114 protein-coding genes, 1 tRNA gene and 3 pseudogenes (2 of these 118 only partly in view) are annotated in these 112,518 nt (G+C 69.6%); 43 read left to right on the forward strand and 75 right to left on the reverse strand.

Annotated features, from left to right (window positions below; all coding sequences use genetic code 11):
• From QE412_RS06010 to QE412_RS06035, 6 genes are all read left to right on the forward strand, one after another.
• Positions 1–396 carry the final stretch of an ABC transporter substrate-binding protein gene (locus tag QE412_RS06010; RefSeq protein ID WP_307481212.1) on the forward strand. 819 nt of this gene lie to the left of the window's left edge, so only the last 396 of its 1,215 coding nucleotides appear in the window; its start codon lies off the left edge, out of view; its stop codon occupies positions 394–396.
• Positions 397–694: 298 nt separating this feature from the next.
• Positions 695–1,468 carry an ABC transporter permease gene (locus QE412_RS06015; RefSeq protein WP_307481214.1) on the forward strand — a complete coding sequence of 258 codons (774 nt, stop codon included), beginning with the start codon at positions 695–697 and terminating at the stop codon, positions 1,466–1,468.
• Positions 1,462–2,244: an ABC transporter ATP-binding protein gene (locus QE412_RS06020; RefSeq protein ID WP_307481215.1), complete on the forward strand. Its 783-nt coding sequence runs from the start codon at positions 1,462–1,464 to the stop codon at positions 2,242–2,244. The genes QE412_RS06015 and QE412_RS06020 overlap by 7 nt, the downstream gene beginning before the upstream one ends.
• On the forward strand, positions 2,244–3,005 hold the full coding sequence (locus tag QE412_RS06025; protein WP_307481216.1) for a YcnI family copper-binding membrane protein: 762 nt from the start codon (positions 2,244–2,246) through the stop codon (positions 3,003–3,005). Before QE412_RS06020 ends, QE412_RS06025 begins: the two co-directional genes overlap by 1 nt.
• Positions 3,002–4,633, forward strand: a complete 1,632-nt coding sequence (locus QE412_RS06030; protein ID WP_307481218.1) for a copper resistance CopC/CopD family protein — start codon at positions 3,002–3,004, stop codon at positions 4,631–4,633. The genes QE412_RS06025 and QE412_RS06030 overlap by 4 nt, the downstream gene beginning before the upstream one ends.
• 339 nt (positions 4,634–4,972) lie before the next feature.
• Positions 4,973–5,458 (forward strand): MerR family transcriptional regulator, encoded by a 486-nt coding sequence (locus QE412_RS06035; RefSeq protein ID WP_307481220.1) that lies wholly within the window; start codon positions 4,973–4,975, stop codon positions 5,456–5,458.
• Positions 5,459–5,914: 456 nt separating this feature from the next.
• Here the strand turns inward: QE412_RS06035 and QE412_RS06040 are convergent, their stop codons facing one another.
• Positions 5,915–6,478 (reverse strand): PadR family transcriptional regulator, encoded by a 564-nt coding sequence (locus QE412_RS06040; protein ID WP_307481222.1) that lies wholly within the window; start codon positions 6,476–6,478, stop codon positions 5,915–5,917.
• Between the two features lie 462 nt (positions 6,479–6,940).
• Between QE412_RS06040 and QE412_RS06045 the strand changes: the two genes are divergently transcribed.
• The 7 genes from QE412_RS06045 to QE412_RS06075 all read left to right on the forward strand — a co-directional run bounded on the left by QE412_RS06045 (position 6,941) and on the right by QE412_RS06075 (position 13,208).
• Entirely contained in the window at positions 6,941–7,159 is a 219-nt protein-coding gene (locus tag QE412_RS06045; protein WP_307481224.1) for a hypothetical protein, read from the forward strand.
• Between the two features lie 108 nt (positions 7,160–7,267).
• Positions 7,268–8,083, forward strand: a complete 816-nt coding sequence (locus tag QE412_RS06050) for a SagB/ThcOx family dehydrogenase (RefSeq protein WP_307481225.1) — start codon at positions 7,268–7,270, stop codon at positions 8,081–8,083.
• Positions 8,084–8,147: 64 nt separating this feature from the next.
• Positions 8,148–9,191, forward strand: a complete 1,044-nt coding sequence (locus tag QE412_RS06055; protein WP_307481226.1) for a hypothetical protein — start codon at positions 8,148–8,150, stop codon at positions 9,189–9,191.
• Entirely contained in the window at positions 9,184–10,554 is a 1,371-nt protein-coding gene (locus QE412_RS06060; protein ID WP_307481228.1) for a YcaO-like family protein, read from the forward strand. The genes QE412_RS06055 and QE412_RS06060 overlap by 8 nt, the downstream gene beginning before the upstream one ends.
• 62 nt (positions 10,555–10,616) lie before the next feature.
• On the forward strand, positions 10,617–11,360 hold the full coding sequence (locus QE412_RS06065) for a CPBP family intramembrane glutamic endopeptidase (protein WP_307481230.1): 744 nt from the start codon (positions 10,617–10,619) through the stop codon (positions 11,358–11,360).
• Between the two features lie 29 nt (positions 11,361–11,389).
• A complete protein-coding gene (locus QE412_RS06070) occupies positions 11,390–12,130 on the forward strand; it encodes a CPBP family glutamic-type intramembrane protease (protein WP_307481233.1) in 741 nt (246 codons plus the stop codon).
• A 31-nt stretch (positions 12,131–12,161) separates the two neighbouring features.
• Positions 12,162–13,208, forward strand: coding sequence for an LLM class flavin-dependent oxidoreductase (locus QE412_RS06075; protein ID WP_307481235.1), 1,047 nt, complete (start codon positions 12,162–12,164; stop codon positions 13,206–13,208).
• A gap of 17 nt (positions 13,209–13,225) precedes the next feature.
• Here QE412_RS06075 and QE412_RS17680 read toward each other — a convergent pair whose 3' ends face one another.
• Genes QE412_RS17680 through QE412_RS06085 form a run of 3 tightly spaced genes read right to left on the reverse strand, consistent with a single transcriptional unit; the run spans position 13,226 to position 15,844 of the window.
• A complete protein-coding gene (locus QE412_RS17680) occupies positions 13,226–14,089 on the reverse strand; it encodes an alpha/beta fold hydrolase (protein WP_373426569.1) in 864 nt (287 codons plus the stop codon).
• Positions 14,082–14,891, reverse strand: a complete 810-nt coding sequence (locus QE412_RS06080) for an ABC transporter permease (RefSeq protein ID WP_307481237.1) — start codon at positions 14,889–14,891, stop codon at positions 14,082–14,084. The genes QE412_RS17680 and QE412_RS06080 overlap by 8 nt, the downstream gene beginning before the upstream one ends.
• The gene (locus QE412_RS06085) at positions 14,888–15,844 is read right to left on the reverse strand and encodes an ABC transporter ATP-binding protein (protein WP_307481239.1); all 957 of its coding nucleotides are present in this window, start codon (positions 15,842–15,844) and stop codon (positions 14,888–14,890) included. Before QE412_RS06085 ends, QE412_RS06080 begins: the two co-directional genes overlap by 4 nt.
• A 53-nt stretch (positions 15,845–15,897) precedes the next feature.
• Between QE412_RS06085 and QE412_RS06090 the strand changes: the two are divergent.
• Together QE412_RS06090 and QE412_RS06095 are read left to right on the forward strand one after the other, a co-directional pair.
• Positions 15,898–16,154, forward strand: a pseudogene (locus QE412_RS06090) (IS3-like element ISPfr13 family transposase); the annotation flags it as partial.
• A gap of 38 nt (positions 16,155–16,192) precedes the next feature.
• Positions 16,193–17,457, forward strand: a protein-coding gene (locus QE412_RS06095) for an IS3 family transposase (RefSeq protein WP_307481242.1) whose coding sequence is annotated in 2 segments (ribosomal slippage) — positions 16,193–16,496 and positions 16,496–17,457 — 1,266 coding nt in all. Because the reading frame shifts where the segments join, the coding sequence is not laid out codon by codon here.
• Between the two features lie 314 nt (positions 17,458–17,771).
• On the opposite strand, the gene QE412_RS06100 is transcribed toward QE412_RS06095, so the two are convergent.
• Positions 17,772–18,008 (reverse strand): helix-turn-helix transcriptional regulator, encoded by a 237-nt coding sequence (locus tag QE412_RS06100; protein WP_307481244.1) that lies wholly within the window; start codon positions 18,006–18,008, stop codon positions 17,772–17,774.
• A gap of 50 nt (positions 18,009–18,058) precedes the next feature.
• Here QE412_RS06100 and QE412_RS06105 point away from each other — a divergent pair, with 50 nt between their 5' ends.
• Complete coding sequence (locus QE412_RS06105) at positions 18,059–18,424, forward strand: tyrosine-type recombinase/integrase (protein WP_307487042.1); 366 nt, start codon at positions 18,059–18,061, stop codon at positions 18,422–18,424.
• A gap of 209 nt (positions 18,425–18,633) precedes the next feature.
• Here the strand turns inward: QE412_RS06105 and QE412_RS06110 are convergent.
• Positions 18,634–18,707, reverse strand: a tRNA-Pro gene (locus QE412_RS06110).
• Between the two features lie 277 nt (positions 18,708–18,984).
• Here QE412_RS06110 and QE412_RS06115 point away from each other — a divergent pair.
• Positions 18,985–19,563, forward strand: coding sequence for a GNAT family N-acetyltransferase (locus tag QE412_RS06115; RefSeq protein ID WP_307481247.1), 579 nt, complete (start codon positions 18,985–18,987; stop codon positions 19,561–19,563).
• A 42-nt stretch (positions 19,564–19,605) separates the two neighbouring features.
• A complete protein-coding gene (locus QE412_RS06120) occupies positions 19,606–19,989 on the forward strand; it encodes an RNA-binding S4 domain-containing protein (RefSeq protein WP_307481249.1) in 384 nt (127 codons plus the stop codon).
• Between the two features lie 325 nt (positions 19,990–20,314).
• Here the strand turns inward: QE412_RS06120 and QE412_RS06125 are convergent, their stop codons facing one another.
• Positions 20,315–21,217 (reverse strand): NUDIX domain-containing protein, encoded by a 903-nt coding sequence (locus QE412_RS06125; RefSeq protein WP_307481251.1) that lies wholly within the window; start codon positions 21,215–21,217, stop codon positions 20,315–20,317.
• Between the two features lie 161 nt (positions 21,218–21,378).
• Between QE412_RS06125 and QE412_RS06130 the strand changes: the two genes are divergently transcribed.
• Entirely contained in the window at positions 21,379–21,792 is a 414-nt protein-coding gene (locus QE412_RS06130; RefSeq protein ID WP_307481253.1) for a GNAT family N-acetyltransferase, read from the forward strand.
• A 52-nt stretch (positions 21,793–21,844) separates the two neighbouring features.
• On the opposite strand, the gene QE412_RS06135 is transcribed toward QE412_RS06130, so the two are convergent.
• The 29 genes from QE412_RS06135 to infC all read right to left on the reverse strand — a co-directional run bounded on the left by QE412_RS06135 (position 21,845) and on the right by infC (position 50,474).
• Positions 21,845–22,288, reverse strand: a complete 444-nt coding sequence (locus tag QE412_RS06135; RefSeq protein WP_307481256.1) for a DUF805 domain-containing protein — start codon at positions 22,286–22,288, stop codon at positions 21,845–21,847.
• A 178-nt stretch (positions 22,289–22,466) separates the two neighbouring features.
• Entirely contained in the window at positions 22,467–23,990 is a 1,524-nt protein-coding gene (gene der, locus QE412_RS06140; RefSeq protein WP_307481258.1) for a ribosome biogenesis GTPase Der, read from the reverse strand.
• The gene (gene cmk, locus QE412_RS06145) at positions 23,980–24,693 is read right to left on the reverse strand and encodes a (d)CMP kinase (RefSeq protein ID WP_307481260.1); all 714 of its coding nucleotides are present in this window, start codon (positions 24,691–24,693) and stop codon (positions 23,980–23,982) included. Before cmk ends, der begins: the two co-directional genes overlap by 11 nt.
• Positions 24,686–25,819, reverse strand: coding sequence for a prephenate dehydrogenase (locus QE412_RS06150; protein ID WP_307481261.1), 1,134 nt, complete (start codon positions 25,817–25,819; stop codon positions 24,686–24,688). Before QE412_RS06150 ends, cmk begins: the two co-directional genes overlap by 8 nt.
• A 55-nt stretch (positions 25,820–25,874) precedes the next feature.
• A complete protein-coding gene (locus tag QE412_RS06155; protein WP_307481263.1) occupies positions 25,875–26,627 on the reverse strand; it encodes a pseudouridine synthase in 753 nt (250 codons plus the stop codon).
• Complete coding sequence (scpB, locus tag QE412_RS06160) at positions 26,624–27,307, reverse strand: SMC-Scp complex subunit ScpB (RefSeq protein WP_307481265.1); 684 nt, start codon at positions 27,305–27,307, stop codon at positions 26,624–26,626. The genes QE412_RS06155 and scpB overlap by 4 nt, the downstream gene beginning before the upstream one ends.
• On the reverse strand, positions 27,297–28,166 hold the full coding sequence (locus QE412_RS06165) for a segregation and condensation protein A (RefSeq protein ID WP_373426533.1): 870 nt from the start codon (positions 28,164–28,166) through the stop codon (positions 27,297–27,299). Before QE412_RS06165 ends, scpB begins: the two co-directional genes overlap by 11 nt.
• Complete coding sequence (locus QE412_RS06170; RefSeq protein ID WP_307481267.1) at positions 28,150–29,052, reverse strand: ParA family protein; 903 nt, start codon at positions 29,050–29,052, stop codon at positions 28,150–28,152. Before QE412_RS06170 ends, QE412_RS06165 begins: the two co-directional genes overlap by 17 nt.
• A gap of 156 nt (positions 29,053–29,208) precedes the next feature.
• Positions 29,209–30,003, reverse strand: coding sequence for a DUF4184 family protein (locus tag QE412_RS06175; protein WP_307481269.1), 795 nt, complete (start codon positions 30,001–30,003; stop codon positions 29,209–29,211).
• A gap of 1 nt (position 30,004) precedes the next feature.
• Positions 30,005–31,318: a tyrosine--tRNA ligase gene (tyrS, locus tag QE412_RS06180; RefSeq protein WP_307481271.1), complete on the reverse strand. Its 1,314-nt coding sequence runs from the start codon at positions 31,316–31,318 to the stop codon at positions 30,005–30,007.
• Between the two features lie 98 nt (positions 31,319–31,416).
• The gene (locus tag QE412_RS06185; RefSeq protein ID WP_307481273.1) at positions 31,417–32,127 is read right to left on the reverse strand and encodes a hypothetical protein; all 711 of its coding nucleotides are present in this window, start codon (positions 32,125–32,127) and stop codon (positions 31,417–31,419) included.
• Positions 32,124–32,771, reverse strand: coding sequence for a SatD family protein (locus tag QE412_RS06190; RefSeq protein ID WP_307481275.1), 648 nt, complete (start codon positions 32,769–32,771; stop codon positions 32,124–32,126). The genes QE412_RS06185 and QE412_RS06190 overlap by 4 nt, the downstream gene beginning before the upstream one ends.
• Positions 32,772–32,822: 51 nt before the next feature.
• On the reverse strand, positions 32,823–34,253 hold the full coding sequence (gene argH, locus QE412_RS06195; protein WP_307481277.1) for an argininosuccinate lyase: 1,431 nt from the start codon (positions 34,251–34,253) through the stop codon (positions 32,823–32,825).
• A gap of 229 nt (positions 34,254–34,482) precedes the next feature.
• Positions 34,483–35,655 (reverse strand): heparan-alpha-glucosaminide N-acetyltransferase domain-containing protein, encoded by a 1,173-nt coding sequence (locus tag QE412_RS06200; protein WP_307481279.1) that lies wholly within the window; start codon positions 35,653–35,655, stop codon positions 34,483–34,485.
• Positions 35,634–36,557, reverse strand: coding sequence for an ornithine carbamoyltransferase (gene argF / locus QE412_RS06205; protein WP_307481281.1), 924 nt, complete (start codon positions 36,555–36,557; stop codon positions 35,634–35,636). The genes QE412_RS06200 and argF overlap by 22 nt, the downstream gene beginning before the upstream one ends.
• On the reverse strand, positions 36,554–37,801 hold the full coding sequence (locus QE412_RS06210; RefSeq protein ID WP_307481283.1) for an acetylornithine transaminase: 1,248 nt from the start codon (positions 37,799–37,801) through the stop codon (positions 36,554–36,556). Before QE412_RS06210 ends, argF begins: the two co-directional genes overlap by 4 nt.
• A complete protein-coding gene (argB, locus tag QE412_RS06215; protein WP_307481285.1) occupies positions 37,798–38,700 on the reverse strand; it encodes an acetylglutamate kinase in 903 nt (300 codons plus the stop codon). Before argB ends, QE412_RS06210 begins: the two co-directional genes overlap by 4 nt.
• Positions 38,697–39,854, reverse strand: coding sequence for a bifunctional glutamate N-acetyltransferase/amino-acid acetyltransferase ArgJ (gene argJ / locus QE412_RS06220; RefSeq protein ID WP_307481287.1), 1,158 nt, complete (start codon positions 39,852–39,854; stop codon positions 38,697–38,699). Before argJ ends, argB begins: the two co-directional genes overlap by 4 nt.
• Positions 39,851–40,900 carry an N-acetyl-gamma-glutamyl-phosphate reductase gene (argC, locus tag QE412_RS06225; RefSeq protein ID WP_307481289.1) on the reverse strand — a complete coding sequence of 350 codons (1,050 nt, stop codon included), beginning with the start codon at positions 40,898–40,900 and terminating at the stop codon, positions 39,851–39,853. Before argC ends, argJ begins: the two co-directional genes overlap by 4 nt.
• A gap of 293 nt (positions 40,901–41,193) precedes the next feature.
• A complete protein-coding gene (pheT, locus tag QE412_RS06230; protein ID WP_307481291.1) occupies positions 41,194–43,704 on the reverse strand; it encodes a phenylalanine--tRNA ligase subunit beta in 2,511 nt (836 codons plus the stop codon).
• Positions 43,704–44,744 carry a phenylalanine--tRNA ligase subunit alpha gene (pheS, locus tag QE412_RS06235; RefSeq protein WP_307481293.1) on the reverse strand — a complete coding sequence of 347 codons (1,041 nt, stop codon included), beginning with the start codon at positions 44,742–44,744 and terminating at the stop codon, positions 43,704–43,706. Before pheS ends, pheT begins: the two co-directional genes overlap by 1 nt.
• A gap of 52 nt (positions 44,745–44,796) precedes the next feature.
• Complete coding sequence (locus QE412_RS06240; RefSeq protein WP_307481295.1) at positions 44,797–45,699, reverse strand: amino acid ABC transporter permease; 903 nt, start codon at positions 45,697–45,699, stop codon at positions 44,797–44,799.
• Positions 45,696–46,352, reverse strand: coding sequence for an amino acid ABC transporter permease (locus tag QE412_RS06245; RefSeq protein ID WP_307481297.1), 657 nt, complete (start codon positions 46,350–46,352; stop codon positions 45,696–45,698). Before QE412_RS06245 ends, QE412_RS06240 begins: the two co-directional genes overlap by 4 nt.
• Positions 46,353–46,423: 71 nt before the next feature.
• Entirely contained in the window at positions 46,424–47,323 is a 900-nt protein-coding gene (locus tag QE412_RS06250) for a glutamate ABC transporter substrate-binding protein (protein WP_307481299.1), read from the reverse strand.
• A 131-nt stretch (positions 47,324–47,454) separates the two neighbouring features.
• Positions 47,455–48,216 carry an amino acid ABC transporter ATP-binding protein gene (locus QE412_RS06255; RefSeq protein WP_307481301.1) on the reverse strand — a complete coding sequence of 254 codons (762 nt, stop codon included), beginning with the start codon at positions 48,214–48,216 and terminating at the stop codon, positions 47,455–47,457.
• 74 nt (positions 48,217–48,290) lie between these two features.
• Positions 48,291–49,088 carry a TrmH family RNA methyltransferase gene (locus tag QE412_RS06260; protein WP_307481303.1) on the reverse strand — a complete coding sequence of 266 codons (798 nt, stop codon included), beginning with the start codon at positions 49,086–49,088 and terminating at the stop codon, positions 48,291–48,293.
• A 105-nt stretch (positions 49,089–49,193) separates the two neighbouring features.
• Complete coding sequence (rplT, locus tag QE412_RS06265) at positions 49,194–49,577, reverse strand: 50S ribosomal protein L20 (RefSeq protein ID WP_307481305.1); 384 nt, start codon at positions 49,575–49,577, stop codon at positions 49,194–49,196.
• Between the two features lie 29 nt (positions 49,578–49,606).
• Positions 49,607–49,801 (reverse strand): 50S ribosomal protein L35, encoded by a 195-nt coding sequence (gene rpmI, locus QE412_RS06270; protein ID WP_307481307.1) that lies wholly within the window; start codon positions 49,799–49,801, stop codon positions 49,607–49,609.
• A gap of 46 nt (positions 49,802–49,847) precedes the next feature.
• Positions 49,848–50,474: a translation initiation factor IF-3 gene (gene infC, locus QE412_RS06275; RefSeq protein ID WP_307487049.1), complete on the reverse strand. Its 627-nt coding sequence runs from the start codon at positions 50,472–50,474 to the stop codon at positions 49,848–49,850.
• Between the two features lie 239 nt (positions 50,475–50,713).
• On the opposite strand from infC, the gene QE412_RS06280 reads away from it, so the two are divergent.
• On the forward strand, positions 50,714–51,145 hold the full coding sequence (locus tag QE412_RS06280; RefSeq protein ID WP_373426534.1) for a DUF1844 domain-containing protein: 432 nt from the start codon (positions 50,714–50,716) through the stop codon (positions 51,143–51,145).
• A 293-nt stretch (positions 51,146–51,438) separates the two neighbouring features.
• Here QE412_RS06280 and QE412_RS06285 read toward each other — a convergent pair whose 3' ends face one another.
• From QE412_RS06285 to QE412_RS06310, 6 genes are read right to left on the reverse strand one after another with little or no spacing between them, the layout of a single operon-like run.
• A complete protein-coding gene (locus QE412_RS06285; protein ID WP_307481312.1) occupies positions 51,439–52,308 on the reverse strand; it encodes an SseB family protein in 870 nt (289 codons plus the stop codon).
• A complete protein-coding gene (priA, locus tag QE412_RS06290; RefSeq protein ID WP_307481314.1) occupies positions 52,292–53,038 on the reverse strand; it encodes a bifunctional 1-(5-phosphoribosyl)-5-((5-phosphoribosylamino)methylideneamino)imidazole-4-carboxamide isomerase/phosphoribosylanthranilate isomerase PriA in 747 nt (248 codons plus the stop codon). Before priA ends, QE412_RS06285 begins: the two co-directional genes overlap by 17 nt.
• A gap of 46 nt (positions 53,039–53,084) precedes the next feature.
• Complete coding sequence (gene hisH, locus QE412_RS06295; RefSeq protein WP_307481316.1) at positions 53,085–53,735, reverse strand: imidazole glycerol phosphate synthase subunit HisH; 651 nt, start codon at positions 53,733–53,735, stop codon at positions 53,085–53,087.
• Entirely contained in the window at positions 53,732–54,346 is a 615-nt protein-coding gene (gene hisB / locus QE412_RS06300; RefSeq protein WP_307481318.1) for an imidazoleglycerol-phosphate dehydratase HisB, read from the reverse strand. Before hisB ends, hisH begins: the two co-directional genes overlap by 4 nt.
• Positions 54,343–55,437 (reverse strand): histidinol-phosphate transaminase, encoded by a 1,095-nt coding sequence (locus tag QE412_RS06305; protein WP_307481320.1) that lies wholly within the window; start codon positions 55,435–55,437, stop codon positions 54,343–54,345. The genes hisB and QE412_RS06305 overlap by 4 nt, the downstream gene beginning before the upstream one ends.
• Before the next feature lie 45 nt (positions 55,438–55,482).
• On the reverse strand, positions 55,483–55,833 hold the full coding sequence (locus tag QE412_RS06310; protein WP_307481322.1) for a LysM peptidoglycan-binding domain-containing protein: 351 nt from the start codon (positions 55,831–55,833) through the stop codon (positions 55,483–55,485).
• A 258-nt stretch (positions 55,834–56,091) separates the two neighbouring features.
• On the opposite strand from QE412_RS06310, the pseudogene lexA reads away from it, so the two are divergent.
• The 3 genes and pseudogenes from lexA to QE412_RS06325 all read left to right on the forward strand — a co-directional run bounded on the left by lexA (position 56,092) and on the right by QE412_RS06325 (position 59,904).
• Positions 56,092–56,782, forward strand: a pseudogene (lexA, locus tag QE412_RS06315) (transcriptional repressor LexA).
• A 32-nt stretch (positions 56,783–56,814) separates the two neighbouring features.
• On the forward strand, positions 56,815–57,861 hold the full coding sequence (locus QE412_RS06320) for a hypothetical protein (protein ID WP_307481325.1): 1,047 nt from the start codon (positions 56,815–56,817) through the stop codon (positions 57,859–57,861).
• A gap of 150 nt (positions 57,862–58,011) precedes the next feature.
• On the forward strand, positions 58,012–59,904 hold the full coding sequence (locus QE412_RS06325) for a S9 family peptidase (protein ID WP_307481327.1): 1,893 nt from the start codon (positions 58,012–58,014) through the stop codon (positions 59,902–59,904).
• Positions 59,905–60,062: 158 nt separating this feature from the next.
• Here the strand turns inward: QE412_RS06325 and hflX are convergent, their stop codons facing one another.
• Complete coding sequence (hflX, locus tag QE412_RS06330) at positions 60,063–61,580, reverse strand: GTPase HflX (protein ID WP_307481328.1); 1,518 nt, start codon at positions 61,578–61,580, stop codon at positions 60,063–60,065.
• An 85-nt stretch (positions 61,581–61,665) separates the two neighbouring features.
• Here hflX and QE412_RS06335 point away from each other — a divergent pair, with 85 nt between their 5' ends.
• A complete protein-coding gene (locus QE412_RS06335; protein WP_307481330.1) occupies positions 61,666–62,310 on the forward strand; it encodes a class I SAM-dependent methyltransferase in 645 nt (214 codons plus the stop codon).
• A 77-nt stretch (positions 62,311–62,387) separates the two neighbouring features.
• On the opposite strand, the gene dapF is transcribed toward QE412_RS06335, so the two are convergent.
• From dapF to dapA, 14 genes are all read right to left on the reverse strand, one after another.
• Positions 62,388–63,242: a diaminopimelate epimerase gene (dapF, locus tag QE412_RS06340; RefSeq protein ID WP_307481331.1), complete on the reverse strand. Its 855-nt coding sequence runs from the start codon at positions 63,240–63,242 to the stop codon at positions 62,388–62,390.
• 50 nt (positions 63,243–63,292) lie between these two features.
• The gene (locus tag QE412_RS06345) at positions 63,293–63,742 is read right to left on the reverse strand and encodes a GNAT family acetyltransferase (protein WP_307481334.1); all 450 of its coding nucleotides are present in this window, start codon (positions 63,740–63,742) and stop codon (positions 63,293–63,295) included.
• Positions 63,739–64,668: a tRNA (adenosine(37)-N6)-dimethylallyltransferase MiaA gene (miaA, locus tag QE412_RS06350; RefSeq protein WP_307481336.1), complete on the reverse strand. Its 930-nt coding sequence runs from the start codon at positions 64,666–64,668 to the stop codon at positions 63,739–63,741. The genes QE412_RS06345 and miaA overlap by 4 nt, the downstream gene beginning before the upstream one ends.
• A complete protein-coding gene (miaB, locus tag QE412_RS06355) occupies positions 64,665–66,212 on the reverse strand; it encodes a tRNA (N6-isopentenyl adenosine(37)-C2)-methylthiotransferase MiaB (RefSeq protein ID WP_307481339.1) in 1,548 nt (515 codons plus the stop codon). The genes miaA and miaB overlap by 4 nt, the downstream gene beginning before the upstream one ends.
• Before the next feature lie 72 nt (positions 66,213–66,284).
• Positions 66,285–67,262, reverse strand: a complete 978-nt coding sequence (locus QE412_RS06360) for a regulatory protein RecX (protein ID WP_307481341.1) — start codon at positions 67,260–67,262, stop codon at positions 66,285–66,287.
• Complete coding sequence (gene recA, locus QE412_RS06365) at positions 67,262–68,311, reverse strand: recombinase RecA (protein ID WP_307481342.1); 1,050 nt, start codon at positions 68,309–68,311, stop codon at positions 67,262–67,264. Before recA ends, QE412_RS06360 begins: the two co-directional genes overlap by 1 nt.
• Before the next feature lie 249 nt (positions 68,312–68,560).
• A complete protein-coding gene (locus tag QE412_RS06370) occupies positions 68,561–68,785 on the reverse strand; it encodes a DUF3046 domain-containing protein (protein ID WP_307481343.1) in 225 nt (74 codons plus the stop codon).
• 21 nt (positions 68,786–68,806) lie between these two features.
• Positions 68,807–69,115 (reverse strand): helix-turn-helix domain-containing protein, encoded by a 309-nt coding sequence (locus QE412_RS06375; RefSeq protein WP_108319449.1) that lies wholly within the window; start codon positions 69,113–69,115, stop codon positions 68,807–68,809.
• A 197-nt stretch (positions 69,116–69,312) separates the two neighbouring features.
• The gene (locus QE412_RS06380; protein ID WP_307481345.1) at positions 69,313–69,840 is read right to left on the reverse strand and encodes a CinA family protein; all 528 of its coding nucleotides are present in this window, start codon (positions 69,838–69,840) and stop codon (positions 69,313–69,315) included.
• Positions 69,837–70,424 (reverse strand): CDP-diacylglycerol--glycerol-3-phosphate 3-phosphatidyltransferase, encoded by a 588-nt coding sequence (pgsA, locus tag QE412_RS06385; protein WP_307481346.1) that lies wholly within the window; start codon positions 70,422–70,424, stop codon positions 69,837–69,839. The genes QE412_RS06380 and pgsA overlap by 4 nt, the downstream gene beginning before the upstream one ends.
• Positions 70,424–73,156 (reverse strand): DNA translocase FtsK, encoded by a 2,733-nt coding sequence (locus QE412_RS06390; RefSeq protein WP_307481347.1) that lies wholly within the window; start codon positions 73,154–73,156, stop codon positions 70,424–70,426. Before QE412_RS06390 ends, pgsA begins: the two co-directional genes overlap by 1 nt.
• A 51-nt stretch (positions 73,157–73,207) precedes the next feature.
• Positions 73,208–73,699 carry a GNAT family N-acetyltransferase gene (locus QE412_RS06395; protein WP_307481349.1) on the reverse strand — a complete coding sequence of 164 codons (492 nt, stop codon included), beginning with the start codon at positions 73,697–73,699 and terminating at the stop codon, positions 73,208–73,210.
• A 79-nt stretch (positions 73,700–73,778) separates the two neighbouring features.
• Positions 73,779–75,455: a ribonuclease J gene (locus tag QE412_RS06400; protein WP_307481350.1), complete on the reverse strand. Its 1,677-nt coding sequence runs from the start codon at positions 75,453–75,455 to the stop codon at positions 73,779–73,781.
• Positions 75,456–75,561: 106 nt separating this feature from the next.
• Complete coding sequence (gene dapA, locus QE412_RS06405; RefSeq protein WP_307481353.1) at positions 75,562–76,539, reverse strand: 4-hydroxy-tetrahydrodipicolinate synthase; 978 nt, start codon at positions 76,537–76,539, stop codon at positions 75,562–75,564.
• A gap of 94 nt (positions 76,540–76,633) precedes the next feature.
• Between dapA and QE412_RS06410 the strand changes: the two genes are divergently transcribed.
• The gene (locus QE412_RS06410; protein WP_307481355.1) at positions 76,634–77,170 is read left to right on the forward strand and encodes an NUDIX domain-containing protein; all 537 of its coding nucleotides are present in this window, start codon (positions 76,634–76,636) and stop codon (positions 77,168–77,170) included.
• Positions 77,171–77,207: 37 nt separating this feature from the next.
• Here QE412_RS06410 and QE412_RS06415 read toward each other — a convergent pair whose 3' ends face one another.
• From QE412_RS06415 to QE412_RS06425, 3 genes are read right to left on the reverse strand one after another with little or no spacing between them, the layout of a single operon-like run.
• A complete protein-coding gene (locus QE412_RS06415) occupies positions 77,208–77,960 on the reverse strand; it encodes an SDR family NAD(P)-dependent oxidoreductase (RefSeq protein WP_307481357.1) in 753 nt (250 codons plus the stop codon).
• A 1-nt stretch (position 77,961) separates the two neighbouring features.
• Positions 77,962–78,462: a dihydrofolate reductase gene (locus QE412_RS06420; protein ID WP_307481359.1), complete on the reverse strand. Its 501-nt coding sequence runs from the start codon at positions 78,460–78,462 to the stop codon at positions 77,962–77,964.
• Positions 78,459–79,268: a thymidylate synthase gene (locus QE412_RS06425; protein WP_307481361.1), complete on the reverse strand. Its 810-nt coding sequence runs from the start codon at positions 79,266–79,268 to the stop codon at positions 78,459–78,461. The genes QE412_RS06420 and QE412_RS06425 overlap by 4 nt, the downstream gene beginning before the upstream one ends.
• A 156-nt stretch (positions 79,269–79,424) precedes the next feature.
• Between QE412_RS06425 and QE412_RS06430 the strand changes: the two genes are divergently transcribed.
• From QE412_RS06430 to QE412_RS06445, 4 genes are all read left to right on the forward strand, one after another.
• Positions 79,425–79,862 carry a thioredoxin family protein gene (locus QE412_RS06430; RefSeq protein WP_307481363.1) on the forward strand — a complete coding sequence of 146 codons (438 nt, stop codon included), beginning with the start codon at positions 79,425–79,427 and terminating at the stop codon, positions 79,860–79,862.
• Entirely contained in the window at positions 79,855–80,388 is a 534-nt protein-coding gene (locus QE412_RS06435) for a DUF4395 domain-containing protein (protein ID WP_307481365.1), read from the forward strand. The genes QE412_RS06430 and QE412_RS06435 overlap by 8 nt, the downstream gene beginning before the upstream one ends.
• Before the next feature lie 152 nt (positions 80,389–80,540).
• The gene (locus QE412_RS06440) at positions 80,541–80,966 is read left to right on the forward strand and encodes an OsmC family peroxiredoxin (RefSeq protein WP_307481367.1); all 426 of its coding nucleotides are present in this window, start codon (positions 80,541–80,543) and stop codon (positions 80,964–80,966) included.
• Positions 80,959–81,879 (forward strand): TIGR01777 family oxidoreductase, encoded by a 921-nt coding sequence (locus QE412_RS06445; RefSeq protein WP_307481369.1) that lies wholly within the window; start codon positions 80,959–80,961, stop codon positions 81,877–81,879. Before QE412_RS06440 ends, QE412_RS06445 begins: the two co-directional genes overlap by 8 nt.
• Positions 81,880–81,928: 49 nt before the next feature.
• Here QE412_RS06445 and QE412_RS06450 read toward each other — a convergent pair whose 3' ends face one another.
• Genes QE412_RS06450 through QE412_RS06460 form a run of 3 tightly spaced genes read right to left on the reverse strand, consistent with a single transcriptional unit; the run spans position 81,929 to position 84,171 of the window.
• Positions 81,929–82,381, reverse strand: a complete 453-nt coding sequence (locus tag QE412_RS06450) for a tetratricopeptide repeat protein (protein WP_307481371.1) — start codon at positions 82,379–82,381, stop codon at positions 81,929–81,931.
• Positions 82,378–83,190, reverse strand: a complete 813-nt coding sequence (gene dapB / locus QE412_RS06455) for a 4-hydroxy-tetrahydrodipicolinate reductase (protein WP_307481373.1) — start codon at positions 83,188–83,190, stop codon at positions 82,378–82,380. Before dapB ends, QE412_RS06450 begins: the two co-directional genes overlap by 4 nt.
• Before the next feature lie 9 nt (positions 83,191–83,199).
• The gene (locus tag QE412_RS06460; protein WP_307481375.1) at positions 83,200–84,171 is read right to left on the reverse strand and encodes an IS481 family transposase; all 972 of its coding nucleotides are present in this window, start codon (positions 84,169–84,171) and stop codon (positions 83,200–83,202) included.
• Positions 84,172–84,330: 159 nt separating this feature from the next.
• Here QE412_RS06460 and QE412_RS06465 point away from each other — a divergent pair, with 159 nt between their 5' ends.
• Complete coding sequence (locus QE412_RS06465) at positions 84,331–84,990, forward strand: class I SAM-dependent DNA methyltransferase (protein ID WP_307481376.1); 660 nt, start codon at positions 84,331–84,333, stop codon at positions 84,988–84,990.
• 9 nt (positions 84,991–84,999) lie between these two features.
• Here QE412_RS06465 and QE412_RS06470 read toward each other — a convergent pair whose 3' ends face one another.
• The 4 genes from QE412_RS06470 to QE412_RS06485 all read right to left on the reverse strand — a co-directional run bounded on the left by QE412_RS06470 (position 85,000) and on the right by QE412_RS06485 (position 90,498).
• Positions 85,000–85,602 (reverse strand): histidine phosphatase family protein, encoded by a 603-nt coding sequence (locus QE412_RS06470; RefSeq protein ID WP_307481378.1) that lies wholly within the window; start codon positions 85,600–85,602, stop codon positions 85,000–85,002.
• Positions 85,603–85,680: 78 nt separating this feature from the next.
• A complete protein-coding gene (locus QE412_RS06475; RefSeq protein ID WP_307481380.1) occupies positions 85,681–86,706 on the reverse strand; it encodes an aldo/keto reductase in 1,026 nt (341 codons plus the stop codon).
• A 226-nt stretch (positions 86,707–86,932) separates the two neighbouring features.
• Positions 86,933–89,230 (reverse strand): polyribonucleotide nucleotidyltransferase, encoded by a 2,298-nt coding sequence (locus QE412_RS06480; RefSeq protein WP_307481382.1) that lies wholly within the window; start codon positions 89,228–89,230, stop codon positions 86,933–86,935.
• A gap of 632 nt (positions 89,231–89,862) precedes the next feature.
• Positions 89,863–90,498, reverse strand: coding sequence for a hypothetical protein (locus QE412_RS06485; RefSeq protein WP_307481384.1), 636 nt, complete (start codon positions 90,496–90,498; stop codon positions 89,863–89,865).
• Between QE412_RS06485 and QE412_RS06490 the strand changes: the two genes are divergently transcribed.
• The gene (locus tag QE412_RS06490) at positions 90,497–90,805 is read left to right on the forward strand and encodes a hypothetical protein (RefSeq protein ID WP_307481386.1); all 309 of its coding nucleotides are present in this window, start codon (positions 90,497–90,499) and stop codon (positions 90,803–90,805) included. The genes QE412_RS06485 and QE412_RS06490 overlap by 2 nt on opposite strands.
• 42 nt (positions 90,806–90,847) lie before the next feature.
• Here QE412_RS06490 and QE412_RS06495 read toward each other — a convergent pair whose 3' ends face one another.
• Positions 90,848–92,812 carry a glycosyltransferase gene (locus QE412_RS06495; protein WP_307481388.1) on the reverse strand — a complete coding sequence of 655 codons (1,965 nt, stop codon included), beginning with the start codon at positions 92,810–92,812 and terminating at the stop codon, positions 90,848–90,850.
• Between the two features lie 133 nt (positions 92,813–92,945).
• On the opposite strand from QE412_RS06495, the gene QE412_RS06500 reads away from it, so the two are divergent.
• A complete protein-coding gene (locus tag QE412_RS06500) occupies positions 92,946–93,557 on the forward strand; it encodes a DedA family protein (RefSeq protein WP_307481389.1) in 612 nt (203 codons plus the stop codon).
• 58 nt (positions 93,558–93,615) lie between these two features.
• Here QE412_RS06500 and QE412_RS06505 read toward each other — a convergent pair whose 3' ends face one another.
• From QE412_RS06505 to QE412_RS06515, 3 genes are read right to left on the reverse strand one after another with little or no spacing between them, the layout of a single operon-like run.
• A complete protein-coding gene (locus tag QE412_RS06505; protein WP_307481391.1) occupies positions 93,616–95,397 on the reverse strand; it encodes a VWA domain-containing protein in 1,782 nt (593 codons plus the stop codon).
• Complete coding sequence (locus QE412_RS06510; protein ID WP_307481392.1) at positions 95,394–96,329, reverse strand: ATP-binding protein; 936 nt, start codon at positions 96,327–96,329, stop codon at positions 95,394–95,396. Before QE412_RS06510 ends, QE412_RS06505 begins: the two co-directional genes overlap by 4 nt.
• 49 nt (positions 96,330–96,378) lie before the next feature.
• Entirely contained in the window at positions 96,379–97,140 is a 762-nt protein-coding gene (locus QE412_RS06515; protein ID WP_307481393.1) for a fructosamine kinase family protein, read from the reverse strand.
• A 46-nt stretch (positions 97,141–97,186) separates the two neighbouring features.
• Between QE412_RS06515 and QE412_RS06520 the strand changes: the two genes are divergently transcribed.
• Complete coding sequence (locus QE412_RS06520; RefSeq protein ID WP_307481395.1) at positions 97,187–97,969, forward strand: DNA/RNA non-specific endonuclease; 783 nt, start codon at positions 97,187–97,189, stop codon at positions 97,967–97,969.
• 123 nt (positions 97,970–98,092) lie between these two features.
• Here the strand turns inward: QE412_RS06520 and QE412_RS06525 are convergent, their stop codons facing one another.
• The 3 genes from QE412_RS06525 to QE412_RS06535 form a co-directional block, all read right to left on the reverse strand.
• Positions 98,093–98,695 (reverse strand): class I SAM-dependent methyltransferase, encoded by a 603-nt coding sequence (locus QE412_RS06525; protein ID WP_307481397.1) that lies wholly within the window; start codon positions 98,693–98,695, stop codon positions 98,093–98,095.
• Between the two features lie 190 nt (positions 98,696–98,885).
• Positions 98,886–99,530: a CE1759 family FMN reductase gene (locus tag QE412_RS06530; RefSeq protein ID WP_307481398.1), complete on the reverse strand. Its 645-nt coding sequence runs from the start codon at positions 99,528–99,530 to the stop codon at positions 98,886–98,888.
• Position 99,531: 1 nt separating this feature from the next.
• Complete coding sequence (locus QE412_RS06535; protein WP_307487053.1) at positions 99,532–100,737, reverse strand: LLM class flavin-dependent oxidoreductase; 1,206 nt, start codon at positions 100,735–100,737, stop codon at positions 99,532–99,534.
• A 241-nt stretch (positions 100,738–100,978) separates the two neighbouring features.
• Here QE412_RS06535 and efeU point away from each other — a divergent pair, with 241 nt between their 5' ends.
• The 4 genes from efeU (at position 100,979) to QE412_RS06555 (ending at position 106,305) form a co-directional block, all read left to right on the forward strand.
• Positions 100,979–102,577 carry an iron uptake transporter permease EfeU gene (efeU, locus tag QE412_RS06540; protein ID WP_307481399.1) on the forward strand — a complete coding sequence of 533 codons (1,599 nt, stop codon included), beginning with the start codon at positions 100,979–100,981 and terminating at the stop codon, positions 102,575–102,577.
• Positions 102,578–102,624: 47 nt separating this feature from the next.
• Positions 102,625–103,857, forward strand: a complete 1,233-nt coding sequence (gene efeO, locus QE412_RS06545) for an iron uptake system protein EfeO (RefSeq protein WP_307481400.1) — start codon at positions 102,625–102,627, stop codon at positions 103,855–103,857.
• The gene (locus QE412_RS06550; RefSeq protein ID WP_307481401.1) at positions 103,854–105,131 is read left to right on the forward strand and encodes a Dyp-type peroxidase; all 1,278 of its coding nucleotides are present in this window, start codon (positions 103,854–103,856) and stop codon (positions 105,129–105,131) included. Before efeO ends, QE412_RS06550 begins: the two co-directional genes overlap by 4 nt.
• A gap of 157 nt (positions 105,132–105,288) precedes the next feature.
• Positions 105,289–106,305 (forward strand): isopenicillin N synthase family dioxygenase, encoded by a 1,017-nt coding sequence (locus QE412_RS06555; protein WP_307481403.1) that lies wholly within the window; start codon positions 105,289–105,291, stop codon positions 106,303–106,305.
• Between the two features lie 288 nt (positions 106,306–106,593).
• Here QE412_RS06555 and rpsO read toward each other — a convergent pair whose 3' ends face one another.
• Positions 106,594–106,863: a 30S ribosomal protein S15 gene (rpsO, locus tag QE412_RS06560; RefSeq protein ID WP_058598104.1), complete on the reverse strand. Its 270-nt coding sequence runs from the start codon at positions 106,861–106,863 to the stop codon at positions 106,594–106,596.
• 276 nt (positions 106,864–107,139) lie between these two features.
• On the opposite strand from rpsO, the gene QE412_RS06565 reads away from it, so the two are divergent.
• The 6 genes and pseudogenes from QE412_RS06565 to QE412_RS06590 all read left to right on the forward strand — a co-directional run.
• Positions 107,140–107,361, forward strand: coding sequence for a DUF167 domain-containing protein (locus tag QE412_RS06565; RefSeq protein WP_307481405.1), 222 nt, complete (start codon positions 107,140–107,142; stop codon positions 107,359–107,361).
• Positions 107,358–108,662, forward strand: coding sequence for an MFS transporter (locus QE412_RS06570; RefSeq protein ID WP_307481407.1), 1,305 nt, complete (start codon positions 107,358–107,360; stop codon positions 108,660–108,662). The genes QE412_RS06565 and QE412_RS06570 overlap by 4 nt, the downstream gene beginning before the upstream one ends.
• Before the next feature lie 91 nt (positions 108,663–108,753).
• Positions 108,754–109,146 (forward strand): annotated as a pseudogene (locus QE412_RS06575) (molybdopterin-dependent oxidoreductase); the annotation flags it as partial.
• Positions 109,147–109,243: 97 nt separating this feature from the next.
• On the forward strand, positions 109,244–111,046 hold the full coding sequence (locus QE412_RS06580) for a molybdopterin-dependent oxidoreductase (RefSeq protein ID WP_307481409.1): 1,803 nt from the start codon (positions 109,244–109,246) through the stop codon (positions 111,044–111,046).
• A gap of 97 nt (positions 111,047–111,143) precedes the next feature.
• Positions 111,144–112,061, forward strand: coding sequence for a DMT family transporter (locus QE412_RS06585; protein ID WP_307481410.1), 918 nt, complete (start codon positions 111,144–111,146; stop codon positions 112,059–112,061).
• Positions 112,062–112,400: 339 nt separating this feature from the next.
• A protein-coding gene (locus tag QE412_RS06590; RefSeq protein ID WP_307481412.1) for a hypothetical protein crosses the window boundary here: on the forward strand, positions 112,401–112,518 show its 5' portion. It continues 464 nt past the right edge of the window; only the first 118 of its 582 coding nucleotides appear in the window; its start codon is at positions 112,401–112,403; its stop codon lies off the right edge, out of view.

Consider the following 112,518-nt stretch of genomic DNA (forward strand, 5'->3'; position numbering starts at 1 on the left):
GAGGAGGGATGGGCGACGGTCCTGTCCGACAACCAGTCGCGCAGCGCGAACGCGAACCAGCCGTGTTGCGCCGTCGTCTTGAACAACACGTTCGTCAGCGAAGATCCGGTCACCGCCGCCGCCCTCGTCACCGCGTGGGCGAACGGCGCGCGCTGGGCGGGAGCCAACCTGGAGGAGACCGCCGAGATCGAATCCGCGGGCAAGTACGTCGCCGGCACGCCGGAGGAGATCCTGCCGGTCCTCAAGACGCTGACGTTCGACCCGTCGCCCAAGAATCTCCGTCACGTGCTGGCCCCGGGAATCGAGAAGTACAAGAAGACCGGCTTCCTCGACGCCGACGTGGATGTCGAGGCACTGGCCGACCGCGCGTTCGTCGATCTCGGTCTGAATTTCTGATGGCCACCGCGCTCACCCCCGCTCTCCGGCCGGGTCGCTCCCCCGCCGACATCCGCGCCGCTTTGCAACGAATCGTGCACCCCGCGCGCATCAATCCGGTCGTCGCCGGGTCGGGTGTCGTCGTCTGGATACTCGTCGCCGTCGTCATCGCGCTCGTCCCGGAGCACCCCGACCTTCCGCTGGCGGACGCCGAGTCGGTCGCGAAGGCGACGACGTTCGCTTCGGTCACCGCGGTCCTCCTCGCCCTCGTCTTCTCCGCCCTCTGGGCCTCTTCGGCGGCACCGACGCGGTTCGGCGGATGGGCGCGGGCACGCGTCGCCCACACCATGCCGCGTGGTTCCTCGGCGCGGGCGTGTGGGTGCTCTTCTGGGAGGCATCGACCGCGAAGACGCTCCTCTTCGAGCCGCCCTACCTGGTCTCGCCGCGCGAGATCCTCGAGCGGCTGTGGGACAACCGCGCCGTCCTGGCGGAGAGCACCGCGAACTCGCTGCTGCTGCTCGCGACCGGTTTCTTCGTGGGCCTGGTCGCCGGATTGGCCACCGGCATCGTGATCGGCTGGTTCCAAAGCGCGAACTACTGGGTCCACCCCGTGCTGGTCTTCATCGGGCCCGTCCCGACGCTGGCGTGGGTGCCGATCGTCTTCGTGCTGTTTCCGAGTTCGTACTCCGGGGCGGTGTTCATGATCGCGCTGTCGGTATGGTTCCCCGTCACGGTTCTGACGCGGGCGGGAGTCCTGAGCGTGCCGAGGGCCTACTTCGACGTCGCCCAGACCCTGGGGGCGAGGGCATGGTTCCTGGTGTTCCGGATCAGCGTGCCGGCCGCGCTTCCGAGCATCTTCACCGGCGCCTTCATGGCGCTCGGTGCCTCGTTCGTCAGTCTCACCGTGGCCGAGAACTTCGGGGTCAACGCGGGCCTCGGCTGGTACCTGAACTGGCAGAAGGGGTGGGGGGACTTCCCCGCACTGTACGCGGGCATCATCGTGCTCGTCGTGATCTGCGGAGTGCTGCTGAGCGCCCTCTTCCGCGTGCGCAACTGGATCCTGCGCTGGGAGAAGGAGCTGACCCGATGGTGACCACGACGACCGGCGCCGCCGTCGACATCATCGGCGTGACCCAGGCCTTCCGAAGCGGTGACAAAGACCTGCTCGTCCTCGACGATGTCGACCTCTCTGTCAGACCCGGCGAGTTCGTCGCGTTGGTGGGCCCGTCCGGCAGTGGCAAATCGACCCTGTTGCGCCTGCTCGCGGGCCTCGACCGGGCCCTGTTCGGGCAGGTCTACGTCGACGGGCGTCCCGTCGATCGACCGGATCCGTCCCGTGCCCTCGTGTTCCAGGATCCCACGCTCCTGCCGTGGCGCACCGTTCGCGGCAACGTCGAGCTCGGTCCGCATGCGCGCGGCGTTCGCGCGCAATCGAGACCGCGCGTCGAAGAGACATTGCGGCTGGTCGGCCTCGACGACTTCGCGAACGCGTGGCCCTCGCAGCTCTCCGGGGGCATGGCACAGCGCACCGCCCTCGCACGTGCGCTCGTGAACGACCCCTCCCTGCTGTTGCTCGACGAACCGCTAGGCAAGCTCGACGCCCTCACCCGCCGCGTCCTCCAGCGCGAGCTGCACTCGCTGTGGAAGCAGCGCGGCTTCACCGCCGTGCTCGTGACGCACGACGTCTCCGAGGCGCTCCTCCTGGCGCAGCGCGTCATCGTCTTCAGCCCACGACCCGCGCGGATCACGGCGGAGTTCGATGTGCCCCTGGACCACTCTCGCGATCAGTCCAGCCCCGCATTCATCCGACTGCGCGAGCGCATCCTCGCGCTGCTGGACGCCCCGACCGCATCGAAGAAAGGAAACTGATGTCATCACCGTCCCTCGCCCCCGTGAAGGCTCGCCGTCTCGTTCCGATCGGCGTCGCCGTCGGTCTCGCGATCGCGCTGGTCTCGACGCTTCCCGCGAGCGCGCACGTGACCGTGGGAGCGACGAGCACCGAGCCCGGAAGCTTCTCACGGCTGACGTTCGCCGTTCCCACCGAATCGAAGGACGAGTCGACGGTGCGCATCGAAGTCGCGCTCCCGGAAGACGTGCCCTTCCGATCCGTGCGCACGGTACCTGTCGCGGGATGGGATGCGCAGCTGACCCGCGAAGACCTGCCGACGCCGGTCGACGACGGACACGGAGGAACGATCACCCAAGCCGTCACGAGGGTGGTGTGGACGGCGACGGAGGGAAACGGCATCCATCCCGATCAAACGGGTCTGTTCACGATCGCGGTCGGCCCCCTGCCGCACGACGAGCAGGAGCTGTACTTCCCCGCGGTGCAGACCTACGACAGCGGAAGGGAGGTCGCGTGGACGCAAGAGGCCACCGGCGGAGTAGAACCGGATCGGCCCGCTCCGAGCATTCACGTCGTCGCGGCCGGAAGCGGCACCGCCTCCGGTGAGGACTCCCACGACACCGCATCCGCCGCGGCGGACCACGCAACGGTCGAGGCAGCCACGTCCGACTCGACCATCGCGCGCTGGGCCCTGGGCCTCGGCGGCTTCGGTGTGCTCCTGGGCGGGGCTGGTCTCGTCATCGCGATCCGCGGAGCCCGCCGCTCCCGGGATATCGCGACGTGAGCCGTCCGAGCGCGGTCCGTCTTCTGACGATCGCGCTGATCGCCGTCGCACTCGCGATGGCGCATCTGTTCACGTCACCCGCTCCCGCGGTCGCGCACGCCTACCTCCTCTCGTCGACGCCATCGAACGGCGAGACGGTGACGTCCGCTCCGGCGGAGGTCGTCGTCGTCATGTCCGAACCGGTCACCCTCGTCGCACGCGAGAACGCGGTCACCGTTCGCGATGCGGCAGGAGAACGTGTGGATGCCGGCGCGTCACTCAGCGACGACGGATCGGCCGTGCACATCCGGCTGCAGCCAGACCTGCCCGACGGCGTGTACCTCGTCAGCTGGGCGGTGATCTCCGCCGACACCCACGCGACGGGCGGCTCGATCCAATTCGGGGTCAACATGCCGGCGACCGTCGTCGCCGACCACGACGACGCCCGGACGACGACTCTGGCCTTCGCCCGGTGGGCCGCGGCGGCAACGCTGTCTCTCGGTCTCGTGCTCGGCTTCGGTGTGCTCCCCGCCCGACGGATCCTGAGCCCCGCAGCGGGCTCCCCGTCTACGCGCGCGGTGGCGCGAGTCGGCCTCGTCACGGTGATCGCCGCGAGCCTGGCGCAGGCGGTGACGCAGTTCGTCGCCGTGAGCGGAGAGGCCGCTCTGCCGCAGATCTGGGCATTCGCCGGGTCGGGCTACGGCCTCGTCGTGCTGGCGCGCGTGTCCGTCGCCGTCGCCGCTCTCGTGCTGGTCTCGCGAGACGAACGTCTCTCCTCTCCCCTCGCCTGCGGCGCTTGGGCGCTCGCGGGCCTCGTGACCGCGATCACCGTCGCTGCGAACGGACACGCGGGAGTGTCCCCCGGACGGTTGGCGACCGCGACGCTGCACATCGTCGGAGCGACCGCCTGGCTGGGCGGTCTCGTCGTGATCGTGCTGCTGCGGCGACGCGCGCTCGCGTTCCGGCACTGGTCGATCTACGCCGCGGCATCCGTCGTCGCCACCCTCGCCTCGGGACTCGCCCAGGCGGTCTGGGAGGTCGCCTACCCGGGTGCGCTCACCTCGACGGCGTACGGGTGGCTCCTGCTGAGCAAGCTCGCTCTCGTCGGGGTGACCGTCGGCCTCGGCGTCGCCGGCTGGCGGTGGACTCGCACTCGTCAGCTCACCTCCGTCGACGACGGAGGGCGGCGTGCCCGCCGCCGCGTCGCCGTCGAGGCGTTCGTCGGCGTCGTCATCCTCGCGCTCTCGGGGCTGCTGTCCACCGGCGCTCCGGCCACGGCGGAGTACCGTCCCGCGCGTTCCGCGGCGACGACCATCGGTCCGTACGACGTCGACATCCGTGTCGAGAACGCGCGCGTCGGCTCCGCCGTGATCGCGGTCACCGCCGTCGGAGCGGTCGACCAACGCGCACCCGCTACCGCCACAGCGCGACTCGACAACCCCCGAGCAGGCATCACCGCCGTCGCGGTCGACCTGCCCCACCGGGCGACCGCGACGGTGCCGCTCGACCAGCCCATGCCGGTGACCTTCCGCGGCGACCCCACGCTGCTGCCGGCAGAGGGAACATGGACCGTGACCGTCACCCTCGCGATCGACCAGTGGCACGAGTACACCGGCGCGGTCGCCATCGATGTGGAAGGGACGCCCTGAGGGGGACGTGACCACCCCGAACCGTGGTGACCGTCACGGAGGCGAGCTGGTGGGCATCGGTGACGGCGGGGAGCTGCGGGCGACGCCCCGGCCGATCACGGTGGTGATCGTATCGACCGGCTACCCCCGGTCTCTCAGCGGGGTGCGCCCCAGAATCGCGCCGTCTCGAGGACTGTTCAGAGCAGGGGCCACGAGGCGAGAGTTGAGGGGACAGCTCGGCGCAGGCGAATCGACGCTACCTTCTCGACACCGTGGTCATGCCCGGACGTTCAGTCCCACTCACGGGATCAGCGCCGGGGAGGTTGCGTTGGAGTGAACTCCAAGACCTACCCTTTCGGCATGAGCACGCAACCCGCCTTCACGGTGCTGGACGACTCGGACGCGAGCCTGGGGATCGCCGAGGTCGCACACCTCAGCGGACTCAGTCAGGACACGCTCCGCTGGTATGAGCGGGAGGGGCTCTTGCCCGCCGTGCATCGCGGGACAGACCGCAGGCGGCGTTACTCCCGCCGGGACGCCGCGCTGGTGGAGATGCTCGCGAAACTGCGCGACAGCGGGATGCCGACGGAAGAGATGCGCGAGTTCTCCCGGCTCGTCGCCGGTGGCGCCGCTACCCACGGGCAGCGTCTGGCGATCCTGGAACGTCATCGCGACCGCATCCACCGCCGCCAAGTCGAACTCGACCAACACCTCGCGTCACTCGACGAGAAAGTGAGTCACTACCGGTACCTCATCGGAGCCGGCCTCGACTGCGACGGCCAGCCCGTGCCGACACTCCCCGCAACCAGGTCATCCCCGACCCCTGCGGAAGGAGAGTCACGATGAAGATGGCCACTACTGTCTTCGGTGACGGCCTGCGTGTGAGCGGCACCAGCGCCCGCGATCCTGAACGAGCCCGGCCGGCCGGTACCCGCACCCGCGTTCGTCGAGTGGCTCATGGGTCTCTACGCAGGATGGGCCGCTGCCCCCGTCTTGGCCTGTCACACGGTCAACAGCTGACCGCTCTCGGCAACGGCGTCATACGCGCCAAGCGGCCGCAGCGCTCCGGGTGCTGCGCCCATGAGCCGGGCATCGGGTTTACCGGCTCCCGATCAACGTCTCACTGATCTCCCCGAGGTCACGCTGGGCCTTCGTGCATCACTTTCTATCCTGAGATGCTCCGGGGCATCTCAGGATAGTTCGGGGATGGCGGGCTCGAAGATCTAGAGCCTACGGTTGTAGTAGACGAAGCTGACGCGCAGTGGCATCAGGCTCGAAACCCGTGGACAAATCGACATGTCACTACTGTGCGAGTTGATATTCGTCTGCTTGGATACGTTCGAGAAACTCTCGCGCCCAGGTTCTTTCGCCTACGAAAGCTTCACGAGTCAGCAGGAATATCTCGCGGATGTAATTGGCACGCGCGTCTGCGTGGAACCACGAGTTCATGTGTGAATCGAATGACTCAAGGAACCCATCGATAATGCTCAACCGCTTCTCAAGCGCGACAGTGATCTCAGTTTTGGTGAGCATGGGCAGGAAGCAGAGTGCGGGAAGGATATCGAGAGGCTGCGGGCGCTCATTCGAAACAATTTCACGCAGGAGACGAGTGAACTCGGCCTCACCGCTCGGAGTAATCGAGTAGAGAGTCTTACTCGGACGTCTCTCATCCTGCTGCACGGCAGCGACCGCGATGTGACCCTCACGCGAAAGTGTACGGAGTTGGTTGTAGACGGACGGACGTGCAATATTCGCCCACTGGTCGGCGTTCCACGACGTCAGCTCGCGTTGGATGTCGTATCCGTGCGTCGGTTGCCTCAATCGGAGGGCGCCAAGGACGAGAAGCCTCGTTGCTTGGACGCTCATCAGTCCCTCCTCTCATGATCGGGTCATCGTTGCGCAGCGACGGTCGCAACCAACGACCCACTCTAGCTTTCGCTCGGTCCGCCGGGCCTACCGCGGTGCACGCACGTCGCGAACTGTGCACCAGGAACGGTTACGGACCACGCAGGACTGCTTGACGAACCTACCGGTCAGAAATAAGGTAAATTTGTCTAGATAAATTTGTCTAGATCGGAGCGGTGGGGAAGGTTGGCAAGCGATGCGCTGGTACGTGCGTCACGAGCGACTCATCACGATGGTTTCGACGGCGGGAACGCTTGCTGGATGGGGAGTGGTTCTCGTACTGTTCCCAGCGCCCTGGGCGTTGGGCATATGTGCTGTCTACTCCCTTGTTCTTGTGCAGTCGGCGCGCCGATGGCGTCGGCGTACCACGGCACGGGTCGACCCTCCGCTCGGTCGTTGATCCACTACACAACGGAGGTCAAGATGCAACTCAAGATCGACTCGTTCATTGAGCACAGGTCGCGGTCGGTGCAGCCGGCCCTCGCCCCCCTCGGGATCGGCACTGCCGACGGCATCGGCGTGCTGGCGCCGGGTGGGTGTACGTGCACCTTCGGCTGCTCGTGCTCGTGCTCGTGCGGAGCCGTCTCCACGAGCGATGCAGTCGGCGAACTGGTGGCCGTCGGCGAGCTCGTGGCCGCATAGGAGGGAACCGAAATGGTTGAGGCAGGGCTCGCAAAAGCGACAGTCGCGATCTCGTCGTATCGACACACAAGTCCTGGTGCGGAAGCTATCGGCCTTCGTACACAGGGCTTGCGCTACGACAACATCGACGAGGCACGACTGCCGCGGGTGGCCGAGGACTTCCTGGTCGCGTCGAGGACCAACGAATGGGACCGTGATGGTGCACTATCGGTGATGGACTACTTCGCCGATCCGATGATCGCGACATTCGGACGACTCGACCAGGACTCGTTCTTGGAAGGCCGCACCTACGCCCTGCCTCAACCAAATCCGATCGGGATGGAACTCGGCGAGAGCGTCCTCCGGCGCCGAAGCGTCCGGCTCTTCACCGGCGACTCGATGTCGGCATCCGACCTGGCCGCTTTGCTTATCTATACCGCTGGAGTCACCGGAGAGGCTGAGGTGCCGTTGACGACGGGCGCGCATGAAAAATACTACTTCCGCGCGGCGCCCTCGGGTGGGGGGCTTTACCCCGTCGAACTGTACGTGGCCGTGATCAACGTGAATGGCCTCCCCAAGGGTGTATACCGCTACAGCCCGAGGAGGAACGTGCTCGTGGAGCACGGGCGAGCAATGTCCGTTGACGAACTCGCTGCGAGCATCTCTACGCCTGACGATCAGCTCAACACGAGAGGCGCCGCCGCGATTCTCCTGTTCGGCGCGACCCCCTGGCGCTCGATGCGAAAGTACGGCCCGAGAGGCCTCCGCTTCGTGTTCCACGAAGCCGGGGCGATGTCGGAGCACGTGCACTTGATTTCCACGTCGCTCGGACTTGGGAGCACCGATTGTTCAAGCTTCTACGACGACAAAGCCAACCTGGCGCTTGGGTTCGACGGTCAGTTCCGGTTCCTCGCACACATGGCGGTCGTCGGGTGGCCCGCCTGACATAGACGACCAGCACCCGCCGTACCCGATACCCAATCCCTCAGAACGCAGGAAAGAACGGTTGATGAAATCCCATGAGATGCAAGTCAGGTTCAAATCCGAATACGCTCTCGTCGCCCACTCACCTGACACCGTTGAGCTACGCGCCGGGGTCTGGAACCCGCGGTCGATCACACTGACCGATGAGTCGGCGCGCGGGACGCTGCTGCCCATGCTGAAGGGCATCCAGGCGGGCGCCGCTCCGGCGAGCATCGCGTCCACGCTCGGTGTCGCGCGATCCGAGGTGGAAGCACTACTGGACAGCCTGCTCGAGGTAGGCGTGGTAAGCACAGGACAGAGCGGGCATCTGAACGCGCTTATCGAGCGGCAGGCAAGTCTCCCCATGATCGAGAAAGAACTCGACAGTCGCGTCCTTCTCATCGGCGACCGCGCGGTCTCTGAAGCTATCCACCGTCAGATCGCCGCCGAACTCGCCGACCGTGTTGAACTGGTCGCCGACGCGGACCCACTTTTATTGCGTCTGGCCGAGCTCGATCTCATGGCGTTCACCGACGGCCTGGCTCGCGAAGCGCTGTTCGAGAAATTTGAGGCATGGAAAGACACTGTCGTCGTGTTCGGAGCCTCCCATCTCAACCCGATCACGTTTGCCGTGCTGGATGAGATTGCTCAAGGCGTAGGGTTCGTCTGGTTGCATGGCGTCATCGACGGCCCCTACGTGTTCGTCGGACCGACCATCATCCCTGGACGCAGCGCAAACTACCGCGATCTTGAACAGCGGTTCATGATGAACACGCGGGAGTTGGCTTCTTACCAGAAGTACAAAGATGCGCTGGCGAAGGAAATGGTCATTGGCGAAGGCGATCCGTTGGGAGGGCCACTGGTAGATCTTCTTGCCGCGCACCTCTCGATCGAAGTGGTGAACTGGCTCAAATCGGGCGCGAACTTCACCGTCAACAAGATCCTCGGCATCTACTTGCCAACAATGGAGATGGCCTACCACGAGATACTGCCCTCTCCATTCAACAGCTCCGCCACGAGCCTGCAAAGCAGAGACGCGACGGACCTCTACTTCAATGTCAGAGACTGGCTAGGCGAAAACGATGACTGACGTCTCTCCTCGGGCGTCGTCGTTCCGAATGATGCGTTCACCCGAGCAACTCACTCGCGAATACCGCGAACGCATGTATAGTCCGCTGTGCGGGCTCATCGTTGCCATCGGCTACTCCGCTCACAGTCGTAAGGGGCCTCGTGTTTCAGTCGCGGGTGGTGAGTTGACCGGTGTCCACGTGCTTCAGAACCAACCGGCTCCGAGGACGGGGAGTTACCACATTGGCGGAAGTGGCATCGTTCCATTCGAGCCGACGATCAAGACGTTCGGCGAATCGGCCGAACGCTATGCAGGCTCGATATCTGCACTGGATCCTGGCCTGGAACAGCGGTTCGCCTCCCACAACGAAATGGAAGCTGCAGGGTGCGACGTCATCTCTGCCTCGAAACTCGTCCTGATCGACGAGAACACCGTGCGCTCGGCGAGCGACCCGTTCAAACCATTCGACGCGAACGCACCGATCACCTGGATCGAGGCTGAGAACATCGGATCGGGGAGCGCCAGGAAATGGATACCAGCGCAACAGTTTCTTGTGGGCTATCCGGTGCGGATTCACGACGGTGAGCCCTGGCTCGAAGCCGCTGTCAGCACGGGCACTGCTGTCCACACAGACTACCCGCGAGCAACGCTCGCCGCTCTCTACGAACTGATCCAGATCGACTCGGCGATGGGTCACTGGTACGGGAGCCAACCGTCGATGAGGATCGAATTCGATGAGCGCACGACGCGTCTCCAGCGCCTCCTGGCTCGACACATGCCTGAAGGCGGCTACTTGGCAGAGTTCCATCTGCTACCCAACGCCGACCTTCCAGGGTTCACGATCGCATGCCTCCTCCACGAACCCCAGGGGCGGATACCCGTGGTGTCAGTGGGGCTGGGCGCTGACTCACGTCTGGAGAGCGCAATGTACAAGGCGTGGTTGGAGGCCGTCGGCGTTCGTTCCCTCGCGGAGTGGTCTCTGGTCAACACCTATCTTGAGGAAGGCGAGCTTCAGCACGATACGGGTGCGATGCTCGATCTTGACTCCAATGTGGTGTACGCGGCGCAAGCCGAAGGGGCGTCTGCCGTTCGAAACCGCTTTGCCAACGCTGAGCGCGTTCTCGGAGCGGATTTGCCGCCTGATTCGGTGCTCGATGTAGCGTCCGAGGTGCGCCGAGTCGTGCGCACGTTCCGCGCGACCAACAAGGAACTGTTCATACGAAGCCTATCTACCCCCGACGTCGCAGCCTTTGGATTTCGAGCGATCAGAGTGTGGTCTCCCGACACTCTCAGCTTGTGCCTTCCGAGCGCACCACCTCAGCGCCACCCGCGCTTCGGAGACTACGGTGGTTTCACGGAACTCGCTCCACATCCGTACCCCTGATCATGGCCGACTCGCGTATCTACTTGATCGCGTTCGTCCTCACGGCGGGTCCAGGAGCGCTCATGGTCGCGACAATGTTGAGCAGCAGATTTCGAGTCCTTTCGAAGCTGCGCCTCAACTCGATCTATACGGTAGCGACCCTTCTGATCGCCACAACGGGGCTCATCGAGGCTGGTCCAGTCGCCTTGTTACGTCCGGAGTCGACGTGGCTAGGAGCGGCCGCGGGCGTGGCTGCAGCGCCGATTCTCGGGTACCTCGCCGTGCTAGCCGATGGCAAGCTCACGGAGCGCTTTCGACGTCGCTCGCGTGAGCAGAGCACAACAGCGCAAGCGACAGGGACGAGTCGTCGTGCCAGCTCGGGGCTGACGCCGCTGCGCGTCATGCCCGCGGGCGCCGCGCGGCAACTTGGTGTTCAGCGTCGCCAAGCCGCACCGCGTGTGCCGTCGAGCCGCATCTCTGTGAGTTCTCAGCCGAGACAGCAAGCCCTGTTGTGGCTCGTTCTCGTGGCCGTGGGTGAGGAGCTTCTGTACCGTGGAGTGTTCCTCGGGTGGGCGATGCTGTTTCCGCCGCTCCTCGCCGGTTTCTTCCTGGCGCTCGGGACGGCTGTCTTTGGCCTCATCCACATCTCATTCGGATGGTCGCAGGTCGTCGCTAAATTGCCGCTCGCGATCATCGGGGTCGCAACGACGCTTGCGTTCGGGACGCCACTATGCGCGGTCCTCGTGCACGTCTACTTCAACGTCTACTACTGGCGTAAGCGTCGTTTCTCGGCGCTCTCTGCCGCCGCGACGCCCTGGAGCGCATGATGTTAGTTCAGCTACCTCTGCTGATTCGCGTGATTCTCGTCGCAACGCTCATCTTCGCCTATTACTTAGGCGTCAAGCAGCTGCTCTTCGTTGCGGCGAGAATGCTGGCCCTGCGCCTACGTCGGTTCTCCCGGCACAGTCGCAGTGAAGTCCAAGGCGTTCTTGAACTCAGCTTCGCTGTGATTGGGCACATCGTGTTCGTCGTGCTGTTCTTCGCGGTATCAGGCGTGCAACTGGGGGACCTAGGACTCGACGGTCCGCCTCTCCTCTTGCCGCTCGGAGCCCTTATCGGCATCGGTGAGCTTGCCGTCGCCATGTTCTTTTGCCAACTCATCGTCACGGGGCTAGACCGGAGCCGCGTTCCCGTAGCGGTGGGGGCATCCTCAGCGGGTACAGCGAATCCGACATCTTCGTGGATGTCCGCCAGCCGGGCCGGATGGGTGCGGCATCACATCAGCTCATTTCAGGTTCTTCCTGTGTCGCTGTCGATCACGTTGTCCGGCGCTCAGGTCGCCTGCGAAGAAATTGTCTTCAGATCACTGCTGATCGTTCTGTTCCAGGACTCAGGCATTGCCGTGTCATTCATCATTCCGGGAGCATTATTTGTCATCATGCAGGTGTTCTTCATGCCTTCCGCGCGAGCAGCAATGTTTCCTGTTGTCGGCGGCGCCATCATGGCGGTCGTCCATGGGATCCTCTTCACTTCGGTCCCATTCGTCTGGCCACTGATAGTCGCGCACGTCGTGTTCTTTTATATCGCAGTTCTGTGACCCCACCTGTCATCGACCCAAAGGAAAGCGAATGAAATTCGGCGTCTCCTTCCTGCCTGATGCATCGCCCCGCACTAAGTCGCCGCAAGATTACTTTCGAGATGCGATCGATCTCTCCGCGAGGGCCGAAGAGAACGGCTTCGCGTACTGCAAGATGACTGAGCACTATCTCAACCAATACGGAGGTTACTGCCCCAGCCCGTTGCAGTTTCTCGCTGCCGTGGCCGAGCGCACTCGTTCGATGCGGCTGATAACCGGGTGCATCATTCCTTCTCTTCACCATCCTGTCGAACTCGCCGCCACGACTGCGATGCTCGACGCGATCAGCGGTGGGCGCCTCGATGTGGGGGTAGCCCGGGGGTATATGCCCTATGAGTTCGACACCTTCGGGATCGAACTCGGCACAAGTAGAGACCGGTACGCCGAGGCTATTGACTTGATGCAGCAGCTTTGGTCAGGCGCCGAGGTCAGTGGGACGAGCGAGTTCTTTCCGCTCCGGTCTGCGCGTTCATGGCCGTTGCCGGTCCAGCAGCCGCACCCGCCCCTGTGGGGAGCTGCGGTCCGATCCCGTCAAAGCTTCGCATGGCTAGGGGAACGGGGGTTCGGATTGCTCGTGACCTCGGGATTCGCGGACCTTGAAGCTCTTGCAACCCATGTTTCGATCTACCGGTCGACTGCCCAGGCTTCGGGGCATGAACCCCGCGTGCTCATGAGCATCCCTTTGATGGTCCGTCAGACGGATAAGCAAGCGGACGTGGAGGGGCGTGCTGCTTTGCAGGAGTACCTTGATGTCTGGGCCGGTGCTGCAGACTCATGGGCTGGCGTCGCCTCGCAGGCATACAAGGGATATACGGGAATGTCGCGTGGGATCAGAGCGGCGGGCGTAGACGGGCTTCTGGGAACCGGCGGCGCAATTATCGGATCGGCGACGACGTGTGCGGCGGAGATCAATAAGTTGACCGCGCGGATCACGCCAGACGGCTACTTGTGGCAGCTTGATACTGGTTCGGCGTCTCGTGCATCGATGTTTGAGACTCTGGACAGGTTCTGCTCTGACGTCGAGCCTCTTCTGGGGTGACGAGGCTGGCTTTTTACCTACCTCAGCGAGCGCACGAAGTTCAACACTACCCGGTAGGACTCGCGTGCGGCTTCACGGCTCGCCCCCGGACTCCCGCCAAAGTCGACGTGGGTTGCCATCGACTCGGCCACGGTGGCAGGTGGTTCATCGCCGGGGAGCACCCCCGGGAACAGGCCAAGATGCCCGCATCTTCGGTACCGGCGTACCTCCGTCCGGTCATCAGCCATCTGTTTCACGAAGGCGGCGGACGGCCAGAAATGGTCGTCGTCCCCGTATTGCAGGAGAACCTGACAGCTTCCGACGGGGACAGGTATTCGCGATGCCGTCGTGCGCGACCAGCCACGAAAGCGGCCAGACTGCACGAGACGACGGGTACCGAAGAACCTGACATATTCTCTGAATCGATACCTTCCGCGGAAATAAGGGATCGGTTCACCGTCGACGAGCCATGCTGCTTCGTCGAAGCTCATGTGTACCGATCGCATGGCCGCGTTTACAACTGCGGAGGGGGACGCGGCAGCGATGCCGACCACATGGTCAAGGTGCGCCGCGAGGAGGAAAGCCAGTTCGCAGCCACGGGAATGCCCAACGAGAACAACGGGGGTTCGGAGTAACCTGTTTGATGCGATTGCCGCGCGGATCGTTCGGGCAACGTGGACGACGTCAACGGCAACAAGACCGCAGTGGCCTCCTTCGCGCGGGAAGTACTCAACTGCGATAGCGCGCACCCCGTCGGATGCAAGCAGTTTGGCTGCTGCGTCTGCTGAACGCCCGGCAACCTGGCCTGGAAGAATCACCGCGATGGGCGTTCCCTGCTCCTGTTGCGATGCCGGGCCTGGCCGGAATAGGCGCGCGGACGGACCCGTCGTTGGGCTAGTCATGCTGCTCAAACCCGCGCGCCGCCAGGACGAAAGCACCGGCCGCAAGAACTGCTGCAACTAGGTAGCCCAGCAGGACCTGGCCGTTATCGAACACTCCGGCGACAGAGGCCCTGGAGGCGTCCACGACGTAGGTGAGCGGGTTGAAGCGGGAGAGCGTGTGCAACCAGGACGGCGCCAACGCCATCGGTAGCATCACCCCTGCTAACAACACGATCGGAAGCAGAAGCGCGTTGAACACGCTTGAAAGCGCCTCTTCGCTCTTGCTAGTGATTGCCAATAGATATGAAAGCGACGACATTGCGACGGATATGAGTAGAACAAGGCCCAGGCATGAGAGCAGCCCCTCAATATCCGACCGGAAGCCAAGTATGAGTGACGCCCCAATGACCAAGAGAGTCTCTGCCAAGAGAACTAGAACGTCTCTGACAACCTTGCCGCCAAGAATGAGAGTTCTCGACACTGGTGCCGCGAAGATTCGTTCCAGTGCGCCGGAACGGTACTCGGTGACCAACGAGATGCCGACAAAAGCTCCGCCGAATAGAGCAAGTTGAATGAAGAGCGCAGGTACGAATGTGGCGTATGCATCTTTGGATGACACTCCACCAAGTTCCGATACCCCCGCGAGAAGGGGCCCGAACAAGAAGAGGTACAGCAAGGGCTGCCCAATCCCAATCACCGCGATTACAGGATTCCGCGCGGTATTCATCACCTCGTGGGACAGTACCGTGACGAAGGCTCGGACTCCAGCAATACTCTCCGCCCGGGTGGACGGCGCAATCTGCACCGTTCGTGTGTTGTTCACGCGAGAAGATCCTTCCCGGTAAGGCTAAAGAACGCATCCTGCAACCCGCCCCTTCTCACAGAAATGCGCATAGGTATCTGTCCTCGCCGATGCAACACTTCTAGCACCGCAGGGAGTGTTCGCTCACCATCGCTGATACGTAGCGAGAGAAGCATGCCAGCATCGGTGCCGGAGTATTCAGCGCTCAATACGCCGTCGACCCCGCTGTGAGACCACGCCGTCTCTGCGACGTCGGTCGCGTCAAGGTGAACAAAAACTTCATCCACAGCGAAACGCTCCTTCAGGCGCTGGGTACTGTCGTGCGCGATCAACCGGCCACCCTCCATCATCAGGATGTCGTCTGCGAGGTCTTCTGCTTCGTCAAGGTAGTGCGTGGTGATCACCACGGTCGTGCCCCACTTTTCGCGCATGTTGCGGATCATTGCCCACATCTCCTGACGGGCATCGGGGTCGAGGCCAACGGTTGGCTCATCGAGAAAGGCAATATCTGGCTGGTTCATCATCCCCATCGCGATATCAACCTTCCGGCGCTCGCCACCAGACAGGCGTCCCGCGCGCCTACCCCAGAACTCTTCGGCACCCATCAACGCCAGAACCTCGCGCCCACGGTGCTCTGCACTTGCGCGAGACATCCCGAACAGCCTGCCCTGGAAAACAAGCTCCTCGCCCACGACCGACTCGGCTTGCAGCGTGCCCACTTGCGGTACGTAACCGATGAGCTGGCGTACCTTTCGCGCTTCGCTGGTGAGATCCATGCCCGCGATACGGACAACACCCTCGCTCGCCCGGCTTACAGTCGCCAGGATTCGCAACGTCGTAGTCTTCCCTGCGCCGTTGGGACCAAGCAGCCCCAACGTGCGCCCCCTCGCGAGCGAAAAAGACAGGTCAGATACTGCGTGGGTCTCTTTCCCTCGAAACTTGAATGTTTTCCCGAGATGCTCAACCGTTAGCAACAGCGCCTCCCCATTAGGTAAATTTTACTATAGCAGCGAAGCGTGGAATCCGCCAGGGGTCCTACGGGCGGCGGAAGATGACCGTACTGATCGGAGGACCTCGATCCATGTCGCGTCGCGAGGCGCGGTCGACCGGGCCACGCGCGCTCGGGCTCTCGGGCGTCCGCCGCGACAAGGGCATCCGCACCTCGATGTCCGCCAAAGACGGGATCCACGCCGGGGACCTGCTCAACGTGACTTCACCGCACCGCGGCCAGATCACACCTGGGTGATGGACTTCACCTACGTCAGAAGTGAAGCGCCCTGGGTTTGTTGGAGGCTCCTGGCCTTGGAAACGAGGATGGAGTTATGCCGAAGGAAAAGGCGATCGGGAAGCCGACGACGCGTCGGTATTCGAGCGAGGAGAAGGCCGCCGCGGTGCGAATGGTGCGAACGCTGCGCGCCGAGTTGGGTGTCACGCAAGGGACGGTGCAGCGGGTCGCGTCGCAGCTCGGATACGGGGTCGAATCCGTGCGCACCTGGGTCAAGCAAGCTGACATCGACGACGGCGTCGCGCCGGGCGTGACCTCGTCGGAGGCGGCTCGGGTGCGGGAGTTGGAGCAAGAAGTCCGGGAGTTGCGTCGCGCCAACGAGATCCTCAAGCGTGCGGCGAGTTTCTTCGGGGCGGAGCTCGACCGCCAACACCGGAAGTAGTCGCGTTCGTCGACGCGAACAAGGACGACATCGTCGAGGGGCGCCCGCTCGGAGTCGAGCCCATCTGCGCACTGCTGCAGGTGGCTCCGAGCACGTACTACGCCGCCCGTGATCGGGCGCCGTCGGCGCGAGCGGTGAACGACGCGGTCGTGATGCCGGAGCTGGTGCGGCTGTGGATGGAGAACTACTGCGTCTACGGGGTCCGCAAGCTCTGGAAGGCGGCCCGCCGCGACGGGATCGACATCGGCCGAGACCAGACGGGTCGGTTGATGCGCGCTGCGGGGATCGAGGGCGCGAGACGGTCGAAGCGGGTCAAGACAACATGCCCTGATCCTGCCGCTGCGCGTCACCCGGATCTGGTGAAGCGGGAGTTCACCGCGACTGCCCCGAACCGGCTCTGGGTGACGGACCTCACGTTCGTACCGACCTGGGCCGGTGTCGCCTACGTCTGCTTCATCATCGACGCGTTCAGCCGGATGATCGTGGGATGGCGGGTCGCGTCGCACATGCGCACCGACATGGTCCTCGACGCGATCGAGATGGCCCGGTGGTCCCGCGGCGCCCGCCACCACGACCTGCGCTGTCATTCCGATGCGGGCAGTCAATTCACGTCGATCCGCTACGGCGAACGCCTCGCGGACATCGGGGCCACCCCGTCGATCGGGACCGTCGGCGACAGCTATGACAACGCCCTGGCAGAGACCGTGAACGGCTACTACAAGACTGAACTCGTCCGCGGACCCGCCCGATCCGGGCCCTGGAAGACGGTCGAGGACCTCGAGCTCGCGACCCTCGGGTGGGTGCACTGGCACAACACTCAACGCCTCCACGGCTACCTCGGCGACATCCCGCCCATCGAGTTCGAGCAGGCGTTCTATGCTGACCAAACGACCAGCGATCAGCTGGTGGGAATCAAATAGCGCGAGTCTCCATCAGACCCAGGGCGCTTCATTCCCTGATCCCTCTCGTGATCGGTCCGTGGCTCCACACTCATCATGTTTCTCCGCGCTATCAGCATCGCGCGGCATCTTGCTGGCCGAACGGAGAATGTCCGATGCCACGCAAGTGTCGGAGCGGCGCTAAGTCCCGAGGTCGGCGCACCCGCCTCGGTCGCGTGGATAGCCTCCTCAGCGCGGCACCGCGGCCACTTGCCGCTCGCGAAGCGCAGGTCGACGGCGGCAGGCATTGGGTAGGACCTGACCTGAATCGGCTTAGACGCCTGAGTCACGCGCGGCTAGCTGAGGCCTGAGCGGAGGTAGGCCAGGGCGGTGTCCGCCGGAAGCGGCCGCGGCGCGTGGTGCCTGCCTGTTCGCGTGAGATCGGTGATGCGGTCGGTGCGGAACACACGCCAGCCCGCGCGATCCAGGTCCCAGCACAGCAGATACCAGTGCGCGTCGAGGTGGACGTGGCGGTGGGGTTCGCCGCGTCGCCGGCTCGCGGTGCCGTGCATATCGACGTAGGCGAAGGTCACGATTTCGCAGAGAGCGCCGTGTTCCGATCCTCGACCCGCTCCGCCCGATCCTGGAACGCCTCGCGGAAGGCAAGGAGCCCGAGGACCGGCTGCTGGTCGGCCCGAAGGGCGGCGCTCTCACGACCGCGACCGTGCGGGACGCGACGAACTGGGACCAGATCGTCAGCGATCTCGGCCTCCCCGACCTCACTCGGCACGGCCTCCGGCACACCGGAGCCACCTGGATGGCCGACGCAGGCATCCCGCTGCACGTCCTCCAGGACATCCTCGGCCACGCCTCCGTCGAGACCACCCGCGTATACGTGCACCCCGACGACCGACACCTTGCATCAGCCGCAGAGCAAGCCAACGCTTTCCTCGCCCGATCCAACAACGCCAGCCCACCAAGTCGGCGCGGGGCCTCGAGGTCACTTTGACGAGTAGCCAGGAACCACGATCAGATGCCCTGGTCCCCTTTTGGTCCCCCTATCCACAGGCGACGACTTCCAGAGAACCAGATACGCCCTCCGCCGTCTATGGGCCGGCGCCGATGCCTTGGCGAGGGGACCAGAGGGGGACCAACGAAAACCCGTCGCCAGACATGACGAAGCCCTGATGAAAATTGCTTCTCATCAGGGCTTTTCCGTCGGGATGACAGGATTTGAACCTGCGACCCCTTGACCCCCAGTCAAGTGCGCTACCAAGCTGCGCCACATCCCGTTGTTTAGTTTTCGAGCTACTGCGCCGCCGTAACCCACTTGACCCCCAGTCAAGTGCGCTACCAAGCTGCGCCACATCCCGTCGCCCGCGGGCGGGCAACTCCCCTATATTAGCCGCTCCGCGACCGTGCCGCGAACCGGGCGCACCCCGGGCGTGTGCGCAGCGCCGAAGCGCACCCCGATACGGCCAGCCGCACCCCGGACGTGTGCGCACGAGCGAGAGGCGGCCGAGGCCAAGAGCCCTTGCCGGTGTCGGACCCCCTCGCTACCGTCGCCCCATGAGCATCGAGATCCTCCCCGCGACCGGCGACCGCTTCGACGACGCCGAGGTCGCGCTCGACAGCGGCGACGGGCCCGAGTGCCAGTGCCAGTGGTGGCTCCTGCCGAACGGCCCCTGGAAGGAGGCATCCGTCTCCCAACGCACCGAGCTCTTCCGCGCCGAGTTCCGCGACGCGCGCCCGCCCGGACTCATCGCCTACGTCGACGGCGAACCCGCCGGGTGGGTACGCGTCGGACCCCGCACCGCGCAACCGCGCCTGGCGCGCACGCGCGACGTCACGGCATCCACGACCGAACCCCTCGATGACGACGACGTCTGGGCGGTCTCGTGCTTCGTCGTCCGCAAAGAGCACCGCGGCGAGGGCCTCACCGCCAAACTTCTGGATGCCGCCGTCTCCGCCGCCCGCGACGGCGGCGCCCGAGTGGTCGAGGGGTATCCGCTCGACCCGACCGCCGCGAAGCGTTCGTCGAACCAGCTCTTCCGCGGCACCGTCTCGGTGTTCGAGGCCGCCGGCTTCGACGTCGTCGACCGGCCGAAGCCCGACCGGGCACTGGTCTCCCTCGCGCTGCGCGACTGACCGCGCGTCTTACGATGGAGGTTCGCCGACGAAAGACCTGACATGACGGATGCCGCGACCACCGCGCGCGTGGACGCCTGGCTCTGGGCGGTCCGGGTCTACAAGACCCGCTCGGCCGCCACGACAGCCTGCCGCGCGGGTCACGTGCGCGTCAACGGCGAGCGGGCGAAGGCGGCCCAACCCGTGCGCCCGGGCGACGAGCTGCGAGTGCGCATCCACGGCTTCGACCGCATCCTCGTGGTGAAGAAGACTCTCGCCAAGCGCGTCGGTGCCGCACTTGTCGCCGAAGCGCTCGACGATCGCACTCCCCCGCCGCCGCCCCGCGAGAGCATGCCGTTCGTGCCGGTCCGCGACCGCGGCGCGGGCCGCCCCACGAAGCGCGACCGCCGCGAGATCGAGAAGCTCCGCGGTCGCGACCTCGACTGAGACCACCACGCCCGGCTGCACACCGTCCGCGATCCGCGGCATCAAGCCCGCTCCGCCCCGCACGAGCAGGACCGGCGAGCAGGACCGGCGAGCAGGCCAGGCGCGCCCACCGGCCGGTGACGAGCGGAGGACGCGGGATAAGCGAAGGACGAAGGACAAGCGGAGGACGCGGGACAAGCGGAGGACGGATTGGCGGACACGCTCATCCGCCGGCCCCCGCGCCTCCGTTCGTCACGCCGGCCGGCACCGCCAACCGACACCGGCGGCCTCGCCTCGACCGGCACGAAGCGCCCGCGCAACGCACGACGGTCGAGATGCGCCGCCGTCAGCCCAGTTGGTCCAGCAACCACCGCGTCCCGCGGACCGACGCCCCGAGCGCCTCCACCCGCGCCGCGAGACCGCGGTCACTGGTCACGACGATCACCGGGTTCCACGGGCCCACGAGCTCCGCCGCCACCCGCACGATCTCGTCGTCGCCTGAGCCGCTCGCCCGCCGCACCGCGACACTTTCGCCCTCGCCCTCGACCACACGCGCCTCACCCTCCAGCACCGCCGTCACCCGCGGGAACCAGCGCGTGGCGGAGAGGCCGAGGGTCTCGGCATCCATTCCTCTCACCGACAGCGCGCTCAGACGAGCCAGCAGGCGTGCGGCGGCACCGGCGCGGTCCTTCCACCAGCCGTCGGGGACCGACCCGACGACGTTGGCGACGTCGACGACGACCGCCGGGCGCAGAGACAGGGCCGAGCGCAGCGCCGGCCACGACGCGGCGAAGCCCGGATGCAACGACAGCGACTCCACCTCGTCGACGGGTACCCACTCCAGCGCCACGCTCTCGGGGTCGCTGATCACGGGCGCGAACGGAGTCGTCACGTCGGCGACGAGGGTCGTGTACGTCCAGATGCCGAGATCGAGCACGCTCTCGAACCGGGCACACACGGCATCCGTCGGAACCCCGGCTTCTTCGCTCGACTCGCGCAGGGCGCCGTCGCGGGCGGATTCGCCCTCGTGCCGGGCACCGCCGGGAAGCGCCCAGGTGTTGCCGAAGTGACTCCACGACACGCGATGCTGCAGCAGTACACCGCGTCGGGCGTCGAGGGCCAGCAGTCCGGCAGCGCCGAAGCGGCCCCAGTATTTCTCGCCCGTGGGCGCGACGACCCAGGCGTCGCCGGGGTCACGGGGCCCGTGCGGACGCCGCGGTTCGCCCGGGGCGGGAGGTTCGATGGTCATCGCGTCCAGCCTGGCACACGCGGGCTCCGCGGGCATCGTCGCTCGTCACATCGTGTCGCGCCGGCCGATCCTGCCGCACGGGCGACGGCGACATCCATCCGCCGCGGTATGGATCACCCCGATCGACGATTCGAGCCGCCGGGAGGATCGACAATCGGTGCATGGAGTACGAATTCGACACCGACCCCGCGCGCATCCCCCGCGACGCCGTGTGGGCGTGGCTGAGCACCGAGGCGTATTGGGGACGCACCCGCTCCCGCGCCGACGTCGACGCTCAACTCGACAGCGCCTGGCGAGTGGTCGGCGTGTACCACCCCGAGACGGGTCGGCTCGTGGGCTTCGCCCGCGCCGTGTCGGATGGCGTGACGTTCGCCTACTTGGCCGACGTGTTCGTCGTCGACGGCCACCGCGGGCAGGGGGTGGGGTCGAGGATCGTCCGTACGATGATCGACGAGGGTCCGGGCGCGCACTTCCGCTGGGTCCTGTTCACGCGCGACGCGCACGAGGTCTACCGACGCTTTGGCTTCGCCGAGCCGGACGAGACGGCGATGGTCCGCCCCGCATCCTCGTCCTGACAGCGTCGCGCCCCGGCTCCGCGAGCGGAGTCGGGGCGCGACGTAGAAGGTGTCAGCGGTCGAAACGCGCGCCCTCGGGCTTGGGTCCGAGCAGCGTGAAGACGAACAGCACGATGCCACCGACGATGGGAACCAGGCCGATGAAGACCCAGAAGCCACTCTTGTCGGAGTCGTGCAGGCGACGCACGAGCAGCGCGAGCCAGGGCACGATCGTCGCGAGGCCCCAGAGCAGGTAGATGATGTAGAACACCAGGCCCAGCCCCGACGGTGCCACGGCGTTTCCGAACTCGTCGATGGTGCGACCACCGGTGAAGGAGGCGAGCAGGTTCAGCGCGAAGCCCACGAGGAACATCACGAGAACCATCCACCAGTACTCGCTGCGGCTGGCGCGGCCCGCGAAGGTCGCGTACTTCTTGAAGAAGCGCTGCACGGCGGCGCCGATGGGGGCGCCGTAGTACGGCTGGTTGAGAGGCGGCTCGGTCGTAGAAGTCGTCATGGAGATCCCCCTGAAGAGTGTGTGGTTCTTTACGACAGAGGTGGGATTGGCCCACCCGTCACTGCACCCTACCGAACCTGAGTGTTCGCTGAGCGAATATCGTGAACTTCACCTCCACAAACGCAAACGACGAACGCCCCGGTTCCGCGGAGGGAGCCGGGGCGTTCGGCAATCGAACTCAGCGCTGGCGCTTCTCGCGAATGCGCATGTTCAGCACGATGGGCGTGCCCTCGAAGCCGTAGATCTCGCGCAGGCGCCGCTGGATGAACCGGCGGTAGCCCGGGTCGAGGAACCCGGTCGTGAACAGCACGAACGTCGGCGGACGCGTCGCCGCCTGCGTGCCGAACAGGATGCGGGGCTGCTTGCCGCCGCGCAGCGGGTGCGGGTGCTCGGCGACGAGCTCCGAGAGGAAGGCGTTGAACTTGCCGGTGGGGATGCGGGTGTCCCACGACTCCAGCGCCTGCTCGAGCGCCGGCACGAGCTTGTCGAGGTGGCGACCGGTGCGCGCCGAGATGTTCACGCGCGGAGCCCAGGCGACGTGGGCCAGGTCCTGCTCGATCTCGCGCTCGAGGTAGCGGCGACGGTCCTGGTTCTCCATGTCGTCGTCGTTCAGGCGATCCCACTTGTTGAACGCCAGCACGAGAGCGCGGCCCGACTCGAGCACGAGGTCGATGATGTTGAGGTCCTGCACGCTGATCGGCTGCGACACGTCGAGCACGACGACGGCGACCTCGCTCTTCTCCAGCGCGGTCGAGGTGCGCAGCGACGCGTAGAAGTCGGCGCCCTGCGACAGGTGCACGCGGCGACGGATGCCGGCGGTGTCGACCAGCGTCCAGAGCTTGCCGCCGAGCTCGACGACCTCGTCCACCGGATCGCGGGTCGTGCCCGCGAGCTCGTTGACGACGACGCGCTCTTCACCGGCGGCCTTGTTCAGCAGCGACGACTTGCCGACGTTCGGGCGACCGAGGATCGCGACGCGGCGGGGTCCGCCGATCTCGTACTTGGCGACGGCCGAGACCTCGGGCAGCACTTTCATGAGCTCGTCGAGCAGGTCGGCGACACCGCGACCGTGGATGGCCGACACGGGGTGCGGCTCACCCAGACCGAGGTTCCACAGGGCCGTGGCCTCGGGCTCCTGGCGGGCGTCGTCGACCTTGTTGGCGATGAGGAAGACGGGCTTCTTGCTCTTGCGCAGCAGCTTCACGACGTGCTCGTCGGTCGAGGTCGCGCCCACCGTGGCATCCACCACGAAGAGCACGACGTCGGCGAGGTCGATCGCGACCTCCGCTTGGGCTGCGACCGAGCGGTCGATGCCCTTCGCGTCGGGCTCCCACCCGCCGGTGTCGACCAGCGAGAAGCGGCGATCGAGCCACTCCGCCTTGTACGTGACGCGGTCGCGGGTGACACCGGGGGTGTCCTCCACGACGGCCTCGCGGCGGCCCAGGATGCGGTTCACCAGCGCCGACTTGCCCACGTTCGGGCGGCCGACGATCGCGACCACCGGCAGCGCGGGCAGGAATTCGATCGCTCCTTCACCCGACGCGAGACCGGCGAGCAGTGCCGCGTCATCCTCGTCCAGGTCGAAGTCCTCGAGACCCGCGCGCAGCGCTTCGGCCCGCTGCTCGGCCAGGACTTCGTCCAGCTCGGCCATCTTCTCGGCGAGCTGGTCGGGCCCGCCTTCGTACTCGTCTTCAACGCCCATCGCGGGCTCCCATCGTGGAGTCGACGACGTCCAGCACGGCGTCGACGGTCTGTTCGAAATCGAGGTGGGTCGAGTCGACGACCTGCACGCCGGGCGCGGCGGTGAGGAAGTCGACGACCGTGGAATCAGCGGCATCCCGCTTGTGCAGGGCGGCGGCGACGGCCGCGGCATCCTGTGTCGTCAGCTCTTTGCTGCGGCGCGCGGCACGCACTTCGGGCGCCGCGGTCAGCAGGATGCGCACGAGCGCGTCGGGGAACACCACCGTGGTGATGTCGCGACCCTCGACCACGACGCCCGGAGAACCCGCGGATGCCACGAGCCGGCGGAACAGCTCGTTCACGGCCTTGCGCACGGGGGCGACCCGGGCCACGCCGCTCACGGCGTCTGTCACACGGGGCTCGCGGATCGCGGTGGTGACATCGACGGAGCCGACCCGCACCCAGCGGTCGGTCGTGTCGAGCGAGATCGCGTAGTCGAAGTCGCCGAACACCTCGAGCACCGCGGTGGCGTCAGAGGTGTCGACGCCGTGCTCCAGCGCGTGCCAGGCGAGCGCGCGGTAGGCGGCGCCGGTGTCGAGGAAGCCGTAGCCGAGCCGCTGGGCGGCGGCCTTCGACACGCTCGACTTGCCGCTTCCGGCGGGGCCGTCGATCGCGACGACGACGGGGCCGGAACCGAACGGGGGCTTCAACAAAGACTCAGTCATGGGTGGTACTCGCAATCCGCCATCCGCGCTGCTGGAGCCCGTCGACAGCGCGCCGGACCGCGTCGGGGACGACGCTGATCTCGGCGAGGCCGAACGGTGCTCCGGGCGAGTGCTCGAGGCGCAGGTCTTCGACGTTGACGTCGAGGTCTCCGAGCTCGCCGAAGAGGCGGCCCAGCTGTCCGGAGGTGTCGTCGACCATGACGACGAAACTGTCGAAACGGCGGTTCTGGCCGTGCTTGCCGGGCAGGCGCTCCACGCCTTCGTTGCCGCGGCGGATCGTGTCGGCCACCGCGCGGCGGGCGCCCGGGGCGTCGGGCTCGCGCAGGGCGTCGGCGACGTCGGTGAGGTCGGCGGCGAGCCGGTCGAGCACGTCGACCACCGGAGCGGCGTTGGCACCGAGGATCTGCACCCACAGCTCGGGGGCGGATGCCGCGATGCGGGTGGTGTCGCGCACCCCCTGCCCCGCGAGACGGAGCGAGCCGTCGGGGGCCTCGACGAAGCGTCCGGCGAGCAGGCTCGCGACCAGCTGCGGCACGTGCGACATGAGCGCGACAGATTCGTCGTGCTCTTCGGGCGTCATCTCGATGAGCGTCGCGCCGAGGTCGAGGGCGAGTCCCTCCACCAACGACAGATCGTGCGCCGAGGTCTCGCCGTCGCGGCAGACGACCCACGGGCGACCGACGAAGATGTCGGCGCGGGCCGAGATCGCTCCCCCGCGCTCGCGCCCGGCCATGGGGTGTGAGCCGATGTAGTGCGTGAGGTCGACGCCGCGCTCGCGCAGGGTGCGCAGCGGCTCGAGCTTGACGCTCGCGACGTCGGTGACGACCGTCTCCGGGAACGCCTTCAACTCGCGCTCGACGACGTCGGCGGTGACGTCGGGGGGCACGGCCACGACGATGAGCGAGGGTCGGTCGTCGTCGCGCGCGGCGCGACCGGCGCCGTAATCGATCGCGAGGCGCAGCTGCGAGGGCGAGGCGTCGACGAGCACGACGTCGACGCCGAGCGCGGTCAGGGCGTGCCCGATGCTCGCGCCCAGAAGGCCGGAGCCGACGATCCGCACCGTCCCGCTCGTGCGGGTCGCCAAAGGCACGGCCGCGCGCGCGGACGTTCCGTTCGGTTCGGTCATCGGGTCTCCTGCTGCCCTGCGCGGCGTCTGCCGCGCCGCGGGGCGCCCGCGAGGCTCACTCCGCCGGAGTGTCGCCGTCTCGACGAGACAGCGTGAGCAGGGCGCCGCGTTCTACTGTAGTCAACTCGCGCGCCGAACCCACCGGGAGTGTTCCCAGGTGCAGCGGCCCGAACTGCCGCCGCACGAGTTCGACGACCGGGTGGCCGACCTCGGCCATCATGCGCCGCACGATCCGGTTCTTGCCCGAGTGCAGCGTGAGCTCCACGAGGCTCTCACCGCGTGAGGAGTCGAGCAGGCGCGCCTTGTCGGCCGCGATCCGCCCGTCCTCCAGCTCGACGCCCTTGATGAGGCGTTGGATGGTCTGCGGCAGCACCTGCCCCTCGACCTTGGCGATGTAGACCTTGGTCACCCCGAACGACGGGTGCGCGAGCACGTGCGCGAGGTCGCCGTCGTTGGTCAGCACGAGGAGGCCGCTCGTGTCGGCATCCAGTCGCCCGACGTTGAACAGGCGCTCGTCCCAGTCCTTCGCGTAGCGGCGCAGGTCGGGGCGCCCGCGATCGTCGCTCATCGAGCTCACGACGCCGGTGGGCTTGTTCAGGATGACGTACCGCTTGGACGCATCGAGCTGAATCGCCGTGCCGTCGACGTCGACGAGGTCGTTCTCGGGGTGGATGCGCGAGCCGAGCTCGGTGACGACCGCGCCGTTCACGCGCACGCGACCCTCGACGATCATCTGCTCCGCGACGCGGCGCGAGGCCACCCCGGCGTTGGCCAGCACCTTCTGCAGGCGGACGCCCTCTTCGCTCATTTCAGGACCTCTCCGTCGAATCCGTCGGCGCCGTCGTCGAGCAACGGCGAGATATGGGGCAGCTCGTCGAGCGAGTTGATGCCGAGGTTGACCAGCAGCTGGTCGGTGGTTCCGTAGTGGATCGCGCCCGTGTCGGGGTCGGTGAACACCTCGGCGATGAGCCCCCGCGCGAGCAGCGTCCGCACGACCGAGTCGACGTTCACGGCGCGGATGGATGCCACCTGCCCGCGCGTGACGGGCTGCTTGTACGCGATGACGGCCAGGGTCTCCAGCGCCGCCTGCGACAGCCGGGAGGGCGCTTGGGTGTTGACGAAGTCGCCCACGACGTCGTCGTACTCCTCGCGCACATAGAGGCGCCAGCCGCCGCCGACCTCGCGCAGCTCGAAGCCGCGGACCGGTCCCCCGGTCTTGCCGTCGTAGTCGGCGACGAGTCCCTCGACGGCCTGGCGTACAGCGGGAACGGGGGCGCTGACGGCCGCAGCGAGGCTCACCAGGCTCTGCGGCTGGTCGATCACGAGCAGGATCGCCTCCAGGCGGCGAGCGACGGATGCCGGATCGCTCGGCCGCGCGGCGGGCTCGGCGGTTCCCGCGGCGGCGTCGGTCGGCGAGTCACCCGGGCCGGGCGCCCGCTCTCCGCTCTGCGCGCCCGTGCCGGACGGGGTCACGGGATCAGCGGTCATAGTCGGCTCCCAGGGCGGCGAGGTTCTCTTCCGACCATCTCTCGGCGGTCCAGCGCAGCGTCAGCTCCCCCAGCGGCTCGAGCTGCTCGAACGACAGCGCGGCGTGACGGTACAGCTCGAGGATCGACAGAAAGCGCGCGACGACGACCCCCGTCTCGGTGACGCCGGCGACGAGGTCGCGGAAGTTCAGGGTGCCCGCCGAGCGCAGCAGCGTCACGACGATCGCGGCCTGCTCGCGGATGCTCACCAGCGGCGCGTGCAGGTGGTCGAGCCCGACGGTGGGGATCTGCTTGGGCGCGAGCGCGACGACGGCGAGGGCAGCGAAATCGTCGAGGCTGAGGGTCCACACGAGTTCCGGCACGGCCGCACGATACTTGTCGTCGAGGCGCACCTCTCGAGTGTGCCGACGATCCTCCCGCTGCAGGCAGCGCGCGAACCACGCCGACACCTCTTTGAACGCCCGGTACTGCAGCAGTCGGGCGAAGAGCAGGTCACGCGCTTCGAGCAGCGCCACGGATTCGGCATCCACGACCTCGCCCTGGGGCAGGAGACCCGCGATCTTCATGTCGAGCAGGGTGGCGGCCACGACGAGGAACTCGGACGCTTCGTCGAGGTCCTGCTCGGGGCCGAGCTGGCGCAGGTAGGCGATGAACTCGTCGGTCACGCGGCTGAGGGCGACCTCGGTGATATCGAGCTCGGCGCGCGAGATGAGGGTCAGCAGCAGGTCGAACGGTCCGTCGAAGACGGGGAGGGTGACGCGGAAGCCGGCCTCGGTCAGGTCCTCTGCGTCAGCGGGCGGCGTGGGCGTCGCGACCGGTCTGGACGCGGGGTCGGCGATCTGGTCAGGCGACGGCGCCACGGGCGACCAGCTCCCGCGCCAGCCGCAGGTACGCCTGGGCGGCGGCGTGCTCGGGCGCGAACTCCGTGATCGGCATGCCCGAGACCGAGGCATCCGGGAACTTCACCGTGCGGCCGATGACCGTCTCGAGCACGTCGTCGCCGAACGCCTCGACCACGCGCTCGAGCACTTCGCGCGAGTGCAGCGTGCGGGGGTCGTACATGGTGGCCAGCACGCCGTCGAGCTCGATCGCGGGGTTGAGGCGGTCACGCACCTTGTCGATCGTCTCGACCAGCAGTGCCACGCCGCGCAGCGCGAAGAACTCGCACTCGAGCGGGATGAGCACCCCGTGCGCCGCGGTGAGCGCGTTCACGGTGAGCAGGCCCAGCGACGGCTGGCAGTCGATGAGGATCACGTCGTAGTCGGCCGCGACCTTGCGCAGCACCCGGGCGAGGATCGTCTCGCGGGCGACCTCGTTGACCAGGTGCACCTCGGCGGCGGAGAGGTCGATGTTCGCCGGCAGCACGTCCAGGCCCTCGACGCGGGTCTGCACGATGACCTCGTGCGGATCGCGCTTGGTGTCCAGCAGCAGGTCGTAGATCGTCGGCACGTCGTGCGTCTGGATGCCGAGACCCGCCGACAACGCCCCCTGCGGGTCGAAGTCGATCGCGAGAACGCGGCGGCCGTACCCGGCGAGCGATGCGGCCAGGTTGATCGTCGTCGTGGTCTTGCCGACGCCGCCCTTCTGGTTGCACAGCGCGATGATGCGCGCGGGACCGTGGCTGTCGAGAGCCGGCGGGGTGGGGAACCCCTGGTACGGGCGACCGGTGGGCCCGAGGATGACCTCGTCCGCGCCCGACTTCGTGCCCTTCGTGCTCGCCGACACCGAATCTCCCGCCTTCGTCATAACGAGACCCGAGTCTACCCGCCACCCGCTCCGCCACCCGGCGTGACCCGCGGGCAGGCCGTGCCCCGAGGCTCGTCGAGCATGCCCCCCCTCCTCGGGCACCCGCCGTGCGCACAACCTCCGCGATGCACACACCCTCAGCCCGAAACAGCCGGATCAGCCGACCCTGTGCGAATCACTGAGTGTGTGCCGGAGCTGTACCACCACGGCGAGCACGAGCGTCGCCACGCCCCACGCGGCGGCGACCCTCACCAGCACCCCGTAGATCAGGTGGGTGGGCGTGTAATCGGCGTCGAATCCGCCCGCGATGGTCACCGCGACAAGGGATGCCGCGACCAACACGATCGGCAGCGACAGCCACCACGCCACGCGCACGGCATCCGGAAGCACCCGCCGGACCGCAATCGCCGACCGCCGCGAGAGCCACCACAGCCCGAACGCGCCGAGCCCCGCGAGCCCGAGCACCCCCGACCCGTACTGCAGCCACTTCACGCCCGCCAGCGGCCCCCACTGCTCCTCGAGCGCCGGGAAGAGGGCGTCGCCCGCGCGACCCTCGTGCGTGAAGAAGTCCCACCCGACGTGCGTGACCACCCCGAGCGCGAGCGACAGCACGAGCCACAGGATGCCGACCACTCCCCCGCTCAGCGTCTCGCGTGCGGCCGCGAGGGCTCCGGCATCCCACTCGTCGGGCAGTCGATCGGCGATGCGCCGCGGTACCAGCTCGCGCGTCGCCGGGCGCAAGACGCACCGCCACACGAGCAGCAGCACGAACGCCATGACGACCGTGACCGGCAGCCACACCAGATCGTGGGTCATCGCGTACGGGGGCACGATGCCCCGCAGGAACAGGGGCAGATCGGGCGTCATCGCTCCGATCGCGATCGCCGCCGGAACCAGCGGTGTCCGCACGAAAGGCAGGGCGACGACCGCGTGGCTGACGGTGAACGGCATGTCAGCTCAGGAACAGCCCGGCGAGCGTCTTCTTGCCGCGGCGCAGCACGGAGACACCGCCGGGGAGGGTCCCCTCGACGATCGCGTCGTCGCTGGTCACCTTCACCCCGTCGAGTGTCACGCCGCCCTGCGCGATCGCGCGCCGCGCGTCGCTCAAGCTGGCCGACAAGCCGGTCGCGGTGAGCGCCTCGACCACGGTGGAGCCGGCGGGGAGCGTCGCGTGCGGCAATTCCTCCAGTGCGGTGCGCAGCACGTCGGCATCCAGCGCCGTGACGTCACCCTGACCGAACAGCGCCTCGGTCGCGGCGATCACAGCCTCGGCGGCCGCGGGTCCGTGCACCGTGGTGACGACCTCGCGGGCCAGGCGTTTCTGCGCGGCGCGGCGGAACGGCTCGGTCTCGACGAGAGCCGCGTACTCCTCGATCTCGGCGCGCGTGAGGAAGGTGAACACCTTGAGGCGCTCGATCACGTCGCGGTCGTCGGTGTTCAGCCAGAACTGGTGCATCGCCCACGGGCTGCACATCTGGGCATCCAGCCAGATCGCGTTGCCCTCGCTCTTGCCGAACTTCGTGCCGTCGCTGTTGGTGATCAGCGGCGTGCCGATGGCGTGCACCGATGCGCCCTCGACCTTGCGCACGAGGTCGGTGCCGCTGGTGAGGTTGCCCCACTGGTCGCTGCCGCCGGTCTGCAGCACGCAGCCGTACTGGCGGTACAGCTCGAGGTAGTCCATGCCCTGCAGGATCTGGTAGCTGAACTCGGTGTAGCTGATGCCCGCCTCGGAGTTCAGGCGCGCGCTCACGGCATCCTTCTTCAGCATCGTGCCGACGCGGAAGTGCTTGCCGATCTCGCGCAGGAAGTCGATGGCGCTGAGCGGCGCGGTCCAGTCGAGGTTGTTGACGATGCGCGCGGCACTGTCGCCCTCGAAGCTCAGGAAACGCTCGACCTGTGCGCGCAGGCGCGCCACCCATTCGGCGACGGTCTCGGGCGTGTTGAGCGTGCGTTCCGCGGTCGGACGCGGGTCGCCGACGAGACCCGTCGAGCCGCCGACGAGCCCGAGCGGACGGTGCCCGGCGAGCTGCAGCCGGCGCATCGTGAGCAGCTGCACGAGGTTGCCCAGGTGCAGGCTCGGGGCGGTCGGGTCGAAGCCGCAGTAGAAGACGATCGGGTCGCCGCCGAGCAGCTCGCGCAGCTCGCCCTCGTCGGTCGAGACGTGGATGAGTCCGCGATACACCAGCTCGTCCCAGACGTTGTCGAAGGTCGGGTCGTTGGCGGGGGTGAGGGCGCTCACGGGCGCCGCGTCGATCGGTGCAGACACCGGTTCAGGGTACCAGCGGGGGTCTCGGACCCCGGATGCCGCACCTCGGCGACCGTGACGGCATCCACGCGCGCCACACGGAGGGAGGGAGCACGGGTTCAGGCCGCGTGCACGCCCCACCACACCAGGAACGCCGCCGCCAAGGACGTCACCCAGCTCACGAGGCTGCCGATGAGGAAGTATTCGGCGCGATCGCCGCTGTCGCCGTCGCGCGAGATCTCGGGGAAGCGCACGATGCCCTTGGCCGCGAGCACCGCCGCGATGAGCGTGTACGCCCCGGCGAGGGTGAGCACGAACACGAGGATCCGCTCGAGCGGCCCGATCAGGCGTCCGCCCTTGAGCGCCGGCGCGACGCTCTCGTCGGCGGCGACACGTCCGCCCATCTCGGATCGCAGGGCGATGCGCACGACGGCGTTGCCCGACTCGAGCAGAAAAGCCAGGCACCCGACGACGAGCACGACGACATCGACCGACACGGCGTCGGCGGGCCGGTATGCGGCCCACATCTCGCCCAGGATGCCGGGGTGCGCGCGGCCGGGCGCGATCACCACGCATGCGGCGGCGGCGAGAGCGAGCAGCGCGACCGGCCAGAGTCCCGCGCGGGCGGGACCGTGCTCGGGCACGACCCAGGTCCAGATGGCGGCGACGGCGACGGCGAGCAGGCCCGCGATGAGCGCATCCAGGGCGACGGAGAGCGTGACGAGGGCGACGGCCGCGATCACGAGGGCCGGCCAGCGACGCACCGGCACCATCTGCCGCAGCAGGTCGACGGCGCCGACCGCGAGCAGCAGGAGGCCGGCCGCGATCATGAGCGTGCTCCCCCGGTGAGCACGGCGAAGCCCTCGACGATCGCCGCCGAACCGGCCGACGCGAGCGCCTGCGACACCGCCGACTGGCTGACCCCTTCGCGCTGCGCCAGCTCGCGCTGCGAGCGGCCGAGGCAGCGACCGTAGGTGAGTCGGCGGGTGCGTTCGCTCATCGCCGAGACGAGCTGGTCGCGAGCGAGGGCGTATGCGTTGGCGACGGCGACGATGTCGGTCATGGCGGCATGCTCTCCCTCGTCGGCGACGACCCAGGTGCGGGCGAACGGCGCCGACCGCTTCTGCAGGCGTTGGGTGTTCTCGATGGCCGCGCGGGCAGCCCACCAGGCGGGGCCTTCCGGGACCGTGCGCCCGTCGAGGTCGATGGGGCGGACCTCCCCCACCCCCACCCCGAAACGGCAGTCGACGCCGTCGGGGAGGGCGAGACGCAGCAGCAGCAGCGAGGCGAGCGCGTCGTCGAGTCGGCGGTACTGCGCCTGCAGCTCATCGCCGACGACGGCCGTGAGCGGCTCGTCGGCGAGGGGCAGGTCGGTACTCACCTCGTCGACGATGTCGGCGATGCGCCGCTGCGCGGCGGCGCGGTCGACGAGCTGCCGGGAGGCGACGATGTCGGCGATCACTGCCACGGTCATTTCATAAGCCTATCGCTTATAAACTCATTTTGATAAGCGAAAGGCTGATACTCACGGGATCAGTTCTCGAGCTGCTGCCTGCGCCCGCGATACGAGGTCGTGCCGTTGCTCGCGCACCCGATCGGGCGCGGTACCTCCCGCGCCGGTGCGACTGGCAACCGACCCCTCGATCGTGAGCACCTCGCGCACCGCCGGCGTCAACGACGACGACACGGATGCCAGAAGCGCGTCGTCGGCGTCTTCCAGGCCGATCTCGCGCTCTTCGCACGCGCGCACCAGCGCACCCGAGATCTCGTGGGCGTCACGGAACGCCACGCCCTGGCGAACGAGCCACTCGGCCACGTCGGTGGCGAGCGAGAAGCCCTGGGGGGCGAGCTCCGCCATGCGGTCGGTGTGGAAGCGCAGGGTCGCCACCATGCCGGAGAAGGCCGGGAGCACGAGCTCGAGCGTGCGCACCGAGTCGAACACGGGCTCTTTGTCTTCCTGCAGGTCGCGGTTGTACGCCAGCGGCAGGCCCTTGAGGGTCGCGAGCAACCCCGACAGGTTGCCGATCAGGCGCCCCGCCTTGCCGCGGGCCAGCTCCGCGATGTCGGGGTTCTTCTTCTGCGGCATGATGCTCGACCCCGTGGAGTACGCGTCGTCGAGGGTCACGAAGCCGAACTCGCGCGTGTTCCACAGGATGATGTCTTCGGCGAGCCGCGAGAGGTCGACACCGATCATGGCGGCGATGAAGGCGAACTCGGCCACGACGTCGCGCGACGCGGTGCCGTCGAGGGAGTTCTCGGCCGGACGCGCGAGGCCGAGGCGATCAGCCACCAGCTGCGGGTCGAGGCCGAGGGTCGCTCCGGCGAGCGCCCCGCCGCCGTAGGGCGACACCGACGCGCGTACCGACCAGTCGCGCAGACGCTCGATGCCCCGCGTGAGCGCCCATCCGTACGCCTGCAGGTGGTGCGCCAGCAGCACGGGCTGCGCGTGCTGCAGGTGCGTGCGCCCGGGCATGATCGCGCCCTCGTGGGCGTCGGCCTGCGCGACGAGCGCGTCGATGAGGCGCAGCAGCTCGCGGGTGATCGTGCGGGCGTGGTCGAGCAGATACAGGCGCACCAGGGTGGCGATCTGGTCGTTGCGGCTGCGACCGGCGCGCAGTTTGCCGCCCAGCGCCGGGCCGACCGTCTCGATGAGCACGCGTTCGAGGGCGCCATGCACGTCTTCGTCGCTCGGGGCCGCGACCAGCGACCCGTCCTGCACGCGCGCGGCGAGCTGGTCGAGACCGTCGTGCATCGCCCGCGCCTCGTCGGCGCTCAGGTAGCCGGCGGCCTCGAGGGCGGCGGCGTGCGCGTGCGAGCCCGCGATGTCGTAGAGCGCGAGGTCCCAGTCGAAGTGGGTGGAGCGGCTGAGTGCCGCCAGCTCGGGAGACGGACCGCCCGAGAAACGGGCTCCCCACAGGGCGCCCTCGTTCGTCGACTGACCGGTCTCGTGACTCATGCGCTCCAGCCTACCGAGGGCGTCCGACACCGCCGCCGCGACACCACCGCCGGGAGCTCGCCGCCCGCGCCGGGAACAGTCCGCCCGGGCGGCACCCGTGTGCCGGACTCCGGAGAAACCGTCCGCTCCCCCCGCGCCTGCGGCAGAGCACCGGCGATCCCCCTGATCTCTCCGGAGTTCGGCACACCCTCGCCGCGCGCCTCGGCGCCGTACGCCCCGCCGTCCGCCGTCACCCCCCGCGGGTCCCCGGGCTCTCGGCGTCCCGCCCCACGGCATCCCGCCCCACGGCATCCCGCCCCACGGCATCCCGCCCCACGACCAAGCGCACGACGGCGTCGATCACCGTCTCCAGGGGACCGCGGCCGACGGTCAGTGCCCAGACGGTGCAGCCGATGACGATGGCGAGGGTGAGCGGCGCGAACAGGTCGAGCGCGCGAATACCCCACAGGTCGGAGGTGTCTCCGAGCAGGATCAGGGCGACCAGGGCCCACACCAGCAGCTGCACCACGTACGCCGTCAGCGGCATCGACCCGACCGCGCGCAGCGGAACCGCCACCCACCTCAGCGGCGTGCGGCACAGCAACAGGCACAGGCCGATCGTGGCGATGGCGAAACCGCCCGATCCGATGACCTCCCAGAGCCCGGCCGAGTGGGCATCGGCGGTGAGCACCGCCGACAGGTACGGGTCAGCGGCGACGGCCGGCGCGGTGACGATGGCCAGACCGTAGCCCGCGAGCATGAGCGCCCCGCCGCCGAGCATGATCATGGCCTGCTCGGGCAGCAGGCGCAGCTCGAGCCGGCCGAGCCCCATGCCGACGAGCAGGAACGCGATCCACACCGGGAACGGGTAGTGCCAGCCCAGCATCGCCGCGATGTCCTCGCCCGAGCGGCCCGACCAGATCGGCGCCGCGTCCAAGACCGGCTGGACCCACGGCATGACCACGGCGAGCGCCCCGGCGGTCAGGAACAGCCCGCGCGAGCGCATGCCCAGGAACGGCAGCGACAGCGCGAACAGCAGCGCGTACGCGGGGAGGATGACGTACACCGGCACCCCGGTGAGCACGAGCAGCATGCCGATCGCCCACAGCAGGGCACCGCGCAGGGCGAGACGCGCGGCCGCCCGTGCGCGTCTGGGACCGACGACCGGCCGCGTTCCCCCGGTGACGAGCGAGATGGACACGCCCGCGAGCACCGCGAAGAGGATCGATGACCGGCCGTTGACCACGTCGAGCCACGACGAGGGATCGCGCACGACGAAGTCCTCGGTGTCGAGCAGGTGCGCGGCGAGCATGCCCAGGACCGCCAGGCCCCGGGCCAGGTCGACGCCGGCCAGCCGGCCCGGGCCGTCGAAACGGGCCCAGAGCCGGCCGAATCGGGAAGTCAGTCCTGGCGCAGAAGCCACACCAGCAGCGCCTTCTGGGCGTGGAGTCGGTTCTCGGCCTCGTCCCACACCACGCTCTGCGGGCCGTCGATGACCTCGGCATCCACCTCGTACCCGCGGTCGGCGGGCAGGCAGTGGATGAAGATCGCCTTCTCGTCGGCGAGGGCCATGAGCTCGCTCGTGACCTTGAAGCCTCCCAGATCGTGGATGCGGGCGATCTTCTCCTCCTCTTTGCCCATCGACACCCACGTGTCGGTGACCACGACGTCGGCCCCGGATGCCGCGGCCCCGGGGTCGCTGGTGAGCGTCACCGAGCCCCCGGTCTCGGCCGCGATGCGCTCGGCATCGGCGATCACGTCGGCGCGCGGCGCGTAGTCGGCGGGGGCGGCGACGCGCACGTGCATGCCCGCGGTGACGCCGGCGAGCACGTAGGAGTGGGCCATGTTGCTCTGCCCGTCGCCGAAGAACGACAGAGTGAGCCCCTTCAGCTCGCCCTTGTGCTCGCGGATCGTGAGCAGGTCGGCGAGCAGCTGGCACGGGTGGAAGTCGTCGCTCAGCGCGTTCACGACGGGAACGCGGGTCCCGCGCGCCATCTCCTCGAGACCCGCCTGCGCGTAGGTGCGCCAGACGATGGCGGCGACCTGCCGCTCGAGCACGCGGGCGGTGTCGGAGGGGGTCTCCTTGCCGCCGAGCTGACTGTTCGCCGTCGAGATGATCAGCGGTGAGCCGCCCAGGTCGGCGATGCCGACGGCGAACGAGACGCGCGTGCGGGTAGACGACTTGTCGAAGATCACCGCGACCGTCTGGGGGCCCGCGAGGGGCTTGTGCGCCCAGCGGTCCTTCTTCAGCTCGATGGCGAGGTCGAGGATCTCGGCCTGCTCGGCCGGGCTCAGGTCGTCGTCGCGCAGCAGGTGGCGGGTCACGCGGGGGCTCCTTCGAGGATCAGGGCATCAGACACGGTGGCGAGGGCGGCGCCGAACAGCTCGAGGAACGCCGCGATCTCGGCATCCCCGATGGTCAGGGGCGGCGCGATGCGGATCGTGTCGTCGTTGGCGGCGTTGATGATCAGGCCGTGCTGCTGGGCAGCGGCCACCACCGCCTTGGCGACGGGGCTGGTCAGGCCGATGCCGAGCAGCAGACCCCGACCGCGAACTCCCGCGACGAGGGGCGAACCGAGCGCCGCGATACCGTCGCGGAGCTCCGTCTCGCGGCGGGCGGCGTTCTCGACGAGACCGGCGTCCTCGATCTCTTGCAGCACGGCGCCGCCGACCGCGGTGCCGAGCGCATTGCCGCCGAAGGTCGAGCCGTGGGTGCCGGGGAAGAACAGGTCGCTCGCCGCACCGAAGGTGATGAGCGCGCCGATCGGGAAGCCGCCACCGATGCCCTTGGCCACGGTGATGGCGTCGGGGACGATCCCGGCGTGCTGGAACCCGAACCACGCACCGGTACGGCCCGCGCCGGTCTGGATCTCGTCGACGATCAGCAGGGCGCCGTGGCGCCGGGTGATCTCGCGGGCGGCCTGGAGGTAGCCCTCCGGCAGCTCGACGACCCCCGCCTCGCCCTGGATGGGCTCCACGATCAGCGCGGCGACGGTGTCGTCGACAGCCGCCTCGAGGGCGTCGATCGTGGCGTCGATGTGCGAGACGCCCGGAACCATCGGCAGGAAGTCGGCCTGGAGCGCGGGCTTGCCGGTGAGCGCGAGCGAGCCCATGGTGCGGCCGTGGAAGCCGCCCTTCAGCGTCAGCACGCGGGTGCGGTCGGTCCCCCGGCCGTGCAGGCGCGCGAGTTTGAAGGCGGCCTCGTTCGCCTCGGCGCCGGAGTTGCCGAAGTACACCCGGCCCGCCTCCCCCGTGCCCGCGAGGCGCTTGAGCCGTGCGGCGAGCGCGAGTTGGGGCGGCGTGGCGAAGTAGTTCGAGACGTGCGCGAGGGTCGATGCCTGCGCGGTGAGCGCCTCGACGAAGACGGGATGCGCGTGCCCGAGGGCGTTGACGGCGATGCCGGCGAGGAAGTCGAGGTACTTCTTGTCGTCGCCGTCCCAGACGTACGCGCCCTCGCCGCGGACGAACAGCGCCATGCGGTCGCCGAAGCTGCGCACCAGGTCGCGCCCGGCGTCGTCCTGCCAGGCGGCGCGCTGTGCCGTGGGTTCCTGAGTCGTGTCCGCGTTCACGCGACCACCTCCGTTCCGATTCCCTTGTTGGTGAACAGTTCGACGAGCACCGAGTGCGGCACGCGTCCGTCGATGATGGCCGCGGTGGGCACGCCCCCGTCGACGGCGTCGAGACACGCCTGCATCTTCGGGATCATGCCCGACTCGAGCGTCGGCAGCATCGCCCGCAGCTCCGTCGAGGTCAGGTGCGACACGAGCGAGTCGCGGTTGGGCCAGTCGGCGTAGAGCCCCGGCACATCGGTCAAGACGACGAGCTTCTTCGCGTTCAACGCCGTCGCCAGCGCCGCCGCCGCGGCATCCGCGTTCACGTTCAACGACGTGCCGGGGTTGTCGAGGTCGGGCGCGATGCTCGACACGATCGGCACGCGGCCCGCCGCGAGATGATCGAGCACCGGCTGCGGGTCGACCGTGACGACGTCGCCGACGCGGCCGAGGTCGTGCTCGACACCGTCGACGACCACGCCGCGGCGGCGGCCGCCGAACAGGCCGGCATCCTCGCCGCTCAGGCCGGTCGCCAGCGGGCCGTGGGCGTTCACCTTCGCCACCAGCTGCGGATTGATCTGTCCCGTCAGCACCATGCGCACCACTCCGATCGCCTCGGTGGAGGTGACACGGTAGCCGCCCCGGAACTCGCTCGGGATCTCCAGACGGTTCAGCATCGACGAGATCTGCGGCCCGCCGCCGTGCACCACGACGGGCTTGACGCCGACGTAGCGCAGGTAGGCGATGTCGGCCGCGAAGGCGTCCTGCAGCTCGTCGCTGACCATGGCGTTGCCGCCGTACTTCACCACCACCACCTGGTCGCGGTACTTGCGCACCCACGGCAGCGACTCGACGAGCGTGATGGCCCGCTCGCTGGCTTCGGCGGGATCGGTGTCTTGCAGATCGACGTGGGTCATGAGGAGTAGGCGCTGTTCTCGTGGACGTACTCGTGCGTGAGGTCGTTGGTGCGGATGGTCGCCGCGGCGTCTCCGACGCGCAGGTCGATGACGAGGTCGGTGGCACGCGGGGTGAGATCGACGTCTTCGCGGGGCCGATCGGGACCACCCGCGGTGCACACCCGCACACCGTTCATCCACACGTCGACGTCATAGGGGTCGAAGGCGGCAGCGGTGGTGCCGATCGCGGCGAGCACGCGCCCCCAGTTCGGGTCGCCTCCGAAGACCGCGGCCTTGAAGAGGTTGTTGCGCGCGACGGAGCGCCCCACCTCGACGGCGTCGTCTTCGCTCGCGGCGTTCACGACACGGATGGTGATGTCGTGGCTCGCCCCCTCGGCGTCGCCTTGCAACTGGGCGGCGAGGTCGTCGCACACGGCGGCGAGGGCCGTCGCGAACTCCTCAGCGGGTACCCGGATGCCACTGGCCCCGCTCGCGAGCAGCGTCACCTGGTCGTTGGTCGACATGCACCCGTCGGAATCGAGCCGGTCGAAGCTCACCCGCGTCGCCGCGCGGAGGGCGGCGTCGGCATCGGTGGCGTCGAGCACGACGTCGGTGGTGAGCACCACGAGCATCGTGGCAAGGCCCGGCGCGAGCATGCCGGCCCCCTTCGCCATGCCGCCGATCGACCAGCCCTCGCCGATGTGCACGGCGCGCTTGGGCTTCGAATCGGTGGTCATGATGGCCAGCGAGGCATCTTCTCCCCCGTCGGCCGAGAGCGCGGCGACGCCCTTGTCGACGCCGTCGAGCACCTTGGCCCGGAACACCTCGTCGCCCGTGCCGATGAGCCCCGTGGAGCACACCACCACGTCTCCGGCGGACACCCCGAGAAGCTCGGCCGCGCGCTCGGCGGTCTGATGGGTGGTCTGGAAGCCGAACGACCCGGTGAAGCAGTTCGCGCCGCCGGAGTTGAGCACGACGGCCTCGATCGTGCCGTCCTTCACGACCTGCTCCGACCACAGGATCGGATTCGCCTTGGCGCGGTTGGAGGTGAACACGGCCGCGCCGACCTTGAGCGGCCCGCGGTTGACCACCACGGCGACATCGCGCGCACCCGTCGACTTCAGTCCGACGGCGACACCGGCCGCTTCGAATCCGGCGGGGGCGGTCACGCTCACGGGGCGACTCCGTTCAGGGGAAGGGCGGTGGTCTCGGCGAGGCCGAGCGCGATGTTCATGGACTGGATGGCGGCGCCCGCCGTGCCCTTGACGAGGTTGTCGACGGCGGCGACCGCGACGACGCGGTTCGCGGCCCGGTCGATCGCGAGACCGATCGAGGCGACGTTGGCGCCCAAGACGTCGGCCGTGCGCGGGAACACGCCCGCGGGGAGCAGTTCGACGAAGGGCTCGCCGGCGTAGGCCTCTTCCCACGCGGCGCGGATCTCGGCATCCGAGACGCCCTCGCGGATGGGGGCCGACGAGGTCGCCAGGATGCCGCGGGCCATGGGCACGAGGACCGGGGTGAACGAGATGCGGATGCTCTCGGCCGACGCCCCCGCGGCCGCCAGGGCCTGGCGGATCTCGGGGATGTGACGGTGCGTGCCGCCGACGGCATACGGATTGGCCGTGCCGAGGATCTCGCTCGCGAGGAGGTTCGTCTTCGCCGATCTACCGGCTCCGCTCGGCCCCACCGCGAGCACCGAGACGATGTCGCCCGGGTCGATGACGCCGGCGGCGACGCCGGGGGCGAGCGAGAGCGCCACCGTGGAGGCGTTGCAGCCCGGTGCGGCAACGCGTGACGCACCGACCAGTTTCTGCCGCTGCTTCCCCCCGGCGACCGGCAGCTCGGGCACGCCGTATGCCCAGGGGTCGGAGTGGTCCCCGCCGTAGAACTGGGCCCAGTCGGCCGCCGAGGTCAGTCGGTGATCGGCGCCGGCGTCGATGACGAGGCCGGTGTCGGCGAGGGCGTCGGTGTACTGCGCCGACTGTCCGTGCGGCAGGGCGAGGAACACCACGTCGTGACCGGCGAGCACCTCGGGGGTCGTCGGTTGCAGCTCGAGGTGCGCGAGCGAGCGCAGGTGCGGTTGGTGGGCGACGAGGGGCTGGCCCGCGCTGGAATGCGCGGTGACCGTGCGTACGTCGACGTCGGGATGGTCGGCGAGGAGGCGGAGGATCTCGCCGCCCGCGTAGCCGGAAGCGCCGGAAACGGCGACCGAGAGGGTCATACATCTACCTTACGAGTCGGGGCTGGTGCTGAACGCAGCATGGACCGGAGCGGCGACGCCCGTCTGCCCGACCGATCGCGGGCTTACGAGGTCGCCGAGATTCGGCGCGCGACCCGACGTCGACGCTCGTCACCGGTGCTCACGAAGAGCGCCTCGGTACGAACGATGATCGACGACATGGGGCGAGATTACCGGCAGCGAACGTGCCGGGGCAAATCCCCGGTCCCCTCCCTCGATACGCAGACGCCGGAGCGCCGCGGGCTCCCGCCCCCGGCGCTCCGGTCGATCACGTGTCAGTCGCGGATGGCCGCGCCGAAACGCTCGGCCGCCACGGCCACGCCCGCGAGTTTCGCCTCGGTTGCCTCCGCCGCCGTGAGCGTGCGATCGTCGGCGCGGAAACGCAGCGCGAACGTCAGACTCTTCACGCCGTCGGCGAGACCGGTGCCGCGGTAGTCGTCGACGAGGCGGGCGCCCTCGAGCAGCGGCGCACCGCCCTCGATCAACGCCGCGCGCACGGCGCCCGCGGCCACGTCGACGGGAACCGTCAACGACACGTCCTGCGTCGCCGCCGGGAATTCGGAGAGGGATGCCGCGACCACGCGCGCCTGGGCGAGATCGAGCATCGCGTCGAGGTCGAGCTCGGCCACGAGGACGCGCCCCGGCAGGTCGGCGTCGGCCGACACGGCGGGCAGGACCTCGCCGACGTAGCCGATGTCCTGTCCCCCGGCCAGCACACGCGCGGTGCGGCCCGGGTGCAGCGCCGCGCGCTGCGCCTGCACGAGCTCGATGTCGAGACCGGCGGCGGCGGTGAGCACGCGCACGGCGTCCACGGCGTCGGCCAGGTCGGCCGCGATCGCCGCCTGGCCGGGCTGCTTGGCCACCGTGTTTCCGGTGAGCAGCACGGCGACGTGCCGGCGCTGCGGCGGGATCGAGGCATCCAGAGCCGTCAGGGTCGCGGCATCCGGTCGCACCGCCAGCGGCGGAACCGACGCGGTGCCGTACTGCACGCCCGGCTTGGGCAGGAATACCGTGCCGACCTCGAACAGTGCGAGATCGGTGATGCCGCGCGCGACGTTGCGGTGCGCAACCTGCAACAGGCCCGGCACCAGCGAGCGACGCAGGAACGGCGCGAGACCGTCGAGCGGGTTGGCGAGCTTCACGCTCGGCAGCTTCTCGCCCGACGGCGAACCGTGCAGCGCGTTCTGCTCCTCCGCGGTGAACGGGAACGACGGCGTCTCGACGAACCCGGCGGATGCCAGGGCGTTGGCCACGCGGCGACGCCCCTGCTGCGCCGCGGTGAGTCCGCGACCGGACGGCGGGGTCGGCAGCACCGAGGGGATGCGGTCGTACCCCTCGATACGTGCGACCTCTTCGGCGAGCGTCCACTTGTCGGTGAGATCGTGACGCCACGACGGGGGCACGACCGCCCAGCCGGCCTCGCGCGCCTCGACGGCGCAACCGATCAGACGCAGCGCCGACACGGTCTCGTCGTCGGTGTAGTCGACGCCGATGAGGCCCGAGACGAAACCGGCGGGCAGGGTGAGGGGATCGCGACGGTACTCGGCCGCCAGCGATCCCCCGAGCTCGGTGTCGAGCGTTCCCCCGGCCAGCTCCACCATCAGCGAGGCCACGCGCTCGGCCGCGACGTACGGCACGAGCGGGTCGACGCCGCGCTCGAAGCGCCGCGACGCCTCGGAGGGGAGCTTGTGACGGCGCGCCGTGCGGGCGATCGACACCTGGTCGAACGTCGCCGCCTCGATGAGCACGTTGCGCGTCGCATCGCTCATCTCGGTCGGCCCGCCGCCCATGACGCCGGCGAGACCGATCGGACCCGACTCGTCGGTGATGAGCAGGTCCTCGGCGTGGAGCGTGCGCACCTGACCGTCGAGCGTCTCGAGCTTCTCGCCCTGCTCTGCGCGGCGCACCGTGATGCCGCCCTGCAGGCGGTCGAGGTCGTAGCCGTGGATCGGCTGCCCGAGCTCGAGCATCACGTAGTTGGTGATGTCGATGAGCACGCCGAGCGAGCGGATGCCGGCCAGCGAGAGGCGCGTGATCATCCACGGCGGCGTCGGACGCGACGGGTCGACGTCGCGCACGATCCGCGCGACGAACTCGGTGGCGCCGTCGCGGCCGCGGATCGGCGCGCGATCGTCGACCGTGATCGGGAAGCCCTCGGGCGTGCGCGCGACCGCCTCGTCGTGCCCCGTACCGGGGTCGCGGAAGTCGGCGCCCGTGGCGTGCGCGTACTCGCGGGCGACGCCGCGCAGCGACAGCGCGTAGCCGCGGTCGGGCGTGACGTTGATCTCGACGGCGATGTCGTCGAGGCCCAGCAGCGCGATGGCATCCGTTCCGACGGGCGCGTCGATGCCGAGATCCACCAGACGCAGGATGCCGGAATGCTCGCTGCCGAGGCCCAGCTCCTTCGCCGAGGCGATCATGCCGTCGGAGACGTGCCCGTAGGTTTTGCGGGCGGCAATGGGGAACGGCCCGGGCAGCACAGAGCCCGGCAGGGTCACCACGACCTTGTCGCCCTCGAAGAAGTTCGAGGCACCGCACACGATGCCGCGCACGCCCCCGTGCTCTTCGCCGACGTCGATCTGGCACCAGCGGATGGTCTTGCCGTTGGACTGCGGCTCGGGGGTGAACTCCTTCACCTCGCCGACGACGATGGGGCCCGACAGCTCGAAGCGGTGCACGTCCTCCTCTTCGAAGCCGACGGACACGAGGGCTGCGAGAACGTCGTCGGGTGTGGCATCCGCGGGCACATCGACGTACTCGCGCAACCAGGAGAGCGGGACGCGCATCAGACCACCATTCCGAACTGCTCGCTGAAGCGCACATCGCCCTCGGCCATGTCGCGCATGTCTTGCACGTCGCTGCGGAACATGAGCGTGCGCTCGATGCCCATGCCGAACGCGAAGCCCGAGTACTCCTCGGGGTCGATGCCGGCGGCCCGCAGGACGTTGGGGTTCACCATGCCGCAGCCGCCCCACTCGATCCATCGCGCCCCGCCCTTGAAGGTGGGATGCCACAGGTCGAGCTCGGCACTCGGCTCGGTGAACGGGAAGAAGTTGGCGCGGAAGCGCGTCTTGGCCTCGGGCCCGAACAGCACGCGCGCGGCGTGGTCGAGGGTGCCCTTGAGGTGGGCCATCGTGATGCCCTTGTCGACGACGAGACCCTCGAACTGCGTGAACACCGGCAGGTGCGTCGCGTCGAACTCGTCGGTGCGGTACACCCGACCCGGGCAGAGCACGTAGATCGGCAGGTCGCGCTCGAGCATCGAGCGCACCTGCACGGGGCTCGTGTGCGTGCGCAGCACCAGGTGGCGCGCCACGGGGTCGACGAAGAACGTGTCCTGCATCTGGCGGGCCGGGTGGTCGACGTCGAAGTTCAGCGCGTCGAAGTTGAACCACTCGTGCTCGAGCTCGGGGCCCTCTGCGATCTCCCACCCCATGCCGACGAAGATGTCGGACACCTGCTCCTGCAGGAGCGAGATCGGATGCCGAGCTCCCACGCGCGCGCGCTGCGGCAGGGCCGTGACGTCGATGCGCTCGGCCTCGAGCTTGGCGGCCGTCTCGGCCTCGGCGAGTTCGGTCTCACGGGCTGCGAGCGCCTGGTTGACCTGCCCGCGGGCCTGGCCGACGAGCTTGCCGAACACGGCCTTCTGGTCGGGCGCGACGGAGCGCATCTGGGCGTTCAGCCGCGCGAGGGCGGACTGCTCACCGGTGTGCGCGGAGCGGGCGGCTTTCAACTCGGCCGTGGTCGCGGCCGCGGCGATGGCCGCGAGAGCGGCATCGACGGCGGAGGCGACGGCCTCGGGGGTGATCTCGGGTGCGTCGGACACGAGAACAAAGTCTACCGACGGGCGGGGACACTCCCCCGCCCGTCGATCCGACTCAGACGGCCGCGCCCGCTCCACCGCGCTGGGCGACGATGAGCGACGTGTCGGTCGCGCCCTGCTGCAGCGGCTGCACCGGGGCCGCAACGTCACCGCGCGGCGATCGACGCAGGCGCTTTTCGACGAGCGTCGCCACGAACGACAGCAGCAGGCACAGCGCGATGTAGATCGCGCCGACGATGATGGTCGCCGGCACGATGGGCGAGCCGACGGTCGGCTGCGCGCCGATGTACTTGGCGTAGAACAGCAGCTCGGGGTACGTGATGACGAATCCGAGCGCCGTGTCCTTCAGAGTCACGACGAGCTGCGCGATGATCACGGGCATCATGGCCCGCACGGCCTGCGGCAGAAGAACGAGGCGCATGACGCCGGCCTTGCGCAGGCCGATGGCGTACCCGGCCTCGGCCTGTCCGCGCGGGAGCGACTCGACGCCGGCGCGGATGACCTCGGCGAGCACCGACCCGTTGTAGCAGACGAGGGCGATGACCACCGCCCAGTACGGCTCCATCCGGATGCCGATGACCGGGAAGCCGTAATACAGCAGGAACATGAAGACCAGCACCGGGATCGCACGGAACAGCTCGATCACGGCCGTGAACGGCCAGCGCACCCACCTGTGGTCGGACAGGCGTCCGATGGCCAGCACGAACCCGAGCGCCAGAGCACCGACCGCCGCCGCGGCGAAGGCCGCAAGCGTGGCCCCGGTGGCCTTGAGGATGTCCATCCACACGTTGGTGTAGGTAAAGGCCGACCACTTCTGCGCGGTGAACTGGCCCGTGTCGGCGAGCCGCCACACGAAGAACCCCACGATGGCGAGCACGACGAGAATCGTCACCACTCCTAGCACGCGGTTGCGCACGATGGCCTTGGGGCCGGGGACGTCGTACAGGACGCTGCTCATCGGGCGACCCTCCATCGGTTCTCGAGCGTTCGCTGCAGCCAGGAGAGCAGCAGCACGAGCGCGACGAAGGCCACCATGATCCACAGGATGACGACGAACGCGTTCTCGCCGCGCTCACTGAGGTAGTTGCGCACCGAGCCCAGGTTCACGATCGAGAACCCCGCGGCGACGGTGGTGTTCTTCAGCAGGGCGATGAAGACGCTCACCATCGGGGGAATCACCGACCGAAACGCCTGCGGGAGCACGACGAGCGACATGACTTGCCCGAAGCTCAGCCCCAGTGCGCGCGCCGCCTCCGCCTGGCCGACGGGCACCGTGTTGACGCCCGAGCGGATGGCCTCGGCGACGTAGGTCGCCGTGTAGATCCCGAGGGCGCAGATGCCCAGCGTCAGGGAGACGTCGCCCGTGAGGCGTAGACCCAACAGCGGCGGCAGGGCGAAGACGAACGCGAAGAAGACGAGGGTCAGCGGGGTGTTGCGGATCGCGCTGACGTAGAAGGTGCCGACGCCGCGGGCGATCGGCACGGGTGAGACGCGCATCGCGCCGACGATGATGCCGAGGATCAGCGCGAGGGCGCCGCCTGCGAAGAACAGCACCAGTGTGCCGACGAGCGCTTCGCCCCAGATGTCGAGGTTGTCGGTGATGACACCCATGCGTGGTCCTTATCTCGAAGGAGGGATTCGGGGGCGGCGCGATCCGGTCGGACGCACCGCCCCCGAACGGATCACTCGTCGGCGGTCGGCTGCTCGCCGGCGATGCCGGCGGGCGCGAGGTTCTTCTCGAACAGCGCGGTCCAGACCTCGCCACCGTCGTTGAAGAGGGTGTTGATGTGGTCCTTCAGCACGGTGTCGCCCTTGGGCAGGCCGACGCCGTAGCGCTCCTCGCTGAAGGTGTCGCCGGCGATCTTGAAGGCGTCGGGCTCCTGCGCGACGTAGCCGGCGAGGATGGCCTGGTCGGTGGTCACGGCGTCGACGGAACCGGCGCGCAGCTGCTCGAGGCACTGCGTGTAGGTGTCGTACTCGACGGTGTCGCCGGGCGAGTACTCGTCGCGGATGCGCTGCAGCGGCGTGGAGCCGGTGACCGAGCAGACGATCTTGCCCGCGAGGTCGTCGGGGCCGGTGATGTCCTCGTTGTCGGCGGCGACGAGCAGGCCCTGACCGGTGATCAGGTACGGGCCGGCGAAGTCGATCTGCTGCTTGCGCTTGTCGGTGATGGAGTACGTGCCCACGTAGTAGTCGATGTTGCCGTTGACCAGCTCCTGCTCGCGGTTGGCCGAGGGGATCGTCTTGTACTCGATCTTGTCGGCGTCGAAGCCGAGCGAGGCCGCGATCCACTGCGCGATCTCGACGTCGAAGCCGCTGCGCTCACCGCTGATCGGGTCCTTGAAGCCGAGGCCGGGCTGGTCCTCCTTCACGCCGACGACGACCTTGTCGGCCGACACCATGCGCTCGTAGGTGGGGCTGCCGTCGAGCGAGACGTCGGAGGCGACCTCCCACAGCTGGGTGCTGGAGGCGCCGCCGTCGGCGCCGGGGGCCGCGCCGGGGGTGCCGCTGTTGCAGGCGGTCAGGGCCAGCAGGCCGGCGGCGACGATGCTCGCGCCGGCGAGAAAACGTGTCTTACGCATGTGATGTCTCCTTGGTTACGTGTGCTGTGCGGATATGGGTCGTCGGTGACGGCGCGCAAGATCTCCGGGGGGAACGGTGACGTTGCTGTACGGCCGGTGAACCTCCTCGTTCGTCGCCGTCACGGTGTGTCTCAGTGCGTGATGAGCTTCGAGAGGAAGTCCTTGGCCCGATCGGACTCGGGAGCCGTGAAGAACTGCTCGGGCGCCGCCTGCTCCACGATCTGACCGTCGGCCATGAAGACCACCCGGTTCGCGGCTTTGCGGGCGAAGCCCATCTCATGGGTCACGACGATCATCGTCATGCCGTCGGCGGCGAGGCCCACCATCACGTCGAGGACCTCGTTGATCATCTCGGGGTCGAGCGCCGAGGTGGGCTCGTCGAAGAGCATGACCTTCGGCTTCATCGCGAGGGCCCGGGCGATGGCGACGCGCTGCTGCTGACCGCCCGAGAGCTGCGCGGGCAGCTTGTCGGCCTGGTGTCCGACGCCCACGCGGTCGAGGAGCGCCCGCGCCTCCTTCTCGGCATCCGCCTTCTTCATCTTGCGGACCTTGATGGGTCCGAGCGTGACGTTCTCGAGGATCGTGAGGTGGGCGAAGAGATTGAAGGACTGGAAGACCATGCCCACGTCGGCGCGCAGCTCGGCCAGGCCCCTCCCCTCCTTGGGGAGCTCCTTGCCATCGATCGTGATCGAGCCGCTGGTGATTGTCTCGAGCCGGTTGATCGTGCGGCACAGCGTCGACTTCCCCGACCCCGAGGGTCCGATGACGACGACGACCTCGCCACGGTCGACGGTGAGGTCGATGTCCTTCAGGGCCTGGAACTGCCCGTAGTGCTTCTGCACATCGGAAACGACGACAAGGGGCTCGGAGCCCGCCGGGGGAACGGATGCCATGTCCTCACCCTATGAGGATGATGTGGGCGTGACCACTCCGCGGCGCGCGCCTTAACCGTTCTGTAACAGCGAGCTCACCCCGCGCGCTGCGCGAAAGCGGTCTCGTAGAGGCAGACGCTCGCGGCCGTCGCGAGGTTCAGCGACTCCGCCCGTCCGTAGATCGGAAGGCGCAGAGCGAGGTCGGCGTGCGCGAGGGCGGCATCGTCGAGACCCCTCGCCTCGTTGCCGAACAACCACGCCGTCGGCTCGGCGAGCACGTCACGGGATGCCAGGAAGTCACCGCCGTCGACGTCGGCGGCGACGACGCGCACCCCCGCCTCGCGCACCCGACCGACGACATCGGCCAGCTCCACGTCGACGACGACCGGGAGATGGAACAGGGAACCGGTCGTGGAGCGAACGACCTTGGGGTTGTACGGGTCGACCGTGCGGCCGGTCAAGATCACCGCGTCTGCGCCCGCTGCGTCCGCGGCCCGGATGATGGTGCCGAGATTGCCCGGGTCGCGCACCTCCTCGCAGATGGCGATCAGGCGAGGACCGGGAGCGAGGACGTCTTTCAGCGCGGTGGGCGACTGCCGGGCGACGGCGACGATCCCCTGGGGCGTCACGGTGTCGGCCATGGCATCCAGCACCGCCTCGGTCGTGTACTGCAGGTCGAGACCGGCCGCCTCGGCGGCCTCGCGCACGTCGCCGTGCTTCTCGAGCGCCGTGGGGGTCGCGTACAGCTCGAGAACCGTCTCGGGCGCCCACGCGAGGGCCTCGCGCGCTGCCTGCGGCCCCTCGAGCAGGAACAGACCGGTCTCTTGACGGGCGGCGCGCTTGCTGAGTTTCGCCACGGCGCGCACCCGGGGCGAACGGGGGTTCTCCAGCACGGACTCAGTGTATGGCCCCGGCGGCATGCGATCCGCGGAAGCCGCGCGCGAACGTGGAAACGGGCGCCCTCCGGAGAGGACGCCCGTTTCGACGGAAGACGTGTCTTACGCGGTCTTGGCAGCGTTGACGTCGGTGGGCAGCGCAGCCTTGGCCGTCGCGACGAGCGAGGCGAACACGGCGGGCTCGTTCACGGCGAGCTCGGCGAGCATGCGACGGTCGACCTGCACACCCGCGAGGCCGAGGCCCTGGATGAAGCGGTTGTACGTGAGGCCGTTCTGACGCGATGCCGCGTTGATGCGCTGGATCCACAGACGACGGAAGTCGCCCTTGCGCTTACGACGGTCGCGGTACGCGTAGACCAGGGAGTGGGTGACCTGCTCCTTGGCCTTGCGGTACAGGCGCGAACGCTGACCGCGGTAACCGGAGGCGCGCTCCAGGATGACGCGACGCTTCTTGTGGGCGTTTACTGCCCGCTTGACTCTAGCCATTTCTCATTCTTCCTAACGTGCGTCGGCGCTCAGAGGCCGAGGAGCTTCTTGGCGACCTTCGCGTCACCAGCGGCCAGGACCTGCTCCTGGTTCAGGCGGCGGGTGCGCTTCGAGGCCTTGCCTTCGAGGTTGTGGCGCATGCCGGCCTGCTGCTTCATGAGCTTGCCGCTACCGGTGAGCTTGAAGCGCTTCTTGGCACCCGAGTGGGTCTTCTGCTTCGGCATCTGTCTTCCTTCGTTGATGTTCCCGGCGGGGCGGGAGTCGGGGAGCTTACTCGGCGGGGGCCGAGGTGGGCTGGGCTTCCGGGGCCGAGTCGCCACGAGCGGCGCTGCGCGCAGCCTCGCGGTTCGCCGCGCGCTGCGCGTTCTGCTCGGTCTTGACCTCGGACTTGTTCTTGTGAGGAGCGACCACCATGACCATGTTGCGGCCGTCGATCGTGGGGTTCGACTCGACCGTGCCGAACTCGGCGACGTCTTCGGCGAACTTGCGGAGCAGGCGCACACCCTGCTCGGGACGCGACTGCTCACGACCGCGGAACAGGATCATGGCCTTCACCTTGTCGCCCGCCTGGAGGAAGCCCTCGGCGCGCTTGAGCTTGGTGATGTAGTCGTGGGCCTCGATCTTCAGGCGGAACCGGACCTCTTTGAGGACCGTGTTGGCCTGGTTACGACGCGTCTCTTTGGCCTTCTGCGCGGCCTCGTACTTGAACTTGCCGTAATCCATGATCTTGACCACGGGCGGCTTCGAGCTCGGCGCAACCTCGACCAGGTCGAGGTCCGCTTCCTGTGCCAGACGCAGCGCAGCTTCGATGCGGACGATGCCGACCTGCTCGCCGTTGGGTCCGACGAGACGGACCTCCGGGACTCGGATGCGCTCGTTGGTGCGGGGATCGCTGATGCGGGACTCCTCTTGTGTGCGGGTGGTGGCCGCCGCGATTCAGGGAAATCGCGGGCGAAGAGGAGAAACACGCCACCCGGCACGGTGCTGCGAGCACCGGCTTCTGCACCCAGACGACCCCGTGCGAAACGGAGCGGAGTGCGGGAACCCGGTAGCCTGGAGCGGCAAGCGCGGGTGGGATGTGATCCTCTTTCGTACGGAGTGAGACACTCCGAAGCCCGCCACAGTCTAGCAGAGAGATGCACGTGGACACGATCCCCCCCGAACAGCCCGCCGACGACCACTCCGCGCACCGCCACGGGAGCGAAGACGAACGGCTCGCACGCTGGGAGGAGCAGGAGCGCGCCGCGTCTTCGGCCACCCGCGACATCGCCGACGTCCCGGCTGTCGAGGTCATCACCACGGCCGCCGTCCACCTCATGAGCGCCGCCGCCGTCAAGACGGGCCTCGCTGACGATCCCGCGCAGCAACTCGACCTCGACGAAGCCCGCAAGCTCATCAACGCCCTCGCCGGTCTCATCACCGCCGGAGCCCCCGAGATCAGCGACATGCACGCCCGCTCGCTGCGCGACGGCCTGCGGTCGCTGCAGTTGGCGTTCCGCGAGGCCTCCGTCATCCCCGACCCGATCGGCAAGGGACCCGGCGAGAAGTGGACGGGGCCGGTCACGTAAATCGGTGATTCGGGCGCCCCTGCCGCGAAACGACTGCTCTGTGTCCCCCGCTGAGGAATGAGGCGGACACGGTCCCGATCGCCCGGGGAGTCGGCATCCTCGCGCCCTCCGCTTCGGGGCGGCGCGCCCGTCGGGGTGGCTGGCGCGAGGACAGGGGGATGCCGTGGGAGCGGGCCACCCGAAAACAGGGGATGCCGTGAGAACAGGTCGCACGGGCGGGAAACGACCTGTTCTTGACGAATGTCCTGTTCTCACGAGGTCGACCGCCGCCGGCGTTCGAGGCGGGCGGGGGGTCAGGCGTCAGTGCTGCGGTGCAGCTTCACCGTCAGGGAATCGACGAGGACGGCGATGCGGTCGTCGGCCGCCCAGCGGCGGGCGATGCGCGCCAGCACGGCATCCAATTCCTCCTGCTCGAGCCCGGACATGAGCTGCAGATGCACCACCAGCTCCGGGCCCCGGAGGCGTCCCGTCGGGTCACCCGGCTCGACGGCGAGGTCGAGCACGGCGAGCTCTCCCGAGATGCTCTCCTGCAGACCGGTGAAGATCGCGGGCGACGTGTGGGCGGGCTCCCACGCCTCTCCCTGCGCGATCGCCCAGACGGCGGGGCGACGGATGACGAACTCCGTCTCCGAGGCCGGGTCGACCACGATCAACTCGGTGTCCTCGTTGGCGGCTGCCAACGCCGTGCGCCGCCCGTCCGCCGGCACCGGGCGCGCCGCGGCATCCCATCGCTGCAAGGCCGTCACCGAGGTGAAGACCGGTAGCACCTTGCGACCGTCGGGGGCGGCCACCGTCACGATCGACAGCTCCTGCGTCTTGTCCACCTCGAGACCGTGCACACCGACGCCGTGATCGCCCTTCTCGGCGACGAGAGGGATCAGCAGACGCGCGTCGCGGTACGCGTCAACGACCGCGCGGGCGTCGCCGGCGCCGGCACGAAACGCCAGGAGCGCGGCGAGCAGCGCGGGGTCGGCCGCGCCGTCGTCGCCGGAGTGCGGGTTCGCCTGGAAGCTGCGTCCCTCCCAGGGGACGCCGGCGGAGTCCGCGTGGGCGGGGTCGGCGTGGTGACCGTGCGCGTGCGACCGATCGCCGTGCGATCGCTCGCCAGGCGGGTCGCCGCCGTGTCGGCCGTGGCCGTGGGGATCGTCAGCGTCCGGCGACATCCAGTGCCTCAGCGAGCGTGAACTGGCCCGCGTAGAGCGCCTTGCCGACGATGGCGCCCTCGACGCCGAGGGGCACGAGATCGCGCAGCGCCGCGATGTCGTCGAGGCTCGACACGCCACCCGAAGCGACGATCGGCTTCGGGGTGCGCTGGGTCAACTCGCGCAGCAGCTCGATGTTGGGTCCGCGCAGCGTGCCGTCCTTCGTCACGTCGGTGACGACGTAGCGGCTGCAGCCCGCGTCTTCGAGACGCTCGAGCACGGTCCAGAGGTCGCCGCCGTCGCGCGTCCAGCCACGGGCGGCGAGGGTGGTGCCGCGCACGTCGAGGCCGACGGCGATGGCCTCGCCGTAGCGGTTGATGACGTCGGCCGCCCACTCGGGGTTCTCCAGCGCCGCGGTGCCGAGATTGATGCGGCTCGCGCCGCTCTCGAGCGCCGCCTCGAGCGAACGGTCGTCGCGGATGCCGCCCGACAGCTCGACCTGCACGCCCTTGACCTGCTTGATGACCTTGCGCATCACGTTGGCGTTGCTGCCGCGGCCGAAGGCTGCGTCGAGGTCGACGAGGTGGATCCACTGCGCGCCCTGGCGGGCGAAGTCCGCGGCGGCATCGACGGGGTCGCCGTAGCTGGTCTCGGTACCGGCTTCTCCCTGAGTCAGGCGGACGGCCTTGCCGTCGGCGACATCGACCGCCGGAAGCAGCACAAGTTCGGGCGTGGACGCGAAATCGTTCATGGCTCCTCGCACCCGCCGGCGCATCTCGCCGAGCCTGGGCACGAGGTCACACAGTAGTCGTGCGCAGCCCGTCGATCCAATTGGACAACAGTCGGATGCCGGCTTCGCCCGACTTCTCCGGGTGGAACTGCGTCGCCGCGAGCGGTCCGTTCTCGACCGCCGCGATGAACGGGGCTCCGTAGGTGCACCACGTCACGGACGGTTGCGGGAACGGGGGCGTGACCTCGAGCGACCAGTCCTGCGCGCCGTACGAGTGCACGAAGTAGAAACGCTCGTTCTCGATGCCGTCGAACAGGCGGGATCCCTCGCCCACGGAGACGGTGTTCCAGCCCATGTGCGGCAGCACCGGAGCCTGCAGCTCGGCGACCGTTCCCGGCCACTCCCCCAACCCCGGGGTGTCGGTGCCGCGTTCGACACCGCGGTCGAACATCACCTGCATCCCGACGCAGATGCCGAGCACCGGGCGGCCACCGGCGAGCCTGCGATCGATGATCTCGCCGCCGCGGCTGTCGGTGAGAGCGTCCATGACGGCGCGGAAGGCGCCGACGCCCGGCACCAGCAGTCCGTCGGCGTCGAGCAGGAGGGATCGATCCGAGGTGAGGCGAGCGTCGGCCCCGGCTTCGATCAGGGCCTTCACCGCGGAGTGGACGTTGCCCGATCCGTAGTCGAGGACGGCGACGACCGGCTTGCCCGTCACAGCGCGCCCTTGGTGCTCGGGATGCCGTCGACCAGCGGGTCGAGCGCCTTGGCCTGGCGGAACGCACGGGCCAAGGCCTTGTACTCGGCCTCGGCGATGTGGTGCGGGTCGCGCCCGCCCAGCACGCGGACATGAACCGTGAGACCGGCGTGGATCGAGATGGCCTCGAACGAGTGACGCACGAGCGAGCCGGTGAAGTGACCGCCGATGAGGTGGTGCTCGAAGCCGGCCGGTTCGCCGGTGTGCACGAGGTAGGGTCGGCCGCTGATGTCGACCACGGCCTGCGCGAGGGCTTCATCGAGGGGAACGAGGGCGTCGCCGTACCGTGCGATACCCGACTTGTCGCCGAGCGCGTGGCGAATGGCCTGCCCCAGCACGATCGAGGTGTCCTCCACCGTGTGGTGGGCATCGATGTGGGTGTCACCGGTGGCGCGTACGCGCAGGTCTGTCAGCGAGTGCTTCGCGAAGGCCGTGAGCATGTGGTCGAAGAACGGCACCGTCGTCTGGATGTCGCTGGCACCGCGACCGTCGAGGTCGAGCTCGAGCTCGATGTGGGACTCGCTCGTCTCGCGGGTGAGCGAAGCGGTGCGGGGCGTGGCGGGGCCGGTCATGAGCGCGATCCTACCGAGGCGAGGGCGTCGAGGAACGCGGTGGTCTCGTCGGCCGTACCCGCGGTGACGCGCAGGTGGTGCGCGATTCCGACGTCGCGGATGAGTACGCCGCGGTCGTACAGGGCCTTCCACGTGGCGGCCGGGTCGTCGACGCCGCCGAACAGGACGAAATTGGTCCACGACTCGTGGGCGGTGTATCCGAGGGCCGAGACGGTGGCCGAGATGCGATCGCGCTGGGCGACGATGTCGTCGACCATCGAGAGCATGGTGTCGGCGTGCGCGAGCGCGGCGGTCGCGGCGGCCTGGGTGAGGGCGCTGAGGTGGTACGGCAGGCGCACGAGACGAAGAGCGTCGACCACCGCCGGGTGGGCGGCGAGGTAACCCACGCGCGCGCCCGCGAACGCGAACGCCTTGCTCATCGTTCGCGAGACGACCAGACGCGGTCGCTCGGGCAAAAGCGAGACCGCGGAAGGCTCGTCGCGGGGGGCGAACTCCTCGTACGCTTCGTCGACGATCACGATGCCGTCGGTCGCGTCATAGACCGCCTCGATGACGTCGAGCCGCAGAGGGGTGCCGGTGGGGTTGTTCGGCGCGCATAGGAAGACGATGTCGGGCCGCTGCTCGCGCACCTGGGCGGCGGCGGCGTCGGCGCTGAGCGTGAAGTCGTGCTCCCGCTCCCCCGCGACCCATCGGGCTCCCGTCGCACGCGTAAGGATCGGATACATCGAGTAGGTGGGCGCGAACCCCATCGCCGTGCGTCCCGGTCCGCCGAACGCCTGCAGGATGTGCTGCAGCACCTCGTTCGACCCGTTGGCGGCCCAGATCTGCTCCGGGCGCAGACCGTGCCCGAGGTATCCCGCGAAAGCTTCGCGGAGCGCGGTGAACTCGCGGTCGGGGTAACGGTTGACGTCTCGGAGAGCCCGAGCCACGGCGTCGAGAATGTCATCCGCCACCTCCGAGGGAACCGGATGCGTGTTCTCGTTGACGTTGAGCGCCACCGGCAGAGCGGCCTGCGGGGCTCCATACGGGGTCATGCCCCGCAGATCGTCGCGAAGAGGAAGGTCGTCGAGGCGTACGGTCACCTCACCCATCGTAGGCGGCGCACCGTCGAACGGCTCACGCAGCACGACGCGTGATCAACCGGCCTGCGCGTACTCGGCGGGGATCGCGATGCGCTGACCGGCCGACACCGCACCGCCCTGGAGGGCGTTGAGGCGGGTGATCTCGGCGACGACGTCACGCGGGTCGGCCGAAGGGGCGATGTCTTCGGCGATGGACCACAGGGTCTCGCCGCTCATGACCGTGATCTCGGTGAACGATCCGGCGGGAGCGCCGGCGTCGCCCGAGGCGAGCGCCGCACCCCCTCCGACCGCGGCGATTCCGAGCGCCACGGCGAGTGGAAGGGCGACCAGGAAGGCGACGACGCGGCGACCGCGCGCCGTGATGCGCAGGCGGGTCGTGGGGGCGGTGAGGGCGATGCTGCTCATGGTGTGCTCCTTGGTGGGGAGAGATTCGCACCCCGCCCTCGGCCGGGAGGGCGGTGGTGCGAATCTGTATTCCGAACCTATCTTCGATACTTTCGAGTGTCAACACCGGCTGCTGTCGGAGACGAATCGAACGCGACACGCGTGAGGCTCCATGTCATTCGGGTCGTTCACCGGATACGGTTTCGACACGGAGACCTCATCACCAACCTCCGACATTCGAATTTCCGCCGCCCTTCCCGCGGCGTGAGGGGAGCCCAGATGACCGACGCGACGACCGCCGCCGGGCGGGAACGACCGCAGACCCGTCGGCGGAAGAACCTCAGCGACAAGCAGCTCGCGATCCTCGAGGTCATCCAGCGATCCATCGCCCGCCACGGCTACCCGCCCGAGCATGCGCGAGATCGGCGACGCCGTCGGCCTCAAGTCGCTGTCGAGCGTGACGCACCAGCTGAACCAGCTCGAGCTCAGCGGATACCTGCGCCGCGACCCCGGAAAGACCCGCGCTATGGAGGTGCTCATCGACCTTCCCGGCGCCGCCGCCGAGAACCCGGCCGACACCGCTCCGGCTCTGGGCGACGCGGCCCTGGTTCCCCTGGTGGGCAGAATCGCCGCGGGCATACCGATCACCGCCGATCAGCAGGTCGAGGAGATCTTCCCCCTCCCCCGCCAGCTCGTGGGCAAGGGCGAGCTGTTCATGCTGAAGGTCTCGGGCGACTCCATGATCGACGCGGCCATCTGCGACGGCGACTGGGTCGTCGTTCGGTCGCAGGCGAACGCCGAGAACGGCGAGATCGTGGCAGCGATGCTCGACGGCGAGGCCACGGTCAAGACGTTCCGTCGTCGCGACGGCCACACGTGGCTGCTCCCCCGCAACAGCGCGTTCGAACCCATCCTGGGCGATGAGGCCGTCGTCCTCGGACGCGTCGTCGCCGTGCTGCGCGCCGTCTGACGCGTTTCGCCCCCACACGCCACAATGGCGCCATGGTCTTCGACGGCGCCTCATCGACACCGACGACGGACAGACGACCGTCGCCGCGCGGCGTCGTCGCGCGCAGCGTGGCATCCCTCGTTCTCCTGACGATCGCCGCGCTCGCGCTCGCGCCGGCTCTGGTGCTCTCGTGGGCGCGCGTGCAGCTCGTGGACGAGGAGTCGTTCGTCGCCACGCTCGGGCCGTTGTCGTCCGACCCGAACGTCCAGAACCTCGTGATCGACGAGGCGACGGATGCCATCGCCGTGCGCGTCGACTTCGCCGCTCTCGCGTCGGGTGGGGTCGACGCCCTGTCGTCGCTCGGCCTGCCGCCGGCGGCGGCGCGCGTTCTCGGCCTGTTGGCCCGACCGACGGCCGACCGGTTGCGCTCGCTCACCCAGGACGCGGTGGCCGACGTCGTGCGGTCTGCGCAGTTCGACGACATCTGGTCGAACGCCGTGCGCGGCGCTCATCGCTCGATCGTCTTCGGGGCCACCTCGGACGGCGGCGGCATCATCGTGCAGACGCCCGACGGGCTCGGTGTGCAGGTGGGTGGGATCGTCGCGGCGATCGTCCAGCGGATGGATGCCGAGAAATCGATCGTCGCGGGGATGATCCCGCCGATCGACGAGGTCGTGATCGTCAGCGACGGCACGGCGCTCGGGGCGCTGCGCGCGGGCTATGCCGCCGCGACCGTCGCGGGTGTCATCGCGCCGATCGTCGTGGCGCTCCTGCTGGTCGGCGGAGTGATCGCGGCTCCTCGGCGCGGAGCGGCCGTGGCCGGTGCCGGTGGCGCACTGGTCGTCGGGTCGGCTCTCGTGCTCTGGGGAAGCGTCGTCGCCACGGCGCTCGCCCGCCGCTCCACCGATGCCGCGGGCCTCGACCCCGCCGGCGTCGATGCCCTCCTGCGCCAGGTGTTCTCCGGGCTCATGGGGTCGACGGGGGTCGTGCTGGCAACCGGCGTCGTCATGGGGATCGGGGCGGTCGTCGTCGTCCTGGTGCGGCGGCGTGCCGGGGCGGCGGATGCTGTGCCCGCCACCCCCAGCCCGCCCCGCGCCTGAGAGACACCGCCCCGGGGGGGGCGAACGAAGCTCCCGTGTTTGCCCGACCGTCCGCACCGGGGTGCACCGTCGAGGCCGGCGGGTGCCGCGGTCTCAAGCCCGCGCCCGGCCGGATGGGCGTATGTCGGAGGCCGTCCCTAGGCTGGAGTCATGGCAGACACCCTCCCCTACGGTTCCTGGCCGTCGCCCATCAGCCCCGAGTCCGTGGCGCAGTCGTCGCCGCGCGTCGACAGCGCCCTCCTCGTCGGCGACGAGGTGTGGTGGGGCGAGTCGGTGCCCGCCGAGGCGGGGCGGGTCGCGGTGAAGCGCCGCCTGACCGACGGCCGCGTCGAGACGGTGCTGCCGGCTCCCGCGAACGCCCGCTCCGCCGTGCACGAGTACGGCGGCGGGGCGTGGACGGCATCCGACGACGGCGAGCTGTTCTACGTCGAGAAGACCGACCAGCGGGTGTACGCCCTGCGACCGGGCGGCGAGGTGCGCGCGCTGACCGCGCCCGACGATGCCGTCCGCCACGGCGGCCTGCGCTTCGAGCACGGCTCGCTGCTCGCCGTCCGCGAGACGCACGGCGAGGGCCGTGTTCCCGCCCGCGCGATCGTCCGTCTCGCGCTCGACGGCGAGGGCGGCGCCGAGGTGCTCGCCGCGGGCAGCGACTTCCTCGCGCAACCCGCGCTGTCGCCCGACGGTCGTCACCTCGCCTGGGTCGCGTGGAACCACCCCGCCATGCCATGGGACGCCACGAGCATCCGGGTCGCCGACCTCGAGACGGGTGCCGTGCGCGAGATCGCCGGCGGCGACCAGCGCGCTCCTCTGCAGCCGGTGTGGATGGCGAACGACGAACTGTTGTACGCCGACGATCCCGAGGGGCGCTGGAACCTCTTCCGCCAACCCCTGCACGGCGAGGCCGAGCCGGTCGCTCCCGCCGACGCCGATACAGGCGGGGGGCTCTGGGTGCTCGGGACGCGGTGGTTCGGCGCGACCGTCGGCGGCCGGATCGTAGCGGTGCGCACCAACGGGTCAGACGAGATCGTCGAGATCGCCCCCTCGGGGGTGCGCCCGCTCGATGTCCCCGCGGTCGCCGGGGCAGCCATCGACGATGTCCGCGACCACCGCGCGCTGGTGTCGGGCGCCGACGCCCACGGGAGCTCCGGCCTCTGGCTGGTCGATCTCGACACCGGCGCGGTCGACCTCGTCACCGGTGGATCGGGCTCCTGGGGCGACGAGTGGATGCCGACGGCCCGGTCGCTCGAGACCGATGGGCCGCACGGTCCGGTACACGCTTTCGCCTATGCCCCGACGAACCCCGGCGTCGTCGCCCCCGAGGGCGAGCGTCCGCCGTACGTCGTGCTCGTGCACGGCGGGCCGACGTCGCACGTCGGACCGGCACCCACCGCGAAGACGGCGTTCTTCACGAGCCGCGGGATCGGGGTTCTCGACGTCAATTACGGGGGTTCCACGGGATACGGGCGCGACTACCGCGACCGTCTGAAGGGCCAGTGGGGCGTGGTCGACGTCGATGACGTCGCCGCGGCGGCATCCGCTCTCTCCGACGCGGGTCTCGCCGATCCCGGCCGTCTCGCGATCGCGGGCGGCTCGGCGGGCGGGTGGACGGTGCTGGCCGCGGTCACGAAGACAGACGTGTTCTCGGCGGGAATCTCGCGCTACGGCGTGGGCGATGCGCGCGCCCTCGCCGAAGACACGCACGACTTCGAGGCGCGCTACCTCGACGGGCTCATCGGGCCTCTGCCCGAGGCCGAATCGGTGTACGTCGAGCGCTCTCCGCTCAGTCGCCCGGAGCGGTTCCGGGTGCCCTTGCTGATCCTGCAGGGCTCGGAAGACCGCGTCGTGCCACCGTCGCAGGCCGAAGCCATCCGTGACGCTCTCGCCGTGCACGGAGTCCCGCACGCGTACGTGCTCTACGAGGGCGAAGGCCACGGCTTCCGTCGCGCCGAGACGGTCGTCGACTCGCTTCAGCGGGAATTGGGCTTCCTCGGCGCGGTGTTCGGCTTCGCGACGCCGGGCATCCCCCCTCTCGACCTCGATTGAGCTCGACGCCGCCCGACCGACCTCTCCGGTGCACGCCGCGAGACCCCGCCGAGGGGACAAGAGACATCGCTGCGCCATCGAAAACCCGTCCCAGGGAGCAGTCCCCCCGCGAAAGACCCCGCCGACACGACGTCGGCGGGGTCTTCAGGCTCAGCGGTTCAGGCCGCGAACGGCTGGAGTTCGGCCGCCAGGCGCGCACCCACGTGGGCGTGCAGGAACGTCCCCGTCTCGCGGTGCTCCTGCGCGACGATGAGGCCGCTCTCGTGCACGGCCGACACGAGGTCGCCGCGGTCGTACGGGACCACCGCCTGCACCTCGACCGCGGGCAGCGGAAGGGCGTCCTCGATCGCCGCACGCAGCTCGTCGATGCCCTCGCCCGTCCGCGACGACACGAAGATCGCCTTCGGCGCGAGTCCGCGCAGAACGAGACGCTCGTCGTCGGTCACGAGGTCGGCCTTGTTGAACACGACGATCTCGTGCCCGAAGTTCGCGTCGACATCGCCCATCACGTCGCGCACCGTCATCAGCTGCGCGGCGGGGTCGGGGTGCGATGCGTCGACCACGTGCAGGATGACGTCGGCGTCGCCGACCTCCTCCAGGGTCGAGCGGAACGCCTCGACGAGCTGGTGCGGGAGGTTCCGCACGAAGCCGACCGTGTCGGTCAGCGTGTACACGCGGCCGTCGGTCGTCTCGGAGCGGCGGACCGTGGCATCCAGGGTCGCGAACAGCGCGTTCTCAACCAGGACGCCGGCGCTCGTGAGGCGGTTCAGCAGGCTCGACTTGCCGGCGTTGGTGTACCCGGCGATCGCGACGGAGGGGATCGTGTGGCGCTTGCGTTCGGCGCGCTTGGCCTCGCGGGCCGGGGCGAAGTCGCGAAGCTGCTTGCGCAACTGGGCCATGCGCGTGCGGATACGACGGCGATCGAGCTCGATCTTCGTCTCACCGGGTCCGCGCGAGCCCATACCGGCACCGCCCGCGCCGACCTGTCCACCGGCCTGACGCGACATCGAATCACCCCACCCGCGCAAGCGCGGCAGGAGGTATTCGAGCTGGGCGAGTTCGACCTGCGCCTTGCCCTCGCGGCTCTTCGCGTGCTGACTGAAGATGTCGAGGATCACCGTCGTGCGGTCGATCACCTTCACCTTCACGACGTCTTCGAGCGCGCGCCGCTGGCTGGGGGCCAGCTCGGTGTCGGCGATGACGGTGTCCGCTCCGACGGCGGCGACGATGTCGCGCAACTCCGCGGCCTTGCCTCGACCGACGTAGGTCGCCGGATCGGGGTGCGGGCGACGCTGCAGCACGCCGTCGAGCACGACGGCACCGGCCGTCTCGGCCAGCGCGGAGAGCTCGCGCAGCGAGTTCTCGGCATCCGTCTGCTCGCCCTGGGGGTGCACGCCCACCAGGACGACGTTCTCGAGGCGCAGCTGGCGGTACTCGACCTCGGTGACGTCTTCGAGCTCGGTCGACAATCCGGCGACGCGACGGAGAGCGGCGCGCTCCTCGCGGTCCCACTGATCGCCGTCCGTGTCGCCGCCGTAGGCGGTGGTGGCATCCTGAAGCGCCTGCGCTGCACCGAAGACCCGGACCCCGCGGTGCGCTTCGGCGCGCGAAAGCACGCGGTCCACCGGATCCACCGGGGACGCGTCGGTGCTCGGGGGTGTGGTCTGTTCGGTCATGGGTTCCTTTCGTTCGCGGGTGTTCCCGCGTTCTGGCACTTTATCCGTCCCGGCGCCCGAGGGGCCGGTCCGATATCCTGCTGTGATGGGGAGCGAGCACTACTTCAGCGCGTCGCCGTCGAGTCCCGAGCAGCTCCGCCGCATCCGTGTGACACTCGCCGGTCGTGAGTTCGAGGTCGTCACGGCAGGCGGCGTCTTCAGTCCCGACCACGTGGATGCCGGCACCTCGGTGCTGCTCGCCAACACCCCGTCCCCTCCCGCCGGCGGGCACTTCCTCGACCTGGGGTGCGGGTGGGGTCCGATCTCGCTGTCGCTGGCGCTCGCGTCACCGCACGCGACCGTGTGGGCGGTCGACGTCAACGAGCGTGCTCTCGATCTCGTGAGGCGGAACGCGCAGTCCCTCGGCCTCGACAACATCAACGCGGTGCGGCCGGAGGATGTTCCCGACGACGTGTCGTTCCGCACCATCCGCTCGAACCCGCCGATCCGCGTCGGCAAGAGCGAGCTGCACGCGATGCTCGAGCACTGGATCCCCCGCCTCACCGAGCGCAGTGACGGCTGGTTCGTCGTGCAGCGCAACCTGGGCTCGGACTCCCTGCAGCGGTGGCTCGCGGCGACGTTCCCCGATGGATACAGTGTGCAGCGCGCCGCGACCGGCCGCGGGTTCCGCGTCCTGCGCGTCCGTCGCCACGGTTCGCCCCCGAGTGAGCCCATCGACGTCATCGTCTGAGCCGGACAGCCCCACGGGGGCCTCCGGATGCCGAAAGCCCACGTGTGAGCGAGATCACGGCGTGAGGACGCGCGGACTCAGGCCAGCGCGACCTCGCCGGTGAACACGAGCGACGCCGGACCGGACAGGAAGACGTGCCCGTCGGCGACCCGCACACCGAGTGTGCCGCCGGGGGTGTCGACGCCCCAGACGTCGGGCGCGGCGGGTCCGGCCCAGTGCCGCACGGCGAGCGCCGCGGCGGCCACGCCCGTGCCGCAGCTGAGCGTCTCGCCGACGCCGCGCTCGAACACGCGCAGACGGATCGCTCCGACCCCGTCGCGCACGAGCGGGTCGGCCGGGACGACGAACTCCACGTTGGCGCCGTGGCGCGGCGCCGGCTCGAGCACAGGCTGGTATGCCAGGTCGAGACCGTCGAGCTCGGTCTCGGACGACAAGGCCACGACGACGTGTGGGTTGCCGACGTCGATCCCCACGCCCGGGCGGGCGACCGGCAGCCCCTTGGCGCGCACGAGCGTCTCATCCGGCTCGACCGCGAAGACACCCAGATCGACCTCGAAGCCGCGGTCGCTGCGGGTCAGGGTCTTCACACCCGCCCGCGTGCCGATGCGCAAGCCAGCCTCGATAGAGGCGAGGCCGGTGTCGGTGAGGTAGCGGGCGAAGACGCGGGTGCCGTTGCCACACATCTCCGCCTTCGATCCGTCGGCGTTGCGGTAGTCCATGAACCACTCCGCGCCAGACGCCGCCGCCTCGCGCCCCTCGTCGATCGCCGCCGAGCGCACGACGCGCAGCAGTCCATCGGCGCCGACGCCGAAGTGACGGTCGCACAGCGCGGCCACCTGCGCGTCGGAGAGATCGAGCTCACCGTCGGGATCGGCGAACACCACGAAGTCGTTGCCGGTGCCGTGGCCCTTGGTGAACGGGAGAGTCTCCATGCGACCAGTCTACGAGCGGCTTCCCCGCCGCTCGCCCGCGGGGGCAACCCTCACGCGGGGGGCGGCGCTCCTCCCGGCCCGTCGACGATCAGGCGCTTGCCCGTCGCCCACGTCGCGAACGGCTCATACCCGAGCACGTCGTAGAACCCGCGGGCACCGGTGTTGTCGGGTCGCACCATCAGCTGCACCTTCGGACACCCCATCGCCTCGAGCAGGCGCTCGGCTTCGGCGACGAGGGCACGCCCGACCCCTCGCCCGCGATGTGTCGATGCCGTCGCCAGGTAGTACAGCCAGCCGCGGTGTCCGTCGTAGCCGGCCATGACCGTACCGACCACGACCTCCGCGTCGACGGCGACGAGGAACAGCTCGGGCTGCACCGTGAGCTTGCGCCGGATGTCCGCGCGCGGATCATTCCACGGTCGCGTCAGGCCGGCCTGTTCCCACAGGGCGACCACGGCATCCTCGTCGGCGGGCACGAACGGGCGGATCATCGTCGTCATGCGTGCTCCAGTTCGTCGGATGCCAGTGCTCCGGCATCCACCGTCCGCGCATCGACCCACCGCGCATCGCCGTAACGGCGGAACCACGACACCTGGCGGCGCGCGTAGCGGCGCGTGAGCGCCTGCGTCTCGGCGATCGCCTCGGCGCGTGTGAGGTCGCCCCGCACCTGAGCGAGGGCTTGTGCGTATCCGATCGCTCGCCCGGCGGTGGCTCCGCGCTCGAGGCCCTGCGCACGCAACGCCTCGACCTCATCGACGAGCCCCGCCGCCCACATCTTCTCGACCCGGGCGTCGAGCAGGGGGACGAGCTCTTCCCGCTCGACCGCGGTCGCCACGATCCGCGTGCGGGGATGCCAGAACTCCGGCGCCGCGGGCAGGGCGCCGCCGTGCGTCCGCTCGCCCTGCGCCAGCACCTCCAGGGCCCGCACGACCCGGCGGCCGTTGCGCGGGTCGATCCGTTCAGCCGCGGCCGGGTCGGCCGCGCGCAGCCGCGCGAACAGCTCACCGGCCCCGTGCCGCGCGAGTTCGTCTTCGAGCTGAGCGCGCAGGGGCTCGTCGCGCGGCGGGAAGCGGAAATCCCACAGCACGCCCGACACGTACAGTCCCGACCCGCCGACGAGGATCGCGTCGGCGCCGCGGCCGTGGATCTCGCGGATGGCCGTGCGGGCGACATCTTGATACCAGGCCACCGCGGCCTCGTCGGTCACGGCGAGGGCGTCGAAGAGGTGGTGACGGATCCCACGGCGCTCGGCGACCGCAAGCTTGGCGGTGCCGATGTCCATGCCGCGGTACAGCTGCATCGCGTCGGCGTTGACGATCTCGGCGGGGCGTCCACACGCGACCAGGGCCTCGGCGAGATCGAGCGAGAGACCGGTCTTACCGGTGCCCGTGGCACCGACGACGGCCCACAGGACGGGCTCGGTCACACGCCGACGCGGAGGGTGGGAAGCCCGAGCGACACGGCGCGGGGGGCACCGCTGCCGCCCGCCGGGGTGGGTACAGCGCAGGACTCCGCCTGCGAGCGGTCCCACGCGTCTCCCGCGCGCGTCCGGCGGATGCGCAGGGGCGCACCGTCGGGCGAATCGGCCAACAGATGGAAGGGCGCCGCGTGCGTGACGGTGACCGACACGACATCACCCGGACGCGGCACGGGCGACCCCGCCGGAAGCTCGAAGTGCACGAGGCGGTTGTCTTCGGCGCGGCCGGTGAGACGGTGGGTCTCGGCGTCCTTCTTGCCCTCGCCGGTCGAGACGAGCACCTCGAGCGTGCGGCCGAGCTGCTTCGCGTTCTCTTCGGCGGCGATGCGGTCCTGCAGCGCGACGAGGCGCTCGTACCGCTCCTGAACCACGGCTTTGGGCACCTGGCCGGGCATGGTGGCCGCGGGAGTGCCCTCGCGGATCGAATACTGGAAGGTGAACGCGCTCGAGAACCGCGAGGCTTCGACGACACGCAGCGTCTCTTGGAAGTCCGCTTCGGTCTCGCCGGGGAAGCCGACGATGATGTCGGTGGTGATGGCCGCGTGCGGGATGCGCTCGCGCACGCGGTCCAGGATGCCGAGGAAGCGGTCGCTGCGGTACGACCGGCGCATCGCCTTGAGGATGCGGTCCGAGCCCGACTGCAGGGGCATGTGCAGTTGCGGCATCACGGCGGGGGTCTCTGCCATCGCCGCGATGACGTCGTCGGTGAACGCCGCCGGGTGGGGGCTCGTGAAACGGATGCGCTCCAAGCCCTCGATCTCGCCCGCGGCGCGCAGGAGCTTGCCGAACGCGAGGCGATCTCCGAACTCGACGCCGTACGAGTTGACGTTCTGGCCGAGCAGGGTGACCTCGATCGCACCGTCGTCGACGAGCAAGCGGATCTCGTTCAGAATGTCGCCCGGGCGGCGGTCTTTCTCTTTCCCGCGCAGGCTCGGGACGATGCAGAACGTGCACGTGTTGTTGCACCCGACCGAGATCGAGACCCAACCGCTGTGCACCGAGTCGCGTTTGGTGGGCAGGGTCGAGGGGAAGATCTCGAGCGACTCGAGGATTTCGAGCTCCGCCTCACCGTTGTGGCGCGCCCGTTCGAGCATGCCCGGAAGCGATCCCATGTTGTGCGTGCCGAAGACGACGTCGACCCACGGGGCCTTCTTCTGCACGGCCTCTTTGTCCATCTGGGCGAGACAGCCGCCGACGGCGATCTGCATGCCCGCTCGCGCGTCCTTGCGCGACTTGAGGTGCCCGAGGGTGCCATAGAGCTTGCCGGCTGCGTTGTCGCGCACCGCACAGGTGTTGATCACCACGACGTCGGCCTCGGTCCCGGACTCGGCGCGGATGTAGCCCGCGCTTTCGAGCGAGCCCGAAAGGCGCTCGGAATCGTGCACGTTCATCTGGCAGCCGAAGGTACGAACTTCGTAGGTGCGGGGGCCGGCGGCGCCGACGGCGGGAGCGGAGGGGGCGATCAGCGTCGGCGTGGAAACGGGGGTGGTCATGATGGGTGCCATTCTAAGCGTCGGACGCGAGCGACATCCCGGCGATCGAAAGCCCTGTGGAGAACGGGGGCGTCAGTCGTCGGGCGTGAATCGCACGCCCGGGGACGGCGACGGTCGGGAGTGCGTCCGACGGCGTGACATGCCCGCTTCGTCGAGTGCCGTGCGAGCTGCGGTGAGGGCCACCGACGACGGGTATCCCCGTCTCGCCAGCTGCCCCGCCAGGCGGCGTAAGGAGGCGTCGTACTCATCGCCGCGCAGCGACCGAACCTTCGAGCGGGCGAAATCGAGAGCGCGCTCGGCGTCGTCGTCGGGGAGGTCGGCGATGGCCGCATCGACGACGTCGCGCGGGATCCCTCGCTTGCGCAGCGTCTCAGCGATGGCACGCCGCCCTTGGCCGCGGCGTTCGATCGCCGACATCGCCAGTTGCTCCGCGAACGAAGAGTCGTCGAGGTAGCCGAGGTCGGTGAAGTGCTCGATCACCGCGTCGGCGAGGACGTCGTCGGCGCCCTCGATGCCCCGCACGACCGCGCGCGCCTCGGAGAGAGACAGCGAGCGCGACCGCAGCTTGCGCAGGAGCACCGCCTCCGCGCGCTCCCGCATCTCGTCGGTGGACGGGACGGACGCGCGCTCCGCGTCGTCGGCGCCGCCGTCTTCGCCGTGAACTCCATCGGAGTGATCCGGGGCGAATACGTCGCGGCGCCGGCCTGATCGTGGCCATGGGCCGGAGGAGGTGAGACCTTCGCCGACCCGCGCCGTTCCGCGTGACGGGTGCGCAGCCATGCCGCGGCCGCTCGTGCCGAAGAGCGGGATGATCGGCGCGAGATTGCTCTCGTCGACGGCACGCAGAGCGGGCTGGGCGATGTCGTGAAGACGCGCGCTGTCGCGCCCCTGTTCGAAGCCCGACTCGCCGCCGGCCGGGGAATGCCCTGTCGGACGGCCTCGCGTCGTGTCCGCGGCCCCGTGACCGCCATGAGCGGCATCGTCGGAGCCTGGGTCGCCGCTCGTCCATCGTGACGGACGACGACCCGAACCCCACCTGTCTTCGGTCATCAGGCCGGGCGGCGTGCGGCCAGCTCGTCTTCGGTCGACACGGCTGCGGGCGCACCACCGATGCCCAGCTTGGTCTTGATCTTCGACTCGATCTCGGCCGCGATGTCGGGGTTCTTGATGAGGAAGTTGCGCGCGTTCTCTTTCCCCTGACCCAGCTGCTCACCCTCGTACGTGTACCAGGCTCCGGACTTCTTGACGATCGCGTGCTCGACGCCGAAATCGATCAAGCTGCCCTCGCGAGAGATGCCGACGCCGTAGAGGATGTCGAACTCGGCCTGCTTGAAGGGCGGGGCCATCTTGTTCTTGACGACCTTGACGCGGGTACGGTTGCCGACGGCCTCGGTTCCGTCTTTGAGCGTCTCGATGCGGCGGATGTCGAGGCGCACAGACGCATAGAACTTCAACGCCTTGCCGCCCGCGGTGGTCTCGGGGGAACCGAAGAACACGCCGATCTTCTCGCGGAGCTGGTTGATGAAGATGGCCGTGGTCTTGGTGGTGTTCAGACCACCCGTGAGCTTGCGGAGAGCCTGCGACATGAGTCGGGCCTGCAGACCCACGTGGGAGTCGCCCATCTCGCCCTTGATCTCGGCCTCGGGCACGAGGGCTGCGACCGAGTCGATGACGACGAGGTCGATCGCGCCGGAACGGATGAGCATGTCCGCGATCTCAAGGGCCTGCTCACCCGTATCGGGCTGCGAGACCAGCAGTGCGTCGATGTCGACGCCGAGCTTCTTGGCGTACTCGGGATCGAGGGCGTGCTCGGCATCGATGAATGCGGCGATACCACCGGCGCGCTGTGCGTTGGCGATCGCATGCAGGGTCAGCGTCGTCTTACCCGACGACTCGGGGCCGTAGATCTCGATGATGCGGCCGCGGGGAAGCCCGCCGATGCCGAGGGCGACATCGAGGGCGACGGAGCCTGTGGGGATGGTCTCGATGGGCGCGCGGTCGTCGCTGCCCAGTCGCATGACCGAGCCCTTTCCGAACTGCCGGTCGATCTGGGCGAGGGCCGACTCGAGGGCCTTCTCGCGCTCTGCGGGTGAGGGCATGACGTCTTCTTTCTGCTCGCGTTCCGGTCGCCTATAGGCTGTCGCTCCCCCATCGACGATGAGGTACCCGACAAGGCGTTCAGGGAGTCGTTGTGACGTCATACACGTTAGAGAGGACCTCCGACATCGGCGCCGGAGAGGCACTCCTCTGGGGATGAACGCGTCACGATCCCATGTGGGGAAGAGCCTACGCCGCAGTCGAACGAAAGTTCGATGACACGCCGGGCATTCGTCCTCGAGAGGCGAATCTCAGTGCCGTCGAGGGTCGAGGCGTCCGACGCCGTAACGGCGGTTCGCGGGAACGTCCGTCTCGGCGCACAGCGCGAGCCACACCTCGCGGGGATCCACTCCCGCCGCGAGCGCGTCGATGCTGGTCCGACCGCCGACGGCAGAAAGCACGAGATCGGTCAGCAGCGAACCCCCGCGGGCGCCGAACTCATCGGCGACGGCACGGTCGAACTCGCTACGACGCATGGAGAACGAACGACGTCGTCGTCAGCGCAGCGACAGCTCGGGCTCGACGGCCGCCACCAGCTCGTCGGGAACGACGTCGGGGAACGTCTGCAGCCCCTCGAGGACCGAGAGACGGTCACCCACCTGACGCATGATGGTGGAGATGGGGACATCGAGCGCCTCGGCGACCGACGCGAGAATCTCGCTCGATGCCTCTTTCTGCCCGCGCTCGACCTCGCTGAGGTAACCGAGGGCGACACTCGCGCGGCTCGCGACCTGGCGGAGGGTACGGCCCTTCTGCTGGCGGAGGTCACGCAGGACTTCGCCGATCTCTTGACGAACCAGGATCATTGGGGGCCCTCCTCACTGCTGATTCCGTCGCTGTCCGAGAGGACAACTCTAAACACCATCTGTGGTCACCCTAATGCCGCGCGCTGTGCACCGGATGGGAATCGCTAGACGAAACCCGGATGTAACAGAATTTGTTCCCCCCTCGCGACACCCGTGCGAAGGGCGGACGACGGCGACGTCCGGCAAGCGGGGCGGAGTCACAGTGCGGCCAACGCCCGGCGGATCGCGAGATGCGCGGTCTCTTTCCGGATGCGGTCGCGATCGCCGGCGATCACCAGGGAGTCGACACGTGTTCCGAGAGGCGTCGACACCGCCACGTGCACCGTACCCACCGGTTGCCCGTCCTGCTCGTCGGGACCGGCGACCCCGGTGGTCGCGATCCCCACGTCGGCAGGCACCCCGTCGCGCGCGAGAACGTCGCGCACTCCGCGGGCCATCTGCCTGGCGACACGGGGATGAACGGCGCCGTGCGCTTCGAGCAGCGCCGGATCGACGCCGAGCACGTTGCGCTTCACGTCGGTGGCATATGCCACCACACCACCGCGCACCGCGCGAGAGGCGCCGGGCACATCGACCAATGAGGACACCACGAGGCCCCCCGTCAGCGATTCCGCGATTGCGACCGTCCACCCGAGCTCGCCCAGTCGCTCGAGCAGCAACGCCGCGCTCTCACGGGGGTCGCGCACGAGGGTCTCGTCGAAATCGTCGGGGACGTCGTGGATCATCGCGCCGGCCGAGCCCTTCGCGCCGCCCTGACCTCGCTGACGACGTAGTCCAGCCCCGACGCGATCGTCAACACCACCGCGAGCGTCATGGTGATCACGCCCGCCCACCACACGGTCGCCTGCCACGCCGCAGCGTCCGAGAGACCCGCGAACGGGATCAACGCGATCGAGAGCGCGACGGCCTGCGCGACCGTCTTCAGCTTGCCCATCCAGGCGGCCGCCAGAACGTGGTTGCTCACGACGATGAAGCGGTAGATCGTGATGCCGATCTCGCGCACGAGCACGACGATCGTCACCCACCAGGGCAGCTCGCCCAGCAGCGACAGACCCACGAAGGCGACGCCCGTCAGAGCCTTGTCAGCGATGGGATCGAGCAGCTTGCCGAGGTCGCTGACGATGTCGTAACGACGGGCGATGTAGCCGTCGACGCCGTCGGTGGCGATCGCGACGATGAAGACGACCGCGGCCACCCACCGCAGCCCTCCCCCTCGACCCGCGTCGGCCAGAAGCAGCCAGAGGAAGAGGGGAGCGCACAGGATGCGCGCGATCGTGATCGCGTTGGGTAGCTGAGGGTGAACGGCCATCAGTCGCGTCCCGTCAGCTGCCAGGCGTCTTCGGAGCCGTCGTCATCGTCGGCGTGGACCACCGGCAGGCCCTCGTACTGCGCCTCAAGGGGATCGGCCCCGTAGCGGTCGTCGTCGGGCGCGGCTCCCCCGGCAGCCGTCGTCGACCCGCCGGATGCGGGCGGCGCATCGTCGCCGCGCAGGCGCGCAAGCACCGCCGGCAACTGTTCGTTGGTCACGAGGACGTCGCGCGCCTTCGAGCCCTCGGAGGGTCCGACGATCTCTCGCGATTCCAGAAGATCCATCAAGCGTCCCGCCTTGGCGAAGCCGACCCGGAGTTTGCGCTGAAGCATCGAGGTCGATCCGAACTGCGTCGAAACCACGAGCTCTGCGGCAGCGAGCAGCAGTTCGAGGTCGTCGCCGATGTCGGAGTCGATCTCTTTCTTCTCGGCCGCCGCCTGGACATCGGCACGATACTCGGGGCGCGCCTGCTGGGTGACGTGCGCGACGACCTTCTCGATCTCTTGCTCGCTGACCCACGCCCCCTGCACGCGGAGCGCCTTGGAGGCGCCCATCGGCAGGAACAGGCCGTCGCCCTGGCCGATGAGCCGATCGGCTCCCGGCTGGTCGAGGATGACCCGGGAATCGGTGACGCTGGTGACGGCGAAGGCCAGACGCGACGGCACGTTCGCCTTGATGAGACCCGTGACCACATCGACCGACGGGCGCTGCGTCGCCAGCACCAGGTGGATGCCGCTCGCGCGGGCGAGCTGCGTGATGCGAACGATGGAGTCCTCGACGTCGCGCGGCGCGACCATCATGAGATCGGCCAACTCGTCGACGACGACCAGCAGGTAGGGGTACGGCTTGAGTACCCGCTCACTGCCCGCGGGCAGCTGGATCTCACCGGCGACGACGGCCTTGTTGAAGTCGTCGATGTGACGGAACCCGAACGACGCGAGGTCGTCGTAGCGCATGTCCATCTCTTTCACGACCCACTGCAGGGCCTCGGCGGCCTTCTTGGGGTTCGTGATGATCGGCGTGATCAGGTGCGGGACACCGGCGTAGGAGGTGAGCTCGACGCGCTTCGGGTCGATGAGCACCATCCGCACATCGGAGGGCTTCGCCCTCATGAGCAGGCTCGTGATCATCGAATTGACGAAGCTCGACTTACCCGAGCCGGTCGAACCGGCCACGAGCAGGTGCGGCATCTTTGCGAGGTTGGCGACCACGAAGCCGCCGCCGACGTCTTTGCCGACGCCGATGGTCATCGGGTGCGTCGACGAGGTGGCGGCATCCGATCGCAGGATGTCGCCGAGCGTGACGATCTCGCGGTCGGCGTTGGGGATCTCGACGCCGATCGCGCTCTTGCCCGGAATGGGCGCGAGGATGCGGACTTCGTTCGAGGCGACGGCGTACGCGATGTTGTTGGTCAGTGCGGTGATGCGCTCGACCTTGACTCCCGGGCCGACCTCGATCTCGTACTGCGTGACGGTCGGACCACGCGAGAACCCGGTGACGCGCGCGTCGACCTTGAACTGCTCCATGACGCTCTCGATGGCCTTCACCACCGCGTCGTTGGCTGCCGAACGCGCCTTCGGCGGGGTTCCCGCCGCGAGGGCCGTGACCGCGGGCAGACGGTAGTTCGCCGCCGGGGGCGCCCCCGCGTGATCGCCGCCGAGACCCGAGATCCCGGGGAGCTCGTCATCGGCGGAGTCGTCGAGCGGAGAGTCGTCGTGCAGCCCGCGGCCCGTCGCGGCATGCGCGAGGGCGCGCGCGTCGAACACCTCGGTGAGCGCGTCGGGCGCGGGCACCGGCGGCAGCGGCGGCACCGGGGCGGTGACCGTCTCGGGCGCGACCACGGCGGACTCGAAGCCCCCCTGGGTCGTGCCGGGGCTGAGCAGGGCCGTGAGATCGTCGGAACCGAGCGCACCGTCGGTGTCTTCTTCGCGTCCGGATCTGTTGCGACGCCACCAGGGCAGCGACTTCTCGGCCGGCTCGTCGTCGTCTTCGTCGACGGGCAGGGTCTTCGTGGGCGTATCGGGTCGCTCCACGCGCTCCGCGCCGAACATCCATGCGTACAGGTCGCCGAGTCGGCGCCCGATGCGGTTGGGGGGCGTCTTCGTGAGGATCAGGACGCTCAGAACAGCCAGCAGCGACAACGCGATGTACGCACCGACGTTCGTCAGCAGGGCGAGGGGCTCGCCGATGATCCACCCGAAGATCCCGCCCGCGCGGCTGAGAACGGGAGGCCCACCCTCGCTCGGCGCCGGGCGGTTCCCGGCCACGTGGCAGAAACCGGCCAGCACGATCACGAAGAGCCCGAACCCGATGCCCACGCGACCGTTGTCGTGAACGGAGGACGGATGCCGGAACAGCCATCCCGCGAGCAGGAGCAACAGCACCGGGAGCACGAAGGCCACGCGCCCGAACAGCATGCCGAAGCTGTATGCGCTGATCAGCGCAGCAGCATCCGTTCCGATGAAGAACCACTCGACGACCGCGCCCACCGCGGCCAGGACCACGAGAAGGAAGGGGAAGCCGTCGCGCCGCTGATCGCGCTCGAGGTTCTCGGGTCCGAAGGCGCGGAACATTCCCCCCACGCCGTGCGCCACCGCCATCCACGCGCGGACCGCGAGCGAGGGCTTCTCGGGCTCGTCGACGTAGCGCTTCGGCGCCGGGGCCGAAGCTTTCGATCGCGGCGACCCCTTCGCGGGGGCGCGACCGCCGGTGGTGGACGAACTGCGAGCCATTCCTCCACGGTAGGCGCGACCCCCGACATTCGCGCGCACCGACGCGGGGGTTCAGCCCAGTCGCTTGACCATGACGTCGCGCCCCATCCCGCGTCGCACCACGGCGAACCCCTCGGTGCGATATAGCGACACGGCATAGTTGTCGCGTTCCACGCTGAGGCTGATGCGCACGAACCCCTGCAGGCGGGCATGATCGAGCAGGCGTCGTAGCAGGGCGCGCCCGATGCCGTGCGCCCGCCAGAGGGGCCGTACACCGATGATGAGCTCGGGCACCCCCGTGCCCACCCATCCGAATCCGGGCTCGTCGCGCGGCAGCATGCGATACCAGGCCGCGCCGACGGCTTCACCCTCGGGCGACTCCGCGACGAAACCCGCATCCCCCGGACGCATCCACCCGGCGATGTAGCGCCGGTACTCCGGGCTGCTCACCACCTCGTATCGCGGACGCGAGGCACCCGGGCGCCAGGTGGCGGCCTCGACCGTCATATCGGCGAGGAAGGCTCCATCGGAGCGGACAGCCGGGCGGATCGGGAGACCGGGCATGGCCGCATGATAGCGAGCGCGCCGCGTCGCCCGCCAACGAGGAAGCGCCGCGGGCGAACCCGCGGCGCTTACCGATCGATCAGGCCTCGATGACCATCGGCACGATCATCGGCCGACGACGCAGCGACTGGTTGACCCACCGGCCGATCGTGCGACGTACGACCTGCGAGAGCGCGTGGTTGTCGCGCACCCCCGATGTCGCCGCCTCGGCCAGCGCTGCCGCGATCTTCGGCTTGACGCTGTCGAAGACCTTGTCATCCTCCGCGAAGCCGCGGGCGTGGATCTCGGGGCCGGAGACGATCTTCCCGGTCGCCGCGTCGACGACGACGATCACCGAGATGAACCCCTCCTCGCCGAGGATGCGGCGATCCTTGAGATCGGCATCGGTGATCTCGCCCACCGAAGAGCCGTCCACGTAGACGAAGCCGATGTCGATCTGGCCGACGACCCGGGCGACGCCGTCGCGCAGGTCGACGACCGTGCCGTTCTCGCCGAGGATCGTGTTCTCTTCGGGGATGCCGGTCTCGCGCGCGAGCTTGGCATTGGCCATGAGGTGTCGGTACTCGCCGTGCACGGGGAGCACGTTCTTGGGCTTGAGGATGTTGTAGCAGTACAGCAACTCCCCCGCCGCGGCGTGTCCCGAGACGTGCACCTTGGCGTTGCCCTTGTGCACGACGGTGGCGCCGAGCTTGGTGAGCCCGTCGATCACGCGGTAGATCGCGTTCTCGTTTCCGGGGATCTGGCTGGATGCCAGGATGATCGTGTCACCCTCGCCCGGTTCGATCGCGTGGTCGAGGTTCGCCATGCGGCTGAGCACGGCCATCGGCTCGCCCTGCGAACCGGTCGACATGTAGACGATCTTGTCGTCGGGCAGGTCGCGGGCCTTCTTGTAGTCGATCAGCACGCCGTCGGGCACGTTCAAGTAGCCGAGGTCGGCCGCGATGCCCATGTTGCGCACCATGCTGCGCCCGAGCAGGGCGACGCGTCGACCGTTGGCGTGCGCCGCGTCGAGCACCTGCTGCACGCGGTGCACGTGGCTGGAGAAGCTCGCCACGACCACCCGACGAGGTGCGCGGGCGATGACCTGGTCGAGAACGGGGCCGATGCCCCTCTCGGTGGGCGTGAAGCCCGGCACGTCGGCATTGGTGGAGTCGACGAGGAACAGGTCGACGCCCTCCTCGCCGAGCCGTGCGAACGCGCGCAGGTCGGTGATGCGGCCGTCCAGCGGCAGCTGGTCCATCTTGAAGTCGCCCGTGGCGAGCACGAGGCCGGCCGGCGTGCGGATCGCGACGGCCAGGGCGTCGGGAATGGAATGGTTGACGGCGACGAACTCGAGATCGAACGGACCGACCTGCTCGCGCTGGCCTTCGGCGACGGTGAGCGTGTAGGGCCGGATGCGGTGTTCTTTGAGCTTCGCCTCGATCAGCGCCAGCGTGAGGCCCGAGCCGATGAGGGGGATGTCGCCCTTGAGCTTGAGCAGGTACGGAACCGCACCGATGTGGTCTTCGTGACCGTGGGTGAGCACGACACCGACGATGTCGTCGAGACGGTGCTTGATCGGCTCGAAGTCCGGCAGGATCAGGTCGACGCCGGGCTGGTGCTCCTCGGGGAACAGCACGCCGCAGTCGACCACGAGGAGCTTGCCCTCGTACTCGAACACGGTCATGTTGCGGCCGACCTCGCCGAGACCGCCGAGGGGGACGACACGCAGGGTGCCGGGCGCGAGCTCGGGCGGATCGAAAACGGTCGTTGGCATATGAGCCTCCTCGGATGCCACCGAATGGCATCCCTTCGTTCTGGATGCCGCCTCGCGGCATCCCTCTATGTGGCGTCCCGAGCCGCGGATCGGCGGACGCCGATGCTTATCGCGTGGTGCCGTGCACCTTCGGCAGCGCGCCGCCGGCGGCCGCATTGCGGTCGGGGCGGAAGTTGGAGAAGTCGGCGCCGGCCACGTCCTTGACGAGGGCGAGCTCATCTTCGATCACCGCCGCTTCCCACTCTTCGGGACCGACGAGGGGCAGGCGCACGCGCGGGCTACCGATCCGGCCGAGGCCGTGCAGGATGTACTTCGCCGCGACCGTGCCGGGCACGTGCGTCATGACGGCGCGGACGAGCGGTTCGAGGCTCTGGTGCGCGGCGGTGGCGGATGCCAGATCGCCCGCGTTCACGGCATCCACGATCGTCCGGTAGGGCGTGGCGGTGATGTTCGCCGTCACGCCGATGAGGCCGCTCGCGCCGATCGAGAGGTGCGGGAGGACGTTGGCGTCGTCGCCGGAGAAATACATGAGGTCGGTCTGGTTCAGCACGCGGCTGACCTCGCTGAAGTCGCCCTTGGCGTCCTTGATCGCGAGGATGTTGGGGTGCTTGGCCAGGCGCAGGATGGTCTCGTACTTGATGGGCACACCGGTCCGGCCGGGGATGTCGTACAGAATCACCGGCAGATCCGTCGCGTCGGCGACCAGGCGGAAGTGCGTCAGGATGCCGGCCTGGGTGGGCTTGTTGTAGTACGGCGTGACGATCATGATGCCGTCGGCGCCGGCCTTCTCACTGGCCTTGTAGAGCTCGATCGCGTGCGCGGTCTCGTTCGAGCCGCCGCCCGTGATGATCTTGGCCCGACCGGCCGAGACGCTCTTGCCGACCTCGACCAGGCGCAGCTTCTCGGGGTCGGTCAGGGTTGAGGTCTCCCCCGTGGTGCCGGTGACGACGATGCCGTCGGCGCCCGCGGTGATGACGTCGTCGATGTGCTTCTCGACGGCGGGCCAGTCGACCTCGCCGTCGGCGGTCATCGGGGTGATGAGCGCGACGAGCACCTGACCGAAAGGATTGCCGGAGTGCGTCATGGTCCCAGGTTATCGGTTCGGCGGGCACCTCTTCCGGCTGCGGCGTCGATGAGGGTGAACAGCGGGTGACCCGGTCGACCCCTAGTGTGGCGGAATGGCCTGGACCACCAGCGCGTCGCGCACCGTCTACGAGAACCGCTGGATCCACGTGCGCGAAGACGAGGTGACCGGCCCGCACGGCGACGGCATCTACGGCGTCGTGCGGATGCAGCACCCGGCCGTGTTCGTGATCGCGCTCGACGCGCAGGAGCGCGTGTGCTTCGTCGAGCTGGAGCGCTACACGACGGGGCGCTCGCTGGAGGTCCCCGCCGGAGGCTCCGACGGGGAGGATCCGCTCGTGGCCGCCCGGCGCGAACTGCTCGAGGAGACCGGGGTGACGGCATCCGACTGGGAGCACCTGGGCCGGATGAACGCCCTGAACGGTATCGCCGACGCCCCCGAGCACGTCTTCTTGGCGCGCGGCCTGACGATGACGGATGCCACGGCCTCGCAGCACGAGGAGGGCATCGACGCCGTCCGGTGGGTACCGTTCGCCGATGCGCTCGTTCTCATCGCCGAGGGGGACATCACCGACGGGGAGACGATCGCTGCGCTGGCGTACGCCGGTATTCGTCTCGGGCGTTTCCGGTAGGGACGCCTCGCGCACAGGGCCCCGACGACACGCGCTCTCACCGGCCCCGCGACGCCGCCCGCACCACCAGGGTGTCCGGAAGGAGCCGCGCCGCCCGGACGAGGAATTTGTAGCGCGTCGACGGCACCGAGACCGCCCGCCCGCGCGCGGCGTCACGCAGCCCCTCGCGCACGACGGTCGCCGCGTCGAGCCACATCCCCGGTGCAACGCCCTCGTGGCCCGGCGCAAGACCCAGGCGTTCGTGGAAGTTCGTATGCACGAAACCGGGACATACGGCCGTGACGGTCACCCCGCGCGGGCCGTAGACGACGTTCGCCCAGCGACTGAAGGAGATCAGCCACCCCTTCACGGCGCCGTAGGTTCCCCGTGGGACGAACCCGGCGACCGAGGCGACGTTGACCATGCGTCCGCTCCCCCGCTCGAGCATCGCGGGCAGCGCCGCGTGCATGAGACGCATCGCGGCCTCGACGTGCAGGCGGAGGTGACGCACCTCGGCATCGACCGGGTTGGTCTCGAACGCCAGGTCGAGCCCGAACCCGGCGTTGTTGACGAGGACGTCGAGGCCTCGGGCCGCACGCGCCTCGACCGCGGCGATCGCCTCGTCGTCGAGGAGGTCGGCCACGACCACATCGGTGCGCACGCCGTACCGGTCGGCGATGTCGGCGGCCACCTCGTCGAGCGCCCGCCGGTCGCGCCCGACCAGCACGACGTCGGATCCGCGCGCGGCCAGCTGCCGGGCGAACTCCGCGCCGAGGCCCGAACTCGCTCCCGTGATCAGCGCGGTCGCCACGTCAGCGTGCCGCTCGCCGGTAGGTCTCGAAGCGATAGCGGATGCCGCCGCGCGACGTGAGCCAGCCGACCGCGGGATCTGAGGCGACGCGAGACCACCCGTCGACGCGCGGTGCGCGGGTGTCTCCGTCGACGGTGACATCGAGACGGGTCATCTGCACCACGTCGGCGTGTTCGATGGCCTCGGCGTACAGCTGCCCGCCGCCGATCACCCACGCGCGCTCCCCCGTGGCCTGTGCGAGCGCGTCGTCGAGCGATGCCGCGCGGTGCGCCCCCTCGGCCGACCACTCGTCGGAGCGCGTCACGACGATGTTGCGCCGACCGGGCAGCGGCCGGAAGCGTGGCGGAAGCGAGTCCCAGGTGCGACGCCCCATGATCACATCGGCCGAGCCGGTGACCGCGCGAAAGTGCGCGAGGTCTTCGGGAACGTGCCAGGGCATCCCACCGTCGGCGCCGATGACGCCGTCGTGCGCTTGCGCCCAGACCAACCCGACCGAGGTCATACCGCGACGGCTCCGCGGATGGCCGGGTGGTGCTGGTAGCCCTCGACGACGATGTCTTCGTAGGTGTAGTCGAGGATCGAGGCCGGCGTGCGCGCGAAACGCACGGTGGGATACGGGTAGGGCTCGCGGGTCAGCTGCTGCTGCACCTGCTCGCGGTGGTTGTCGTAGATGTGGCAGTCGCCGCCCGTCCAGACGAACTCACCGGGCTCGAGGCCGGTCTGCTGCGCGACCATGAGGGTCAGCAGCGCGTAGGAGGCGATGTTGAAGGGGACACCGAGGAACATGTCGGCGCTGCGCTGGTACAGCTGGCACGAGAGCTTGCCGTCGGCGACGTAGAACTGGAACAGCGCGTGACAGGGTGCCAGCGCCATGTCGGGGATATCGGCGGGATTCCAGGCCGACACGATGAGGCGGCGTGAATCGGGGTCGCGGCGGATCTGCTCGACGACCTGGGTGATCTGATCGATCGTGCCCCCGTCGGCGGTCGGCCACGATCGCCACTGCACGCCGTACACGGGCCCGAGCTCGCCGTCGGCGTCGGCCCACTCGTCCCAGATGGTCACCCCGTTCTCGGTGAGCCATGCCACGTTCGACTCGCCGCGCAGGAACCACAGAAGCTCGTAGACGATCGACTTCAGGTGGACGCGCTTGGTCGTGATGAGGGGAAACCCCTCGGCGAGGTCGAAACGGATCTGTCGCCCGAACACGCTCGTGGTGCCGGTGCCCGTGCGGTCGGACTTGTGCGTGCCCGTCTCGAGCACGTCACGCAGCAGGTCTTCGTAGGGGGTGGGGATGTCGGCGGTCACGGCCCTCACGATACTCGCGGTCGGCGATGCCCGACCCGTGGCGACGCCGGCTGCGGGAAAGTCGTTCGTGTCGCAGACCTGGGGAGGAGCCATGCCGCGAGTAACGCGACGACTCATCGGCCCCGATGTCGTACCCGCGAGCTACCGTTGACGATCATGGACCTCACCCTCGCGCTCGCGGTCATCGCAGCGCTGCTCGCGGCGACTGTCGCGCTGGGTGCGTGGTGGCGACGCGGTCAGGGTCGGGCGCGCGTGGTCGATTCGTCCGAGACGGTCGACGCGCGGATCCTCGGCGCGGGGCCCCTCGGCGACACGGCTACCCTCGTGCAGTTCAGCACCGAGATGTGCTCGCGCTGCCCGGGCGTTCATCGCATGCTCTCCACCGTCGCAGACACGCGCTCCGGCGTGCGCCACCTCGACATCGACCTGACGCACCGCCCCGATCTCGCGAAGCGGTTCCGGGTGCTGCAGACTCCCACCACGCTCCTCGTCGACGGGGCAGGGCGCACCGTCCGACGCTTCGGTGGCCCTCCGGCGCGCGGCGACGTCGAACACGAACTCGACCTCCTCGAGAAAGAGACCGCTCATGGCTGATCCCGCCCGTATCGATGCACGCGGCCCCCGCTTCGCCGCGTCCATCACGGCCGTTCTTCTGCTGGTCGCCACGCTCGTCAGCCTGATCGGCGTCTCGACCGCGCGGACCGGCTCCCTCGGCAACGGCTGGGTCCTGTCGCAGACGCCGCTCGCGGCTCGCGCCGCCGACCCCGGGTTCCTGCTGGTGCTGGTGATCGCCCTCCTGTTCGTGTGGGGCGTCGCTGCCCCGCGCACGGCCCCGTGGAGCGTGCTGTACCGGCGCCTCGTGCAGCCGCGTCTCGCGCCGCCCACCGAGTTCGAAGACCCTCGCCCGCCGCGTTTCGCGCAGGGCGTGGGCCTGTTCGTCACCGCCGTCGGCCTGCTGCTGCATCTCGCCGGTGTGCCCTGGGCGCTCCCGATCGCGGCAGCGATGGCCTTCGTCGCCGCCTTCCTCAACGCCGTGTTCGGGCTGTGTCTCGGATGCCAGCTGTACCTCGTGCTGCAGCGGGCGGGCATCGTCGGGCGCCGCGGACCGGCGTCCGCGTAAACGCTTCCTCCGCGCCGGCCGTGAAGCCTCTGCGTCGGCTGTCAAGACCGCAGCGCTGTGCGCCGCCCTCGTTAGGCTGGCGGCGTCGCGGTCGCCCGGACCGCCGGCATCATGTCGCGGTTCTCGACCGCGCAGAGATCACGGAGGTTCCCATGGCCGTCACGAGCGAAGCCGCCACCACCTGGAAGGGCAGCCTGTTCGAGGGGTCCGGTGAGGTCACTTTCACCTCGTCGGGCATCGGCACGTTCGACGTCAATTGGAAGGCCCGCAGCGAGGGCTCGAACTCGGTCACCACGCCCGAGGAGCTGCTGGCCGGCGCTCACTCCGCCTGCTTCAGCATGGCGCTGTCGAACGCCCTCGCCGAGAACGGCACCCCGCCCGAGTCGGTCGACGCCACCGCGTCGGTCACGTTCAAGCCGGGCACGGGCATCACCGGCAGCCACCTGAACGTCAACGCCGTCGTGCCGGGACTCGATGCGGCCACGTTCGAGAAGATCGCGAACGACGCCAAGGCGAACTGCCCGGTGTCGCAGGCGCTCGCGGGCATCGACATCACCCTCGAGGCGACGCTTGCCTGAGACCACGGCCCGACGCGTCGTCATCGCCGGCGCGTCGGGCCTCATCGGCGCGGCAGTGGCGGATTCACTGCGCGCCGACGGCGTGGAGGTCACCTCGCTCGTGCGGCATGCGCCGCGCGGGCCGCACGAGGTGCAGTGGCTTCAGGATGCCGTTCCCCTCGACCCCGACGTCATCGCCGACGCCGACGCGGTGGTGTGTCTCAACGGTGCGTCGATCGGGCATTTCCCGTGGACACCGTCGTACAAGAGCACCCTGCTGTGGTCGCGCCTCACGCCGACCCGCACCATCGCCACCGCGGTGCGCGCGCTGGGCCGGGACGCCCCGACCCTCGTCAACGCGAGCGCGACGGGGTTCTACGGTTCTCAGCCGGGCTCTGTGCTCACGGAGCAGTCCGGACCGGGACGTGGATTTCTCGTCGACATCTGCATCGAGTGGGAGGCCGCCGCGCGCGGGGCCGGCGACCACGCTCGCGTAGCCATGCTGCGCACAGCCCCGGTCGTGCACGAGCACGGGGTTCTCAAGCCGCTGCTGCTTCTGACGAAGCTGGGCGTCTCGGGTCCGATCGGCCGCGGCACGCAGGCGTGGCCGTGGATCAGTCTCGACGACGAGGTGCGCGCGATCCGTCACGTCATCGACTCCGACATCGACGGTCCCGTGAACCTCACCGGTCCGACCCGCGCGACGGCGAACGACCTCGGATTCGCCCTGGCACGCCGCATGAACCGCCCGTACGTGCTCCGTGCGCCGATCTGGGGCGTGAAGCTCGCCCTCGGCGCGGATGCGACCGAAGCACTGCTCACCTCCGATGCCGACGCGCGGCCGCGCGTGCTGGAGGACACCGGTTTCACGTTCACGCATCGCACGGTCGAGGATGCGGTCGATTCCGCCGTCCCCGCCCGCGACGCGGACTGAGCCGCGAAGCGACGGGCGGCCCCGGGTCGAGTGGCGCGATGGCGCACGCTCAGCGCGCTCGGCGCTCGGCGCCCTCGAGCCGGATCGCCGTGCGGACGGCCTCGCGCGCGCGGCGCCGGTCGCCCGCCGCATCGTAGGCGAGCGCCAGGCGGTAGCGTGCGCGCCAGTCGTCGGGATTCGCCTCGACCTCGGCGCGATAGAGGGGGAAGAGCGCATCCCCGTCCTCCCGTTCGATCCGTCCGCTCGCACGCACCGGTAATTCTTCGTCGGGGAGACCGCCTTCGGCATCCAACCGCTCCCCCAGTTGCTGGGCCCGCACGCCGAACCATAGCTCGCGGCCGATGGCCCAGACGGCGAGCAGGGGCAGCACGATCAGAGCGACACCCATGACGACGCCGACACCGTCTCCGCTGGTGACCAGGACGACCGCTCGCTGGCCCGCGAGAAACACGTACAACAGCAGCAGCACCGTCATGGTGGCGACGGCGATGCGAACCCTCATGCGCTGGTCGCGCCCGCCACCTGGCCGGACACGTCGCCGTCGGCGACGGGCTCCTCGGCGACGACGGGGCGCGTGCGCACACCGATGTCGATGAAGCTGTCGAGGCCGACCACGACGCCCGTCGCCTCGCGCGCGGCGGCGAGCGCGATGCGGATGCCGGGAGCGTAGGCCGTGGCCGGGTCGATGGTGTCGTGCACGATCGTCAACGACTCACCGGCTCCCGACAGGATGGTCTCCTGTCGCGCGACCACGCCGGGACGCCGCAGCGAATGGATGGGGACGGATGCGACGCGTTGACCGCGCGCACGCTGGTCGACGTGCGGCGATTCCACCGGGCCCACCTCGGCACGTGCGGCGGCGATCAGCTCCGCCGTACGGACGGCGGTGCCACTGGGCGAGTCGATCTTCGACTCGTGGTGCGCCTCGACGATCTCGATCGACGGGAAGAACGGTGCCGCCGCGGATGCCAGCGCACTGCCGATGACAGAGCCCAGCGAGAAGTTGGGGATGAACACGACGCCCGTGCCGCTGGCATCCACGAGGGGACGCACCAGCGCGATGCGCTCGTTCGACCAGCCTGACGTGCCCACGAGCACGTTGATCCCGCGTTCGACGGCGGCACGCACGACGTCGATCGAGACCGCGGGCGTGGAGGCGTCGATCACCAGGTCGGCTCCGTCGAGCTCGCTCATCTCGGACCTGGATGTGAGCACCGCCGCGACCTGGTAGCCCTCTTCGGTCTCGACGACCTCGCGAATCACTCTGCCCAGCTTGCCGGTTCCGCCCACGATGGCCACACGCGTCGTCATGCCTCCAGCCTAGGTGTTGTGGCTGGGGAGGTTGGGGACGCGTGAGGCGGGGGTGCCGTTGATGGCGGTGTGGGTTCGGTGGTGATTGTAGTGATGGAGCCAGGGGGCGAATGCGGCGGTGCGTTCGGTTTCTGATCTGTATGCGCGGGCGTAGGCCCATTCTTGGAGGAGGGTGCGGTTGAGGCGTTCGACTTTCCCGTTCGTCTGGGGCCGGTATGGGCGGGTGCGGATGTGGCGGATGGGGCCGAGGGCGTCGCGGAACAGGTGGGAGCGGTAGCCGTTTCCGTTGTCGGTCATCACGGCTTTTACCTCGATGCCGGCGCCCTGGAACCAGGCGTGGGCGCGGGTCCAGAACGCGGTGACGGTGTCTTTGCGTTCGTCGCTCAGGATCTCGGAGTACGCCATCCGGGTGTGGTCGTCCACGACGGAGTGGATGAACGCGTACCCGTGGCCTTTGCCGGCCCGGTTGCGTTTGCCCTGGGCGGGTCCGTGGATGCGGTGCCCGCCGCCGTCGGGGATACGACCGAGCTTCTTCACATCCATGTGGACCAGATCGCCCGGGGTGGCGGCTTCGTAACGGTTCGTGGCGGCGCGGCTGGTCTTGATCCGCACCCCGGTGCCAGGGTCGGTCCACCGTAACGGCGGACACCCGTAGCGACGCAGGATGGCCTGCACGGTGGAGCGATTCAACCGCAGCTGCGCGGCGATACGCGCCGGCCCCCACCGTCTCGACACCCGCAGGCTCACCACCCGCCGCTCCACCCGGGCCCGAGTGCGGTTCGGGTTCACGCGCGGGCGGGAGCAACGATCGGCCATCCCCGCCGCGCCGGCCTCACGGTAACGGCACGCCCACCGGGCGGCGGTGGTCACCCCGACGCCGAAACGCTCGGCGGCGCGGCGCAACGGCCACCCTTCATCAACGATCAGACGAGCAAGGCGCAACCTTCCAGCGGGCGCGAGAACAGCATTAGCGTGGGACATCGAGGACCTTCTGGTTTCGGAGCGGTTAGTTGTGGTGACTCCACTCCACCAGAAGGTCCTCACCTACATCTACGTCCCTAACCACCCAGGTCAGAACACCTAGGTGGCTCCCGCAGATCGAAACCGCCCCACAACGCTTTTCCACGACAGGATTGCCGCATGAGTGAGATCGAGCCCGCCGTCGAGGACCTACGGCACGCCACCCGGCGGTTCTACGACACCGTGGCCGACGCGTATGCGGCAGCGCTGCCCGACACCCGGGCGGAGGCGCCACTCGACCTCGGCACGATTGCGCAATTCGTAGCCGATCTCCCCCGCGGAGACGGTGTCGTCGTCGACGCCGGGTGCGGGTCCGGACGCATGCTGACGCACCTCAACGGCCTCGGGGTGTCTTCCGTCATCGGATTCGATCTCTCTCCCGCGATGGTCGCGCAGGCGCGCGCCGCGCATCCCGACGTGCTGATCGAGGTCGCCGATCTGACGGCGTTGCCGATGCAGGATGCCGCCGCGCGCGGCATCCTCTGCTGGTACGCCGTCATCCACACCGCTGCCGAAGAGCTGCCCGCCGTCTTCGCCGAGGCCCGTCGCGTGCTGGCCCCGGGCGGCGGCATCCTCCTCGGGTTCCAGGCTGGTGCCGGCGAGCGGCTCATCCAGCGCGCCTACGGGCACGACGTGTCATTCGAGGCCATCCTGCACGAGCCCCACGAGGTCGCGGCGCTGGTGAAGGCCGCGGGCTTCGACGTCACGACAGTCGCGGAGCGCGCCGCCCGGGGCAGGGAGCGGCACGCGCAGGGATTCGTGCTCGCGCGACGGCGCTGAGCGCGCCGCTCACACCGGCAGCGGATCCACCAGGCCCGTGCGCAGCTCGACCGGTAGGTGTGCCAGGTCGTTGTGCGACAGCAGAGTCCAGGGGCGGCCCTTCTTCTGCGCGATGACGGTGAGTCCGCAATAGGCCTGGTTGATCGTCATCCATCGCCACTCCGGCGCCTGCAACACCTCGCGGACGAACCACGAGATGACGAAGTTGTGGGTGATGACGAGCTCGTGCACCTCCCCCGCCTTGCGGGCGAGGAACTCCTCCGTCGCGTCGGCCATCTGCGCACGGCCCGCGTCGATCTCGGCCTCGGTGACCGATCCGAAGAACGACTCGTACGCGGCCGGCGTCTCGGGGGTCATCCCCGTCGGCACGCAGTCGAACAACAGCGCCGACGACTCGGGGGTGACCGAGGGCAGGCGCTCGGCGACGGCCCGCGCGGTCTGCGCGGCGCGCTCGAGGGGCGAGTGCCACACCGCGTCGAGGGGAAGCCCCGACAGCCGATCGGCGAGCAACGCCGCCTGGCGCTGACCCCGCGGAGACAGAGGCCCGTCGGTGAGTCCGTGCTCGGCGTCCTGATGCTCGCCGTGGCGCACCAGGTAGATGTAGTGCGTCACATCAGCTCACTTCGTCGTCGATCTGCCGTCCCCCGGCCGGTCTTTCCAGCTTATGTCACGCTCCTCGGAGGCGGCGGGTCACTCGGCGGCGCGTGCGATATCCGCGAGTTGGGCGCGGCTGAGGCGCACGCCCACCGCGCGCATGCACTCCACGACGTGCCGCGGCGCGAACGCGTTGACGATAGGGGCCGTGACGACCTTCTGCGCGAGCAGCCAGGCGACGGCCACCGCCGCGTCGGGAATGCCGAGGTCGGCGCCGATGGCATCCAGTGCCCGCAGCACGCGCGAGCCGCGACGATTCAGGTGGGCTGCCACCTGCGACCCGCGCACCGATCGCGACGACTGGTCGCGCGTGCGCGTCTCGCCGGCGAGGAACCCGTGCGCGAGGGGATGCGAGGGCGTCACCGCCATACCCTGCGCCGACGCGATCAGGCGTACGTCGCCGTCGAACTCGCGACGGTGCAAGACGTTGTACGGCACATCGAGCACGGTGATGCGCGGGTAGCCCGCCGCGGACAGGATGCGCGCCTCTACGAGCTGCGCCGCGGTGTAGCCGTGCGCCCCGATGGCGCGCACCTTGCCCGACTCGACGAGCCACTCGCTCGTCGCGAGGGTGTCCTCGAGCACCGCACGGTCGCCGGGAGCGGCGTCGAGCAACACCACGTCGATGCGGTCGGTGGCCAGGCGCGTCAACGACGCCTCGACGGCGCGGACGAGGTTGACGGAGCCGAGGCCCGGGTTGTCGGGGTGACCTCCGATCCGCACCGACAGGACGACCTCGTCACGCATGCGTCGCGTGCGCAGCCACTCGCCGATGATGAACTCGCTGCGCCCCGCGGCGTAGCTGTCGGCGGTGTGCACAGCGTTGCCGCCGAGCTCGGCGTACGCGTCGAGGATCTCGTGGCTCGCGCGGGTGTCGACGTTCCAGCCGAACTCCCCTCCGCCCAGCGAGAGCGGGAAGACCTCGAATCCGGTCTCGCCGAGCGGAACGCGCACGTGCGAGCCGAGGCCGGGGCCCTGCAGGGTGATGGGCGACGAGGGATGCGGCGGACGGTCGCGACGAAGGCGTTGCGTGGCCGCCGCGTCGACGCCAGAGTCGCTCATGATGCATTCCCCCTGAGGCCGGGCGATGGTGCTGGTTCCCGGCCAGCACTCCCCCGACGTCCTTCGAGGCTAAAGCTTCACCCGCGGACTTCAGCCGTTTCACCCTCCTCGTCGATAAACATTACGTAACGCTTACAATTCGAGGCCCTCACACGTCCCACCCGCCACACGACGGATGCCCGCCCCGCACGAGGCGGGACGGGCATCCGATCGAGATGGCGACGGGTCAGCCTTCGGCGGGAGCCTCCGGGCCCTCGCTCGCGGCGGCCGAGCTCTGCGTGTCGGCCGGCTCGGGCGTTGCGGCCTCCTCGTCGAGCACGGGCTCGAGCGACAGCTTGCCGCGGTCGTCGATCTTCGTGATGCGCACGAGGATCTTCTTGCCGACAGAGAGCACGTCTTCGACGTTCTCGACGCGCTTGCCACCGGCGAGCTTGCGGACCTCGCTGACGTGCAGCAGGCCGTCCTTGCCGGGAAGCAGCGAGACGAACGCGCCGAAGGTCGCGATCTTGACGACGGTTCCGAGGAACTGCTCGCCCACCTCGGGGTTGGTCGGGTTGGCGATCGCGTTGACCTGGGCGCGGGCGGCCTCGGCCGAGGGGCCGTCGGTCGCGCCGATGTAGACGGTGCCGTCCTCCTCGATGGAGATCTGCGCGCCGGTCTCGTCCTGGATGGCGTTGATCGTCTTGCCCTTGGGGCCGATCAGCTCACCGATCTTGTCGACCGGGATCTGCACGCTGATGACGCGGGGCGCGGTGGGCGCCATCTCGTCGGGAGCGTCGATCGCGGCGTTCAGGACGTTGAGGATCGTCAGGCGAGCCTCCTTGGCCTGGGTGAGGGCTGCGGCCAGCACCGACGACGGGATGCCGTCGAGCTTGGTGTCGAGCTGGATCGCGGTGATGAACTCGCTGGTACCGGCGACCTTGAAGTCCATGTCGCCGAGGGCGTCTTCGGCGCCGAGGATGTCGGTCAGCGCGGCGTAGCGCGTCTGGCCGTCGACCTCGTCGGTGACCAGGCCCATGGCGATACCGGCGACGGGGGCGCGAAGGGGCACACCCGCGTTCAGCAGCGACAGGGTCGAGGCGCAGACCGAGCCCATCGAGGTGGAGCCGTTGGAGCCGAGGGCCTCGGACACCTGACGGATCGCGTAGGGGAACTCCTCGCGGCTGGGCAGCACCGGCACGAGCGCGCGCTCGGCGAGGAAGCCGTGACCGATCTCGCGACGCTTCGGGCTGCCGACGCGACCGGTCTCACCGGTCGAGTACGGCGGGAAGTTGTAGTGGTGCAGGTAGCGCTTGCTCGTGATGGGCGAGAGCGAGTCGATCTGCTGCTCCATCTTGAGCATGTTCAGCGTGGTGACGCCCAGGATCTGGGTCTCGCCGCGCTGGAAGATCGCCGAGCCGTGGACGCGCGGGATGACCTGCACCTCGGCGTCGAGCGGACGGATGTCGGCGAGGCCGCGGCCGTCGATGCGGACGCCCTCGCTGAGGATGCGGCCGCGAACGATCTTCTTGGTGACCGACTTGTAGGCGGCCGAGAACTCCAGCGGCGCGCCGGCGGGAAGCTCGCCCGCCTCGACGGCGGCGATGAGCTCGCCCTTGACGCGGTCCTTGACGGCGTCGTCGGCGTTCTGACGCTCCTGCTTGTCGGCGATCTGGTAGACGCCCACGAGGTCGTCGTACGAGCGACCGGCGACGAAGTCGTAGACCTCGGAGCTGTACGCGGGGAAGACCGGGTACGGCTGGATCTCCTTGGCCGCGGTGCGCGCGACCTCGTTCTGCGCGTCGACGAGCTGGCGGAGGAAGGGCTTTGCGGCCTCGAGGCCCTCGGCGACGACCTGCTCGTTGGGCTTGGTCGCACCGCCCTTGATCATGTTCCAGCTGCCCTCGGTGGCCTCGGCCTCCACCATCATGATGGCGACGTCGCCGTCATCGAGCACGCGGCCCGCGACGATCAGGTCGAAGACGGCATCCTCGAGCTGCTCGGCCTTGGGGAACGCGACCCACTGGTCGGCGTGCTCGCCGTGGCCGGGGATGAGCGCCAGGCGCACACCCGCGATGGGGCCGGAGAACGGCAGACCCGAGATCTGGGTCGACATGGATGCCGCGTTGATGGCGAGGGCGTCATAGAACTCGCCCGGCGCGATCGAGAGCACGGTGACGACGATCTGGACCTCGTTGCGCAGGCCGTCGACGAACGACGGGCGCAGCGGACGGTCGATGAGGCGGCACACGAGGATGGCCTCGGTGGAGGGGCGACCCTCGCGGCGGAAGAACGAGCCGGGGATCTTGCCCGCGGCGTAGGAACGCTCTTCGACGTCGACGGTCAGCGGGAAGAAGTCGAAGCCTTCACGCGGGTGCTTGCCGGCGCTGGTGGCCGACAGGAGCATCGTCTCCTCGTCGAGATAGGCGGCGACAGCGCCCTGGGCCTGCTGAGCGAGGCGTCCCGTCTCGAAGCGGATGGTACGGGTGCCGAACCGGCCGTTGTCGAGAACGGCTTCGGCGGCGGTGATTTCTGGACCTTCCAAGAGGTCCCTCCTTCTTTGTTTAGGCTCGCCGCCCCGTGTGGGCGACGAGCTGACATGCGAAGGAGCAGGAACAGGCAGAAAGGGCGCACCGACGCATCGGCACGGGATTCCCGGCGACTGGCCACCAGTAGACGACCACCCGGCGACACGACGGGGAGTCCACCACAGGGGACCAGCGTCTGCCGGCCTGCTCCGTGAGCTCATATGGAATTTGAGCGGATGCCAAGACGGCATTCGGTCTCACACTACCAGCGCCGCACCTCGCAGGCTGGTCGGCACACGGGTTCGTGCTTTAGCGTGACCTCATGGGTCTCATGCGTCTCACCGGTCACACGCTCCTCGCGGGCGTGCTGATCGGAGCGGCCCTCGTTCCCCTCCCCGCCGCAGCGGTCGCCGTCCCCCTCGCCGCCGCCGTCGATGAGAACGCGGTCGCGCGGGTGAAGCAGGACCTGGATGCCGCGGAAGCCACCGCCGCGGAAGCCTCGCGGCGTGCGCTCGACGCCTCCGCCGCGGCCGAACGCACGCGTCTGCTCGCCGCATCCACCGCCAGCCGCGCCGACACCCTGACCGCGCAGAGCACCGCCGCCGACGCCACGCTCTCGGCCGCGAGCACGCGAGCGGGTGCGAGCGCATCACGGTTGTACCGCACGAGCGGCGAGGGACCGCTGGTGGCGCAACTGTTGACGGGGGCGGACCCCGACTCCCTGCTGGAGCGTCTCGGCATCCTCAACCGCGTGGCGACGGTCGCGGCTCGAACGGCCGGGCAGGCGCGCAGCGCCGCCGACGTCGCCACCTCGCTGCGTACCCAGGCCGAGCAAGCCCGCGCGGAGGCCGCGCGCCTGGCCGCCGAGGCGCAGTCCACGGCGGAGGCCGCGCAGACGGAGGCCGCGACCGAGACCGCGACGGTCGCCCAGGCGCAGACACGCCTGGACGAGCTGTACGCCCAGCTCGCGGAACTGCAGCGCACCACCGCGGAGCAGGAACGGGGCGGCCCGCGAACGCGAGAAAGCCGCCCAGGAGGCCGCACAGCCCGGCGGATCCGCGGGCGGCGGCGCGAGCGGTGGCTCCGGGTCCGGCGGAGGCCCTGGCAGCGGCGGCGGCTCCGGCAGCGGCGGAGGGTCGGGCTCCGGGTCCGACGGCGGGTCGGGGAACGGCGGCTCCGGGTCGGGCTCCGGGTCCGGTTCCGGCAGCGGCGGCGGGTCGGGCTCCGGGTCCGACGGCGGGTCGGGCAGCGGCGGCGGGTCCACCGCCCCGGCGGGCCCGATCATGAGCCCGAACGAGGCCCGCGACTACGCCCGCGCAGCGATCGGCGGCTACGGGTGGGGCGGCGATCAGTTCTCGTGCCTGGTGTCGCTGTGGAACCGCGAGTCGGGCTGGCGGGCCGACGCGCTGAACCCGTGGAGCGGCGCGTACGGGATTCCCCAGGCGTTGCCGGGCGAGAAGATGGCGTCGGCAGGCCTGGACTGGCGCTCGAACGCGGGCACGCAGATCCGGTGGGGTCTGTCGTACATCTCCGCCCGCTACGGCGACCCGTGCGGCGCCTGGAACCACAGCGAGCAGACCGGCTGGTACTGACGCTGCCGACGACGAGCCCGCGACGGCGTCTCGCCCCGCGGCTCAGGACGTGCGCGCACTCTCGCGGTCACCGCGCGTGGGCAGTTCGACGTACCCGTCGTGCTTGGGGACGATGCCGTCGCCGGCGGTGCGCCCCCGCACGCGCCGCCATACCCAGGGCAGCGCGTCACGGGTGAGCCATCCCCCGCGCACGACGTCGGCGTCGGCGTGCAATGCCTCGTCGAGACCGAGCAGGGCCGCCGCATCGGGCACGCCGAGCGCCTCTGCCGCACGGTACGCCACCAGACGGTGCCCGCTCGAACGCAGGTGCACCAGGTCGTCGGCCCACAACGGCAGCTCCCCGATCTCGGCGACCGCCTCCAGATCGAGCAGGATCGCGCCCTGTTCCTGCGCGATGCGCCGCAGCTCCACGTTGTACGCCGCGAAACGGCGAGCGAAGAGGCGGGCGGCGGCGCGGCGCGGCAAGAACGTGGTGACGAGCAGCACGTCGGCCCCCGTGCGTCGCACCGCCCGCACCGCCGACTCGACCTCCGCGACGATCGCGGGAAGCACCGGAGCGGGCCCGACGAGGTCGTTCGCGCCGATGAGGATCGACACGAGGTCGGGTTCGAGGGCGAGGGCCGCCGGGATCTGCTCGTCGATGAGGTGGCGCACCCGACGGCTGCGCACGGCGAGGTTCGCGTAGCGGAACGGTCCCACATCGCTCGTGTGCGCCAACAGTTCCGCCAAGCGGTCGGCCCAGCCGCGGAACTGTCCCGCCGGCATGCGCGACGCATCGCACAGTCCCTCGGTGAGCGAGTCGCCGAGGGCGACGAACCGCATCCATCTCCCCCGGGTGCGCGATGCCGACAACCCGGACGGACGCGGACCGCCCCGCAGGAGCATGTTGTCGTCGATGCGGCGCAGGGCCACGGCATCCTGATAGTGCGTGACGAGATCGCCGGTGAGGGCCTCCCAGGTGCGCCCGCGCATCGCCTCGCGTGCGGCGCGCGCGAAGGCACGGCGCTTGGACTCATCGCCCACGAGGTCGGAGACGCGCTCCCGCATGTCGTCGAGGTCGCCGGGCTTGTAGAGCCAGCCGTCGACGCTGGAGCGGACCAGGTCGAGGGGGCCGCCCACGCCCGTGGCGACGACGGGCACGCCGCTGGCGAGGGCCTCCTGGATCGTCTGCCCGAAGGTCTCGCTCTCGCCGGGATGCACGAACACGTCGAACCCGGCCATGACCGACGCGAGCGTATCGCCCGAGAGGTGGCCCGTGAACACGGCATCCGGGATCGCCTTCTGCAGCGCCGGCCGCGACGGGCCGTCGCCCACGATGACCAGCCGCGTGCCCGGCATACCCGCGAGCGCTCGCAGGTCGTCGACCTGCTTCTCGGGGGCGAGGCGGCCGACGTAGCCGATGATCCGCTGCCCCTGCGGAGCGATCCGCTCCCGCCAGGCGTCGTCGCGGCGCTCGGGGGCGAAGCGCTCGGCATCCACTCCCCGGCCCCACCGGCGAATGCGATCGACCCCCAGCTCCTCCAACTGTCGCGTGGAGGCCGACGACGGGGCGAGGGTCAGCGTGGCCCGACGGTGCAGGCGCGCGACGTGCCCGGCGACCAGAGCGGTCGCATGGGGCAGACCGTACTTCTGGGCGTACGCGACGACATCGGTCTGATAGACGGCGACCGAGGGGATCTTCAGCGCGTCGGCGGCAGCGAGACCCTGCCAGCCGAGCACGAACGGCGATGCCAGGTGCACGACATCGGGGCCGAAATCGCGCAGCAGCGCCCCCAGCCGTGCCGCACGGGCGAAGACGACGCGCACCTCGGGATACGACGGCAGCGGCACCGAGCGCAGCAGCTCGGCACGCGCGCCGTGCAGGTCGGCAGTGACATCTCCCGCCTTCGGGGCGATCACGAGGGTCTCGTGCCCCGCCTCGGCCAGATGGCGCAACACGTGGAGAACGGAACCGGTGACCCCGTTCATGTGCGGGAGGAAGGACTCGGCCAGCAGCGCGACTCTCACGACTCCAGGGTGGAGCGTCGCGGGCCAGCTCCGGTGCGTCACGGGCCCGACGTTCGCGATGTTCACCGGATGCTCCGCGCGAGGTCACCACCCGGTCGGCGGGGCGTCTCGATCGGCGGCGGAGAGTGACCCCGTGACCGGTGTCGACGTGTGGCTGCAGGCGATCGCCGCGAGCCCGTGGGCCCTGCTGGGGATGGCACTGCTGGTGTTCGCGGACGCTTTCCTGGTGGTCGTGCCCGGAGAGGCAGCGGTGACCGCCTTCGGGGCCCTGGCTGTGGAGCACGGCGCGTTCCCCCTGGCGTCGGTGGTGCTCGTGGCGGCCGCGGCCGCCTTTGCGGGTGACGTGTGCTGCTACCTCGTGGGCCGCACGGTGGGCGTGCAGCGGTGGACCTGGATGCGCGGCCCGCGCGTCGGCGCCGCACTGGACGGGGCGCGGGCGCGGCTGGAACGCAACGCGGCGGTGGTGCTGTTCACGGCGCGCTTCGTGCCCTTCGCCCGGCTCGCGGTCAACCTCGCCGCGGGAGCGTCACGGGTGAAACCGGCACGCTACCTCGGTGTCGCGGCGCTGGCCGCGCTGGCCTGGGCGACGTATCAGGCGGTGATCGGCGCGGTCATCGCGGCGATGGTACCGGGCGGGCCGGTGGTGGCGGTGATCGTGTCGATCGTCGTGGCGGTCGGCATCGGCGTGGGGATCGACCTCGTGCTCGCGCGGCGCGCGAAGCGGCGGGCGGCCGTGCGGAACTGAGCGGGCATGCCGCGGCCGACGGCAGACGCGGACGACTCGCGTGCCGCCGCCCTGTCGCTCACTCGACGGCGACCTCGACGCCGGCGGCACGGAACGGGGCGAGGGTACGCTCCAGCGGCGACCACCCGCGCGGATCGAGCGGCACGAAGACGGTACGGCCGACGCGGTCCGCGGCGCGATCGAGCTGGACGCGCAGATCCCACGTCGCCGCACGCTGATCGGCGCGGCCGGCGAGATCGACGGTGGGCTGGCCGTCGCTGACGATCACGAGACGGCAGCGCTCGCGCGGGGCATCGGCGAACTCCTCGAGCGCCCGGCGCACGGCATCCGCGAGGGGCGTGCCTCCGCCGCCCTCGACGCTCGCGCGCTGCAGCGCCGCCCGGGCGCGTGAGACCCGCGGCGTGCGCTCCTGAACGAGGCGCGCGAACGCCCCGGCGGCGAGGATCACGCTCACGTCTCCCCGATCTCGGTAGGCGTGTCCGAGGGCGACGTCGGCGACGCGTTGCGCGTGGGCGACCCCGGCGCCGCCCATCGACGACGACCCGTCGACCACGACGACCGTGTGCGTCGCCGTGGGCTGCGCGCGCAGCCGGCCGCGCAGGTCGTCGCGGGTGACGGCGAGGTCTCCGCGCACGCCCGCGGCCGCGTGCCGGTGCACGGCGCGCTGGAGGGTGGGCAGCATCGCGATGCGTCCGTCGGCGCGTTCCGGGGCGACGACGCGTCCGGGACGACCCCGGCCGCTGCCGGCCCGTGTCGCGCCCCGGCGGGCCGAGCGCCCCGAGCGCACCGTCGCGCGCGTGGGCGGATCCGCCAGGGTGGGCACGACGAGGGCCGCCGCGCGGGCGGAGGGCATCGCGTCGGGATCGCCGTCGACGGCGGTGCCGGCCTCGGGGGCGGCGGCATCGTCGGGGGCGGGCACCGGTGAGCGGTGTGCGTCGGGGGCGGGCGGCGCCGGAGAGGGCACGGCGTCAGCGTCGGCGTCCGATCCGGCGGCAGCACCGGCATCGGGACCGTCGTCGGCCGTCGGCTCGGCGAATGCCTCATCGGCGGGGTCGCCGCTGCCCTCGGATGCGCCGGACGCCTCCGCGTCGACGGCGTCGAGCGCGTCCTCGTCGTCGCCGGCCTCACCCGCCGGGTCCGCGTCCGCCGTCGGGTCGTCGGCGCTCTGTTCCCCCTCGACGTCGCCCTCGAGCCCACCGCCGTCCTGCTCGTCGGGGTTCTCGGCATCCGGTTCGGGGGTGTCGTCGTCCACCGTCGCCGGGCCGGCCTCACCCGCTCCGACACCCGCGCGGCCTCGCCCGTGCGGTGCCGCCACCCACGCGCGCACGAGCGCGACCGGGTCGCCGTCGTAGCCCGCGTCGATGAGAGCGGATGCCAGTGAGCACGCCGCGACGTCGAGGGCGCCGTCGTGCACGCCGTGCGCCGCGAGGGCGGCGACCACGCGGCGCCACAGTCCCGCCTCGCTCTCGCCCGCGGGGCGGCGCCCCGGCGGAACGACCGCGCCAACGTCGACGACGGCCGTGCAGCGGCGGCGCACGGCGGCGGGCAGTGTCGCCGGATCCGCGCACAGGGCGAGGGCGCGGTCGGCCCGGGGCGGCGGCTCGTCGGCATCCGCGACGCGGACGACCCAGTCGGCGTGAGGGCGCAGCTGACGAAAGAGGGTCTCGGCCCGAAGCGCGTCACCGGCGAGCGCGAGCCCGAACCGAGCCCCACCGCGCCACACGTCGATCGTCGCGCGCACCGCGGGCGGCAGGACGATGTCGCCGCCGAGACGCGCCCGCAGCGCGGCCACCCGGTCCGCGGGAGGCGCGGGGGTGGCCTCGCGCGAGCGCGACGTCACGCGACCCGCCGCCCGAGTACCGACGCCGCAGCGACCCGCACGCGGGCGGCCGCCGCCGTGACCGGCTCGAGGGCCGTCCGCGGCGCGCGGTGCTGCAGAGCGGGCACCGCGACGGCCGCGAGGTCGTGCACGGTCACGGCCGGGCGGCCCGCCAGTGCGGCCGCCGCCCGAGCCGCGCGCACGAGCACGAGCTCGGCGCGGTGACCCACCGCGCGCGTATCGACGCAGATGCGAACGGCGGCCTCGAGCACCTCGTCGCCGAGGTCGACGGTGGCGCACCGCTCGCGTGCGAGGCGGATTCGCGCGGCGAGTCGCTCCTCGCGCTCGGCCCACTCGAGCGTGAAAGCCCCGGGATCCCGCTCGAACGCCAGACGGCGGCGCACGATCTCCCACCGCTGCTCGAGGTCGCGGATCGTCGCGACCGGCGTCGACAGACCGAAGCGGTCTTCCAGCTGCGGCCGCAGCTCGCCCTCCTCGGGGTTGCCGCTGCCGACCAGCACGAACCGGGCCGGGTGCGTGTGGCTGAGACCGTCGCGCTCCACGGTGTTCACGCCCGAGGCCGCGACATCGAGCAGCAGATCGACGAGGTAGTCGTCGAGCAGGTTGACCTCGTCGATGTACAGGATGCCGCCGTGCGCCGCCGCGAGCAGTCCCGGCGCGTAGGCGATCTCGCCGCGGAGCGCGCGGTCGATGTCGAGCGAGCCGAGCACGCGGTCCTCGCTCGCGCCGAGCGGCAGGTCGACCACGGGCATGTCGAGACCCTCGCGGGTGAGGAGCTGCGCGAGGCCTCGGACCGTCGTCGACTTCCCCGTCCCCCGATCGCCGAGCGCCAGTACGCCGCCCACCGCGGGATCCACCGCGCAGAGGGTGAGCGCGTGGCGCAGGTCGTCCTGACCGACGACGGCGGTGAAGGGGAAGACGGGTGCGGCCATGGCATCCATTCTATTGAGAATGTTTCTCAATAGGTGGACGACTCGATTATCACCCCAGTGCGAGCGTCCGCTCCGCGGCGCTCACGAGCGCGCGTCCGTACGAGCGGCCGTGGCCCGCCGCATGCACCGCGAGAGGGTGGAGCTGATGGACGGGCACGCGGGCGCGCCACCCCTCACGCAGGGGGCGCGCCGCGTCGTAGGCCGTGAGGATGTCGTCGAGGAACGGGCACCCGAACAGTGCGAGCATCGCCAGGTCGGTCTCGCGATGCCCGCCGTGCGCCGCCGGATCGATGAGCACGACCTCCTCCGCAGCCCAGAGCACGTTGCCCGCCCACAGGTCGCCGTGCAGGCGGGCGGGCGGCTCGTCGTCGTCGAACGCGCCGTGGGCGATCAGGGCGCACGCCCGGCCGACGACCTCGGCACCGGATTCTGACAGATTGCCGGCCGCGACGGCGAGAGGTACGAAGGGCTCGACGCGCTGAGCCGCGTAGAACGCCCCCCAGGTCGGCTCGGGACGCGCCGGTTGCGGGCGCCGACCGATGAAGATGTCGCCCACCCACCCCGGCGGCGGCGCGCCGAAGGCCTCGGCCCCGGCCGCGTGGGTCGCGCCGAGCGCGGCGCCGAACGCCGCGGCGGCCGCGGGAGTCGGCGCGGCCTCGGCGATGCGCTCGAGAGCGATCCGATCGTCGGCAACGTCGATGACCCGCGCGATGCGCGCTCCCCCGGCCGCGGCGAGCCACCGCAGCCCCGCCGCCTCCGCGGCGAAGAATCCGGCGGGAGCGTCGGGCCGGGACTTCACGTGCTGTTGCATCGCCCCAGTCTGTCGCGATGTCGGAGGTCACCGGCACGATGAGGGCATGAGCGACGGCTACGATCCGGACTTCCTCGGCATTCCCCTGCCCCTTCCCTCCCCCGCCACGGCGACGACGCGGCTCGACTACCCGCGGTTCTCGGTGCTGCTCGACGAACAGCGCCGTTTCGCCGCGGTCACCGGCGTCGTGATCGACGGCGCGACGCTGCGCGACCCCCCGCGCACGGGCGAGTGGCGGCTCGACCCGCGTGTGCCCGATGAGGCGCAGGCCGGGCCCGAGGTGTACACCCGCAACGACCTCGACCGGGGCCACCTCGTGCGCCGGCGCGACCCCGGCTGGGGCTCGGCGGCGGAAGCTCACGATGCCACTGAGGCCACGTTCTTCTACACCAACGCCGCGCCGCAGGCCGCGGGCTTCAACCAGTCGAAAGAGCTCTGGCTGGGACTGGAAGACCATGTGCTGGCCTACGCCGAGACCACGGATCAGCGCCTCGCCGTGTTCACCGCGCCGGTTCTCGGCGACGACGATCCCCCGTACCGCGGCATCAGCGTGCCGTTGCGGTTCTGGAAGATCGCAGCCTGGCGCCGGGGCGAGGCCCTTGCCGCGGCTGGATTCGTGCTCGACCAGACTTCGCTGGTCGACACGCGCCAAGGGCTCACCGTGCCGCCGCTCGGCGCGTTCCGCACATTCCAAGCGCCGATCGCCGACATCGCCGACGAAGCGCGCATCGACGTAGGCACGCTGGTCGCGGCCGATACCTTCGTGCGACGGGGGCTGCGCCCGGTCGCGGCACGGGAACTGCAGAACGTGGACGACATCGTGCTCTGACGTGCGGCACTCGGCGACGCGGCACGATGCCCGAGCCGTCGAACCCACCACTGGACCGGTCTCTTCGACACGCTCAGGGAGCTCCCGAGCTCGCTCGCACGGACCCCGCAGTCCGCGTCGTGATCACCTCACCCGCACCGCGTGCAGCAGCGTGTCGATCGCCGCGGAGCCATGGCCGCCGCGCAGTTCGGCATCCGCGGCCGTGCGAGTGATCCGCCCGCAGCGCTCGATACGGAACCGGTCGTCGAGAGCGCCGTGAAGCAGGTCTGGGGTGTACAGGATCGCGGGATCCGACGGCCCGTGTCCACCCGCCGCGATGTTCTCGATGTCGTGGCCGATCACGACGAGCGTTCCCCCGGGCGCGACCCACTCCCCGATCCGCGCGACCGCCGCCGCACTGTCGGGCAGGTGCAGGTAGCACGAGACCACGAGGTCGACGGATGCCGACGGCTCCCACTCGTGCACATCGGCGTGGATCCAGGTCACGGCGTCGCCGCCGGGTCGCGCGGCGGCGAGCGCGAGCCCCGCCGCCGAGAAGTCGATGCCGGTGCAGCTCCAGCCGCGGGCAGCGAGCCAGACGGCGGTACGTCCGTCGCCGGTCGCGACGTCGATGGCCGTTCCCGGCCGACACGCGGACACGATCTCTCGGACGACCGCGGGAGGCTCGGCGGCCCACACACCCCCGGCCGAGGCTCGGTATCGCTCGTCCCACTGCGTGGCATCCATCGCGGCTCCTTCTCCTCGTCTCACCCTAGGCGCGGGTCCGCACCCGCCCGAGCGCCCGGTCACACCCTCAGCAACCCGCACAACCTCAGCCCCGACGCCGCAGCCCCGACGGAGATTACGCACATCACTGACCCTGTGCCCGCGCACGCCAGAGCCCGCCGACACGGGCGACGGGGGTCCGACGCCGAGGTCACTCCCCCGACAGACCGCCCAGCAGGTGGCCGAACGACCGGCCCTCGCCGAGGTACGACGACGGGTCGAACGGGTCGGCGTCGCGGACGGGCTCGCGGGCGGCGATGGCATCCGCGAACTCCCGGGCACCGCGCTCGACGCGCGAGCCGAGCGGGGCGACCTCATCGGCGTTCGCGCCCCAGTCGCTGGATGCCGCGAACACACCCGTCGGCACGGGGTTGGCGTGCAGGTAGGTGAAGAGCGGACGGATCGCGTAGTCGATCGCGAGCGAGTGCCGCGCGGTGCCGGCGTTCGCACCGATCAGCACCGGCGTTCCGTTCAGCGCCTGCGGGTCGAGCACGTCGATGAACGACTTGAACAGGCCCGAGTAGCTCGTGGAGAAGATCGGGGTGACCGCGATGATGCCGTCGGCCGAGACGACCGTGTTGATCATCTGCTCCAGCGGCGCCGGAGCGAAGCCGGTGAGCAGGTTGTCGGTGAGGTCGTGCGCGTAGTCGCGCAGCTCGAAGACGTCGCTCGTGGCCTCGATCCCCCGCTCACGCAGCTTCGCGAGCGCGGCGTGGGCGAGCCGGTCGCCGAGCATGCGCGTCGACGACGGGGTCGACAGCCCCGCGGTCACGACCGCGATGCGACGGGCGGCCATGTCAGGCACCGACCTTCGTCGCAGCCGCACCGAACGCGCTGCCCCGGCGCGGAGCGGCATCCTGGTAGGGGCTGCCCGCGGTGAGGTTGTCGCCGCGGTTCGCACCAGGAATCGCCTGACGCGGAGCCGCACCGGCGTAGATCTTCTCGACGAGGTTCGCGTGCGTGGGCGCGTCGGGCACCTCGGCCGGACGGTCCTTCTGCAGCTCCTTGCGCAGCACCGGCACGACCTCGGAGCCGAGGATGTCGAGCTGCTCGAGCACGGTCTTGGTGGGCAGGCCCGCGTGGTCGATGAGGAAGAGCTGGCGCTGGTAGTCGCCGAACGTCTCGCGCATCGCGGCGTAGCGGTCGATGACCTGCTGCGGCGAGCCGACGGTCAGCGGGGTCATCTGGCTGAAGTCCTCGAGGCTCGGGCCGTGGCCGTACACCGGCGCGTTGTCGAAGTAGGGGCGGAACTCCCGCACCGCGTCCTGCGAGTTCGCGCGCATGAACACCTGGCCGCCGAGGCCGACGATCGCCTGCTGGGGCGTGCCGTGGCCGTAGTGGGCGAAGCGCTCGCGGTACAGCGTGATGAGGCGCTGGTAGTGCTCCTTGGGCCAGAAGATGTTGTTCGCGAAGAAGCCGTTGCCGTAGTACGCGGCCTGCTCGGCGATCTCGGGTGTGCGGATCGAGCCGTGCCACACGAACGGGGGCACGCCGTCGAGCGGACGCGGGGTCGAGGTGAAGCCCTGCAGCGAGCTGCGGAACTTGCCCTCCCAGTCGACGACGTCCTCGCGCCACAGCTTGTGCAGCAGGTCGTAGTTCTCGATGGTGAGCGGCAGGCCCTGACGGATGTCCTTGCCGAACCAGGGGTACACGGGGCCGGTGTTGCCGCGACCGAGCATGAGGTCGGCGCGACCGCCCGACACGTGCTGCAGCATGGCGAAGTCTTCGGCGATCTTCACCGGGTCGTTCGTGGTGATGAGCGTCGTCGAGGTGGTGAGGATGAGGCGCTCGGTCTGCGCGGCGATGTACGCCAGCGTCGTGGTGGGCGACGACGACCAGAACGGCGGGTTGTGGTGCTCGCCGAGGGCGAAGACGTCGAGGCCGACCTCTTCGGTGTGCTTGGCGATCGTGAGCGTGTCCTTGATGCGCTGGGCTTCGCTCGGGGTCTTTCCGGTTGTCGGGTCCTGGGTGATGTCGCTCACCGTCATGACACCGAACTGCATCCCGGGCCAGGTGTTCGTCTCGCTCACGGCTTCTTCTCGCTTTCCGGATGCCACGCATCCGATCCATGCAAATGAATGTATCTCATGAAACGCTGGAGGCCCAGGAGTATTCCCGCACTCGTGCCGCAGGTTCGGGACCGACGCATCCCGGACCCGGGGCCGAAGTACCCGAAGTTTGGGACCGAAGGAAAGATAGGCTACCCTTAGCTCGTCTCATCGCTCTCACCCTCAGAGGTCGCCGGTGCTCGCCACCTATGTCATCGGGCTGCGAGAAGGGCTCGAAGCGGCCCTGATCGTCGGCATCATCGCCGCATTCCTCAAGAACAACGGCCGACGACTGACCGGCATGTGGATCGGCGTCGTGCTCGCGGTGGCTCTGTCGATCGGGGTCGGCGTCGTCCTCTCGCTCGTGGAGCAGTCACTCCCCCAGGCCGCTCAAGAGGCGATGGAGACCGTCATCGGAGCGGTCGCGATCTTCTTCGTCACCGGCATGCTCGTGTGGATGAACCGTCACGCGCGGAGCATGCGGTCCGAGCTGGAGGAGCACGCGGGAGCCGCTCTCAAAGACGGGCACGCGTGGGCGCTCGCGCTGATGGCGTTCCTCGCCGTGTTGAAAGAGGGCTTCGAGACGAGCGTGTTCCTGCTCGCGACGTTCTCGGCTTCGACGGATGCCGCGCTCGCCGCTCTTGGCGCCAGCCTCGGCGTCCTGACCGCCATCGCCGTCGGAATCGGGATCTACCTGGGCGGCGTCCGCATCAACCTCAGCCGGTTCTTCCGCGTGACGGGCGGATTCTTGATCCTCGTGGCCGCGGGACTGGTCGTCTCCACCCTCCGTACGGCCCATGAGGCGGGCTGGCTCACGGGCGGGCAGCAGCGCACCGTCGACCTCTCAGCGATCGTGACACCCGGCAGCATCCCGTCCGCGCTCATCACCGGCGTCCTCGGCATCCCGGCCGATCCCCGCCTGATCGAGGTCGTCGGATGGTTCGCCTATCTGATCCCCGTCGCGCTGTTCGTCTTCTGGCCGCGTGCCGCGCGTCCGCGCGCCGACCGCGTGCCGCGCCTGCAGGCCGCCCTCGGTGCCGCGGCGGCGGTCGTCGCCATCGCGCTGGCCGTGAGCTGGGCGCTTCCGACGACGACCGCGCCCGGCCCCCTGACGCTCGCCGCCGGCGCGTCGGGCACCGATGGCGCGACGACGGGCACCGCGAGCCTGGCGGGAACCCGCCTGACGATCGCCCTCGACGGATCCGACGCGCGTACGGTGACCCTCGACGGGCCCTCGACCTCCGTCGAGCACGAGGGGGTCAACGCCTCGCAGTGGACATGGACGGACGATGACTCCGGCTCCGGACCCGCCACGCTCAGCCTCGAAGACCTCGCCACTCTGTCGGGCGGCCGGCTCCCGATCGGGATCAACCGCGCCCAGCAGCCCGGACCGTTCGCCGCGCACTGGCAGATCAGCGACGAGGTGTCGGTATGGACCGCCGAGGGCGTCCTGCTCGATGCCTCCTCGACGCGCGACGCGATCGTGACGCTCAGCGGCGGCGGACTCACGACCGAGCGATCGGTGACCGTCACGGGCGCCGACCTCGCCCACCCCGACGCCGGCTGGCACGGAGCCACGGCCGAGGTCTCGGCCCGCGCCGCCCTGGCCGAGGCCCGGATCGAGACCGACAACGAGCGACTGCTCTGGGGCGTGCAGGTTCCCGCCGTGCTCGCCGTCGCCGCCATCGCGCTGCTGCTCGCAGCGTGGCGCGGACGCCGCCGCACGCGCGCACACGAGGCAGTCGAGGCATCCCCCGCGCCTTTCACGCACCCCGCCCACGCCGCCGCCCCGTGACGCCGGCGCCGCTCCTCGATTCACCCATCCCTTTCCCTAGGAGAACCATGTCTTCTCGTACCCGAATCGCGGCGCGCAGCAGCGCGATCGCTCTCCTCGCCGTCGGCGGCCTCGCCCTCGCCGGCTGCAGCGGCACCGACAACAGCGCACCGGCAGCCGCTCCCACGAACTCCAGCGGTGCCACCCAGGTCACCATCACCCTCACGGGAGACGACGGCGACGCCTGCGCGCTCGACTTCGACACCGCCCCCGCCGGTCCCATCACCTTCACGGTGGTGAACAAGAGCTCGACCGCGATCACCGAGGTCGAGCTGCAGAGCAAGAGCCGCATCCTCGGCGAGAAAGAGAACCTCGCGCCCGGCCTGCCGCCGGTGTCGTTCACGACGCGCCTGGACGGCGGCACCTACCAGGTGTACTGCCCCGGGGCGACGAACGAGACCACCGACTTCACCGTCACCGGCGAGAGCGCGACGGCGACCGGCGGATCGGTGTCGGCCCTGCTCGAGCAGGGCACCCAGGGGTACGCCGACTACACCAAGGGCGTCGTGGCCGACATGGTCACCGCCGTGACGAACCTGCAGAGCGCCGTGGACAGCGGTGACGTCCAGGCGGCGCAGAAGCAGTACGCGCTGGCCCGTCCCTTCTACGAGAAGATCGAGTCCGACGTCGAGGGGTTCGTGCTCGACGGCTTCGACCCGACCGACAACGCGGGCAACCTCGACTACCTCATCGACATGCGAGAGGCCACCCCGCCGGACCCGGCCGTCGGGTGGTCGGGCTTCCACGCGATCGAGCGCGACCTGTTCCAGGACGGCACGATCACCGACTCCACCAAGACCCTCGCCGCGGGACTGGTGGAGAACACCCAGAAGCTGCAGACGGTCATGGGCACGCTGACGTACAAGCCCGAAGACCTCGCCAATGGTGCCGCCGCGCTTCTCGAAGAGGTGCAGTCGGCGAAGATCACCGGCGAAGAAGAGGCCTACAGCCACATCGACCTGGTCGACTTCGCCGCCAACGTCGAGGGCGCGCAGCAGGCCTTCGCCTTCCTGCGCCCGGGCCTCGACCAGATCGACAGCGGCCTCTCGACGCAGATCGCCGGGCAGTTCGACACGGTGACGAAGCTCCTCGACGGCTACCGTGACCCGAACGGACTCGGCGGCTACAAGCGATGGGATGACGCCCTGCGCGCGAGCGACGCGGTGACGCTCGGCAAGGCCGTCCAGGCGCTGCAGGAGCCCCTCTCGCGCATCGCCGAGAAGGTCGCGACCGCCTCGTGAGCGAGCAGCCCGACGAGACGCCGTCGGCGAAGGGCCTGTCCCGCCGCGCGCTGTTGCTGACGGCCGCGGCGGGGGGCTTCGCCGTCGGCGGTCTCGCCGGCGGCGGGATCGCCGCATCCGCCGCGGCGGCCGGTCATGCCGACGGCGCCACGGGCGACGTGGTCGACCTCAGCACGGCTCACCCGTTCTACGGCACCGGCGCACAGGCGGGCATCACGACGCCCGTGCAGCGGTACTCCGTCTTCATGACGTTCGACTACACCGGCGTCGGAGCAGCAGACCTGCAGGTGCTTCTGGCCCGGTGGTCGGCGGCCATCGCCCAGCTGATGCAGGGCAAGACCGTCGGCGAGGTCGAACCCGAGCGCGTGGATGCCATCGGCAAAGACACCGGCGAGGCTCTCGATCTCGAACCGGCCGCCCTCACCGTGACCGTCGGTCTCGGGCCCGGACTGTTCACCGACAGGACGGGGCTCGCCGACCGCAAGCCGCCGCTGCTGCGCGACTTGCAGCTCGGCGACACCACGATCAAGCCCGAGCTGAACGGCGGCGATCTCTCGGTGCAGGCCTGCGCCGACGACCCGCAGGTCGCCTACCACGCGGTCCGTGCCCTCGCGCGGATGGGCAAGGACTCGGGCTCGGCGGCGACCCGATGGACGGTGATGGGCTTCGGCCGCGCGGCGGCGGGCAAGGGCCAATCCACACCGCGCAACCTCATGGGGTACAAGGACGGCACCCGCAACATCTTCGAGGCAGACGACCTCGACGCGTTCGTCTGGACCTCGGACGGCCCCGAATGGACGCGCGGCGGCACCTATCAGGTCGTCCGCAAGATCCAGATGCACATCGAGAACTGGGACACCGACCGCGTCAGCGACCAGAACAACGTGTTCGGCCGCCACAAGGTGACCGGCGCCCCGCTCACCGGCACCCAGGAGTTCGACGAGCCCGACTTCGCCCAACAGGATGCCTCGGGCTCCCCCGTCATCCCGGCCACGGCGCACATCCGGCTCGCCGCGCACGAGACCAACGGAGGGGTGAAGATCCTCCGCCGCGGGTTCAACTACACCGACGGCATCAATCAGTTCGGGTTCCTCGACGGCGGCCTGCTCTTCCTCAGCTACCAGAACGACCCTGCGCACTTCGAGCAGTTGCAGTCCCGGCTGAGCCGTTCGGACGCCCTCAACGAGTACATCACGCACATCGGCTCGGGCATCTTCTTCGTGCCCCCCGCGCCGCGCGAAGGCTCGTACATCGCGGCGGGCCTCTTCGCCTGAGCGGCGCACTAAGCGGCGCCATGAGCAGCGGCACGACCTCCGGCGGCGAACGCCCCGGAGGTCGTTGCCCTGGCGGCCGTGCGAGGCCTCCGGGGGCGAGTCGGTAACGGTCGGCAACATTCGCCCGCGGCCGCGCCGCACGATTTAGCCTCGTGGCATGTCCGACCTCAATCTCCCCGTGCTCGACCTCTCGCTCCTCGACCAGGGCCCGGATGCCGCTGCCCGCTTCCGCGACGAGCTGCGCGCCGCGACCCACGACGTCGGATTCTTCTACCTCACCGGTACCGGGGTGAGCCCCGAGCTCGAGGCGAGCCTGTTGAAGGCGGCGAAGGACTTCTTCGCCCTGCCGGAGGCCGACAAGCTCGCGATCGAGAACGTCACCAGCCCGCATTTCCGGGGCTACACACGCGTCGGCGGCGAGCGCACTCAGGGCCGGGTCGACTGGCGCGAGCAGATCGACATCGGCCCCGAGCGCGATGCGATCGACGACCCCGACGGGCCCGGTTACAACCGCCTGATCGGCCCGAACCTGTGGCCGGCCGCACAGCCCGAGCTCAAGGAGGTCGTCACCGAGTGGCACGACCACCTCACCGGCGTGGCCCGCAAGCTGCTGCGTGCGTGGGCGCTCGCCCTCGGCGCCGAGGAGCAGTACTTCGACCGTCACTTCGGCGACCCGCAGACCCTCATCAAGATCGTGCGCTACCCCGGCAAAGACGACCCGACTCCCCAGCAGGGCGTCGGCGCGCACAAGGACTCGGGCGTTCTCACCCTGCTGTGGGTCGAGCCCGGCAAGGGCGGTCTGCAGGTCGAACGCGACGGCGAGTGGGTCGACGCTCCCCCGGTTCCCGGCGCCTTCGTCGTCAACATCGGCGAACTGCTCGAGTACGCCACGCAGGGATACCTCACGGCCACGAACCACCGCGTCATCTCGCCGAAGTATCCCGACGAGCGCATCTCGGTGCCGTTCTTCTTCAACCCCGCCCTCGATGCGCGGCTGCCGATCATCGAGCTGCCCGCGGAGTTGGCATCCGAGGTCCGCGGCGTCACCGACGACCCGACCAACCCGATCCACGCGACCTACGGCGAGAACGCGCTCAAGTCCCGTCTGCGCGCCCACCCCGACGTCGCCGAGCGCTGGCACGCCGACCTGCTGGCGGCGCGCACCGCTTCCTGACGCCGGCGCGGGTCGCGCGGCGGCATCGCGTGGGCGGCGGCGTCACATGGGCGGCGGCCCGGGGGCGGCACCGCCCCGCGACAGGGGATCGTTCGAGAACAGGTGACTCTCCCGGGCTGACGCCCTGTTCTCGAACGATGCCCTGTTCTCGGCGCCGCGCTGCGGGCCGGCGACGCTCCGCCCCCGACTGATGAACCAGCCCGGGCTCACGGCCGGGAACGCCGAAGGCCGCCCCACACCGTGGGGCGGCCTTCCAAGAATGTTTTGCGCGATAGAACGCTGGTGCGCTCAGCGACGCAGACCGAGACGCTCGATGAGCGAGCGGTAACGGTTGATGTCGACCTCCTGCAGGTAACCCAGCAGGCGACGGCGCTGACCGACGAGCAGGAACAGGCCACGGCGCGAGTGGTGGTCGTGCTTGTGTGCCTTGAGGTGCTCGGTGAGGTCCTTGATGCGCTGCGTCAGCATCGCGACCTGCACCTCGGGGGATCCGGTGTCACCGGGGTGCGTCGCGTACTCTTCGATGATCGCCTTCTTGACGTCTGCTTCGAGTGCCATAGATGGGATCCCCTTCCTTCTCATTGCGCGGCGCCCGTCACCCGATGTGCGAGCTCTCTTTATCCGCGGCCGATCGAACGGCAACCGCATGAGTCTACCAGCATCCGGATGCCACCACCGCACTGTTCCGCCACGCCGGCGCCGCGACGGCGGGCGGCGCCCGGCTCCCTCTCGCCGTCCAGCGCCAGGGGCGCTCACCGCCCCGACGCCGGCGACCCGACACCGACCACCCGACGCCGACCACCCGATGTCGGAGGTCTGACGTAGCCTCGATCCGTGCAGCTCACCGTCCGCGTCAAACCCGGGAGTCGGCGCGGTCCCCTCGTCGAGGAGACCGCCGACGGTCTCGTCGTACACGTGCGCGAACGCGCCGTCGAGGGCGCGGCCAACGACGGCGTCGTGAAGGCCCTCGCCGCCCACTTCGGGGTCGCCCCGCGCGACGTCGAGATCCTTCGGGGCCACACCGCCCGCATCAAGCGCGTCGAGGTCGACGCGTGAAGGTGCGCCGCAGCGCGTTCATCGACCTGCGCCCCTTCACCACCTCCCCCGCGTTCGCGCGCCTGTGGATCGGGTCCACGCTCGCGGGCCTCGGCGGCCAGCTGACCGTCGTCGCGGTCATGCTGCACGTGTTCGAACTGACGCAGAGCACGTTCGCCGTGTCGATGATCGCGGTCGCGGGTCTCGTGCCCATGATCCTGGCCGGGCTCTATGGCGGCATGCTCGCCGACGCCTTCGACCGACGCACCGTGGCCCTGCTCGCGGCCCTCATCACCTTCGCCTCGACCGCGCTGCTCGCGATCCTCGCCTGGACGGGACTCGAGACCGTGGGGTGGCTGTTCGTGCTGAGCGTGGTGAACTCCGCGGCCAATTCGATCGTCATGGCGACGAAGTCGGCGATCACCCCGCGGCTGCTCCCCCGCGACCTGCTGCCCGCGGCCGCTGCCCTGCAGGGGGTCACGGTCGGCATCATGGTGATGGCAGGTCCCGCCCTCGCGGGCGTGCTCGTCGCCGTGGCGGGCTACGCCTGGACGTACTCGCTCGACGTCCTGCTCATGACATCCCTGTTCCTGGGCCTGTGGTCTCTGCCGAAGCTCCGCCCCGAGGGCGAGGTCGTGCGCCCCGGACTGGAGTCGCTGCGCGACGGCGCACGGTTCCTGCGACGTGCCCCCAACATCCGCCTGCAGTACATCCTCGACATCGTCGCGATGACCTTCGGGCAGCCGGTCACCCTCTTCCCCGCGATCGGCGCCGTCCTCCTGGGTGGCGGGGCCATCACGACCGGCGTGCTCACCGCCGCGGTCGCCGCGGGAGCGTTCCTGTCCAGCCTGTTCTCGGGCCCGATCGGGCGCGTGCGCCGACAGGGCCTGGGTATCGAGCGGTCGATCCAGGTCTACGGGCTGTCCATCGGCGCGTTCGGCCTCGTGCTGCTGGCGGCCGCCCTCGGGTGGATGCGCCCCGACCTCGTCGACGAGAAGCACGCTGCGGTCGGGCTGATCGTCGTGGCCGCGATCGTCCTCGCCGTCTCCGGCGCCGCCGACAACGTCAGTGCCATCTACCGCTCGACGATGATGCAAGCGGCTGTTCCGGATGCCATGCGCGGGCGCCTGCAGGGGATCTTCATCGTCGTGGTGGCCGGCGGACCCCGCATCGGGGCCCTCTACGCCGGCACCCTTGCGACACTCACAGCACTCTGGGTGCCGCCCCTGTTCGGCGGCATCCTGATCCTCGCGCTCGTCGGTGTGCTGGTCCGCCTCTCCCCGCGCTTCCGCCACTACGACGCGCTGGACCCCCAACCCTGACGAGGCCCCCGGCAGCCGCCGACGACGACGAATGTGACGCCCCATTGCGTGCCGCCGACCTCGACGGCCACGACGGCGAGAGCATGACGGGATGACGCGGACGCAGGAGAGCAGCACCCACTGGGGCACCTTCCGGGTCGACGTGTCCGACGACGGCCGCACCGTCGTCGGCACCCGCCCCTACGCGGACGATCCCGACGCCTCCCCGGCCATCGCGGGCGTGGCGGAGGGACAACACCACCCGCTGCGCGTCACGCGTCCGGCGGTGCGGCGACGCTGGCTCGAGCGAGGCCCGGGCTCCGACGATCACCGGGGCGCCCCCGACGACGAGTACGTCGAGATCGACTGGGACGAGGCCCTCGACCTGCTCGCCGCCGAGCTGGACCGGGTGCGCTCGACCCACGGCAACCGGGCGATCTTCGGCGGGTCGTACGGGTGGGGAAGTGCCGGGCGCCTGCACCACGCGCAGGGGCAGCTGCACCGGTTCCTCAACGCCATCGGCGGCTACACCTCGTCGGTCAACGACTACAGCCGCGGGGCGAGCCTCGTACTCGCTCCCTCACCTCATCGGCGCAGACGGCATGGAGGAGCTGCGCAAGCGCCCGCCGTCCTGGCCCCACATCGCCGCGCACACCGACCTGCTGCTGTGCTTCGGGGGGATGCGCCTGTCGAACACCTCGGTGATCCCCGGCGGCCACGATCGCCAGGTCGTCGGCGGGCTCTCCCGCGCGGCCGCCCGCACCACCCGCATCGTGACGGTCTCCGCGCAGCGCGACGACATCGGGGCCGACCTGGATGCCGAGTGGCTCGGGATCGCGCCCGGTACCGACACCGCCCTCCTGCTCGCCCTCACGCACACGCTCGTCGCCGAGGGTCTCGCGGACGACGCGTTCCTCGTTTCGCACACGCACGGAGCCGATCGGGTACGCGCCTACCTGCGCGGCGACACCGACGGCGTGGCCAAGACGGCGGAATGGGCCGCTGACCGCACCGGCGTGCCCGCGGCGACCATCCGCGACCTCGCACGGAGCGCCGCGGCAGGGCGCACCCTCGTCAACGTGACGTACTCGCTTCAACGCGCCGAGCACGGCGAGCAGGCGGTGTTCGCCGCCCTGACGTTCGCCGCCTTCCTCGGCCAGATCGGGCTGCCCGGCGGGGGGTTCTCCCACGGGTACGGATCCATGGGCGACCACGGGATCGGCGTCGAGCAGGTCAAGCTGCCGACGTTCCCGCAGGGGCGTAATCCCGTCAGCGACTTCATCCCCTGCGCCCGCATCAGCGATCTGCTCCTGCACCCCGACGAGGATCTCCCCTACGACGGCGCAACGCTGCGGCTGCCCGACATCCGCCTCGTCTACTGGGCCGGGGGCAACCCGTTCCATCACCATCAGGACCTCCGGCGTCTGCGCCGCGGGCTGGCGCGCATCGACACCCTCGTGGTCAACGAGTTCCACTGGACGCCTACCGCCCGTCACGCCGACATCGTCCTGCCCGCTGCCACGCCCCTCGAGCGCGATGACCTCGCCGCAGGTCCCGGCGACTCCCGCCTGCGCGCGATGCCCCGCGCCGTGCCGCCCCTGGGCGACGCGCGCGAGGAGTTCTGGATCTACGACCGCCTCGCGGATCGTCTGGGCACGGACTACGCCGAGGGCCTGGACTCCCGCGGCTGGCTCGAGCGCATCTACGAGACGTGGCGGCGCACGAACGTCGACGCGCCGCCGTTCGAGGATTTCTGGCGCGACGGCGGGACGCCACTGCCGCAGCGGCCGTACCGGGACGGCGCGTTCTCCGCCTTCCGCGCCGACCCCGCGGCGCACCCCCTTGGCACGCCGAGCGGCCTGATCGAGCTGTTCTCCCCCACGTTGGACGGCTTCGGGCTGTCGGACACCGCGGGGCACGCGCTGTGGATCGAGCCGCCGGTCGAAGCCGACTCCCCCTACGACGTCCAGCTGCTGTGCAACCAGCCCTCGCACCGGCTGCACAGCCAGCTGGATATGACGGCGCCGAGCCGGTCCACGAAGGTGGCGGGTCGCGAGCCGGTCCGCCTGCACCCCACGGATGCCGCGGCTCGCGGCCTCAGAGATGGCGACGTCGCGATCGTCCGAAGTCCGCAGGGCAGCCTCCTGGCCGGTGTCGTCGTCACCGAGGCCCTCCTCCCGGGCGTCGCGCAGATGCACACCGGCTCCTGGTACGACCCGAGCGCGCCGCACATCGCCGACTGCGTGAACGGCAACGTCAACGTCCTCACGAAGGACGTCGGCACGTCGCAGCTCACGCAGGCCTCCAGCGGGGCGCGGGTGCGGGTCTCGATCGAGCGGTACGACGGTCCGCTTCCGCCGGTCCGGGCGTACGACCCGCCCCGCTTCGCCTCCGCCGCGAGCTGAGGGATCGGAAGGGCGGGACGGTCAGTCCTCGGCGGATTCCGGCCATCGCAGTGGCCCGATCGGGCGGATATCGGAGCCCGGTCGTAGTGTCGGGAACGTGGCATCCGGATCCTCCCCCTCACCCGTCTCCATCGCCGTGCAGTTCGTGCTCACGGGCATCGTGTGGGGGTCGAGCTTTCTCTTCATCGCGATCGCGCTGGACGGGATGACCCCGGCGCAGGTCGCCGGCGGTCGCCTGCTCTTCGGCGCGCTCGCACTCGCGGCGATCGTGGCCATCCGCCGCGAGCGTCTCCCCCGCGGGCGGCGGATCTGGGGCCACCTCTGCGTGCTCTCCCTGACGTTCTGCGTGGTGCCGTTCCTGCTGTTCGCGTGGGCCGAGCAGCACGTGTCGTCGGGGCTGGCGAGCATCTTCAACGCGACGACGCCGATCATGACCGCCGTCATGGCGTGGGCGGTCTTCCGCGTCGAGAAGCTGCACCTCGGTCAGCTCGTCGGCATCGCGATCGGGATCGTCGGCGTCGTCGTCATCATCGCCCCGGGGGCGGTGTCCGACATCGGAGAGAGCACCGTCGCCCAGCTCGCCCTGCTCGGCGCGACCGCCTGCTACGGGTTCACCCTCGCCTACATGCGGCGGTTCCTCGGCGACAGCGGGCTGTCCGGCATCGCGTTCGCGTTCGGCTACATCGCCCCCGCCGCAGCGTTCATGGTGCTGCTGTCGCCGCTGATCCTCGCCGAGCCGATGCGACTGAGCACGCCCGTCGTCCTCAGCATCGTGGCGCTCGGCGTTCTCGGCACGGGCATCGCCTACGTCTGGAACCAGAACACCTTGAAGGCCTGGGGCCCGACCCGAGCCTCGACCGTCACGTACATCACGCCGGTCGTGGGCGTGGCCCTCGGCATCCTGGTGCTCGGCGAGCGGATCTCGTGGAACGAGCCGGTCGGCGCGGCGGTGGTGTTCCTCGGGATCCTGCTCGTGCAGCAGCGGTTGCGCCTGCGGCGCGGCACCGGGGTCTGAGGAAACGACTCGCCGTTCGAATACGAGCGGGCGGGCAAGATCTCACCTGCGGTGGCCGGAGAGGCCCGCAACGGGACGTGGCATCGTTCGAGCTACGGTGGCGCGCATGCAGCAACGGACGTTGTCGCTGGGGCATCGGGACGATCGTCATGAGCCCGGCACGGACTCGCGCAGGGAACCCGAGACGTGAGCCGACGCCACAAACTCAGCGCCCACAGGGCCACGAGCGCCGCGCAGCAGCCGACCCGAGACGCCCGGCCCCGTGCGCGTACCCTCGCATGGACCGTCCTTCGCGACGTCACATCGGTCGGGCTGGGCGTAGCGAGCCTTTTGGCATCGATGGCCGCTCTTCAAGCTGCCGATACAGCAAACTTTCTTGCTGAGCAATCGCGCGCGCTCAGCGCCGAGAGCGTGAAGCCTCAGGTGCTTACCGAGTCCTTCTCTGGATGCTTGTTCG

Source organism: Microbacterium trichothecenolyticum (genome assembly GCF_030818955.1).
Taxonomy (GTDB): Bacteria; Actinomycetota; Actinomycetes; order Actinomycetales; family Microbacteriaceae; genus Microbacterium; species Microbacterium trichothecenolyticum_B.

Excerpts from the sequence above, each read along its gene's own strand:
- QE412_RS06015 (WP_307481214.1), top strand. The coding sequence starts at position 695 with ATGGGCGCGGGCACGCGTCGCCCACACCATGCCGCGTGGTTCCTCGGC.
- QE412_RS06020 (WP_307481215.1), top strand. The coding sequence starts at position 1,462 with ATGGTGACCACGACGACCGGCGCCGCCGTCGACATCATCGGCGTGACC.
- QE412_RS06025 (WP_307481216.1), top strand. The coding sequence starts at position 2,244 with ATGTCATCACCGTCCCTCGCCCCCGTGAAGGCTCGCCGTCTCGTTCCG.
- QE412_RS06035 (WP_307481220.1), top strand. The coding sequence starts at position 4,973 with ATGAGCACGCAACCCGCCTTCACGGTGCTGGACGACTCGGACGCGAGC.
- QE412_RS06040 (WP_307481222.1), bottom strand. The coding sequence starts at position 6,478 with ATGAGCGTCCAAGCAACGAGGCTTCTCGTCCTTGGCGCCCTCCGATTG.
- QE412_RS06045 (WP_307481224.1), top strand. The coding sequence starts at position 6,941 with ATGCAACTCAAGATCGACTCGTTCATTGAGCACAGGTCGCGGTCGGTG.
- QE412_RS06055 (WP_307481226.1), top strand. The coding sequence starts at position 8,148 with ATGAAATCCCATGAGATGCAAGTCAGGTTCAAATCCGAATACGCTCTC.
- QE412_RS06060 (WP_307481228.1), top strand. The coding sequence starts at position 9,184 with ATGACTGACGTCTCTCCTCGGGCGTCGTCGTTCCGAATGATGCGTTCA.
- QE412_RS06065 (WP_307481230.1), top strand. The coding sequence starts at position 10,617 with ATGGTCGCGACAATGTTGAGCAGCAGATTTCGAGTCCTTTCGAAGCTG.
- QE412_RS06075 (WP_307481235.1), top strand. The coding sequence starts at position 12,162 with ATGAAATTCGGCGTCTCCTTCCTGCCTGATGCATCGCCCCGCACTAAG.
- QE412_RS17680 (WP_373426569.1), bottom strand. The coding sequence starts at position 14,089 with ATGACTAGCCCAACGACGGGTCCGTCCGCGCGCCTATTCCGGCCAGGC.
- QE412_RS06115 (WP_307481247.1), top strand. The coding sequence starts at position 18,985 with ATGAGCATCGAGATCCTCCCCGCGACCGGCGACCGCTTCGACGACGCC.
- QE412_RS06120 (WP_307481249.1), top strand. The coding sequence starts at position 19,606 with ATGACGGATGCCGCGACCACCGCGCGCGTGGACGCCTGGCTCTGGGCG.
- QE412_RS06125 (WP_307481251.1), bottom strand. The coding sequence starts at position 21,217 with ATGACCATCGAACCTCCCGCCCCGGGCGAACCGCGGCGTCCGCACGGG.
- QE412_RS06130 (WP_307481253.1), top strand. The coding sequence starts at position 21,379 with ATGGAGTACGAATTCGACACCGACCCCGCGCGCATCCCCCGCGACGCC.
- QE412_RS06135 (WP_307481256.1), bottom strand. The coding sequence starts at position 22,288 with ATGACGACTTCTACGACCGAGCCGCCTCTCAACCAGCCGTACTACGGC.
- der (WP_307481258.1), bottom strand. The coding sequence starts at position 23,990 with ATGGGCGTTGAAGACGAGTACGAAGGCGGGCCCGACCAGCTCGCCGAG.
- cmk (WP_307481260.1), bottom strand. The coding sequence starts at position 24,693 with ATGACTGAGTCTTTGTTGAAGCCCCCGTTCGGTTCCGGCCCCGTCGTC.
- QE412_RS06150 (WP_307481261.1), bottom strand. The coding sequence starts at position 25,819 with ATGACCGAACCGAACGGAACGTCCGCGCGCGCGGCCGTGCCTTTGGCG.
- QE412_RS06155 (WP_307481263.1), bottom strand. The coding sequence starts at position 26,627 with ATGAGCGAAGAGGGCGTCCGCCTGCAGAAGGTGCTGGCCAACGCCGGG.
- scpB (WP_307481265.1), bottom strand. The coding sequence starts at position 27,307 with ATGACCGCTGATCCCGTGACCCCGTCCGGCACGGGCGCGCAGAGCGGA.
- QE412_RS06170 (WP_307481267.1), bottom strand. The coding sequence starts at position 29,052 with ATGACGAAGGCGGGAGATTCGGTGTCGGCGAGCACGAAGGGCACGAAG.
- QE412_RS06175 (WP_307481269.1), bottom strand. The coding sequence starts at position 30,003 with ATGCCGTTCACCGTCAGCCACGCGGTCGTCGCCCTGCCTTTCGTGCGG.
- QE412_RS06185 (WP_307481273.1), bottom strand. The coding sequence starts at position 32,127 with ATGATCGCGGCCGGCCTCCTGCTGCTCGCGGTCGGCGCCGTCGACCTG.
- QE412_RS06190 (WP_307481275.1), bottom strand. The coding sequence starts at position 32,771 with ATGACCGTGGCAGTGATCGCCGACATCGTCGCCTCCCGGCAGCTCGTC.
- argH (WP_307481277.1), bottom strand. The coding sequence starts at position 34,253 with ATGAGTCACGAGACCGGTCAGTCGACGAACGAGGGCGCCCTGTGGGGA.
- argB (WP_307481285.1), bottom strand. The coding sequence starts at position 38,700 with ATGACCCACGTCGATCTGCAAGACACCGATCCCGCCGAAGCCAGCGAG.
- argC (WP_307481289.1), bottom strand. The coding sequence starts at position 40,900 with ATGACCCTCTCGGTCGCCGTTTCCGGCGCTTCCGGCTACGCGGGCGGC.
- pheT (WP_307481291.1), bottom strand. The coding sequence starts at position 43,704 with ATGCGCGTCCCGCTCTCCTGGTTGCGCGAGTACGTCGATGTGCCCGCG.
- QE412_RS06240 (WP_307481295.1), bottom strand. The coding sequence starts at position 45,699 with ATGAGCAGCGTCCTGTACGACGTCCCCGGCCCCAAGGCCATCGTGCGC.
- QE412_RS06245 (WP_307481297.1), bottom strand. The coding sequence starts at position 46,352 with ATGGGTGTCATCACCGACAACCTCGACATCTGGGGCGAAGCGCTCGTC.
- QE412_RS06250 (WP_307481299.1), bottom strand. The coding sequence starts at position 47,323 with ATGCGTAAGACACGTTTTCTCGCCGGCGCGAGCATCGTCGCCGCCGGC.
- QE412_RS06255 (WP_307481301.1), bottom strand. The coding sequence starts at position 48,216 with ATGGCATCCGTTCCCCCGGCGGGCTCCGAGCCCCTTGTCGTCGTTTCC.
- rplT (WP_307481305.1), bottom strand. The coding sequence starts at position 49,577 with ATGGCTAGAGTCAAGCGGGCAGTAAACGCCCACAAGAAGCGTCGCGTC.
- rpmI (WP_307481307.1), bottom strand. The coding sequence starts at position 49,801 with ATGCCGAAGCAGAAGACCCACTCGGGTGCCAAGAAGCGCTTCAAGCTC.
- QE412_RS06280 (WP_373426534.1), top strand. The coding sequence starts at position 50,714 with ATGCACGTGGACACGATCCCCCCCGAACAGCCCGCCGACGACCACTCC.
- QE412_RS06285 (WP_307481312.1), bottom strand. The coding sequence starts at position 52,308 with ATGTCGCCGGACGCTGACGATCCCCACGGCCACGGCCGACACGGCGGC.
- priA (WP_307481314.1), bottom strand. The coding sequence starts at position 53,038 with ATGAACGATTTCGCGTCCACGCCCGAACTTGTGCTGCTTCCGGCGGTC.
- hisB (WP_307481318.1), bottom strand. The coding sequence starts at position 54,346 with ATGACCGGCCCCGCCACGCCCCGCACCGCTTCGCTCACCCGCGAGACG.
- QE412_RS06305 (WP_307481320.1), bottom strand. The coding sequence starts at position 55,437 with ATGGGTGAGGTGACCGTACGCCTCGACGACCTTCCTCTTCGCGACGAT.
- QE412_RS06310 (WP_307481322.1), bottom strand. The coding sequence starts at position 55,833 with ATGAGCAGCATCGCCCTCACCGCCCCCACGACCCGCCTGCGCATCACG.
- QE412_RS06320 (WP_307481325.1), top strand. The coding sequence starts at position 56,815 with ATGGTCTTCGACGGCGCCTCATCGACACCGACGACGGACAGACGACCG.
- QE412_RS06325 (WP_307481327.1), top strand. The coding sequence starts at position 58,012 with ATGGCAGACACCCTCCCCTACGGTTCCTGGCCGTCGCCCATCAGCCCC.
- hflX (WP_307481328.1), bottom strand. The coding sequence starts at position 61,580 with ATGACCGAACAGACCACACCCCCGAGCACCGACGCGTCCCCGGTGGAT.
- QE412_RS06335 (WP_307481330.1), top strand. The coding sequence starts at position 61,666 with ATGGGGAGCGAGCACTACTTCAGCGCGTCGCCGTCGAGTCCCGAGCAG.
- dapF (WP_307481331.1), bottom strand. The coding sequence starts at position 63,242 with ATGGAGACTCTCCCGTTCACCAAGGGCCACGGCACCGGCAACGACTTC.
- QE412_RS06345 (WP_307481334.1), bottom strand. The coding sequence starts at position 63,742 with ATGACGACGATGATCCGCCCGTTCGTGCCCGCCGACGAGGATGCCGTG.
- miaB (WP_307481339.1), bottom strand. The coding sequence starts at position 66,212 with ATGACCACCCCCGTTTCCACGCCGACGCTGATCGCCCCCTCCGCTCCC.
- QE412_RS06360 (WP_307481341.1), bottom strand. The coding sequence starts at position 67,262 with ATGACCGAAGACAGGTGGGGTTCGGGTCGTCGTCCGTCACGATGGACG.
- recA (WP_307481342.1), bottom strand. The coding sequence starts at position 68,311 with ATGCCCTCACCCGCAGAGCGCGAGAAGGCCCTCGAGTCGGCCCTCGCC.
- QE412_RS06370 (WP_307481343.1), bottom strand. The coding sequence starts at position 68,785 with ATGCGTCGTAGCGAGTTCGACCGTGCCGTCGCCGATGAGTTCGGCGCC.
- QE412_RS06375 (WP_108319449.1), bottom strand. The coding sequence starts at position 69,115 with ATGATCCTGGTTCGTCAAGAGATCGGCGAAGTCCTGCGTGACCTCCGC.
- QE412_RS06380 (WP_307481345.1), bottom strand. The coding sequence starts at position 69,840 with ATGATCCACGACGTCCCCGACGATTTCGACGAGACCCTCGTGCGCGAC.
- pgsA (WP_307481346.1), bottom strand. The coding sequence starts at position 70,424 with ATGGCCGTTCACCCTCAGCTACCCAACGCGATCACGATCGCGCGCATC.
- QE412_RS06390 (WP_307481347.1), bottom strand. The coding sequence starts at position 73,156 with ATGGCTCGCAGTTCGTCCACCACCGGCGGTCGCGCCCCCGCGAAGGGG.
- QE412_RS06395 (WP_307481349.1), bottom strand. The coding sequence starts at position 73,699 with ATGCCCGGTCTCCCGATCCGCCCGGCTGTCCGCTCCGATGGAGCCTTC.
- QE412_RS06400 (WP_307481350.1), bottom strand. The coding sequence starts at position 75,455 with ATGCCAACGACCGTTTTCGATCCGCCCGAGCTCGCGCCCGGCACCCTG.
- dapA (WP_307481353.1), bottom strand. The coding sequence starts at position 76,539 with ATGACGCACTCCGGCAATCCTTTCGGTCAGGTGCTCGTCGCGCTCATC.
- QE412_RS06410 (WP_307481355.1), top strand. The coding sequence starts at position 76,634 with ATGGCCTGGACCACCAGCGCGTCGCGCACCGTCTACGAGAACCGCTGG.
- QE412_RS06420 (WP_307481359.1), bottom strand. The coding sequence starts at position 78,462 with ATGACCTCGGTCGGGTTGGTCTGGGCGCAAGCGCACGACGGCGTCATC.
- QE412_RS06430 (WP_307481363.1), top strand. The coding sequence starts at position 79,425 with ATGGACCTCACCCTCGCGCTCGCGGTCATCGCAGCGCTGCTCGCGGCG.
- QE412_RS06435 (WP_307481365.1), top strand. The coding sequence starts at position 79,855 with ATGGCTGATCCCGCCCGTATCGATGCACGCGGCCCCCGCTTCGCCGCG.
- QE412_RS06440 (WP_307481367.1), top strand. The coding sequence starts at position 80,541 with ATGGCCGTCACGAGCGAAGCCGCCACCACCTGGAAGGGCAGCCTGTTC.
- QE412_RS06450 (WP_307481371.1), bottom strand. The coding sequence starts at position 82,381 with ATGAGGGTTCGCATCGCCGTCGCCACCATGACGGTGCTGCTGCTGTTG.
- dapB (WP_307481373.1), bottom strand. The coding sequence starts at position 83,190 with ATGACGACGCGTGTGGCCATCGTGGGCGGAACCGGCAAGCTGGGCAGA.
- QE412_RS06460 (WP_307481375.1), bottom strand. The coding sequence starts at position 84,171 with ATGTCCCACGCTAATGCTGTTCTCGCGCCCGCTGGAAGGTTGCGCCTT.
- QE412_RS06465 (WP_307481376.1), top strand. The coding sequence starts at position 84,331 with ATGAGTGAGATCGAGCCCGCCGTCGAGGACCTACGGCACGCCACCCGG.
- QE412_RS06475 (WP_307481380.1), bottom strand. The coding sequence starts at position 86,706 with ATGAGCGACTCTGGCGTCGACGCGGCGGCCACGCAACGCCTTCGTCGC.
- QE412_RS06490 (WP_307481386.1), top strand. The coding sequence starts at position 90,497 with ATGAGCCCGAACGAGGCCCGCGACTACGCCCGCGCAGCGATCGGCGGC.
- QE412_RS06485 (WP_307481384.1), bottom strand. The coding sequence starts at position 90,498 with ATGATCGGGCCCGCCGGGGCGGTGGACCCGCCGCCGCTGCCCGACCCG.
- QE412_RS06510 (WP_307481392.1), bottom strand. The coding sequence starts at position 96,329 with ATGGCCGCACCCGTCTTCCCCTTCACCGCCGTCGTCGGTCAGGACGAC.
- QE412_RS06515 (WP_307481393.1), bottom strand. The coding sequence starts at position 97,140 with ATGCAACAGCACGTGAAGTCCCGGCCCGACGCTCCCGCCGGATTCTTC.
- QE412_RS06520 (WP_307481395.1), top strand. The coding sequence starts at position 97,187 with ATGAGCGACGGCTACGATCCGGACTTCCTCGGCATTCCCCTGCCCCTT.
- QE412_RS06525 (WP_307481397.1), bottom strand. The coding sequence starts at position 98,695 with ATGGATGCCACGCAGTGGGACGAGCGATACCGAGCCTCGGCCGGGGGT.
- QE412_RS06530 (WP_307481398.1), bottom strand. The coding sequence starts at position 99,530 with ATGGCCGCCCGTCGCATCGCGGTCGTGACCGCGGGGCTGTCGACCCCG.
- QE412_RS06535 (WP_307487053.1), bottom strand. The coding sequence starts at position 100,737 with ATGCAGTTCGGTGTCATGACGGTGAGCGACATCACCCAGGACCCGACA.
- efeO (WP_307481400.1), top strand. The coding sequence starts at position 102,625 with ATGTCTTCTCGTACCCGAATCGCGGCGCGCAGCAGCGCGATCGCTCTC.
- QE412_RS06555 (WP_307481403.1), top strand. The coding sequence starts at position 105,289 with ATGTCCGACCTCAATCTCCCCGTGCTCGACCTCTCGCTCCTCGACCAG.
- rpsO (WP_058598104.1), bottom strand. The coding sequence starts at position 106,863 with ATGGCACTCGAAGCAGACGTCAAGAAGGCGATCATCGAAGAGTACGCG.
- QE412_RS06580 (WP_307481409.1), top strand. The coding sequence starts at position 109,244 with ATGGAGGAGCTGCGCAAGCGCCCGCCGTCCTGGCCCCACATCGCCGCG.